At 65.5% G+C, this 108297-nt stretch carries 118 protein-coding genes and 2 tRNA genes (2 of these 120 only partly in view); 75 read left to right on the top strand and 45 right to left on the bottom strand.

Features of this window, described 5'->3' with window-relative positions; genetic code table 11:
* The 4 genes from hrcA to HFGMBDPB_RS29995 all read left to right on the top strand — a co-directional run.
* A protein-coding gene (gene hrcA / locus HFGMBDPB_RS02980) for a heat-inducible transcriptional repressor HrcA (RefSeq protein WP_212644880.1) crosses the window boundary here: on the top strand, positions 1 to 542 show its 3' portion. Its footprint begins 463 nt before the window's first position; only the last 542 of its 1005 coding nucleotides appear in the window; its start codon lies off the left edge, out of view; it ends in the stop codon at positions 540 to 542.
* Positions 543 to 609: 67 nt separating this feature from the next.
* A tRNA-Ile gene (locus HFGMBDPB_RS02985) sits at positions 610 to 688 on the top strand.
* A 215-nt stretch (positions 689 to 903) separates the two neighbouring features.
* Complete coding sequence (locus tag HFGMBDPB_RS02990) at positions 904 to 1146, top strand: hypothetical protein (RefSeq protein WP_212644881.1); 243 nt, start codon at positions 904 to 906, stop codon at positions 1144 to 1146.
* Between the two features lie 110 nt (positions 1147 to 1256).
* Positions 1257 to 1568 carry an aspartyl protease family protein gene (locus tag HFGMBDPB_RS29995; protein WP_424949142.1) on the top strand — a complete coding sequence of 104 codons (312 nt, stop codon included), beginning with the start codon at positions 1257 to 1259 and terminating at the stop codon, positions 1566 to 1568.
* Here the strand turns inward: HFGMBDPB_RS29995 and HFGMBDPB_RS03000 are convergent.
* From HFGMBDPB_RS03000 to HFGMBDPB_RS03045, 10 genes are all read right to left on the bottom strand, one after another.
* Positions 1565 to 2605: a tyrosine-type recombinase/integrase gene (locus HFGMBDPB_RS03000; protein WP_212644883.1), complete on the bottom strand. Its 1041-nt coding sequence runs from the start codon at positions 2603 to 2605 to the stop codon at positions 1565 to 1567. The two genes, HFGMBDPB_RS29995 and HFGMBDPB_RS03000, sit on opposite strands and share 4 nt — an antisense overlap.
* Positions 2605 to 2841: a hypothetical protein gene (locus HFGMBDPB_RS03005; RefSeq protein ID WP_212644884.1), complete on the bottom strand. Its 237-nt coding sequence runs from the start codon at positions 2839 to 2841 to the stop codon at positions 2605 to 2607. Before HFGMBDPB_RS03005 ends, HFGMBDPB_RS03000 begins: the two co-directional genes overlap by 1 nt.
* Positions 2838 to 3374 carry a hypothetical protein gene (locus HFGMBDPB_RS03010; RefSeq protein ID WP_212644885.1) on the bottom strand — a complete coding sequence of 179 codons (537 nt, stop codon included), beginning with the start codon at positions 3372 to 3374 and terminating at the stop codon, positions 2838 to 2840. Before HFGMBDPB_RS03010 ends, HFGMBDPB_RS03005 begins: the two co-directional genes overlap by 4 nt.
* A complete protein-coding gene (locus HFGMBDPB_RS03015) occupies positions 3371 to 4282 on the bottom strand; it encodes a ParB/RepB/Spo0J family partition protein (protein ID WP_212644886.1) in 912 nt (303 codons plus the stop codon). Before HFGMBDPB_RS03015 ends, HFGMBDPB_RS03010 begins: the two co-directional genes overlap by 4 nt.
* Positions 4283 to 4289: 7 nt before the next feature.
* Positions 4290 to 4691, bottom strand: a complete 402-nt coding sequence (locus tag HFGMBDPB_RS03020; protein ID WP_249343334.1) for a hypothetical protein — start codon at positions 4689 to 4691, stop codon at positions 4290 to 4292.
* Complete coding sequence (locus HFGMBDPB_RS03025) at positions 4684 to 5502, bottom strand: hypothetical protein (protein WP_212644888.1); 819 nt, start codon at positions 5500 to 5502, stop codon at positions 4684 to 4686. The genes HFGMBDPB_RS03020 and HFGMBDPB_RS03025 overlap by 8 nt, the downstream gene beginning before the upstream one ends.
* Positions 5499 to 6314: a hypothetical protein gene (locus tag HFGMBDPB_RS03030; protein ID WP_212644889.1), complete on the bottom strand. Its 816-nt coding sequence runs from the start codon at positions 6312 to 6314 to the stop codon at positions 5499 to 5501. Before HFGMBDPB_RS03030 ends, HFGMBDPB_RS03025 begins: the two co-directional genes overlap by 4 nt.
* 183 nt (positions 6315 to 6497) lie before the next feature.
* Complete coding sequence (locus HFGMBDPB_RS03035) at positions 6498 to 7406, bottom strand: ORF6N domain-containing protein (protein ID WP_212644890.1); 909 nt, start codon at positions 7404 to 7406, stop codon at positions 6498 to 6500.
* The gene (locus HFGMBDPB_RS03040) at positions 7403 to 7666 is read right to left on the bottom strand and encodes a hypothetical protein (RefSeq protein ID WP_212644891.1); all 264 of its coding nucleotides are present in this window, start codon (positions 7664 to 7666) and stop codon (positions 7403 to 7405) included. The genes HFGMBDPB_RS03035 and HFGMBDPB_RS03040 overlap by 4 nt, the downstream gene beginning before the upstream one ends.
* Positions 7663 to 7848, bottom strand: a complete 186-nt coding sequence (locus tag HFGMBDPB_RS03045; protein WP_212644892.1) for an Arc family DNA-binding protein — start codon at positions 7846 to 7848, stop codon at positions 7663 to 7665. The genes HFGMBDPB_RS03040 and HFGMBDPB_RS03045 overlap by 4 nt, the downstream gene beginning before the upstream one ends.
* Before the next feature lie 85 nt (positions 7849 to 7933).
* On the opposite strand from HFGMBDPB_RS03045, the gene HFGMBDPB_RS03050 reads away from it, so the two are divergent.
* Positions 7934 to 8515, top strand: coding sequence for an Arc family DNA-binding protein (locus tag HFGMBDPB_RS03050; protein WP_212644893.1), 582 nt, complete (start codon positions 7934 to 7936; stop codon positions 8513 to 8515).
* Positions 8516 to 8649: 134 nt separating this feature from the next.
* On the opposite strand, the gene HFGMBDPB_RS03055 is transcribed toward HFGMBDPB_RS03050, so the two are convergent.
* The 4 genes from HFGMBDPB_RS03055 to HFGMBDPB_RS03065 all read right to left on the bottom strand — a co-directional run bounded on the left by HFGMBDPB_RS03055 (position 8650) and on the right by HFGMBDPB_RS03065 (position 10852).
* Positions 8650 to 9246: a hypothetical protein gene (locus HFGMBDPB_RS03055; RefSeq protein WP_212644894.1), complete on the bottom strand. Its 597-nt coding sequence runs from the start codon at positions 9244 to 9246 to the stop codon at positions 8650 to 8652.
* Between the two features lie 20 nt (positions 9247 to 9266).
* Entirely contained in the window at positions 9267 to 9401 is a 135-nt protein-coding gene (locus tag HFGMBDPB_RS29875) for a hypothetical protein (RefSeq protein WP_283248007.1), read from the bottom strand.
* Entirely contained in the window at positions 9398 to 9856 is a 459-nt protein-coding gene (locus HFGMBDPB_RS03060) for a hypothetical protein (protein WP_212644895.1), read from the bottom strand. The genes HFGMBDPB_RS29875 and HFGMBDPB_RS03060 overlap by 4 nt, the downstream gene beginning before the upstream one ends.
* 300 nt (positions 9857 to 10156) lie before the next feature.
* The gene (locus tag HFGMBDPB_RS03065; protein ID WP_180317997.1) at positions 10157 to 10852 is read right to left on the bottom strand and encodes an XRE family transcriptional regulator; all 696 of its coding nucleotides are present in this window, start codon (positions 10850 to 10852) and stop codon (positions 10157 to 10159) included.
* Between the two features lie 73 nt (positions 10853 to 10925).
* Here HFGMBDPB_RS03065 and HFGMBDPB_RS03070 point away from each other — a divergent pair, with 73 nt between their 5' ends.
* Positions 10926 to 11189: a helix-turn-helix domain-containing protein gene (locus tag HFGMBDPB_RS03070; protein WP_249343335.1), complete on the top strand. Its 264-nt coding sequence runs from the start codon at positions 10926 to 10928 to the stop codon at positions 11187 to 11189.
* A gap of 13 nt (positions 11190 to 11202) precedes the next feature.
* Here HFGMBDPB_RS03070 and HFGMBDPB_RS03075 read toward each other — a convergent pair whose 3' ends face one another.
* The gene (locus HFGMBDPB_RS03075; RefSeq protein WP_180317996.1) at positions 11203 to 11421 is read right to left on the bottom strand and encodes a hypothetical protein; all 219 of its coding nucleotides are present in this window, start codon (positions 11419 to 11421) and stop codon (positions 11203 to 11205) included.
* A gap of 93 nt (positions 11422 to 11514) precedes the next feature.
* Between HFGMBDPB_RS03075 and HFGMBDPB_RS03080 the strand changes: the two genes are divergently transcribed.
* From HFGMBDPB_RS03080 to HFGMBDPB_RS03295, 45 genes are all read left to right on the top strand, one after another.
* Positions 11515 to 12000 (top strand): phage regulatory CII family protein, encoded by a 486-nt coding sequence (locus tag HFGMBDPB_RS03080; protein WP_212644897.1) that lies wholly within the window; start codon positions 11515 to 11517, stop codon positions 11998 to 12000.
* 293 nt (positions 12001 to 12293) lie between these two features.
* Positions 12294 to 13289 (top strand): hypothetical protein, encoded by a 996-nt coding sequence (locus HFGMBDPB_RS03085; RefSeq protein WP_212644898.1) that lies wholly within the window; start codon positions 12294 to 12296, stop codon positions 13287 to 13289.
* Positions 13282 to 14046, top strand: a complete 765-nt coding sequence (locus HFGMBDPB_RS03090; RefSeq protein WP_212644899.1) for an ATP-binding protein — start codon at positions 13282 to 13284, stop codon at positions 14044 to 14046. Before HFGMBDPB_RS03085 ends, HFGMBDPB_RS03090 begins: the two co-directional genes overlap by 8 nt.
* Positions 14043 to 15425, top strand: coding sequence for a replicative DNA helicase (locus tag HFGMBDPB_RS03095; protein ID WP_212644900.1), 1383 nt, complete (start codon positions 14043 to 14045; stop codon positions 15423 to 15425). Before HFGMBDPB_RS03090 ends, HFGMBDPB_RS03095 begins: the two co-directional genes overlap by 4 nt.
* Before the next feature lie 76 nt (positions 15426 to 15501).
* Entirely contained in the window at positions 15502 to 15657 is a 156-nt protein-coding gene (locus HFGMBDPB_RS29610) for a hypothetical protein (RefSeq protein WP_227468444.1), read from the top strand.
* Between the two features lie 13 nt (positions 15658 to 15670).
* A complete protein-coding gene (locus tag HFGMBDPB_RS03105; protein WP_212644902.1) occupies positions 15671 to 16348 on the top strand; it encodes a hypothetical protein in 678 nt (225 codons plus the stop codon).
* 417 nt (positions 16349 to 16765) lie between these two features.
* The gene (locus tag HFGMBDPB_RS03110) at positions 16766 to 17008 is read left to right on the top strand and encodes a hypothetical protein (RefSeq protein WP_212644903.1); all 243 of its coding nucleotides are present in this window, start codon (positions 16766 to 16768) and stop codon (positions 17006 to 17008) included.
* Positions 17005 to 17211: a hypothetical protein gene (locus HFGMBDPB_RS03115; RefSeq protein WP_212644904.1), complete on the top strand. Its 207-nt coding sequence runs from the start codon at positions 17005 to 17007 to the stop codon at positions 17209 to 17211. Before HFGMBDPB_RS03110 ends, HFGMBDPB_RS03115 begins: the two co-directional genes overlap by 4 nt.
* A gap of 32 nt (positions 17212 to 17243) precedes the next feature.
* The gene (locus tag HFGMBDPB_RS03120; protein WP_349305356.1) at positions 17244 to 17540 is read left to right on the top strand and encodes an HNH endonuclease signature motif containing protein; all 297 of its coding nucleotides are present in this window, start codon (positions 17244 to 17246) and stop codon (positions 17538 to 17540) included.
* 236 nt (positions 17541 to 17776) lie between these two features.
* Positions 17777 to 18097, top strand: coding sequence for an Ogr/Delta-like zinc finger protein (locus tag HFGMBDPB_RS03125; protein ID WP_212644906.1), 321 nt, complete (start codon positions 17777 to 17779; stop codon positions 18095 to 18097).
* Between the two features lie 10 nt (positions 18098 to 18107).
* Positions 18108 to 18431: a hypothetical protein gene (locus HFGMBDPB_RS03130; protein WP_212644907.1), complete on the top strand. Its 324-nt coding sequence runs from the start codon at positions 18108 to 18110 to the stop codon at positions 18429 to 18431.
* Positions 18428 to 18775: a hypothetical protein gene (locus tag HFGMBDPB_RS03135; RefSeq protein WP_212644908.1), complete on the top strand. Its 348-nt coding sequence runs from the start codon at positions 18428 to 18430 to the stop codon at positions 18773 to 18775. Before HFGMBDPB_RS03130 ends, HFGMBDPB_RS03135 begins: the two co-directional genes overlap by 4 nt.
* Entirely contained in the window at positions 18775 to 19056 is a 282-nt protein-coding gene (locus tag HFGMBDPB_RS03140; RefSeq protein WP_212644909.1) for a hypothetical protein, read from the top strand. Before HFGMBDPB_RS03135 ends, HFGMBDPB_RS03140 begins: the two co-directional genes overlap by 1 nt.
* Complete coding sequence (locus tag HFGMBDPB_RS03145; RefSeq protein ID WP_212644910.1) at positions 19053 to 19454, top strand: hypothetical protein; 402 nt, start codon at positions 19053 to 19055, stop codon at positions 19452 to 19454. Before HFGMBDPB_RS03140 ends, HFGMBDPB_RS03145 begins: the two co-directional genes overlap by 4 nt.
* Positions 19455 to 19906: 452 nt before the next feature.
* Positions 19907 to 20122, top strand: a complete 216-nt coding sequence (locus HFGMBDPB_RS03150; protein ID WP_212644911.1) for a hypothetical protein — start codon at positions 19907 to 19909, stop codon at positions 20120 to 20122.
* Between the two features lie 2 nt (positions 20123 to 20124).
* Entirely contained in the window at positions 20125 to 21843 is a 1719-nt protein-coding gene (locus HFGMBDPB_RS03155) for a terminase large subunit (protein WP_212644912.1), read from the top strand.
* Positions 21840 to 23135, top strand: coding sequence for a phage portal protein (locus HFGMBDPB_RS03160; RefSeq protein WP_212644913.1), 1296 nt, complete (start codon positions 21840 to 21842; stop codon positions 23133 to 23135). Before HFGMBDPB_RS03155 ends, HFGMBDPB_RS03160 begins: the two co-directional genes overlap by 4 nt.
* A gap of 3 nt (positions 23136 to 23138) precedes the next feature.
* Positions 23139 to 23999, top strand: coding sequence for a head maturation protease, ClpP-related (locus HFGMBDPB_RS03165; RefSeq protein ID WP_212644914.1), 861 nt, complete (start codon positions 23139 to 23141; stop codon positions 23997 to 23999).
* A gap of 11 nt (positions 24000 to 24010) precedes the next feature.
* A complete protein-coding gene (locus tag HFGMBDPB_RS03170; protein ID WP_212644915.1) occupies positions 24011 to 25213 on the top strand; it encodes a phage major capsid protein in 1203 nt (400 codons plus the stop codon).
* Between the two features lie 49 nt (positions 25214 to 25262).
* A complete protein-coding gene (locus HFGMBDPB_RS03175; protein ID WP_212644916.1) occupies positions 25263 to 25502 on the top strand; it encodes a hypothetical protein in 240 nt (79 codons plus the stop codon).
* The gene (locus HFGMBDPB_RS03180) at positions 25499 to 25834 is read left to right on the top strand and encodes a head-tail connector protein (protein WP_212644917.1); all 336 of its coding nucleotides are present in this window, start codon (positions 25499 to 25501) and stop codon (positions 25832 to 25834) included. Before HFGMBDPB_RS03175 ends, HFGMBDPB_RS03180 begins: the two co-directional genes overlap by 4 nt.
* A 1-nt stretch (position 25835) precedes the next feature.
* Positions 25836 to 26171 carry a phage head closure protein gene (locus HFGMBDPB_RS03185; RefSeq protein WP_212644918.1) on the top strand — a complete coding sequence of 112 codons (336 nt, stop codon included), beginning with the start codon at positions 25836 to 25838 and terminating at the stop codon, positions 26169 to 26171.
* A complete protein-coding gene (locus HFGMBDPB_RS03190; RefSeq protein WP_212644919.1) occupies positions 26168 to 26425 on the top strand; it encodes a hypothetical protein in 258 nt (85 codons plus the stop codon). The genes HFGMBDPB_RS03185 and HFGMBDPB_RS03190 overlap by 4 nt, the downstream gene beginning before the upstream one ends.
* 5 nt (positions 26426 to 26430) lie before the next feature.
* On the top strand, positions 26431 to 27027 hold the full coding sequence (locus HFGMBDPB_RS03195; protein WP_212644920.1) for an HK97 gp10 family phage protein: 597 nt from the start codon (positions 26431 to 26433) through the stop codon (positions 27025 to 27027).
* Positions 27017 to 27370, top strand: coding sequence for a tail completion protein gp17 (gene gp17 / locus HFGMBDPB_RS03200; RefSeq protein ID WP_349305357.1), 354 nt, complete (start codon positions 27017 to 27019; stop codon positions 27368 to 27370). The genes HFGMBDPB_RS03195 and gp17 overlap by 11 nt, the downstream gene beginning before the upstream one ends.
* Before the next feature lie 16 nt (positions 27371 to 27386).
* On the top strand, positions 27387 to 27614 hold the full coding sequence (locus tag HFGMBDPB_RS03205) for a hypothetical protein (protein ID WP_212644921.1): 228 nt from the start codon (positions 27387 to 27389) through the stop codon (positions 27612 to 27614).
* 210 nt (positions 27615 to 27824) lie between these two features.
* A complete protein-coding gene (locus tag HFGMBDPB_RS03210; protein WP_212644922.1) occupies positions 27825 to 28481 on the top strand; it encodes a phage tail tube protein in 657 nt (218 codons plus the stop codon).
* Positions 28482 to 28584: 103 nt separating this feature from the next.
* A complete protein-coding gene (locus HFGMBDPB_RS03215; RefSeq protein ID WP_212644923.1) occupies positions 28585 to 29028 on the top strand; it encodes a phage tail assembly chaperone in 444 nt (147 codons plus the stop codon).
* Positions 29025 to 29336 (top strand): DUF1799 domain-containing protein, encoded by a 312-nt coding sequence (locus HFGMBDPB_RS03220; RefSeq protein WP_230590765.1) that lies wholly within the window; start codon positions 29025 to 29027, stop codon positions 29334 to 29336. The genes HFGMBDPB_RS03215 and HFGMBDPB_RS03220 overlap by 4 nt, the downstream gene beginning before the upstream one ends.
* Positions 29337 to 29377: 41 nt before the next feature.
* Positions 29378 to 29716: a hypothetical protein gene (locus tag HFGMBDPB_RS03225; RefSeq protein WP_158528358.1), complete on the top strand. Its 339-nt coding sequence runs from the start codon at positions 29378 to 29380 to the stop codon at positions 29714 to 29716.
* Between the two features lie 81 nt (positions 29717 to 29797).
* A complete protein-coding gene (locus tag HFGMBDPB_RS03230) occupies positions 29798 to 33178 on the top strand; it encodes a phage tail length tape measure family protein (protein ID WP_212644924.1) in 3381 nt (1126 codons plus the stop codon).
* Between the two features lie 20 nt (positions 33179 to 33198).
* On the top strand, positions 33199 to 35316 hold the full coding sequence (locus tag HFGMBDPB_RS03235) for a hypothetical protein (RefSeq protein WP_212644925.1): 2118 nt from the start codon (positions 33199 to 33201) through the stop codon (positions 35314 to 35316).
* Entirely contained in the window at positions 35313 to 36245 is a 933-nt protein-coding gene (locus HFGMBDPB_RS03240; RefSeq protein ID WP_212644926.1) for a hypothetical protein, read from the top strand. Before HFGMBDPB_RS03235 ends, HFGMBDPB_RS03240 begins: the two co-directional genes overlap by 4 nt.
* On the top strand, positions 36242 to 37456 hold the full coding sequence (locus HFGMBDPB_RS03245; protein ID WP_212644927.1) for a hypothetical protein: 1215 nt from the start codon (positions 36242 to 36244) through the stop codon (positions 37454 to 37456). Before HFGMBDPB_RS03240 ends, HFGMBDPB_RS03245 begins: the two co-directional genes overlap by 4 nt.
* Positions 37456 to 38157: a hypothetical protein gene (locus tag HFGMBDPB_RS30000; protein ID WP_502757460.1), complete on the top strand. Its 702-nt coding sequence runs from the start codon at positions 37456 to 37458 to the stop codon at positions 38155 to 38157. Before HFGMBDPB_RS03245 ends, HFGMBDPB_RS30000 begins: the two co-directional genes overlap by 1 nt.
* Positions 38158 to 38167: 10 nt before the next feature.
* Positions 38168 to 38680, top strand: coding sequence for a hypothetical protein (locus tag HFGMBDPB_RS29615; protein ID WP_249343336.1), 513 nt, complete (start codon positions 38168 to 38170; stop codon positions 38678 to 38680).
* Positions 38681 to 38745: 65 nt separating this feature from the next.
* Positions 38746 to 38973 (top strand): hypothetical protein, encoded by a 228-nt coding sequence (locus HFGMBDPB_RS03255; protein WP_141829591.1) that lies wholly within the window; start codon positions 38746 to 38748, stop codon positions 38971 to 38973.
* On the top strand, positions 38970 to 39548 hold the full coding sequence (locus tag HFGMBDPB_RS03260) for a glycoside hydrolase family protein (RefSeq protein WP_212644928.1): 579 nt from the start codon (positions 38970 to 38972) through the stop codon (positions 39546 to 39548). Before HFGMBDPB_RS03255 ends, HFGMBDPB_RS03260 begins: the two co-directional genes overlap by 4 nt.
* Complete coding sequence (locus tag HFGMBDPB_RS03265) at positions 39545 to 39793, top strand: hypothetical protein (RefSeq protein WP_212644929.1); 249 nt, start codon at positions 39545 to 39547, stop codon at positions 39791 to 39793. Before HFGMBDPB_RS03260 ends, HFGMBDPB_RS03265 begins: the two co-directional genes overlap by 4 nt.
* Positions 39790 to 40179: a hypothetical protein gene (locus HFGMBDPB_RS03270; RefSeq protein ID WP_212644930.1), complete on the top strand. Its 390-nt coding sequence runs from the start codon at positions 39790 to 39792 to the stop codon at positions 40177 to 40179. Before HFGMBDPB_RS03265 ends, HFGMBDPB_RS03270 begins: the two co-directional genes overlap by 4 nt.
* The gene (locus HFGMBDPB_RS03275) at positions 40176 to 40451 is read left to right on the top strand and encodes a hypothetical protein (protein WP_154835460.1); all 276 of its coding nucleotides are present in this window, start codon (positions 40176 to 40178) and stop codon (positions 40449 to 40451) included. The genes HFGMBDPB_RS03270 and HFGMBDPB_RS03275 overlap by 4 nt, the downstream gene beginning before the upstream one ends.
* 714 nt (positions 40452 to 41165) lie before the next feature.
* Entirely contained in the window at positions 41166 to 41435 is a 270-nt protein-coding gene (locus HFGMBDPB_RS03280) for an H-NS histone family protein (RefSeq protein WP_212644931.1), read from the top strand.
* Positions 41436 to 42226: 791 nt separating this feature from the next.
* Complete coding sequence (locus HFGMBDPB_RS03285; RefSeq protein WP_016453725.1) at positions 42227 to 42505, top strand: hypothetical protein; 279 nt, start codon at positions 42227 to 42229, stop codon at positions 42503 to 42505.
* Positions 42502 to 42771 (top strand): hypothetical protein, encoded by a 270-nt coding sequence (locus HFGMBDPB_RS03290; RefSeq protein ID WP_212644932.1) that lies wholly within the window; start codon positions 42502 to 42504, stop codon positions 42769 to 42771. Before HFGMBDPB_RS03285 ends, HFGMBDPB_RS03290 begins: the two co-directional genes overlap by 4 nt.
* A gap of 433 nt (positions 42772 to 43204) precedes the next feature.
* A tRNA-Arg gene (locus HFGMBDPB_RS03295) sits at positions 43205 to 43281 on the top strand.
* 79 nt (positions 43282 to 43360) lie between these two features.
* Here the strand turns inward: HFGMBDPB_RS03295 and HFGMBDPB_RS03300 are convergent.
* From HFGMBDPB_RS03300 to HFGMBDPB_RS03320, 5 genes are all read right to left on the bottom strand, one after another.
* Positions 43361 to 45739 carry a CHASE2 domain-containing protein gene (locus tag HFGMBDPB_RS03300; protein WP_212644933.1) on the bottom strand — a complete coding sequence of 793 codons (2379 nt, stop codon included), beginning with the start codon at positions 45737 to 45739 and terminating at the stop codon, positions 43361 to 43363.
* Between the two features lie 27 nt (positions 45740 to 45766).
* Entirely contained in the window at positions 45767 to 47557 is a 1791-nt protein-coding gene (locus HFGMBDPB_RS03305; protein WP_212644934.1) for a FecR family protein, read from the bottom strand.
* Complete coding sequence (locus HFGMBDPB_RS03310) at positions 47554 to 48267, bottom strand: response regulator transcription factor (RefSeq protein ID WP_016445714.1); 714 nt, start codon at positions 48265 to 48267, stop codon at positions 47554 to 47556. Before HFGMBDPB_RS03310 ends, HFGMBDPB_RS03305 begins: the two co-directional genes overlap by 4 nt.
* Positions 48268 to 48362: 95 nt before the next feature.
* Positions 48363 to 49655 carry a tryptophan--tRNA ligase gene (locus HFGMBDPB_RS03315; RefSeq protein WP_212644935.1) on the bottom strand — a complete coding sequence of 431 codons (1293 nt, stop codon included), beginning with the start codon at positions 49653 to 49655 and terminating at the stop codon, positions 48363 to 48365.
* A gap of 75 nt (positions 49656 to 49730) precedes the next feature.
* Positions 49731 to 50408: a site-2 protease family protein gene (locus HFGMBDPB_RS03320; RefSeq protein ID WP_016445716.1), complete on the bottom strand. Its 678-nt coding sequence runs from the start codon at positions 50406 to 50408 to the stop codon at positions 49731 to 49733.
* 176 nt (positions 50409 to 50584) lie between these two features.
* On the opposite strand from HFGMBDPB_RS03320, the gene HFGMBDPB_RS03325 reads away from it, so the two are divergent.
* Positions 50585 to 51910, top strand: a complete 1326-nt coding sequence (locus HFGMBDPB_RS03325; protein ID WP_212644936.1) for a methyl-accepting chemotaxis protein — start codon at positions 50585 to 50587, stop codon at positions 51908 to 51910.
* A 77-nt stretch (positions 51911 to 51987) separates the two neighbouring features.
* Here HFGMBDPB_RS03325 and HFGMBDPB_RS03330 read toward each other — a convergent pair whose 3' ends face one another.
* Together HFGMBDPB_RS03330 and HFGMBDPB_RS03335 are read right to left on the bottom strand one after the other, a co-directional pair.
* The gene (locus tag HFGMBDPB_RS03330; protein WP_016445718.1) at positions 51988 to 52632 is read right to left on the bottom strand and encodes an L-threonylcarbamoyladenylate synthase; all 645 of its coding nucleotides are present in this window, start codon (positions 52630 to 52632) and stop codon (positions 51988 to 51990) included.
* A gap of 25 nt (positions 52633 to 52657) precedes the next feature.
* The gene (locus HFGMBDPB_RS03335) at positions 52658 to 53521 is read right to left on the bottom strand and encodes a 3',5'-nucleoside bisphosphate phosphatase (protein ID WP_016445719.1); all 864 of its coding nucleotides are present in this window, start codon (positions 53519 to 53521) and stop codon (positions 52658 to 52660) included.
* Positions 53522 to 53731: 210 nt separating this feature from the next.
* On the opposite strand from HFGMBDPB_RS03335, the gene HFGMBDPB_RS03340 reads away from it, so the two are divergent.
* Entirely contained in the window at positions 53732 to 55504 is a 1773-nt protein-coding gene (locus tag HFGMBDPB_RS03340; RefSeq protein ID WP_046984442.1) for a methyl-accepting chemotaxis protein, read from the top strand.
* A gap of 57 nt (positions 55505 to 55561) precedes the next feature.
* Here the strand turns inward: HFGMBDPB_RS03340 and HFGMBDPB_RS03345 are convergent, their stop codons facing one another.
* The 7 genes from HFGMBDPB_RS03345 to HFGMBDPB_RS03375 form a co-directional block, all read right to left on the bottom strand.
* Positions 55562 to 56224 carry a DUF799 domain-containing protein gene (locus HFGMBDPB_RS03345; protein ID WP_017407772.1) on the bottom strand — a complete coding sequence of 221 codons (663 nt, stop codon included), beginning with the start codon at positions 56222 to 56224 and terminating at the stop codon, positions 55562 to 55564.
* 1 nt (position 56225) lies between these two features.
* Positions 56226 to 56600 carry a DUF4810 domain-containing protein gene (locus tag HFGMBDPB_RS03350; protein ID WP_034364091.1) on the bottom strand — a complete coding sequence of 125 codons (375 nt, stop codon included), beginning with the start codon at positions 56598 to 56600 and terminating at the stop codon, positions 56226 to 56228.
* A complete protein-coding gene (locus HFGMBDPB_RS03355; RefSeq protein ID WP_016445723.1) occupies positions 56597 to 57277 on the bottom strand; it encodes a CsgG/HfaB family protein in 681 nt (226 codons plus the stop codon). Before HFGMBDPB_RS03355 ends, HFGMBDPB_RS03350 begins: the two co-directional genes overlap by 4 nt.
* Positions 57278 to 57375: 98 nt before the next feature.
* Complete coding sequence (gene recJ / locus HFGMBDPB_RS03360; protein WP_212644937.1) at positions 57376 to 59094, bottom strand: single-stranded-DNA-specific exonuclease RecJ; 1719 nt, start codon at positions 59092 to 59094, stop codon at positions 57376 to 57378.
* Between the two features lie 10 nt (positions 59095 to 59104).
* Positions 59105 to 60103 carry a phosphoglycerate mutase gene (locus tag HFGMBDPB_RS03365; protein WP_212644938.1) on the bottom strand — a complete coding sequence of 333 codons (999 nt, stop codon included), beginning with the start codon at positions 60101 to 60103 and terminating at the stop codon, positions 59105 to 59107.
* A gap of 66 nt (positions 60104 to 60169) precedes the next feature.
* The gene (locus HFGMBDPB_RS03370; protein WP_212644939.1) at positions 60170 to 61495 is read right to left on the bottom strand and encodes a sulfatase family protein; all 1326 of its coding nucleotides are present in this window, start codon (positions 61493 to 61495) and stop codon (positions 60170 to 60172) included.
* 44 nt (positions 61496 to 61539) lie between these two features.
* Positions 61540 to 62562 (bottom strand): tripartite tricarboxylate transporter substrate binding protein, encoded by a 1023-nt coding sequence (locus HFGMBDPB_RS03375; protein WP_212644940.1) that lies wholly within the window; start codon positions 62560 to 62562, stop codon positions 61540 to 61542.
* Positions 62563 to 62705: 143 nt separating this feature from the next.
* Between HFGMBDPB_RS03375 and HFGMBDPB_RS03380 the strand changes: the two genes are divergently transcribed.
* From HFGMBDPB_RS03380 to lolD, 3 genes are all read left to right on the top strand, one after another.
* Positions 62706 to 63212, top strand: coding sequence for a MarR family winged helix-turn-helix transcriptional regulator (locus HFGMBDPB_RS03380; RefSeq protein ID WP_012207200.1), 507 nt, complete (start codon positions 62706 to 62708; stop codon positions 63210 to 63212).
* Between the two features lie 61 nt (positions 63213 to 63273).
* Positions 63274 to 64527, top strand: a complete 1254-nt coding sequence (locus HFGMBDPB_RS03385) for a lipoprotein-releasing ABC transporter permease subunit (protein ID WP_034347641.1) — start codon at positions 63274 to 63276, stop codon at positions 64525 to 64527.
* Positions 64520 to 65236 (top strand): lipoprotein-releasing ABC transporter ATP-binding protein LolD, encoded by a 717-nt coding sequence (lolD, locus tag HFGMBDPB_RS03390; RefSeq protein WP_013800885.1) that lies wholly within the window; start codon positions 64520 to 64522, stop codon positions 65234 to 65236. The genes HFGMBDPB_RS03385 and lolD overlap by 8 nt, the downstream gene beginning before the upstream one ends.
* Positions 65237 to 65279: 43 nt before the next feature.
* Here lolD and HFGMBDPB_RS03395 read toward each other — a convergent pair whose 3' ends face one another.
* Positions 65280 to 66746, bottom strand: a complete 1467-nt coding sequence (locus tag HFGMBDPB_RS03395) for a methyl-accepting chemotaxis protein (protein WP_212644941.1) — start codon at positions 66744 to 66746, stop codon at positions 65280 to 65282.
* A gap of 214 nt (positions 66747 to 66960) precedes the next feature.
* On the opposite strand from HFGMBDPB_RS03395, the gene HFGMBDPB_RS03400 reads away from it, so the two are divergent.
* The 9 genes from HFGMBDPB_RS03400 to HFGMBDPB_RS03440 all read left to right on the top strand — a co-directional run bounded on the left by HFGMBDPB_RS03400 (position 66961) and on the right by HFGMBDPB_RS03440 (position 78650).
* A complete protein-coding gene (locus HFGMBDPB_RS03400; RefSeq protein WP_043789797.1) occupies positions 66961 to 67782 on the top strand; it encodes a TatD family hydrolase in 822 nt (273 codons plus the stop codon).
* Positions 67783 to 67857: 75 nt separating this feature from the next.
* Positions 67858 to 68403, top strand: a complete 546-nt coding sequence (locus HFGMBDPB_RS03405; protein ID WP_046984438.1) for a DNA-deoxyinosine glycosylase — start codon at positions 67858 to 67860, stop codon at positions 68401 to 68403.
* Between the two features lie 20 nt (positions 68404 to 68423).
* The gene (locus HFGMBDPB_RS03410; protein ID WP_016445733.1) at positions 68424 to 69224 is read left to right on the top strand and encodes a class I SAM-dependent methyltransferase; all 801 of its coding nucleotides are present in this window, start codon (positions 68424 to 68426) and stop codon (positions 69222 to 69224) included.
* 69 nt (positions 69225 to 69293) lie between these two features.
* The gene (tfpB, locus tag HFGMBDPB_RS03415; protein ID WP_212644942.1) at positions 69294 to 71096 is read left to right on the top strand and encodes a type IV pilus assembly ATPase TfpB; all 1803 of its coding nucleotides are present in this window, start codon (positions 69294 to 69296) and stop codon (positions 71094 to 71096) included.
* A gap of 196 nt (positions 71097 to 71292) precedes the next feature.
* The gene (locus HFGMBDPB_RS03420) at positions 71293 to 71781 is read left to right on the top strand and encodes a tripartite tricarboxylate transporter TctB family protein (protein ID WP_016445735.1); all 489 of its coding nucleotides are present in this window, start codon (positions 71293 to 71295) and stop codon (positions 71779 to 71781) included.
* A 15-nt stretch (positions 71782 to 71796) separates the two neighbouring features.
* Positions 71797 to 73308: a tripartite tricarboxylate transporter permease gene (locus tag HFGMBDPB_RS03425; protein ID WP_016445736.1), complete on the top strand. Its 1512-nt coding sequence runs from the start codon at positions 71797 to 71799 to the stop codon at positions 73306 to 73308.
* 153 nt (positions 73309 to 73461) lie between these two features.
* Positions 73462 to 74778 carry a DUF3422 family protein gene (locus HFGMBDPB_RS03430; protein ID WP_016445737.1) on the top strand — a complete coding sequence of 439 codons (1317 nt, stop codon included), beginning with the start codon at positions 73462 to 73464 and terminating at the stop codon, positions 74776 to 74778.
* Between the two features lie 140 nt (positions 74779 to 74918).
* Positions 74919 to 75716, top strand: a complete 798-nt coding sequence (locus HFGMBDPB_RS03435; RefSeq protein WP_212644943.1) for an SDR family oxidoreductase — start codon at positions 74919 to 74921, stop codon at positions 75714 to 75716.
* Positions 75717 to 75899: 183 nt separating this feature from the next.
* The gene (locus HFGMBDPB_RS03440) at positions 75900 to 78650 is read left to right on the top strand and encodes a bifunctional diguanylate cyclase/phosphodiesterase (protein ID WP_212644944.1); all 2751 of its coding nucleotides are present in this window, start codon (positions 75900 to 75902) and stop codon (positions 78648 to 78650) included.
* Here HFGMBDPB_RS03440 and HFGMBDPB_RS03445 read toward each other — a convergent pair.
* A complete protein-coding gene (locus HFGMBDPB_RS03445; protein ID WP_016445740.1) occupies positions 78625 to 79536 on the bottom strand; it encodes a DMT family transporter in 912 nt (303 codons plus the stop codon). The two genes, HFGMBDPB_RS03440 and HFGMBDPB_RS03445, sit on opposite strands and share 26 nt — an antisense overlap.
* Positions 79537 to 79677: 141 nt before the next feature.
* Between HFGMBDPB_RS03445 and HFGMBDPB_RS03450 the strand changes: the two genes are divergently transcribed.
* Both HFGMBDPB_RS03450 and HFGMBDPB_RS03455 read left to right on the top strand, forming a co-directional pair.
* Positions 79678 to 80658 (top strand): quinone oxidoreductase family protein, encoded by a 981-nt coding sequence (locus HFGMBDPB_RS03450; protein ID WP_126310874.1) that lies wholly within the window; start codon positions 79678 to 79680, stop codon positions 80656 to 80658.
* Complete coding sequence (locus HFGMBDPB_RS03455) at positions 80655 to 81479, top strand: NUDIX hydrolase (RefSeq protein WP_212644945.1); 825 nt, start codon at positions 80655 to 80657, stop codon at positions 81477 to 81479. The genes HFGMBDPB_RS03450 and HFGMBDPB_RS03455 overlap by 4 nt, the downstream gene beginning before the upstream one ends.
* 21 nt (positions 81480 to 81500) lie before the next feature.
* Here the strand turns inward: HFGMBDPB_RS03455 and HFGMBDPB_RS03460 are convergent, their stop codons facing one another.
* From HFGMBDPB_RS03460 to HFGMBDPB_RS03475, 4 genes are all read right to left on the bottom strand, one after another.
* Positions 81501 to 83165 (bottom strand): Na/Pi cotransporter family protein, encoded by a 1665-nt coding sequence (locus HFGMBDPB_RS03460; RefSeq protein WP_016445743.1) that lies wholly within the window; start codon positions 83163 to 83165, stop codon positions 81501 to 81503.
* A gap of 256 nt (positions 83166 to 83421) precedes the next feature.
* Entirely contained in the window at positions 83422 to 83937 is a 516-nt protein-coding gene (gene lspA / locus HFGMBDPB_RS03465) for a signal peptidase II (RefSeq protein ID WP_016445744.1), read from the bottom strand.
* A gap of 18 nt (positions 83938 to 83955) precedes the next feature.
* The gene (ileS, locus tag HFGMBDPB_RS03470; RefSeq protein WP_212644946.1) at positions 83956 to 86811 is read right to left on the bottom strand and encodes an isoleucine--tRNA ligase; all 2856 of its coding nucleotides are present in this window, start codon (positions 86809 to 86811) and stop codon (positions 83956 to 83958) included.
* Positions 86812 to 86916: 105 nt separating this feature from the next.
* Positions 86917 to 87966: a bifunctional riboflavin kinase/FAD synthetase gene (locus tag HFGMBDPB_RS03475; RefSeq protein ID WP_034399628.1), complete on the bottom strand. Its 1050-nt coding sequence runs from the start codon at positions 87964 to 87966 to the stop codon at positions 86917 to 86919.
* Between the two features lie 157 nt (positions 87967 to 88123).
* Between HFGMBDPB_RS03475 and HFGMBDPB_RS03480 the strand changes: the two genes are divergently transcribed.
* On the top strand, positions 88124 to 88681 hold the full coding sequence (locus HFGMBDPB_RS03480; protein ID WP_160851308.1) for an HNH endonuclease: 558 nt from the start codon (positions 88124 to 88126) through the stop codon (positions 88679 to 88681).
* A gap of 114 nt (positions 88682 to 88795) precedes the next feature.
* On the opposite strand, the gene HFGMBDPB_RS03485 is transcribed toward HFGMBDPB_RS03480, so the two are convergent.
* The 3 genes from HFGMBDPB_RS03485 to HFGMBDPB_RS03495 form a co-directional block, all read right to left on the bottom strand.
* Entirely contained in the window at positions 88796 to 90109 is a 1314-nt protein-coding gene (locus HFGMBDPB_RS03485) for a methyltransferase (RefSeq protein ID WP_160851306.1), read from the bottom strand.
* Positions 90110 to 90232: 123 nt separating this feature from the next.
* Positions 90233 to 92284 (bottom strand): sensor histidine kinase, encoded by a 2052-nt coding sequence (locus HFGMBDPB_RS03490; RefSeq protein WP_212644947.1) that lies wholly within the window; start codon positions 92282 to 92284, stop codon positions 90233 to 90235.
* A complete protein-coding gene (locus tag HFGMBDPB_RS03495; RefSeq protein ID WP_212644948.1) occupies positions 92272 to 94251 on the bottom strand; it encodes a sensor histidine kinase in 1980 nt (659 codons plus the stop codon). Before HFGMBDPB_RS03495 ends, HFGMBDPB_RS03490 begins: the two co-directional genes overlap by 13 nt.
* A gap of 168 nt (positions 94252 to 94419) precedes the next feature.
* Between HFGMBDPB_RS03495 and HFGMBDPB_RS03500 the strand changes: the two genes are divergently transcribed.
* The 3 genes from HFGMBDPB_RS03500 (at position 94420) to HFGMBDPB_RS03510 (ending at position 98856) form a co-directional block, all read left to right on the top strand.
* Entirely contained in the window at positions 94420 to 95121 is a 702-nt protein-coding gene (locus HFGMBDPB_RS03500) for a response regulator transcription factor (RefSeq protein ID WP_016445751.1), read from the top strand.
* 347 nt (positions 95122 to 95468) lie between these two features.
* Positions 95469 to 97784 carry an IPTL-CTERM sorting domain-containing protein gene (locus tag HFGMBDPB_RS03505; RefSeq protein ID WP_249343337.1) on the top strand — a complete coding sequence of 772 codons (2316 nt, stop codon included), beginning with the start codon at positions 95469 to 95471 and terminating at the stop codon, positions 97782 to 97784.
* 124 nt (positions 97785 to 97908) lie between these two features.
* Positions 97909 to 98856 (top strand): bestrophin family protein, encoded by a 948-nt coding sequence (locus tag HFGMBDPB_RS03510; protein WP_016445753.1) that lies wholly within the window; start codon positions 97909 to 97911, stop codon positions 98854 to 98856.
* 102 nt (positions 98857 to 98958) lie between these two features.
* Here the strand turns inward: HFGMBDPB_RS03510 and HFGMBDPB_RS03515 are convergent, their stop codons facing one another.
* The 3 genes from HFGMBDPB_RS03515 to HFGMBDPB_RS03525 all read right to left on the bottom strand — a co-directional run bounded on the left by HFGMBDPB_RS03515 (position 98959) and on the right by HFGMBDPB_RS03525 (position 102115).
* The gene (locus tag HFGMBDPB_RS03515) at positions 98959 to 100074 is read right to left on the bottom strand and encodes an acyl-CoA dehydrogenase family protein (protein ID WP_016451097.1); all 1116 of its coding nucleotides are present in this window, start codon (positions 100072 to 100074) and stop codon (positions 98959 to 98961) included.
* Positions 100075 to 100143: 69 nt separating this feature from the next.
* Positions 100144 to 101325: an acyl-CoA dehydrogenase family protein gene (locus HFGMBDPB_RS03520; protein ID WP_016445755.1), complete on the bottom strand. Its 1182-nt coding sequence runs from the start codon at positions 101323 to 101325 to the stop codon at positions 100144 to 100146.
* A 109-nt stretch (positions 101326 to 101434) separates the two neighbouring features.
* Positions 101435 to 102115 (bottom strand): YceH family protein, encoded by a 681-nt coding sequence (locus HFGMBDPB_RS03525; RefSeq protein WP_016445756.1) that lies wholly within the window; start codon positions 102113 to 102115, stop codon positions 101435 to 101437.
* A gap of 96 nt (positions 102116 to 102211) precedes the next feature.
* Here HFGMBDPB_RS03525 and purN point away from each other — a divergent pair, with 96 nt between their 5' ends.
* Entirely contained in the window at positions 102212 to 102790 is a 579-nt protein-coding gene (purN, locus tag HFGMBDPB_RS03530) for a phosphoribosylglycinamide formyltransferase (protein WP_016445757.1), read from the top strand.
* A 7-nt stretch (positions 102791 to 102797) separates the two neighbouring features.
* Here the strand turns inward: purN and HFGMBDPB_RS03535 are convergent, their stop codons facing one another.
* Positions 102798 to 103070 (bottom strand): DUF1653 domain-containing protein, encoded by a 273-nt coding sequence (locus tag HFGMBDPB_RS03535; protein WP_016445758.1) that lies wholly within the window; start codon positions 103068 to 103070, stop codon positions 102798 to 102800.
* A 92-nt stretch (positions 103071 to 103162) separates the two neighbouring features.
* Here HFGMBDPB_RS03535 and HFGMBDPB_RS03540 point away from each other — a divergent pair, with 92 nt between their 5' ends.
* Together HFGMBDPB_RS03540 and HFGMBDPB_RS03545 are read left to right on the top strand one after the other, a co-directional pair.
* The gene (locus HFGMBDPB_RS03540; protein ID WP_017405190.1) at positions 103163 to 104491 is read left to right on the top strand and encodes an RsmB/NOP family class I SAM-dependent RNA methyltransferase; all 1329 of its coding nucleotides are present in this window, start codon (positions 103163 to 103165) and stop codon (positions 104489 to 104491) included.
* Between the two features lie 116 nt (positions 104492 to 104607).
* Complete coding sequence (locus HFGMBDPB_RS03545; RefSeq protein WP_016445760.1) at positions 104608 to 105831, top strand: DesA family fatty acid desaturase; 1224 nt, start codon at positions 104608 to 104610, stop codon at positions 105829 to 105831.
* Here the strand turns inward: HFGMBDPB_RS03545 and HFGMBDPB_RS03550 are convergent.
* The gene (locus HFGMBDPB_RS03550; RefSeq protein WP_016445761.1) at positions 105806 to 106174 is read right to left on the bottom strand and encodes a hypothetical protein; all 369 of its coding nucleotides are present in this window, start codon (positions 106172 to 106174) and stop codon (positions 105806 to 105808) included. The genes HFGMBDPB_RS03545 and HFGMBDPB_RS03550 overlap by 26 nt on opposite strands.
* A 211-nt stretch (positions 106175 to 106385) precedes the next feature.
* Between HFGMBDPB_RS03550 and HFGMBDPB_RS03555 the strand changes: the two genes are divergently transcribed.
* Positions 106386 to 107870, top strand: a complete 1485-nt coding sequence (locus tag HFGMBDPB_RS03555; protein WP_016445762.1) for an aminotransferase-like domain-containing protein — start codon at positions 106386 to 106388, stop codon at positions 107868 to 107870.
* A 66-nt stretch (positions 107871 to 107936) separates the two neighbouring features.
* Here the strand turns inward: HFGMBDPB_RS03555 and rpmG are convergent, their stop codons facing one another.
* Entirely contained in the window at positions 107937 to 108107 is a 171-nt protein-coding gene (gene rpmG, locus HFGMBDPB_RS03560) for a 50S ribosomal protein L33 (protein ID WP_012207164.1), read from the bottom strand.
* A 20-nt stretch (positions 108108 to 108127) separates the two neighbouring features.
* Positions 108128 to 108297 carry the 3' portion of a 50S ribosomal protein L28 gene (gene rpmB / locus HFGMBDPB_RS03565; protein WP_012207163.1) on the bottom strand. It continues 64 nt past the right edge of the window, so the window shows 170 of its 234 coding nt (coding positions 65–234); its start codon lies beyond the right edge, outside the window — the gene reads right to left on this strand; the stop codon is at positions 108128 to 108130.

Raw genomic sequence — 108297 nt, forward strand, 5'->3', positions numbered from 1 at the left:
TCTTCACCGACGTGGATTACTCGGCCTCCCAGCTGATCGAGGCATCGAACTTTCTCAACAGCCACTACGCAGGCTTGGCCATGGAAGTGGTGCGCGAGCGCCTCAAGGGCGAGGTCGAGCTTTTGCGCGGCGAGGTGGCCACCCTCATGCAGGCAGCCGTCAATGTGGGCACGGAGGCCATGACCAGTGCCCAGGAGGACGTGGTCATCGCGGGCGAGCGCAACCTGCTGTCGGTCAGCGATTTCTCCAGCGACATGGGCAATCTGCGCCGCGCCTTCGACCTGTTCGAGCAAAAGACCCAGATCCTCAGGCTGCTGGATTTCTCCAGCCAGGCCGAAGGCGTGCGCATCTACATCGGGGGCGAAAGCCAGGTCGTGCCCTTCGAGGAGCTGTCCGTGGTCAGCGCGCCCTACGAGCTCGATGGCAAGGTGGTGGGCACGCTGGGCGTGATCGGGCCCACCCGCATGCACTACGACCGCATGATCCAGATCGTGGACATCACCTCCAAGCTGGTCAGCAACGCGCTGAGCCACAAGCGCTGAGCCGCGCAGGTTAGGATCTACAATAGCCGTTTGCCATGGCGTGCATCCGCGCTGCCCTGGTGAATCAGGGGCCTTAGCTCATGCTTGGTTAGAGCAGCGGACTCATAATCCGTTGGTGCCCAGTTCGACTCTGGGAGGCCCTACCAGATCCACAAACGCTTCGATGCTACAAACATCGGAGCGTTTTTCTTTGTTTTTTCCCATGTCGGGAAAATCCGATTCTTCATCCCGATGATATTTTCCTAGTTGCCTTCCGATAATTCTTTCGATACGCTTGAATTACTTCGTGTGGATAACAATGTGGATATCTAACTGGAGGCTGGGGATAAGTTATGAATAAATACTTCGATATGGATTCGCTATGAGCGAATTCCAACTTGAACTGTCTGCGTACAGAGCCAAGCTGCCAACCATGCTGAGCGGCCACGAAGGCGACTATGTCGTCATCAAGGGCGCCGACCCGGTGCACTACTCTCCTTCCTATGAGGCCGCGTTGGACTGGGCCTATGACAAGTTCGGCCTGCAGGATTTCTTCGTGAAGAAGGTCGCTCAGGACCAGGATGTCGCCCACTTCGCTCGTGACCTTGGACCGTGCCGTACATAGCTGGCAGGTACGGTTCTTCTGGCGCAATTCTCGATGTGCTCATCGGCGTGAGCGCGCCTCGTACAAAGGTGCTTCAACGCCACGGTGAAGCTGTTCCTGCTCCGATACGTGTGCCGTTCCTGATTGACACGGGGGCAGACACCACGATGGTCAACGAGGACCTCATGCGGAGCTTGGGCATCCCCCGTCGGGGATCGCGTGATGTTGTGGGCTCCACGACCCACATCGACCCCACACCTTGCGACTCCTACGACGTGAGTTTTGAGATACACACTCCAGGCGAAATACCTCTGGCTGTTCCTGCGCTGGAGGTGCTTGCGCGCCCGTTTTTCAACGTGTCAATCTACGGATTGATCGGTCGAGATGTGTTGGATAAATACCAACTCACGATGGGGCATGGCCGCTTCAGACTCGACTATTAGCCCAGACCCCGGCGAACAGATACCCGCGACCGATCGTAGACCTTGGCCGTTGTGGCTTGGTTGGAGTGCAGCTCAGGAAGTGCTCCATACTGAGCCTTGAACTGGGTGGTGTAGTAGGCACGCAGGTCGTGAAAAGTGAAGCGCCGACTGACGATTGCGCCCTCCAGTGCCTCGGCCATGACGCGCTGCCAGGTGGAGAGGAAGCCGCTGTCGGTGTACGGGTTGCCGGTGCGGGTCACGAACACCGTGAGGCACCCGTCAGGCCTGGGCAGCGCGCGTAGCCGCTTCACCAAGTCCTCCATGGCCGGCGTGATCACCACGTTCTCCACCCGCTTCGATCCGCCGTGCTGTTTCGCACGCATGAGTCGGATGATGCTGCCGGCACTGTCGATTTGGGGCAACGTCAGGTGCAGGAACTCGATGCGCCGGCTGCCTGCCATGGCTGCAAACTGGGCCATGAGGGATATGACCTGGCGCTGCTGACTCTGGCCCGACAGCCATTCGATGAACCTCGCCAGCTCGGCTGGTTCCGGCGCTTCGGTGCGCGGCCGCTCAAGGTTCCGCTTCACCTGCAGGCACGGATTCAGGTCAATGTCCCCTCGCTCTACAGCCACCGTCATCAGATTTGAGAGCAGCGCTATCTCGCGATTTGCCCGCACGGGGGCCTCGGCACGCTCCACCCGCAGATATCGCGCAATGTCGGCGGGCCGGATGAGGCGCGCAGGGGCCTTGCCGAAGACGCGCAGCAAGTGCACGCTGTAGTTGCGATAGTCCTCCTTCGTGCGCTCTCCCAGCCTCGTCCACTGCGGCAGTGTCTGGTAGGTGCGCCAAACCTCATCCATGGTCCCTGTGTCGCTGGTGGCCATGTTCATGTCGAGCACCTGCTGGATCGCCGCGCGCCGGTCCTGCCCAAGGTTGATCGGCTTCCCGCCCCTGGGGTGATACCGATACGTCACCTTGTCGCTGCTCTTGTGGGGCCGCGCCTCCATCCCGGGCAACAGGCCGAAGCCTGAAGCCCTGTCTCTCTTCCTTCCCATTACTTGCTCCAACTGATGCCAGATGCGGCCTGTTGCTTGCCGGCGCGGTTCAACCGCTCCTCCAGCATCTTGCGGCCGACCAGCGGCAGGCCATCGGGGCGCCGCGGCAGGCTGTCCACCCCCAGAAAGGCGCACATGTGGCGCCACTGGGCATGGTGCTGCGTCAGCGGCTTGCAAATCTCGTCGATCTCTTCCTCTGTCATGTACGGGCTCAGGGCGATGGCCTCGGCTGTCATGCTGCTGGCCCTCCTGCTGGGTGTTGCTCAGCCTGCAGGCGCTCCAGCACCGAGCGCTCGATGAGCTCCGCAAAGGTCTGCAGGCGCTGCAGGGCGGTCTCCTTTTTGAAGCCCGACGGCGGCACCCACACGCCGGCCTGCCGGGCCATGTGTTCCAGACTGCCGGGCTCTCCCGTCTCCTGGCGCCGAGGCTTGGCGCTGGCTGCTTTGCGCTTCGGCGCCGGCTTGGGCGGTTCCGGTGCGGCTTGTTCGTCCAGGGCCTTCACCAACAGCGAGGCCTGCTCGTCGTCTGCGGTCTTCTCGAAGGCGGATGGCACGTCCACCGGCCCCTTGCAGTAGCTGTCCTGTTCCGGGTCGTAGATCAGCATGTCGTGATCGCACGCGATCATGAGCTGGGTGTGGATGTTGCGCCCGTCCTCGGGCTCCACAAACTTGGCAGCCACGTCGGCCAGGGTCAGGCTGGCGCTGGGGTGCAGCGCGAGGAAGCCGAGCACGCGCGCGGCCAGGCTCTCGGGGTTGGGGCGGTAGGTCATGGTGCGTCCCCGCTCTTGATTGCCGCTTGGGCTGCGCGGGCGGCGTCGATCATTTCATCCGCGTAGGCCTTGGAGATGTAGTTGGTCATCAGTTCGCACATGACCACGTCCTGCGGTTTGTCCAGTGGCGGCCCGGAATCCGCGGTCATTGCCTCCAGTTCTTCGGCCGTGCGGGCGCCGAACAGCCAGCGGTAGCGCTCCCCATCGGCATCCACGGGGGCGGGCTTGCGGGCCTCGGCCGTGGCCGCCGTGATCCGCTTCTTGCCCTTGGCCTGGGCCTGCTGCAGCTGCTCGCCCAGCACTGCCGTGGCCTTGTCGCCATGCTTGCGTGCGGCTTTGGCGGCGCGGGTGGCCGACACCTGGCCAGCCTTCACCATCTCGCGCACTGGGCTCGGCGCGTTGCCCAGGGCCAGCAGATCCTGCACATGTTGTGCGGAGCGGCCGACCTTTTTGGCGATCTGCGCCGGGGTCCAGCCAAAGGCCTTGAGCCGCTTGTACCCCTCGGCGATCTCGGCCGGCGTCAGCGGCTTGTTGGCGGCGCTGGTGATGATGCGGGCGATGCGGTCCTCTTCGTTGCCCTCAAAGAGCACGACATGGATCCAGGCCTCGCCGTCCTTGGGACTGCGCAACGGGGCGTTGCGGGCCAGGGCGCGGCCGATTGCGGCATGCCGGCGATGGCCGTCCACGATCCACATGCCGCCGTCGTCACGGGGGCGGACTTCGAGGGGCGGATACTTCCCGCCATCAATGATGTGCAGTGCCAGGGCCTCGATGCTCGCTTCGAGCTCGTCGTCCTGCTGGCGCAGGTTGAAGCCTGGCTCGACATGCAGGCTCTCGTACCGGACATGCACAGCATCTGCCCGCTTTGCCTCTTTCGATTCGAGCATCTTGCGCACGGAATTGGTCATGGTGTTCCTATCGGGCGCGCAGCAGTGCTGGGCGCGTGGGGGTGTTGGGGATGTGGCCGACCGCTACGGGGAAGGGCCAGCAGGATGAGGTGCGCACGCTCTGGGCATCGATGGCCTCCAGCCGCTCAGGGCTGAGGACCAGGCGCACCTCCATCAGCAAGCCCTCGGCGCAACGCTTGGCCACGATGTACTTGCGGCCGGTGCTGGTGCTGCGTGCGCAACCCCTGTGAACCTTGCTGCCGTCGGCGTCGTAGGTGCACATGCCTCGGCCGTTGCCGGCCTGGCCTGGGAGCTGCTGTTGCGTGACCAGGCCGGCAGCGATCAAGGCCTGGGCCTGGCCTACGTAGACGGCCATGCGGTACTCCAGATGGCGCAGCACGCCAGGGAAGACTTCGGTTTGCTCAGGCATCGCCATCTCGCGAGGACTCCAGCAGTTCCCCGCCTGCTATGAGCATCGCGCGCTCCAGCAGGTAGGTGGCCGAGTGCAGCATCATGTCGTCGTCGTTTGCTTTGTAGACAACCTCAAGTGCAGCGCCAATCCGGGCAGACATAGCAGGCAGCGGACCGGCGATCAGGTCGCCTCTTGTGCCAGGCCCCATCGCATCGCCTTCTGCTTCGGATTTTTGGTAGTACATGGCGACCAAATCGCTGAGGCCGAACACCAGGTCGCTGTTGGCATGCTCTGCATAAAACTCCAGCACAGCTTTTGCGCAACCCATCCAGCACATCGCATCGAAATGCGTGTCCTCGATCTCCTTTTCCGTCGGCGTAACGCTGTGCCTCCCTCGCTTTTTTGGTCGCTTCAAATCGGTGAATACGATCTGCTCAGGTGTGTCTCCCGTCACCTGGCTGAGCGCGGCCGCTGCCGTGGCTATGAATGCCGTGCGAGCCGTTGATTCCGTGTCGCCCGGAACAAGACGCGCGGCATTGATGCACGCCGCAACGTCATAAGTTGCAGATTCGTGCTCCTCCCTGTTGGCCTTGGATGCCTGTAGCGCTATGTCTGCCCCGATCCTGAGCAGGCGGTCGGATTCGCCGCTGAACTCATGGGGCTCATCGGTCCTGCTCGCTTCATGCAGGGCTTGGGAGGCCATCCGGAACAGCGCGCAGCATTCCTCGAAGGTGGGCGTGGACTGGTGGGCGGCAGGTTTTGCCGCGGGAGACGATGCGACCGCGCCGGCCTTGCGGCGGGCCTGGGGCTTTTCGGCAACGGCGTTCATGCTTCGGCTCCCAGGTCGTGGAAGTTGGGGCCACCGTGCCAGCGGCCAATGTCTCCGATCACAGAGTCGCCCACTGCATGGTCTGCCACGCTGCCGATGCTTGTGGTGATGGACTGAGCTGCGCTGATCAGGTTGCTCCGCTCCCACTCCCCATCGCTCGTCAAGGCCATTGCAAGGATGCTGCCAAGCGTGGCCATATTGCCCGCGACGACTTCCAGCACAGCAGCCAGCTGCGCACGCGAGAACGTGACGCCCACCTCCTGCGCCACTTCTGGCTCCCTGCGAATGGGCGGAGTCGGGCGGTCGCGGAATGGCTTGGCGCCCGCATAGGTCGTCATGGCGCGCAACTCACCGAGGTCATGCTTGGCTTTTGCGTATGCCACGCACAGCCGCCCAGAAAAGTCCTCTGCGTGGTCGATCAGCATCGAGACGAAGGCGGCTTCTCCAGCCGAGGTGCATGCGTCGGGGTTGAACTGCTCCCGGGCGGTCTCCAGACCGTTGTTGATATAGCCGAGCATGCTCGTCATGCTGCTGGTGTCCAGGCCTTCTTCGTCGTCCACTTCATAGACGTCGGGCTGCTCCAGGTGCCCAAGGAGCACGCTGGCTCGGTCCATATGCGGGCACCGATAGCGCTCGACGGCGCCGCAGTGCGTGGTGTTCAGCACCATGTAGAACAGCGATGCGGCAGCCTTTTTGGCCAGGGCATCGGCCTCAGTAGCGGCAACATCCGAGTGGCGTGCTGGCGCCGGCTTTTGAGTCGCTCGCGGGGGCGCGGTTTTGCGAGCGGGTGCTAACGTGGCATCATTCGACATGTGAAATGTCCTCACGGTTGGTAGCTGCGGGGTTTTTCATCGAGTTCCAGCGGTTGGCGCTGCTGGTTCTCACAGAAGCCCGACCGGTTGGCGCTGGTCGGGCTTCGCCTTTTTCCGAGGCCACTTTTCCCCGGTCTGGTGGCCGGCGATAAATGGCGCGCACCACTGATTGGAGTTCGTTCCTCATGGGAGAGCCATCTGGGGTTGGGAAGCTGGTCGCTGGGAGGCTTCACCAGTCTTCTTGTCTCGCCTCGGCTTCGGCGCGGTGCGCTGGGCAATTGCCACTTCGACCAAGGGGCGGATCAGTTCGATCACGCGGGCGTGCCAGGCAGGGCGATAGCCAGAGTGCTGATGCTCTACAGCCTGATAGGGGACCAGCGCGCCGTACTCTTTGCCCAGCTCCGTCAACACCCATTTGCTTCGGGGCTGGCCCTTGCCGTTCATCCAGCGCTCTTTCGCCTGGAAGCTCAGCTGCTCCAGCGCGTTGTTGACCTGTTCCGAGGTCGCTCCGGCGCCGATGAGTGCTGCCAGTTCCTTCGGTGTCATGCGCGGGTTGTCCGTGGCGGCCGTAGTGGTCAGCAGGTTCGTGTAGTCCAGGCCCGTGACGGCCTTCACTTCCTTCGCGGCGATGACCTTGGCCATACCCTCATCCACGCCCAGCAGCTTGCAGATCTTGAGCTGTGCGCCAGTGATCGCCGCGGCTTCGCGGTAACGCACCGAGGCGCGGGCGGGCTTAGATGGCTGCTCCAGTGTGGCGGCTTTCTTGCCTCGGAAGTAGCCGTTGACCAGCTGGCGCTGGACCTGCCAAGCCAGATCATCTGTGAAAGACTTCACCAGCATCAGGTAGCCCTGCTCTGTCATGAGGATCAGCCCGTTGGGCGCGATGAACCCCATCTCGCGGGCTTCGTCCGAATTTCGGACGAAGAAGTCTTCGCCCTGGACGAAGCGCTCCCGGTTGTCGTTGTATCGCTTGCGCGCCGTGCCCTCGGGCCGCTCGTGCACTTCGTCAATCTGCGCGAGCGTTGCCACGCGCTGGCCCTGGAACTCGATCACCTTCAGTTCGGTGTCATTGATCTTCACGATGCTGCTCATGCTGCTGCTCCGTCGGTGATCGTGGGGATGCCGGCCATCTCGATGAGCACCTTGAGGGCGCCATAGATGCCGGACGCCTGGGCGGTGCCGCCCTCCGTCACGCCCATCGCCATCAGCTCGGAGGTCAGGCCCTTTGCGGCGTCCTCCACGCTCACGCCGCTGGCTCGGCTCATCCAACTGTCCACGGCTAACTCGTGGCCAGACTGCTGCGCGTCTTCGTCAAGGAAGAACGTCGCGTTCATGTTGAGGATCTCTTTCACTGTGGGCTTCCTTTCATTGCAGGTTGATGGACGCGCTCGCCCTGGATGGACGCGCGCAGACGGGCCAGGATCTCGCCGTTCAGACTGCGGTCATTGGCGATGGCCTGGGCCTTCAGTTGCTCCTTGAGCTCGTCCGGGATTCGGACTGGCGTGGGTGGAATTTGGCGGCGGTGTGCGGTCATGGTCTGTCTAGATTCTGATAGAGTCACTTCGAGAGAGTCAAGTAGATTCTTTGAAAAAGGATCAAAAAGAATCGATGATCGAGGGATGGAACCGAAACAGCAGCAGCCGTACCCCTTGCGCATGCCTCCTGAGCTCAGAGCTCACTTGGAAGACGTGGCCGACCGAGCAAAACGCAGCCTCAATGCTGAAATCGTTGACCGGCTTCAGGCTTCGACAGGTCAAAACGGCATGCCTGCAAGCACTGCGAGCGCGATGGCTGTTGCGATTGCCAGGGCGGAGCTTGACGTCGCGACGACAAAGCTGAGGGCCCAAGAAGACTTGCTGACTGCTGCTCTGGTGGCTCGGGCGCTGGTATCTGTGTTGACAGAGGTCCGGGCAAAAAACCTCCAACTCGAAAGCGTCGATAGCGCGGTTGGCGCTGCTTACGACGTGGCCTTCAGCTTCCTCGGCGACACGAAGAAGCCTTTGGGGGCAATCGATATCGCGCTCAGGAAAGCTCGCGAACGCATCCAGGCACTGGAGGACGCCGAGCGCCGAATGATGGCTGCCGTCGCTACCGTGCCGGAAGATTTGCCACCGCAGAGGACGCTGAGTTTCAAAGGCTCTTCTGGGAAGCGCACCAGTATCTCGGTGACGACCAAAGCAGCCCGAGCTCCCAAGCCCTGAACCTCCATTTGAGGGCGCTGCTGAGCCCGGCTCAAAATTGAGCTCGGCAAAACCGACGCCTCGTAGGTTTTCAGCGTGGCGTGCAACAGCGGTGCGGCAACGCTTTGCGTCGGCCTGGTTAGCGACGGAGACCATCACACAGCCCTCCCGACCAGGCGCTCAGTCAGGGGGCGCTCCTGGTACTCGCCGAAGGCCCCGCCGAACACCTCGTTTGCTTCCTCGTGAACGATGCGGTCCAGCTTTGGATTCGTCTGCAGGGCGTTCATGAATCCCATCGTGTGGCACCACTTCAGCGGCTTATGCAGGATGTCGTCATCCTTGGTGGCCGAGTTCTCCAGGTCCAGCACGAAGATGAGGCGGCTGCACTTGTCGCCGTACTTGCGAACGTCGTCGGTGTCGCGGTCGGCCTTGTTCGTGTTGATGGCCTCGAAGATCGCTTCGCGGCTGGCCTTGCTGTCCAGGGCAGGGCACAGGTGGACCAGGTACTTCCCGATCTCAATCTCCTGAAATCCGATCTCCAGCTCCTGCTCTTTCAGGATCGCGATGGCCTGGCTGTAGACGGCTTGGGCCGCAGAGTTTTCAGCCGCGGCGGCATGGTCCTGCTCATGCTGGCGGATGCGGTCACGCACCTTCTGCGTGAGCATGATGTTTCGGCGGGCGAGGTGGCGCAGATAGACCAGCTGCTTGATGAGCTGGGCGGCTGTCTCGGTGCCGGTGAGTCCAAGTTCCATGGCTTCGGTTTCCTCTGGGGTTACATGTGCTGGCGCTGCGATGCGCGGTGATTGCGCCAGAGCAGGCCCAAGGCCCAGGCCATGGACTGCAGCAGGGTTCCACCAGCGCGACGGCGCATGGCGACGAGACGAAACAGGCATGCGGCCTGGCTCATGAGGTGCTCCTTTTGACGGTGATGGGAAGGGCCTGGAACGCGGCGCCCGCGTCGATCTCGGCCTGGATGGTTTTCTCGCGCTCTGCTGGGCCCATGCCGGCTGCCATGAGTTGCTCACGGCGGCGCTCGGCATAGGCCTGCCGCACGAGTTCACGGTCCTCAATCTGGCCATTGCCACCGAAGCCGCAGTGCGAGCACATGCAGGGCACGCCCTTGGCGCGCAGCTCGCGGCCCTGACGCTCAGCGGCGCGCACCTGGTGCGGCTGCAGGCCGTTCTCCTGGCAGATCTGCCGGATCCAGCCATGGGAAAGGCGGCTGTGCCCATGGCGCGCGTCTTGGCGAACCTGCAGCAGAGCCTCGGTCTGCCGCTGCTGGAGAGCGTTCCGGGTGTCTCTGGCTGCGCGAGCGGCCACGGCCTCCATGCTGTCGTGGGAGCGGTCTAGCTTCGTGGTCATCGTTCACTCCAACAGGTTGAGGAATGGATGCCAGTGGCACCCCTTCGCGACACCTCGCGGGCGGGAGTTCATCCCTGGACCTGCCCTCTGCATCCTGGTGGGCTTACCAGCTTCGTATCGCTTGCCGAGGTCTTAGTGCGTGGTGTCGCGTTGGGGGTGACTGTAAGGCATGCCTAAACATTGAGTCAATAGGCGTGCCTTATATTTTTGAAGAAAGACGCGATTTGGCATCGCCGACCTTTCGTAGGCGCGCAAAAAAGCCCGCTCGCGGCGGGCTTGGAGATCGAGGAGCTGTGCTGCTTAGAAGCGGACCTTGATACGCTTGCGCGGGACTTCGTGGGCGCAGTAGTAGACCCAAGTCACCTCGACCTGTTCAAACATCAATATTGCCGGGTCGTTGTAGCTACCAAATGTGTAGCTGCCATTGCGGCGCGAGAGCAGTCTCTTGATCATCGTCTCGCCGTTATGCAGGCGGACGAGAACAACATCTTCGATGTCGACCGGTGCGTTTGGCTCAACCAAGGCGAAGTTCTTGTTCTCGTACTTGGGGAACATGCTTTGCCCTATCACCTCGGCAAGGAAGGCCTCCTCATCGCTGGATGCCAGCAGTGCGAACTCATCGGTGGCACCGACCGGCACGTCGCCGTCTGTCCAAATCCTTGCAGGCATGAACCCTCCGGCGCCACGGCCGACAACCCAAATTGGCCGCATGCTGGACTGGCTCACCGCATGCCCGATTACTTCTTTTCCGTCGTGCAGTTGCATCGACCCTCTGCCGGTTGCAAGCCACTCGGGGCGCACTTTCAAGTACTCCGCAGCCAGCAGGACGCTGTCCCCTGACAGCGTGTTGGTGGTTCCAGTGAACCATCCATTCACAGACGGGGGCTTCACCTTGCAGTGACGCGCAAGCGCTGCCTGGCTGACCCGCTCGCCAGGCAGCTTGATCGATTCGCGGTAAGCGAACGCTTGCGCCATGCGCTCTTTGAGTGATGACATTAGGCAATCCTAATGGTTTGTTGATAAGGTGTGCCTATTGACAAATCGTAAGGCGTGCCTAATGATGCGAGGCATGCTGAACATGACCTCAAACCAATTCGTCGATGCGCTCGGTGGAACTTCAGCGGTCGCTGCCTTGCTCGGCATCCGTGCCGCATCGGTCTCCGGCTGGCGCGATGGCCGCAGTGTGCATGCGGTTCCTGAAGACAAGCTGATCCGGCTGGCGCCTGTTTCGGAGGCGCGCGGTGTGGCATCCCGCCGCGAACTGTTTCCTGCGGACTGGCACTTGATCTGGCCGGAGCTCGGCAAAGCCACCGAGCAGGACGCGGAGTCCTGACCATGCAACCGCATCAGGACATCCCCCGTCCGCCGCGCGCTGTCACCAGCTCGCGCTCCACGCACATCACAACCCGGCTAGCTCGGCAGCGGATGTGCAGTTCCCCCGCTCTCCAAGACAGCTCCAGCTGGCTCGTCGTCAACGTCTGCTCCCGCGCGCTGGTGTCTGGGTTCACGTTGGTGCTGACGCTGGTCCTGGTGCTGGCGTGGAAAGGCTGGGTGTTGAGGTTCATGGCGGCTCCCTTTGGTGTGGTGTTTGTTTGCATGGCCGCGATGTTCGGCTACCCCCTCTTTCCCGTCCACGTCCAATTTTTCAGGAGCCGGATATGAGCGCTCTCGATGCACTGCGCCGCGGCGTAGATAACTTCCCTGGTGGCCGCGCTGTCGTGGCTGTTCGTCTCGGCAAGACCGACGAGGTGCTGCGCAAGGAGCTCTCCGGGGCCTCGTCGCACAAGCTCGGCGCCGTTGATGCGCTGACCATTGCCGGCCTGCTGCGCGAGGCAGGCATGCCCCACTGCTACGACTATGCGGCCTATGTTGCCGGCGAGGCTGGTGGCCGCTTCGATCTGGTGGACGCCTGCCGCACGGCGGTGGCGAGCCCCGTGGACAAGGTGTCCAAGCTGGTGCTGGAGACCTCGCACATCACTAGTGCGGTGATCGAGGCCATGCAGGACGGCGTGATCTCGGACAACGAGCTGGCGCAGATCGAGCGCGAGATCGCCGAGGCCGAGGAGGTGCTGCGCAAGTTGCGCCAGGCCGCCCGTGCCGTGAACACCGCAGGCAAGCCCCAGCGCGCGCCGGCTGTTCCTTGACCCTTTTCGCCGACGGTCAGGGTCGCTCCCGCACAGCAGTTCCACCACCTGCCGGCCGTTGGTCTTTTCTTCCTGTGGTGCTCCTCTCCAAGTGGTGGACACATGCCAACAGCAGTACAGCAACAACACGAAATTGACGTTTACGTAGACGAGGACGGGAAAGTCGTCATCGCCCAGGCCACCGCGCCACATGAGCCAATCAACTTCGTGGTCCTTCTGCCTCAGAACGCGGAGGCCTTGATTCGCGCGATTCGTGATGCGAAACGTGAAGCATTGGGAGGCCTGGAGCGAACATGACCATTGACGCTCGAACAGCGGCATTGCCAGCGCCGCCGTACCCGGCTGAGACCCGCGCCAAAGGCTGGCGCTTTGAGTTGGACCTGGAGCGCATCGAGCAGTCCGATACCTGGGCGCTCGCGCCGGCTGACTTGCGCCCTTGGCTGCTGATGCTGTGGGCCACAGCGTGGAAGCAGGTGCCATGCGGTTCCCTGCCCGACGACGATCAACTTGTTGCTGTACGCATTGGCATGAAGCCCGCGCAGTTTGCCAAGGCTCGCGCCGTTCTGATGCGTGGTTGGTGGAGGGCCGATGACGGCAGGCTGTATCACGACACCGTGGCGGCGCGCGTCCTCGACATGCTGGGAGCCAAGGTCAAGGAGCGTCAGCGCAAGGCCGACTATCGCAAGCGCAGGGAGGCTGAGGAAGCTGCAGGACGAGTCGGGGACGGACATGTCGGCGACCCTGGAAATAGATTGGGTGTCCCGGATATGTCCCACGGGACAAATTTGGGACAGAACGGGGACGGACATGTCGGCGACCCTGGCAGAGACGACACCGGAACCGGAACCGGAACCGGAACCGGAACCAGATTACATAAAGATTCCGTAGCTGACGCTACGGACGGCGGCGGTTCGCCCCCGGCACCTCCTTTGCCTCGGCCTCTCGATCCTCCTGACGGTTCTCCGAAAGAGAAAACCCCCGAGCACATGGCCAAGGCAGAGCTGTGGAATGCCGCAGTCTCCGTGCTGGAGCAGGGTGGATGCCCGAAGGCACAGGCCCGGAGCTTCATGGGGAAGCTGGTCAAGGACTACGGCCAGGACGTGGTCCGAGACGCGGTGGCCGCTGCCGTGACTGCTCAGCCTGTGGACGCCCGGGAGTACCTCAGGGCCACCTGCCAGCATGCTGCTGGACAGCGCCAGCACACAAAGGCAGGCGCTCCAGCTCAGGGAAAACACAGCGGATTCACCGAGGACTACTACGCGAACGCTGGAGGCTTTGGCGATGCCTGAAACGAAAGAAACGCGCCTGGAGTGCTGCGAGACCCATGGCGAATACGTCTCCCGCTTCGTGGCCAAAACCGGGCAGTGGACCCGCTGCTGGTCTTGCGTGGAGGTAGAGCTGCAGGCGCTGGATGCCAGAGCCCAGGCCGACGATGTAGCCCAGCAGGGCGCAGCGAGGCGTGAACAGCGCATTGCCGAGAGCGGTTTGGAGGGGCGCATGCTGCGCGCAACGTTCAGCAGCTACACGGCTCACCGGGCGGACCAGCGCGAAGTCCTGGAGGCCTGCAAAACGTTCGCTGAATCCGTGGACCTGGAGAGCGGGCGCAACCTGTGGCTGGTGGGGGGCGTGGGGACGGGGAAGACTCACCTCGGCGCTGCCATGGTCACCCACTTCATCCATGAGCGAGACACCTCTGCAGCCATTCTGAGCGCCCGGGAAATCATCCGCGTCCTGCGCGCGACCTGGGGGCGCAACGTCGCGGGGGACGCTGAGACAGAGATCCAGGTGATTGATCGCTTGGGTCGTATGGGATTGCTTGTCCTGGACGAGATTGGCGCGGGGTTCAGCTCGGACGCTGAGCGGGTGCAGCTGTTCGACGTGATCGATATGCGCTACAAGCTGGGGCGCCCGACAGTAGTGCTCTCCAACCTGACGGCCAAGGACATGAAGCCGATCCTCGGGGAACGAACGTTCGACCGGCTGCGCGAGGGTGCAACCCTCCTGACTTGCAGTTGGCCGAGCCATCGGGCGGAGGCTGGGCAATGATCGACCGCGAAATCTTGCTGGAGCCAGGGGAAGGCCCTCTCGACGTGGATCTCCAGGCCGAGCAGAGCGTGCTGGGCGTACTGATGCGCGATGGCGCGCCGGCCTACGACATGGTTGCTGGGCTCTTGAGGGCGGAGTGCTTTGAGCACCCGCTGCACCAGGTGCTCTGGTCAACGATGGAAGCGATGGTGCTGGCCGGCGACGACGTTGATCCCATCGTGGTCATGAAGAAGCTGGAAGGCGGCACCGATCTCGGCTATCTCAGCAATCTGGCTCAGGAGGCCGGCTCCATCCATGGCATCAAGCGCCATGCAACCATTCTCGCCAATGCCGCTGCATATCGCCGCCTGGTTCTCGCAGCGACCCAGGCGAAAGCAGATGTCGATGATTTCACGCTGACGATAGACCAGCGCGCCGCCCGTGCTGTCAGCCGATATGAGGCAGCCGTCGAAGACCGTATTGGAGGCGAGGCCCAGCCAATAGCGCATTTTGCCGCCGACTTCCTCCAAGAACTGGATGACCTGGCAGAGGGGAAAGTCGAACTCGGTAGGGAGACGGGCATTCCGGGCTTGGACGAGATCCTCTCAGGCGGGTGGTATCCAGGGCAATTGGTTGTTATCGCGGCCCGCCCATCCGTTGGCAAATCGTCATTCGCGCAACAGCTTGCCTTGAATCAAGCGGCCAAAGGCTACACGGCTGCCTTTGTTGGCATGGAGATGAGCGAGAAGGAGCTGGTCCGTCGCACGGTAGCGAATCTCGGCCGGGTTCCTTTGCGTGGTCTGAAGACTGGTCAGCTCAGCCCTGACGACTGGGGGCGGGTCGCAGAGGCCGCAGGGCGACTCGGAGACCTGCAGCTGCTGCTGGAATTCCGCCCTGGAGCCACCCTGGTCGAAATCGTGACTGGGGCCAGAAAGATGGTGCGCAAGCATGGCCTGAAATTCCTGGTGGTGGACTACCTGCAGCTCATGCAGGGCAGCAACGAGCGACAGGACCGCCGCATGCAGTTGCAGGAGATCACGCGCAGCCTCAAACAGATGGCTGGAAAGCTTGGCCTCACCGTGGTGCTGTTGTCCCAATTGAATCGTGACGTTGAAAAGCGCACCGACCCCCGGCCGACTTTGGCTGACTTGAAGGAATGCGGAGCCATTGAGGAAGACGCTGATGTCGTTCTCGCTCTTTGGGATCACCGCAAGGGCGGCATAGACGAGCCATCCATCAAAGGTGTGCGGGCCATCAAGGGCCGCGATATAGGACAGAGCGAGCTGGCGCTGCACTTTGAAGGCAAGTTTCAGCGCTGGTCTGAATCCACTGAATCCCTGATTCGTTCCGAAACCCCCCCCAGCAGGGGCAAAGCCAAGAGGTATCCCGATGACTACTGAGCAAAAGAAAGTTGCCGCCATCGAATGGGCTCTCCTGTGGAGCCATAGCCAGTGCGCAATGCATATAGAGCCTGTCATGGACATGCTGAAGCAAAACCGCCAAGCCTGCGCGACGGATCGCGGCATGGACTACGTGCCCATCGCCATTGGCTCGCGCGAGGAGTGCGATGCCGCTGCGAGCCGACTGCGCCCCTATCTCAACGAGCGCCGCGCTGGCGCCATTTCGCACTGACCAGAGGAAAAGAATGACCATCGAAGCACCAACCAAGCCCGTATCCGCTGAGCGGCCCACCGTCGCAGAGCGCTTGACCAGCGCCAGCACCAGCAGCGACCTGTCCGTCGATCTGGAGAAGCGCGGCGACGCCGACTACCTGATCGCAGCTGGCATCCAGTCTGCAGGCCTGGGCCGCTTGGTCCAGCAACTGATCTGCGAATGGGACCGCCGCGAGAAGCCGCGCCCGCTGACCGACGAGCAGCTGCAGCGCGTTGCCGAACAGATGCCCCGCAAGAGCCGGGGCCGTCTCGACATGGTGGGCGCCCGCGTGGCTGAGGGCCGTTGGCACATGGAGCGCCGCATGGAGATCCTGCGCGGCCTGCCGCAGTACACCCGCCTGGTGGACGCGCACGCTGGCTTTCTGCCCTGGGTGCTGGCGCAGGGCATCAAGGACGCCCGCGCCAAGCTGACCGACGTGCTGCTGTGGTGGTGCGACCGCAAGTGCCCAGGCTGTGGCGGCGTCAAGCTGGGCGAGATGGCGATCTGCGAGACCTGCAAGGGGTTCGGCACCCGCGAGGTGCCGCACGAAGCCGAGGGCCAGCTGATTTCCGGGCACATCGCCGCCCATGTGGACCGCGCACGCTCGGGCACCATCGCCGCGCTCAAGCGCATGAAGGGGCTGAAGGTGGTTGCGGCCGGCAAAGGCTGAGGTATACTGCGTGCCTAGAGCGCAGGCGCCAACAATCCCGCCCGCGCTCATCCCGGTAAACGTCCCCAGGCGGTGAGTCTGGCAAGACATGGAAGCGATGGGGGAACACGCCCCTACAGATCACAAGCCCGCACGGTTCACGCCCTGCGGGCTTTTTCGTTGGCTCCCCGATCCAGCCGGGGCCGCCCCTGAGTGGCGTGATGGGGCGGGCACTCCTCCGTGAGCTGTCGCGGAGCTGGAATACAGAGAACGGCATTCCCCCTGTGGCATTGGCCATAAGTCCGAAGGGGTGACCAATTCAAGGCCTCGCTTCTGCGGGGCTTTTTCCGTTTCCGCCGCCACCAGGTGCACCCGGCAAAGCATGCATTGCGCATGGGGTGCAAGGCCTGCGTGGCGGCACCTATCAAGGAGATCGTGATGCTCTACAACGCCCAGAACGCGCGCGGCGCCACGGTCGTGGACATGGATTCCGGACAGACCCTCTACAGGGTGCTGGAGGTGAACACCCGGGCCGGATGGGTCAAGGTGCATCACCACCCCCTGCGCCTGGACGCACAGGGGCGAGTCGCTGGCGAGCGCATCCGCTTCGGCTCGATCTACGCGATCCAGGGCTTGGAGTCGATGCCCTGCCTATTCCACTGCTACGGGAGACTGCAATGACGCTTCGTGCCCAGATCCAAGACCATGCCAGCGTGGCCGCCGCCAAGATCCGCGACGCCATGCAGGAGTTCTCCAACGCCACTGGCCTTGCCGCATCGGTCGATGTGCGTTGGATTGAGCAAAATCGGATTGAGTCCGCGCTCCCCGAGTTCCTCGTATCGAGCGTGACGGTGCGGTTCGATGATGCGGCGGTCAGTAGGTGAGTAAGCTCCAGACCCTGAAGAACTCACTCCCTGTGCTCGACACCCGCCGCGTGCAGACGATGCAGGCAGGCAGCTGGCGCACCAGTGACCAGACCAGCAGCCAGCGGGGCTACGGCTACCGCTGGCAGAAGGCGCGAGCGACGTTCCTGAAGGCGCATCCCTTGTGCATCCGCTGCCAGGAAGAAGGCCGGGTTGAAGTGGCGACGGTGGTTGACCATCGGATACCGCATCGAGGCGATCAAGCCCTGTTCTGGGATACCAGCAACTGGGATCCCCTGTGCACCACCCACCATAGCCGCGACAAGCAACGCGAGGAGCAGCAGAGATGAAGACAGTTCTTTCCGTCGCCTTGGTGCTGGCCGCTGGCGCTGCAATGGCCGCGCCCGTTGTCGTGATCCCGGCCCGCCCGGTGATCGTGGTCCCGCCAGCCAGGCCTGCGCCCGCAGTCCGTCCCGCGCCGGCCGCGCCGAAGCCGACCCGAGCAACCCCGACCCCCGTTGTCGTGCCGCATGTCGCGGCCCCTACGTGTTCCAACGAGCGCCGCGAGCGCCAGGAGTGCTGACCTATGCGAATGATGTGCCCCCACTGCCAAGAGCATGCGTATACCCGCACCAGCCTGCAGCTGACCAGCACCAGCCGCGAGACCATCTTCCAGTGCCGCAACTTCGAGTGCGGCCATGTGTTCTCGGCGGTCACCGAGATCAACCGCACCATCAGCCCCAGCGCCATCCCGAACCCTGCGGTGGTCCTGCCGATGAGCACGCACATCAAGCGCAAGCTGCTGCAGACCCAGCTGGACGCCATGCCGTCCTCGCAGTACCAGCCCGGCTCCCACGCCGCGCCGGCCGTCACCACATCGCACCAGGGCACCGAGGCCCGGCACTGAGGAGCAGGACATGGATTTGGCAATGGACGCGAGGTCGGTCTTCATGCGCACCCTGGCTGGGCGCATCGAGGCAGGAGCGAATACGAGGGCTCAGGAGCAGGCGGCGGCTTTGACCCAGATGATGGAGCCCTTCGGAGCCTCCAAGAGCTACGCCGTGAAGGCAATCCTTCGCGAGGCTGCGGGCAAGGTGGAGCGCGTGCTGGCGCAGGAATACGCGGCATCCGAGGCTGAGACCTTGGCTGACCACCTGGCCGCGATTGGCGCTTCCAAGGCCTGGCAGGCCGATGCAGGCTCGACTGCCATGCGCACCGTGGTGGATGGTGGCGCAGCATGAGGGCCGCGATCACGCAGCTGGCGCTGTACGCCAGCATGTATGGGTTGCTGTGGGCCTGGGTGGGCGATGGCGTTGAAGGTGCCGGCAACCTGCTGGCCTTTCAGGTCGGCGTCCTGGTGCTGGCCAACCTGTGCAACGTGGGCAGGATTGACCGGCCTTTCCCCGAGCGAGCCTATGCGCTTCCCTTCGCTGTGGACAACGTGCTGAGCATCGGCCTGGTGATGGCGATGGTCTGGTACGGCCATTGGGTGATGGGCATCGGCCTTCTGCTCGCCTGGATGTTGGGCGCCGGCACTCGCCTACTGCGGCAGGAGCGCCAACAGCAAGCGCGACAAGGTGGCTGATGAACTACTCCAGCATGCGCAAGACCCTGGCCCGCGATCTGCGGGAGTGCACGCGGCGTGGCCTGCCGGCATGGGCGAGGGATCATGTCGAGGAGCGAGTCGAGTACGCCGCTCACTGGTGGCGCCTTTCCAAGGACCGCGCGAAGCCTGGCGACTTCCGGCGTGACAGCTACGTCAAGGCTGTGCGTGTGCAGTTCGGGATGCAGGAGCTGATGCAGGCCTACCTGGGCAGTCTGAAGCCAGCACGGCCATGCCGGCAACGAGAGGAGCAGAGGCAATGAAAGTCAGAGCACTGAAGAAGCGGGCCCAACGGTTGACGAGGCTTCGCATCGGCTGGGCCACAAGGAGGAGGCTGGACGCTTTGGTGCAGGCTGTCGCGTCGGCGCATCTGAAGTTCTTCGAGGAGCTGGCGGGGAAATTCGATCTGATCGCCAGAGAGCTGCCTGCCGAGCATCAGTTCCAAGCTGGCGACTACGCCACCCGGGACGGCACAGACGTGCAGCTGGTGCTCAACGCCAATGACCGCTACGCCGACTTCAGGTGCATCAAGGCGCCGCGCACCGGATGGATCGGAGTCGGAGAGGTGGAGCACAACGGCCAGTGGAAGTACGCGCCACTGACGGCCGAGGAGGCTCTGGGTATGGGTGCGGTGCTCGAAGCGGCGCCAGAGCCCGCCTGACGCGATCCAGGGGCATCGCCGGGGCGGTCGAGGGGAGGGGGCGGGTCAAACCTTGGGGGTCTCGGCCCTCTAGACCGCCCTGTTCCGCACGCGCAGAAAATTTCCCCCTGTTTGATTCTTTTGGGCCTATCGGGCGCATGAAGAACATCGCGCAAGTCATTGCGATATCAGGAGTTTTCAGGGTTTTGATTTCCGGCAGACCGTGGAAATCAAACAAATCAAAGAAATCAAAGAGGTGAGCCATGCCAAGAGGAGGGCCGCGGCCCGGTGCTGGCCGCCCGAAGAGCAAGCCGAGCCCGGCACCTGAGCCGAAGCCGGTAACGAAGAAGCCGGGGGGTAAGAAGGCCGCCGCGCCCACGGTGGATGCGCAGGGGTTCAAGGCTGATGACGCACCGCCCAGTTGGCCATTCGGCAAAGAAAAGCCTGAGCCGCCCCCGGATCTGACGGACCTGATGCCGCTCGACTACCTGCTGGAGGTGATGCGGGATCCTGATGAGGACCGTGGGCGCCGGATGCAGGCAGCGACGTTGGCCGCGCCGTACTGCCACCCCAAGAAAGGGGAGGCAGGCAAGAAAGAAGAGAAGGCCGCTGCGGCAAAGAAGGTCGCCAGCCGGTTCACGCCGGCTGCGCCTCCAAAGCTCGCAGCCGCTAACGGAAGAAAGGTATAGGCATGGACTGGACGACCGCATGCATCGACTGGGAAGAAAGGTTGGTGCAGCGGAAGTCCATCATTCCGCCGCCGATCTTCCGGGACCAGGCCGAGCAAGCCCTGGCCATCTTCAAAGAGTTGAAGGTGGTGGACCTGGCGAAGGTGTGGGACGACGAGATGGGGCAATGGCGCCCTCCGACTTTCGGTGAATGCAGCGAGGAGTGGGTTTTCGACTTCGTTCGCGCCATCTTCGGCGCCTACGACGCTGAAACAGGCCAGCAGCTGATCCGGGAGTACGGCCTGCTGATCAGCAAGAAGAACACGAAATCGACCATCGCGGCCGGCATCATGCTGACCGCGCTGATCCTTTGCTGGCGCGAGGACGAGGAACATCTGATCCTGGCTCCCACAAAAGAGGTTGCGGACAACTCGTTCAAGCCTGCGGCCAGCATGGTCCGTGCCGATGAGGAGCTGTCGGCGCTGTTCCACATCCAGGACCACATCCGCACGATCACGCACCGCGTGAACCGCAACACCTTGAAGGTGGTGGCCGCCGACACGGACACGGTGTCGGGCAAGAAGGCCGGTCGGGTGCTGGTGGATGAGCTCTGGTTGTTCGGCAAGCGGGCCAATGCCAGTGCGATGTTCCAGGAGGCCCTGGGCGGCCAAGTGTCGCGGGAAGAGGGCTGGGTGATCTTCTTGACCACGCAGTCCGACGATGCTCCGGCAGGGGAGTTCAAGAAGAAGCTCGACTACTGGCGAGATGTGCGCGACGGCATCGTCCACAACCCGAAGGTGCTGGGCATCCTGTATGAATTCCCCAAGGCCATGCTGGAGAGCAAGGCCTACCTGCTCAGCGAGAACTTCTACATCACCAACCCCAACATGGGGCGCTCGGTGAGCCTGGAGTGGCTGCAGGACGAGATGAGCAAGCGCGCGCCGGAGCGAGATGGCGGCTTCCAGCGTTTCCTGGCCAAGCACCTGAATGTCGAGATCGGCATGAATCTGCGGGCCGACCGCTGGGCCGGCGCCGACTTCTGGGCTGGCGCTGTGGAGCGCGTGACGCTGGCGGAGCTGCTGCAGCGCTGCGAGGTCATCACGACCGGCATCGACGGCGGCGGCCTGGACGACTTGCTGGGCTTCGCGCTGGTGGGGCGCTGCAAGGAGACTGGCCGCTGGCTCGCGTGGTGCAGGGCTTGGGCTCATCCCTCGGTGCTGGAGCGCCGCAAGGAGATTGCGCCGCGGCTGCTGGACTTCGTGAAGGATGGCGACCTGGTGCTGGTCGAGCGCATCGGCGATGACATGGAGGAGTTGGCCTCCATCGTGGCCGAGGTCGAGCAGGCTGGGCTGCTGGATCGGGTGGGCATCGACCCGGCTGGCGTTGGTGGCGTGCTGGAAGCCCTGGTGGCGGCCGGCGTACCGCAGGACAAGATCATCGGCATCAGCCAGGGCTGGAAGCTGGGTGGCGCCATCAAGACGGCCGAGCGCAAGCTGGCCGAGGGTGTGCTCAAGCACTGCGGCCAGCCGCTCATGGCCTGGTGCGTGAGCAATGCGAAGGTGGAGCCCAAGGGCAACGCCATGTTGATTACCAAGCAGGCCAGCAGCTCGGGAACGGGCGCCGCGAAGATCGATCCGCTGATGGCGCTGTTCAACGCGGTGCAACTGATGTCTCTCAATCCCGAGGCCATGGGTGGCTTGGATGACTGGTTGAGCGACCCAATACGGACGGGCAAGGCATGAAAAATCGAACGAACACAGGCCTTGTCGGCCGCGTGCGCGCGGCCATCGACGGCTGGGTGCGCTCCTTCAGCTTGCGCGACAAGGACCTGTATACGGATCGCGTGATGGACAGCGAGGCGGGGGTGGATGTCACTCCCAAGGCGGTGATGCAGGTGGATGCAGTTTGGAGCTGCGTGCGCCTCATCTCCGAGACCATTGCCACGCTGCCACTGTCGATCCATGAGAAGACCTCGGCAGGCAAGCGCCTGGCAAGCCATCACCCGCTGCACTTCATCATCCACGATCAGCCGAACGCGGACTCGACCGCATCGGTGTTCTGGGAGGCACTGGTGGCCTCGATGCTGTTGCGAGGGAACGGGCGTGCGGAAAAGCTCTATGTCGGCACGCAGCTGGTGGGCCTGGCCTTCCTGGACCCGAACAAGCTGGTCATCACCCGCGACATCAATGGCCGAAAGATCTACCAGTACCCGCGAGCCGACGGCACGCCCCGGGAGATCCCGGCATCGCGGATCTGGAACGTGCCAGGATTCACGCTCGATGGCGAAACCGGCGTGTCGGTGATCGCATACGGCGCCAAGGTGTTCGGCTCGGCGATGGCCGCCGAGCGCTCGGCCGCGAAGACCTTCCGCAATGGCATGCTGCCCACGGTCTACTACAAGGTGGCCGCATTCCTGAAGCCGGAGCAGCGGCGGATGTTCAAGGCCGAGATCCAGGGTTCGGTGGAGCGCGGCGAGGCGCCGGTGCTGGAGGGCGGAACGGATGTCGGGACTGTCGGCATCAACCCAGTTGATGCACAGCTCCTGGAGTCGCGGGCGTTCTCCGTGGAGTCGATCTGCCGCTGGTTCCGTGTCCCGCCCTGGATGGTCGGGCATACAGAGAAGTCCACCAGTTGGGGGACCGGCATCGAGCAGCAAATGATCGGCTTCCTGACATTCACGCTGGGGCCGTGGCTGCGGCGCATTGAGCAGTCCATCAGCAAGGACTTGATGACGCCGGCCGAGCGCACGCGCTTCTACCCCAAGTTCGCCGTGGAGGGCCTCTTGCGCGCCGACAGCGCAGGCCGCGCCGCGTTCTATGCCGCGATGGTCAACAACGGGATTCTGACCCGCGACGAAGTGCGCGAACTGGAAGACCGGGAGCCGATGGGCGGCAACGCCGCTGTGCTGACGGTCCAGTCGGCCATGACGACCCTTGACGCCCTGGGCCAGGAGGGCGGCGCAGACCAAGCAAACCAGGCCCGGGCCGCGTTCCGCGCGTTCCTGGGCTTCAACGAAGAGCCGCAGAAAGGCTGAACCATGAGCATGAAGAACTTGCCGGTGGCCCCGATGGGTCGGCCGAGCGCTAGCCTGCGCAGCGAAATCCTCCCGCGCGCTCTGGAGCGCTGGAGTCCCGAGGTTCGCGCAGCTGATCGCGACGAAGAACGCTCCATCAGCATCTATGACGCCATCGGCTACGACCCCTGGACGGGCGAGGGCGTCACAGCCAAGCGCGTTGCCGGCGCACTGCGCAGCCTGGGCAAAGGCCCGGTGACCGTCAACATCAACAGCCCAGGCGGCGACATGTTCGAGGGCCTGGCCATCTACAACCTCCTGCGCGAGCACGAAGGTGAGGTGAACGTCAAGGTCCTGGGGCTGGCCGCTTCGGCAGGCTCGGTGATCGCGATGGCTGGTGACACGGTGCAGATTGCCCGCGCCGGCTTCCTGATGATTCACAACGCTTGGGTTGTCGCCATGGGCAACCGCAACGACCTGCGCGAGCTGGCCGCCTGGCTGGAGCCCTTCGATGCCGCCATGGGCGACATCTACGCGTCTCGCACGGGCCTGGAGGCCAAGGCCATCGCCAAGCTCATGGACTCCGAGTCCTGGATCGGCGGCGCGGCGGCCGTGGAGCAGGGCTTCGCAGACGAGCTGCTGGCCTCCGACCAGGTGGGCAAAGGCGGCGGAAACGCCAGCGCCTCCGCTGTGCGTCGTCTGGAGGCGGCATTGCGCAACAGTGGCATGCCCAAGAGCGAGGCAATGCGCCTCATCAGCGATTTCAAGTCCAGCGTGGGTGATCCCGCTGGCAGCGGCGAGGGAGATCCCGCCGAGCGCGGCCCTGAGGCCGACATCAGCAGTACGGCGGCTCTGGCCGCATCCCTCACCTCTATCCTCCTTTGAAAGGGCATCCCATGCCTCAAATCGATGACGACATCAAGCAGATCAACGCCAGCCTGAAGACGGTGGGCGATCAGCTCAAGACGCACGCCGAGTCGGCCGCGAAGAACGCGGAACTCAGTGCGGAAACCCGCCGCCAGGTCGATGACCTGCTGCTCAAGCAGGGAGAGCTGCAGGCCAACCTGCAGGGCGCGCAGCAGGTGCTGGCGAAGCTGGAGGCCAACGGCGCGGGCGGTGACGTGCAACACCAGTCGCTGGGCCAGCAGTTCGTGCGCAACGAAAGCTTCAAGAACTGGGTCGGGAATGCAGGTCTCGCTGGCCCTCGTGGTCGATGCGACATGACGGTGAACGCAGCCATCACCAGCCTGACCACCGATGCGGATGGCTCTGCCGGCGATCTGGTGCAGACCACGCGCCTGCCGGGTGTGCAGGCGCTGCCGCAGCGCCGCATGACCGTGCGTGACCTGATCACCCCCGGCAACATGGACGGCAACGCGCTGGAATACGTGAAGGAAACGGGCTTCACGAACAACGCAGGCATGGTCGCCGAGGGCGCCAAGAAGCCAGAGTCGAGCCTGAAGTTCGACCTGGTGAGCACGACGGCCAAGGTGATCGCACACTACATGAAGGCTTCGCGCCAGATCCTGAGCGACGCCTCGCAACTGGCCAGCCTGATCGACGGCCGCCTGCGCTACGGCCTGGCCTTCAAGGAAGAGCAGCAGCTGCTGAACGGCGACGGCACGGGCCAGAACCTGCTGGGCATCATCCCGCAGGCCACGGCGTTTTCCGCGCCCTTCGATCCTGCTGGCACCGAGACGAACATCGACAACATCCGTCTGGCATTCCTGCAGGCTGAGCTGGCCGAGTTCCCGTCCACGGGTGTGGTGATGAACCCCATCGACTGGGCGCGCATCGAGCTGCTGAAGGACACCACGGGCCGCTACATCATCGGCAACCCGCAGGGCATTATCGGCGCCTCTCTGTGGAACCGCCCGGTGGTCACCACCCAGGCCATCACGGTGGACAAGTTCCTGGCCGGCGCCTTCAAGCTGGGAGCGCAGCTGTTCGACCGCTGGCAGGCGCGTGTCGAGGTGGCCACCGAGAACGAAGACGACTTCGTGAAGAACCTGGTCACTGTCCTGGCCGAAGAGCGCTTGGCCCTGGCCGTGTATCGCCCCGAAGCCTTCATCTACGGCGACTTCGGCAACATCACCTGATGGCTGGGCCCGCTTCGGCGGGCCTGCCCATCTCCACCAGGAGAAAGCCATGCTCATCAAGTTCAAAAAGCCGGACCCGCGCGCCGGCATGGTCGCTCGCATGGACAGCAGCCGGGGCCGTCAGCTGATTGACGCTGGCGCTGCTGACCAGGTGCCCGATTCGGTGACCCAGGAGCAGCCCGACGACGTGCAGCAGCCTGCCGAGGTCGATCAGCCCAAGGCGGCAGACGCTGGCGCTGCTGACCAGGTGCCTGCAGCCGCCCCGAAGCCGACGCGGGGTAAGAAGTGAGCCTCATCGACCTGCCGACGGCAAAGCTGCACCTGCGTGTCGATGCCGATGATGAGGATGCTCTGATCGAGCTCTACATCGGCGCGGCCGAGACGGCGGCCAGCGACTTCCTGAACCGGAACGTCTACGGCACGCAGGCGGATCTCGATGCTGCTGGTGAGCCGGAGGAGGCCATGCCCATGGTGATCAATCCCGCTGTGCGGGCTGCGATCCTGCTCATCCTCGGGCACCTTTACGCCAACCGGGAGGATGTTGTCTCCACGGCCGCCAACAAGCTGCCGATGGGCGCGCATTCGCTGCTGTACCCGCATCGGGTCGGCCTGGGGGTGTGACATGCAGGCCGGCACTCTCAAGGACCGCATCCACATCCAGCGCAAGACAGGCGGTGCGGATGAATGGGGCACTCCGCTGCCTGAAGGCTGGGAAAACATCTCCCCGGGCCGCATCGCCGCCAACGTGCAGCACAAGTCTGGCCTGGGCACGATCAAGGCCGACGCCGAAGTGTCCATCGTCCGCGCGAGCATCCGCATCCGCCGCCGCTCTGGCTTGGACGCAGGCATGCGCGTGCTGTTCGACGGCAACGTCTACGAGCTCAAGGCGGTGCTGCCTGGGCCGACCCGCGAGTACATCGACCTGGTGTGCGAGCTCACGAAAGGACTGACCCAATGACCAAACCACGGACCCCACGCGCACCCCGGGCGGCGCGCGCTGCCCAGGAAGCGCCGGCCGACGACGGCGGGCCGCGCGCCGTGCTGACCACCAGGCCCGGCACCATCGGTCCCTACGGCTACGACGCCGGCCTGCTGATCGAGGACGTGCCGGCCGAGGTGGCCACCGCCAATGCCAGCTGGATGGACGCGGATCCCGAGCGTGTGGCCGAGGCCCGCGCCGCGCGTGCCGACGCTGTGCCGTTCAAGGGCTGACGGCCATGGCCAGCCGGCGCGATCTGCGCAAGCAGGCCCTGCAGGGGAACAAAACGTTCGGCATTGCTGTGGATCTCGATGGCCTCGACAGCCTGCTGGCTGACCTTGGCGCCGATGTTGATGCTGCTGTGCGCCCTGTGGCCCAGGCTGCGGCCCAGGTGCTGTACGAACGGGTAAAGATCAATGTGCGGGCGCTCGGCCGCTCCACGGGCAATCTGGAGCGCTCGATCTATCAGGCCTTCAGCCCTGAGAAGTCGGTCGAAGGGCAGCGCGCGGAGTACCACGTCAGCTGGAACCACCGCACTGCGCCCCACGGCCACCTAGTCGAATGGGGCTACCTGCAGCGATACCGCTACTACCGGGGCAACGACGGCCGAGTGCGACCAATGGTGCGGCCCGGAATGGATGGCAAGAAGCCGCCTGGCCGGCGCGCCAGCCAGGCGCAGAAAGATGCGTACTACGTGACGTTGCCGACTCCGATTCAGGTGCCTGGCAAGGCGTTCATTCGCAGCGCGGAGAGTTCGCTGGCCGAGGCCCAGAAGGCTGCTGAGGCTGAGCTCTGGCGGCGGCTGTTCGAGAAGGGGGCCTACGGTGGCGCTTGAATCTGACCTGATGGCCGAGCTGCTGGCCGAGTGCCCGCGCGTCGTAGTGGGCACCGCTCCCTACGGTACGACCATGCCTTACGTGACCTGGCAGCACATCGGCGGCGACGTGCTGCGCTACACGGACAACGCGCCGGCCGACAAGCGCAAGCCGCTCATCCAGATCAACACCTGGGCAGCCACGCCGCAGCAGGCCTTTGCGCTGATCCAGCGCATCGAAGAGCGGCTCTGCGCTGCTGCAGCGTTCACGGCACGCCCCCACGGCGACCCCATTGGGGCCTATGACGACGCAGAAGTCGTCTCTGGCTACCTGCAGACCTTTTCCATTCTGGGCGCCAGATAGCCCGACAGGAGCACCCATGGACAACAAGACAGTGGAGTCGAACAAGCGCCTAGCTGAGAACCTGCGCAAGCTGGCTGACAGGGTGGAGGCCCGGGACCAGCTCGTCTATTACTCGGCCAGCGCGGCGGTTCCGGACCCCGTTGCAGCGTTGCCTGGTGGGGAGCTTGTCTATCAGCGACCTGTCCCCATGAACCTCGTAATCGTGATGGGAGACAAGGATTTCGTCTCCAGGGAAACCCAATGAGCACAGCAACCACAGAACTTCACCGCACGCTGATTCGCCTCGCCAAGGGCGCCATCACGGCCTGGGAGAAGTGGCTCGAAAGCCGCGCCTCTCACTGAACGTTTTCTCCAACCTGCCTCGCAGGCCTGCCACTCCCGATAGGGACTCGCAGCCATGACGCCTCGCAGAAACCGGCCCCTCTGGGGCCTTTTTCTTTGAAAGGGCCACAACATGGCATCTCTCCCTACCGGCTCGCGCATCGCCGTGGCCACTTCCATCGGCGCCAAGGTGCCCATCACAGCTATCACCAACGCGACCGAGGCGGTCTGCACGGCGGCGGGCCATGGCCTGGCCGTCGGCAACATCGTGATCGTTCTGTCCGGCTGGGGTCGTCTGAACGGCCTTGTGTTCCGCGTGAAAGCCATCCCGACCCCGGACACGTTCACCCTGGAGGGCCGCAAGGCCAACACCATCAACACCAACCTGTTCACCCCTGGCGGCGGCGCTGGCTCGTTCCAGAAGGCGCTGACCTGGGTTGACGTGGTGCAGATCCTGTCCAACAACACCAGCGGCGGCGATCCCAAGAAGGTCACGTACCGCTACCTGGAGAGCGAGAACGAGCAGGAAATCAACGACGGTTTCAGTCCGGTCTCGCGCTCGCTGGAAATCGATGCTGATGCCATCGAGACCCCGGGCTACACGGCTCTGGAAGATCTGTCCGCCAGCGGCGCCGACACGATCCAGCGCCTCACCATGAAGAACGGCGCCACGTCGTATCTGGCATGCACCGTGGCGCTCAACGATGAAGTGCTGATGCAGGACGGCCAGGTCAACCGCGTGAAGGCCGATTTCTCGGGCAAGGGCCGCTCCACCCGCTACGCCAGCTAAGGCGTCAACCCCATGCACCGGCCCGGCTGTTTCGTCTCTTTCAGCGGAGGCGGGCAGTCGGGCGCGGGCTTTTTACTTCTCCATCCGCTGAAAGGATCACTCCATGGCCGCTCAATCCAAGACCGCTGTTTCCAATGCCGCAGACCAAGCCGGCAAGCAGAAGCCCCCCGCATTCATCTTCGGCGCCCGCCCCGAGACCATCACTGCCGACGTCTCTTTCGTGCGCGTGACCGGCGAAGTCCATGAGATGGTCTGCCAGTTCAAGTACCGCACGCGCCGTGAATTCGGCGAGCTGTGGGACAAGGTGTCCGACGCCAAGATCCCGCAACCCGCAAACGGCGAGAAATTCAGCTTCGCTGGCCTGGCCGACAGCGGCCTGGAATTCAGCGTCGAGCGCACCCTCCAGTACCTGGCTGGCTGGGATCTGGACATCGAACTCGACAAGGCCTCTCTGCTGCAGTTGTTCGATGAAGAGCCCAACGCCGCCGCCGCGTTCTGGGACGCCTACCGTGCCGCCCTGGTGGATGGCCGCGTAAAAAACTCCTGAGCGCCACCGTCGCCTATTTCACCCCCGACCCGGAGGTCGCAGAAGGCTGCGAGCCAGAAGACTACTGGGAAGACCCAGTGGAGGCCTGGCCCGAGAACGCCGAGCCTCTGGCGCTGTTCGTCGGCCTGCAGACGCAATGGGCCTGGGTGGTGGGGATGGGCGGCGGCGGGCGCATCGGCCTGCGGTATGAGGCGGTCTATCCGCTGCTTGACCGCGTGGCACAGGGTGACCAGGAGCTCTGGGATGAACTCTTCGCAGACGTGCGGCGGATGGAGATGGCTGTGGTCAACATCCCGCAGAAAAGGTGATGCGGTAGCATGCGCCTTTTAAAGGAGGTGTTATGCGTCAAATGTTTTTGGTATTGGCAATAGCTAGCTCTGCGGCTATTGCCGCCCCTATCGCAAAGCCACCAAAATACAATGAAAAGGCGTTAAGGGCTGGGCTGGAGGAGAAGCTTAAGGATGCAGATAGTGCAAAAATAAAAGACATTACATACAGCCCTACGAATAACCCGAAGATATGGAATATTTGCGGATCCGTTAATGCAAAGAATGGATACGGGGCGTATTCTGGCTTCGGCAGATTCTACGGGCTTGTCGCGGAGATTGAAAAGGGGAAGCCGATGTACTCTATTTCATCTGTTGAAAACGATAGTTCAAATAGGATGTGCGAGCACTTCGGATTGTGATCGCATCGGAAATATCTAGATCCCGTTAGGTACGGGTGTTTAAAAGGCTCGCTTCGGCGGGCCTTTTTGTTTGGGGGTGTGATGGAAGAACAAAACCGCAAGTTTGGCTTCGTGGTTTCTGCGGAAGACGACACCAAGACCACCTTTCAGAACATCAAGACAGGCGCTGCTGACATGGCAGCATCGGTCGCCAAGTCTGGTGAGCAGGCCGCCAAGGGCGTGAAGGGGATCGGCGATGGCGCCGATGAAGCCGCCCAGAAGATGGGCCGGGCCGAAAGCGCCATGGCCCAGGCGCTGACCCGCGCCACAGAGAAGGCCAGGATTGCCACCCAGGCCGGCGAAAGCCTGTCGCGCGCCTTCGAGCAGAAGATCGAGATGCGCGGCCTTGATGCGACCAAGTTGAACCCGCTGGTCGCCAAGCTGCGCGAGGCCGAGGAGGCGCTCGCATCGTTCAAGGCACAGCAAGCCAAGGAAGCGGGTCAGAGCTCTTTCCTCGAATCCCTGCGCTCGCAGACCCAGGCCCTGGGAAAGACAAAATCCGAGCTGCTGGAGCTGCAGGCTGCGCAGCTGGGTGTCGCCAGCCAGGCGGCCCCGTACATCGCCAAGCTGCGCGAGACAGAAGCTGGCATGGGCAAGGTGGGCATGTCGGCCGCGCAGACCGCTGCCGCGATGCGAATGGTCCCCGCACAGTTCACCGACATCATCGTGAGCTTGCAGGCTGGTCAAGCTCCCCTGACTGTTTTGCTGCAGCAGGGCGGTCAGATGAAGGACATGTTTGGCGGTGCTGGCGCTGCCGCGCGCGCCCTGGCGTCGTATGTCGCCGGCTTGGTGAACCCCCTCACTGCCGCTGGCGCTGCCGTGGCGATTTTGGGCCTCGCCTACTACCAGGGCAGCAAGGAATCGGATGCGTTCCGCAAGTCCATCCTGCTCACTGGCAACCAAGCCGGCGTCACGGTAGACCAGCTCAACACCATGGCCCGCGCAATGGCTGGCGTCGTGGGCACACAAGGAGTCGCTGCTGCAGGGCTGGCTGAGATGGCCAGGGACAGCAAGGTCGGCGCTGACAGCCTCCAGGAATTCACGACTGTCGCCATCCAGTGGGAGAAGGCCACAGGCCAGGCGGTCAAGGACACGGCCAAGCAGTTTGCCGAGTTGGCGAAGGATCCGCTCAAGGCCTCGCTCGCCCTGAATGAGGAAATGAACCACCTCACGGCCAGCGTCTATGACCAGATCAAGGCCCTGGACAAGCAGGGCAAAACGGCAGAGGCAGCCGCCATCGCTCAGAAGGCCTATGCAGATGCCATGTCGAGCCGACGCGCCGAAATGGTCCAGAACCTGGGCTACATCGAGGCCGGTTGGAACAAGGTCAAGAACGCTGCCAAGAAGGCATGGGATGCCATCCTCGATATTGGCCGCGAAGGCACTGCCGAGCAGAAGCTCGCCTCGGTCCAGAGCGACCTGCAGGCGGCAGAACGCCAACTCGCGAATGCTGAGCGTGCGGCCTTCGGTGGCAGCCGCGCAAGCAAGGCAGAGGAGGAGCGCCGCCGCGCCGCCGTCGAGGATCTGCGCGCCCAGGAGAAGAGCCTGCGGGATGGCATCGCGGCTGGCCAGAAAAAGGCTGCGGAGCAGGTCGCAAGCAAGGACTACGTGGATGCCATGCAGGCATTCGATCAGGTTGCCGGTCAGTTTGCCTCGAAGGAGGTCAAGCGCAAGCAGGAGCTGACCGTTGCACAGAACCTCTACAACGATGCTGTCGAAAAGACCAAGAAGGCGCTAGCAAACTCTCCGGAGCTGGGCTCCAAGCTGGCAAAGCTGGAGTCCGATTACGACAAGACTGTCGCGGGCATCAATAAAAGGTTTACCGAGAAGGCCGCAGGCGGTGGGATCACCATTTCCGAGAATCAGCTGGCAAATCTGATCGGGCAACTAGCCGCCGCCAAGGAGTATCACGACCAGCTCTTGAGTATCGGCATAGCCGCCACTCAACTCAATGCCGGTGAGCGCGAGTCGCTCAAGCTGTCGGCCCAGATCGAGAAAGCCACGAACGCGAAGACCCGCGCCAAGCTGGAGGAAGCGAAGGCCCTGGCCGATGCTCTGGGCGTGCAGCTGCGCAGCAATGACGGCCTGGAGAAGTCGATGAAGGCCCAAGAAGCCCTCATCGCTGGCAACTTCAAGGCCGCTGATTCGATCACCGACCGTGCGCGCGAGCAGGAGGCTGCCAACGCCGTGTTCGGGAAGGGGCGCACGGAGATCGAGCGAATGACGCTCGCCACGCTTGAGCAGCAGATGGCCGAGGCCCAGGGCAGCGACAGCTTCGACCCGAAGTACATCGCCAGCCTGGAGGCCAAGATCGCCGCCCAGAAGCGCTACACGGCCGCTCTGCAGCAGGCCGACTACAAGCAGATGGACGACCGTCTCACGAAGTCGCTGCAGACATCGAAGGATGAGCTGGCCATCCAGAAAGAGGGCCTGTCGCTGCTTGGGGCTGATGAGGTGCAGCGCAAGAAGATCATCGCGCAGCGTCGCATCGAGCTGGAGCTCGCCAAGGAGCTGGCGGAGATCAACCGCACCATCTACAGCGATGACCAGAACGAGAACGAAAAGCAGCGGGAGACGCTGCGCCAGAAGGCCCGCGAGAAAGCCGAGATCAACACCCAGACCTCGCTGCTGCGCATCCAGGAGGAGTACGTCAACAAGCAGGTTGAGCAGTACGACGAGATCTTCCGCAAGGGCTTCGCCGACATGCTCAACAACGGGCGCGACGGCTGGGACAGCTTCACGAAGAGCCTGACAACCACGTTCAAGACGACCGTGGCGGACCAGATCTACAAGATGTTCCTGCGGCCGTTTGTGGTCCAGGTGGTCGCATCGCTCATCGGCGTTCAGGGTGGTGGCGGCGGTGGCCTGGGAGGCGTAGGCGGCACGGGGGGCTCAGGCGGCGGCTTTGGCGGGGGCATCCCCGGCCTGGGCCTGCTGGGCGAGAGCGGCCTGTTCGCAGGCACGAACTTCGGAGCGGGCCTCATGGGCGGCATGCCAGCCTTCTCTGGCGGCATCGAGATGATGATGGGCGGTGAACTGTTCGCGGGCGGCATGCAGGCTCTGGGCGCGGCTCTGCCCTACCTTGGTGCGGCTATTGCTGTGCTCTCGCTGCTCACGGGAGACATGTTCGGCAGCCGAGGTGCCAACCATGTTGGCGCCGCATATAGCACCACAGGTGTCGGCAATGACAAGGCCGCAGAGATGCTTTTCGGCCGCGCGGGCGGGGATTGGTATGACGATCTCACAAAGCGCAATAGCCCGGAACTGGGTAAGCAACTGGGTAAGACTGTTGACGCACTCGCAGAGGTCTACAAGTATCTCTCTGGCTTCACTGGTGGCAAGGCCAAAGATATCGAATCGTTGCCGGCTTCGCCACAAACCCCAAGTATGGCGACGAGGATAGCTACGGCTATTTCAAGCTGATCGATAAGGTCACGGGAGAGGTGCTCAAGGAGTACATCAAGCGCGATGGCGACCTTGGCACAGACCCGCAGAAGGCGTGGGCACAGTTTGTGGCCGATATGGGCGGCGAGTTGGTCAACGAGATCAAGAAGGGGGACATACCCGGCTGGATGAGGGAAGAGCTGGATGCCCTGGGCGACGACGTGACAGTCGAGGGGTTGAACGCCGCGATCCAGAAGATCGCTGTCATCGACACGGTCTTCAAGGGCTGGGCTACCAGCGTCACCGGCTTTGCCGATTTGTCCGCCAAGGCGCAGACCGAGCTGCTGAAGTTCAGCAACGGCATCGAGACCCTGGCCGGCAATGTGAATGCGTTCTACGCTGGGTTCTATTCCGAGCAGGAGCGCGCCGCGATTCTGCAGCGGCAGGTCATGGAGCAGCTCAAGGGCTTGGGCGTCCAGATCGACCCTGCAGCCGGCAAAGCGGCGAAGGATCAGTTCCGCAAGCTCATAGAAGACGCGCTGGCAAGCGGCAACAACGAGCTGGCGGCCAAGCTGCTGGCCCTGGCCGGCGTTTTTGGAACTGTCGCTGATGCAGCTGGAGCCGTGCTTGCAAGCCTGTCGGCTGATCGTGTGCAACTCGAAGCCGAATTGCTGCGCGCGACGGGGCAGACCGATGAGTACAAGGCAGCGCTGCGGAAGCTGGCAACGGAGGGCATGAGCGAGGCTGAGCGCGCCGCGTGGGACTACAACGAGGCATTGCGAGCAGAGATTGCCGCAAAGGACCAGTACGCATCGCTGGAAAAGCGCTGGCTTGAACTCAACGGCGACACCGCTGAATTGCGCCGCCGCGAGCTGGCCGCCCTGGACCCGAGCAATCGCGCCATCCAGGAGCGCATTTGGGCTCTTGAAGACGAGCGCACTGCAACCCAGGAGGCGGCGCGCGCTGCGGCTGAGGCGGCTCAGAAAGCCAAAGATGCCGCGTTGGCGAACTTCGAGGCGGCAGTCAGCCGTGAGCGCAGCTACTGGAGCGACATTGCCTCTGCGTCGCAAGCTGCAGTGCAAAGCCTCTCCAGTGCTTTGGCGTCGCTGAAATCGAATGCGCGTGACCTGTACGGCGCGGTTGACGACACGCAGCAGATGCTTGCTGCACAGGGCATGGTCTACATCGAGCGCGCGCTTGCGGGCGTGCGTAGTGGGGCCAAGGTCTCCAGCTTCGAGGGCCTCACTGATGCCATTGGGGCGGCCCGTGGCGGCATTGAGTCGAAGGGGTATGCAACGCAGTTCGAGAGGGACCGCGACACGCTTGTTGTGGCGGGGCAACTCGCTGAGCTTGCAGAGCGGGGTGAGACGCAGCTGAGCGTCGAAGAGCGACAGCTCAAGGCGGCACAGGAGCAAATCACCCAGCTCGACAAGACCCTGCAGTATTGGCGCGACCTGTTGAGCGGCAACGCTTCGCAGATCGATGCCACGCTCAGCGTTGAGCGTGCGATCCAGATGCTGCGCGCACTGCTTGTGCCAGGTTCCGAGCCTGGGCCAGCGGCTGGCGGTGGCAATGGCGGCGGCCCGGATTTCGGCGGATCGCTGCCTGGCGACAGCAGCGGCTCAAAGCCGGCTGACAGCAAATACAAGCAGGTGCGCATCTACGGAAGCGACGTCTGGTATGAGCCCGTCATCGATAAGCAGCTGATTGAAAAGCTGGACCGGCTGTCGCCCATCTACCACTCCTTCGATGGCACTGAGGATGTGCGCGGGTTGCTGCTCGCGGTGAAAGCGGCGGGCGGCACGATGGCCGATCTTTCCACCCTGTCGGGGTTCTTTGAGTCGGACTGGCGCAAGGCTGGCGCCGCTGTCGGCGTGCCCGCGTTCGCTGGCGGCGGGCTGCATTCCGGAGGTGTGCGCCTCGTCGGCGAGCGCGGCCCAGAGCTTGAGGTCACGGGGCCGGCGCGCTACTGGTCCTCTGCCCAGACGCAAGCACTGCTCAGCGGCGCAGGCGGCAATTCGCGCCTGGAGTCGCTGGTGGAGCAGCTGGTCGCCGAAAACCGGCTGATGCGCGGGCAGATCGCCGCGTTGGAGCGCAACACCGCAGGCATGCCGCAAATGGCTGACCAGTTCGACACCGTTGCGGAGTCGGGCGCATTGAGGATGGTGCAGGCATGAACATTCTTTTGCCGAAAGCGATAACTACGGATTCGTTCGGCCCTGACACGTCGATTCCCGAGCTTGATGCAGCCCGGGGCGAAGTGGCATGGGTCGGGTCCGGAAACTACAAGGTGGGCGACCGCCGCGTGTATGAAAGGAAGATCTATCAGTGCGTGAAAGATCACACGGGCACCGCGACAACGCCGGACAAAATGCCGGCCGAGTGGCTCCTCAAAGAGCCGACGAATCGCTGGTGCCCGTTCGATCAATACCTGTTCACAAAGGCGCGAGCCGTCCAGACGCTGACCTATGAGCTTAAGGGAGTGTTCGCCGATGGCTTGGCTCTGTACGGGCTGGAGGGCGACTCGCTCAGCATCACCATCACGGCCGGCCCTGGCGGGGCAAACCTGATTCCGCCCATCAACGCTGACCTGTGGCAGCAGGCATACGGCGAATGGGAGTACCTCTTCGGCGACCTTCAGCGCGGCGATCACTACGTCCTGAGGGGCATCCCATTGCACCCTGATCAGCGCATCAAGATCACGGTGCGCCGCTCAGAGGCTACGGCCGAGGCGGCGGTCGGATACATCAGTGTGGGCAACCACAAGACGCTGCTGGCTCCCTCAGGCGGCATCAGCGCGGTCGAGGATGGCGCCGAGGTCACGACCAAGGACTATGGCTACACCAAGGACAACGCGGACGGTACGTATGAGGACATCGAAGGCCGCAAGGCCAAGAACATCAGCCTGTCCGTCGTGGTGGCAGCCGACCAGGCGCCGCTGATCGATTCGCTGCTGACGCAGATCGCCGGCAAGGTTGTGGCAGTCGAAGTCTCAAAGCTGGCCAAGTTCTCCCACCTGGCAACCATCGGGAAAGTCACGGGCACCGTCCGCTCCTCGGGTGGCCCAACCGCCCGCGCAGAAATCCAAATCAAAGGCAACGTATGACCGATATCGTCACGATCCCGGACGTGCTGCCGATCTCGCCCTATCCGGCGCTCGGCAGCACCAATTTCAACAACGAGGCCTATGCGTATGCGACGAGCGTGCCGCCTGCAGTGTCACGGATGCGCGAGATTGCCGTGGCGTGCCGGACTTGCGCCATCGCTGCGCAGGAATATGCGCAGACAGCTCAGGCTGCAGCAAGCACTGCCACCACTCAAGCCGACGCGGCCATGGGCTACCGCAATGCGGCCCAGGCATCGGCGACGGCTGCGTCTGGAAGCGCAACGCTCGCTGGCACGCACGCCAGCACGGCCACAGCCGCGCTCACGGCGATGCAGGTCTTGTACCTGGGCTCCAAGGCGATTGCCAGCCACCCTACCACCGACAACATGGGCAACCCGCTCCAGGCCGGCGCCCTGTACACCAACACAGGCGCCAATGCTGCGATCACCAAACGCGGCTGGTGGTGGGATGGCGTGGCATGGCAACTGGCCTGGGGTGACATCACCGGCGTCTACATGCCGACCACAGGCGGCACGTTTACAGGGCCTATCAATGTGCCAGCCGGAGCGACTGGCAACCAGGCGCCGCGCGCAAGCGAGGTTACTTCCAGGACCGCCACTGTTTATGACCAAACGGCACTGATGAGTGCATCACCTTTAAATCAGTGGGCTGCCTACATTTCTGCCACAGGCGTTGGGTCTGACTGGCCGCCTGGGCACCCGAGCGTCAATGCATGGGACGTTATCCCTTTCGGTCAGAGTGGGCGCGTTACACAGATCGCCTCTCAGGCATTTTCCGGCAATGCCGAGAATTCCGGGGCAATGTTTGTTCGCACGCTGCATGATGCAGCTTGGAGTCCTTGGTCCCGCATGATTACGGATCGCACGGTAATGGAGAGAGAAGTAGTGATCACAGTGGCTGCGGGGACCACCACATACGCCGTAGACCCTGCGCAGGGTAGTGTGCACTATGTGTCCATCAATGGTCCTGTGACATTTAATCTGCCAGCGCAAGGCCGACAACTCGGAGACCAAGTAACCCTAAGAATACTCAGCAACGGGGGAGTCAGGCCAATAACTCTATCGTCCAATGCATATCTTCCGGTGGGCCAAAGCCTGCCCACGTATGCTGCAGGCCAGATTGTCACGCTCACCTTTTTCTACGGACGTGTAAATGCTTGGGACTGCTTTATAGGAGGGGTGCATCAATGATGTCGTTCTGGCTAAGGTCTGCGAGAGTTGCAACAACCCTTGTAATATCTGCAAGTGTCAGAAGCCCCAATATACGGACCCTTGCACTTGCAGCGGGATGGAACGGTACTTCTGCATTAACCGTGATTATCAATTCCGGTGTTGACGTTGCGTCACTAAACATTGCTGTTGCTAATGTCCCGCACGACACGCTAACCATCATAAACAATGGACGTATCGGTGGGGTAGTCAACAGCGGTGACGCGATAACAACGACTTCCCGTATAAAGATTATCAACAACGGTACGATATTCGGTGGAGGTGGCCAAGGGGGTACAGGTCAAACAGTTGACGTTTGGTACAACGTCAATGATTCCGCAACTTCAGGCTGGGGGGGCAACGGAGGTCAAGGTGCAGGATTCAGTGCGTCTGGCACCGTGACAATGCTTGCAGCTGCCAGCGGTCAGGCAGGCAGCTCCGCAACCTATTCGGGGCCAGTATTTGCACCAGATACCCCCCCTACTGCCTATGGCGGTTCTGGAGGTGCTGGTGGACCCATTGGTGGTGCGGGCGTTCAGGGCGCATACGGCAGCTATTCAGGCACTGTGCGCAAGACATCCTCATCAGGCCCAGCGGCCGGCATGGCAGCCGGACGATATATCGTAGGTAACTCACTAGTGACCTGGCTTTCCAACGGCACCAGGCTTGGGAATGTGGCTTAAAGGAGGATTCATGTACATCAATATAGAAACTGGTGAATATCCGCTGAGCGTCGTGGAAATACAGGAGCGTCATCCGCTGACAATGATGGCGCACCATTTTGAATGCTATGCGCTCGTAGAGCTGACAGGCACGCCAAGCTACGACGCGGACACGCAAAAGCCCGTCGAGATCGAGCCCGTGCAGGTCGACGGCGTTTGGCGGCAGCAGTGGTCTGTGGTGCCGCTATCCGCCGATGAGCTGGCCGAGTTGCAGCGTCTGCGTGAAGAGGCGGCAGCCGCGCTGATCCCCAAGTCCTGCACGCGGCGTCAGGGGCAGCTTGCACTGCTTACCCATGGAGTGCTGGACGATGCCGAGGCCGCCATCGCGGCGATCACGGACCCCGTGCAGAAGCGCGAGGCTCAGATCGAGTACGAGGCGGACACCTGGGAGCGCGCGAACCCGTTCCTGCAGCAGCTCTGGGCGCAGCTTGGCGGGACGCCGCAGTCGCTCGATGAGGCCTTCGCGCTGGCTGTGACGCTCTGATCCATCCAGACCAACCCCAACCCGCTACGGCGGGTTTTTTCATGCCCAACGAGGAGGGGCAATACATGAGCAATGAGAGCCGAGTGCAAGCAGCAATCGAGGCCGCGAAGGCCGCGCCGGCAGTCGCAGGTGCCGCGGCATCCACGCTGACGCTGAATGAATGGGTGGCCATCGCGACCGGGATCTACATCGCGATTCAGGGCCTGTACCTGCTGCGCAAATGGTGGCGCGAAGAGCGACAAAAGGGCGGCTGGCTGGCGGATGCCGGCGAAACAGATATGGGGGCGCTATGAACAACAACCGAGTGCCAGCGGCGGGCCTGGGCATTGGCGCGGCCATACTCGCGGCCTGGATTGCTGCAGAAGGCTTCAGCGCGGCGCCCATCATTCCCGTGCAGGGCGATGTGCCCACCATCGGCCACGGCGCCACGCGCTACGAGGACGGCACACGCGTGACCCTGGCCGACCCGCCCATCACCCGCGAACGGGCGCGCGAACTCGCCATCAACCTGCTGGAGCAGCAGTACGGCGCCTGCGTGCGTGATTCGCTGGGCGACACGCTGGTGCACCAAGTCGAGTTTGCCCAGGCCGTGGACTTCGCTGGCCAGTACGGCTGCGGGGCTTGGCGCGGCTCCTCGATGCTGACGCGCACGCGGGCTGGCGACTATGCCGGCGCTTGCCAGGCCTACCTGGCCTATCGCTACATGACCAGCGCCCAGCCCTTGCAGGGCTACGCCGCCTACCAATGGGACGCGGCAGGCCACCCGAAGCGCTGGCGCTACGACTGCAGCACGCCTGGCAACCGCGTCTGTCGAGGCGTCTGGACCCGTCAACAGGCGCGGCACGCCGCATGCATGGAGGCCCAATGAAATCTCTTCTGATCGGAGCAGCGGCGGTCCTGGCCGGCTGCACCGTGGTCCCTACGGGCGCAGTGCACCAGGCCTGCCGTGTGGTCGAAATCGCTGCGGCCGAGGCCGAGATGGCGCCGGCCTGGTATGTCAGCGCCGGGAAGGTGCTGGAGCGCTGCGGCGTGCCCGAGGCCCGCGAGCGCGCGGAGCAATCCGCTTGCGCAGCCCAGCGTCGCAATGGATATACCTGCGAGGGGAACCCATGATGTCGCTCACTCCGAAAGTGCTTGCGGCCTGCCTCGCTCTGCTGCTGGGCAGCTTGGCAGGCAATGCCTTGCTGGGCTGGGCCTGGCTTTCCGCCCGAGACGATGCGGCCACAGCACGCGCTGACTTGGTGAGCATGCAGCAGCAGCGCGACGGAGCGCTCAAGGGAGCGCAGGCCTGCAGCGATGCGACCGAGGCCCTGGGCGCCGTGGCCGCGCAGCGTGCTGCCGAGGCGGCGCCGGCCCGTGCTGCCGCCGCTGGCCAAGCCCAGGTACTCAATGCCCGCGCCGACTACACCCTGGCCACGGCTCCTGCCGCCCCCGGCGACAGCTGCGCGAGCCTGCAGACCCTGGGCAGCGACTGGCTCAAGGGGAGGGCCAAGCCATGATGCGCACGCTGATGCTGCTGGGCACGCTGGCCCTGGCCGGCTGCGGATCCGTGCCGCGTGTCGAGATCCAGGAGGTCAAGGTGCCTGTGCCCGTGGAGTGCCGCGAGCCGGTGCCGGACAGGCCTGCCATGCCCACGGAAGCCCTGGCCGACGATGCCGACCCCTTCGAATTGCTGCGCGCCGCCCTGGCCGAGATCGACCGCCGCGAAGGCTACGAAGTGCGGCTGCTGGCCGCCTTGCTGACCTGCACGGTGCCGCTGACGCCGCGCTGATGCCGGACGTTGGCCCAAGCTATCCCATTGACGCGCGAGCGTAGAGCATTTCGATCGCCGCTCATCGCTGGCGGCGCTCCTGATATTCCAGCGTCTCTTCGAGGGGCGGGAATCCAGGTGTACGCTCACGGCCTGGCTGTTATCCTCTTCTCCATACCTCTCCCTGTCTCTGTCTCTCCACGGATGCTCCAGTGGGAAGCTTCCCCACTTGGTTTGGGAAGGTGTGGCGTTTCCGAAATGTCGCCTTGGGGACGGAGCCCTAGGGATTTTTACTGATGCACCGACACAGTGCACAGTTCAAAGTGGGTTCATGCTTTTGTGTATTTGGTCGCTGTGCCCGCTCTGTCAAGAGCGGTCCAGAGCATATCTGCTGGATGGCGGCTCTCAGCGTCACTATTTCTGCCCCTCTTGCGGCGAGTTTGAGATAACGAGGGCTGCGCTGTCGGCCATCTGGCGTGGGGCCGCGTCTGTGCGTGAGCAACTTTTGAACAAAATGAGAGCAGTGCAGTGCAATCGCCTAGCCGTTATTAGGCTGGCGGACGAGAGCGTTTTTTTCGAGCGCTTGGAGGTGGCTGTCAAAAAGCGCCGCGTCTGAAGAAGTGCTAGATCAGTGCAGAGAACCCATTACTGGGCGCACGCGCATGGTGAAGGCGTAAAGACTTCTGGTCAGTACTGGTCCCACGTATCGGGGGCGCGGTCTTAGTGAGGTGCCAAATGCCAAAAAAGTACAAAGCTCTTCTCAAACTGAAGGTTGCCTTGGATGCTGCGATCAACGTGCTTGATGCCGGAAAGCCGCAGGCCATCCAAGCGGCTCGTAAGCTTGTACGTGATTACCACTTGGAGAGCGGCGACTTGTTTGCCGCCGACCAGTTGCGGCAAAACACCGCACGCTACCGCAACCCCAAGACTGGCCAGACATGGTCAGGCCGAGGGCGTCCGCCTCGCTGGATTGAGGGACGTGACCGCAAGCCGTTTGAGGCTTGAGCGCGAGAAGGCGACCTCAAATGCGCTCGCCAGCACTCCAGCTGTCTCTGGTGCATTGGGGAGCGTCGGGCGTGATCGGCAGAGATGCTTCTTCGGTGGACGATGCCATTCCAATAGTTCGGTGAGCACTAAATGAGGCTTGCGGACGCTTGGAAATAAGCCATATGGCGGCGATGATGATCAGCGTCCCCAATAGCAAAATACCCAACGTGACATACGGACTCCATGAAGATTCCGTGTTTGGGCCGTAAGGGTCGTCTTCCAAATAGTCATCCTGCATAGGGAGGTGCCGCCTTGGCTATCGGTGACCAAGGCTTCTGTCGCCCTGCCTGCTGACTGTAGGGTTGCGTCATAGTTGCCGCCGCTCACATTGGGGAAGTTGACGGATGCTACGCCTGATTCCCACACCCAACAATATGTAGCTTCTCCCAGCCTGTGAGGCCGTACAGGCGGCAAGCGAGATGCCTACTGGTCAAGCTCATCCCCTACACATTTCATCGTCTCTCTGCCACACGACGAAGATGCGCTCAAGAGCAACGTTTCTTCAACGCTTCGCCCTCTGTCCAAGGTGGTCAACGCTTCGCCCATCGGCACTGTGCTCCACAGCGCCTCGAAGTCCTCAATGACTCGCACTTTCCAAGTCAGCCTGTTGCCTGAATCGCGAATGATGCGGCTGACCTGCTACGCATGGCTTTACCCCTACAGAAGAATCTTTCTATCGAGAATCAATTATCGAACGAAGCTGCTTGCCTAGCCCTGTGCTTGTGCGCATAGACCCTTTACGATGAGTCATGAGCTTCGATCAGATCGCAATTGCCCTACTGGGCGCCCTGGCGGCCTGGCTCTCCCAGGCCAGGGGAGAGGGCTCGCGCAAGTGGGCTCCGGTGTTCGGCATGCTGGGGCAGCCGTTCTGGTTCTATGCCAGCTGGCAGGCTGAGCAGTGGGGCATCTTCGCCGTGTCGATCATCTATGCCTGTGCGTGGGCACGAGGTCTGTGGGTCTACTGGATCTCGCCACGGCGCGCGCGGGGCACGGAGTCCATTCAACTGGTCCCAGGCCGCAAGCCATGATCTACACGCTTCACATCGACAAGGAAGAGCCAGGGCTATACACGGGCCGCATTCTCGATGGTCGCGCCGAGGTCGCGGAGTTCCAGGCAGCCACCATCTCAGGCGCCATCAGGGATGCCGCAGCCGGCACGCTGCCGGGATTGGACGGCTTCCATATCTGGTACGGCCATGTCTCCATCGGCACCACGTCGCTCTATGCCATGCGCCACGACGCCGAGACGCTGGCGCAGCGGCTGGTGAGCCTGCATTCCCAATTCGGCGGGTAGCGCTGGCGCTGGATGGCATCCGTTACCCATCTTGGTCAGATCTGAAATCTTGGCAAGCTGGGCAAGGGCCAGACTTGAAATCCGACCCTCTTGCGCATGGTTGCGGTGGGAAACTCGCCCGCGAAGGTCGCACCCAGCAATGCCCGGTTTCACGCAAATTTTCCCACCGATCCGGCTGGAGCCCGCATGGATGCTGGCTTGAGGTAGGGACTCATAATCCGTTGGTGCCCAGTTCGACTCTGGGAGGCCCTACCATCCATTGGTATGAAAAAGCCTGCCGCCTTTCCGGGCGGCAGGCTTTTTTGCTGGGAGCGACGCTGCCGGCTGGCATGGCTGCGCCCGGCTGCCGTTGAATGCGACTTCCAGGTTTTTTGCAGAAATATGGCGCTTTTGCCTGGAAGCTCCAAAACCCGCTGCTACAATGCGAAGCGTTGCGGCTGTAGCTCAGCTGGATAGAGTACTTGGCTACGAACCAAGGGGTCGTGGGTTCGATTCCTGCCAGCCGCACCAAAAAACGCAAAGCCCTGAAGTTGAAAGACTTCAGGGCTTTTTCGTTTTCACGGGCCATCCGCCGGGATGACACCCCCGGTCAGGCTTGCTGCGCCTTCGGCAGCACGATGCTGAAGGTGCTTCCCTGGCCTGGCGCGCTTTCTATCTGCAGCTGCCCGCCATGGCGGGCAGCCACGGTGCGGACAAAGGCCAGCCCAAGGCCTGCGCCGTCCAGGTGCTGATGGTGGTCCAGGCGCTCGAAGGGCTGGCTCAGGCGGGCGACGGCCTGCGCATCCATGCCGGGTCCGTGGTCCCGGATGGCGATGCGGCAATGGCCGGCGTCCTGCAGCAGCAGGCATTGCACCGTGGCGCCGCTTGCCGGTTGCCCGTGCGCTCCGTACTTGATGGCGTTGCCGATCAGGTTGACGGCTGCGCGGTGGAGCATGCCCGGGTCGCCCAGCACGGGGCATTCCTGCTCGGGCAGGCTGAATTCCAGCTGCACATGGGCGGCGCTGGCCTGGGCCCAGCAGCTTTCCACGGCCTGGTCCAGCACCAGGCCCAGGTCCAGCTGCTGCTGGCGCAGCGCCTGCTGCTGGGCACGAGCCAGGTGCACGAAATCGTCGGCCAGCTGCAGGGAGGCCTGGGCATAGCCTTCGATGCGCGGGAGCAGCATGCCCAGGTCGGGCGCTTGTACGGAACCACGCTGCATCTCCAGCAAGGTGATGATGGATGCCACGGGCGCCCGGATGTCGTGCGAGATGAACTGCATGGCCTGGTCGCGCTGGGCCTGGGCGCTGCGCAGATCGCTGATATCGACCAGGGTGATCAGCCAGCCCGTGGTGGGCGGAGCCTCGAAGGCCTGGACCAGCAGCATCAGGCTGCGGCCGCGACCGTCGCGCCCCTCGCTGCTGAGCGGCAGGCCGCCGGCGGCAAGCGCCCTGGCCGTGAGCAGCGGGCTGCCGGCTTGCGGGCCGGGCGCCGTGTCCAGCGCCTGCAGGCCATCGAGCAGCCTGGGAAGGGAGTCGCCAGCGCGCAGGTCGTGATCCAGGCTGCGCGCATAGGCATGGGCCGCGGCATTGGCCAGCAGCACATGGCCCTGGCGGTCGCAGACAAAGGTGGGCGAGGGCAGCTGGCGCAGGCTTTCGCTGACGAAATGGTGCAGGGCGCGCAGTTGCCGCGAAGCCTGCTCGACGGCGGCAATGCGCTGGTCCAGCAGGTCGCCGCCCAGGCGCAGCGCGGTGGGCAGGCCCTGGCCCTGCAGGTCTCGCAGTTCCAGCGCCAGAAAGCGGGCGGCGGCGCGCAGGCGCAGCCAGCTCCACAGCGGATAGGCCAGGGCCAGGCCCAGCAGGGCTGCGGCAGGGGCCGTCTGCACCTGCCAGATGCGTGGTGCCAGCCCGGCCAGCGACAGGCAGGCCAGGGCCAGCAGCGCGCAGGCCAGCATGCCGCCCGAAGGGCCCAGCCAGGCCAGGGCCAGCAGGGCCAGCAGCACGGCTGCGGTGTTGAGCGCACGGTCCAGCCCCGCCGAAGCGCGGTGTACGTGCGAGCCCTGCAGGCTGCCGTTGAGCACATGGGCCAGCATTTCCACGCTGGAGATGGGGCGCGCGCTGGCACCCAGCGGTGCGGTGAACTGCGCTCCCAGTCCGGCGGCCGTCGTTCCTATGAGCACGTATTTGCCGCGAAATGCCGCAGCAGGAATGCGGCCGCGCAGCACGTCGATGTACGAATAGGTGGTGAAGGGCGAGCGGTCACGCGCGCCCTGCTCGGGCCTGGCCTGTGCGAAGGCAATGATCTCCCGCTGGCGGCGCTGCCACGCGGGTGTGCCGGGGTCCAGCGGCGGCACGGGTTCGGGGCGGGCGCATGCGCGGCCGTGCTGGCCCACGCAGTGCAGGGCCAGCGCCATGTGCCACCAGGGCTGCTGCGCGCTGCCTTCAATGGCATGGAAGCTGCGCACGGCGCCGTCGGAATCCACGGGCAGCTGGGTGTGGCCCAGCGCTGCCGCAGCCTGTGCAAAGGCCGGCAGCGGATCCGTGCCCGGCGCCACGGGCAAGGCGGTGCGGCCGCTGCGCTGCAGGACGCGCGCCAGCAGCAGGTCATCGCCGGGATAGTCCAGATCTTCTTCGCTGAGCATCACGTCCAGGCCGATGGCGCGCGGCGGGGCCTGGCTGATGCGCTCCAGCAGGCCCGCGTGCAGGGCACGCCGCCAGGGCCAGCGGCCTATGGCGTCGATGCTGGCATCGTCGATGGCCACGATGACGATGTCCTTAGATGCCTTGGGGCGGTGCAGCCAGCTGGCCGTGTCCTGCACCAGTCCGTTGATGCGCTCCAGCTGCCCATCACTGCTGAGCCAGAACACCAGGGACAGCAGTCCCGCCGCCAGCAGCAGCCAGTCCCGCCGCAGCCCCCGGCCACGCGCGGGCGCCGGCTGCACCTGCTGCGCCGGCGTGGCGGGACTGTCAGGCGAAGGCGGCAGGGTGGACAAGCGCGGTCAAGGATTGAACGGGTGCGGTTACTGGCGCTGCAGGCGCTCTCCGCTGCCCGATTGCATCATCTCGCCGCTGGCATCGACGATCCAGCTGCCGGTGCGGAACTGGCGTGCGGCCGAGAAATCGCTGCGCAGGCCGTTGGCGTCCTCGATCTGCAGCCGCAGGTAGTAGGTGCCTGCGGGCAGGTCCTCGGTGCTCCATTGCGGCTGGTCGGTCCAGAGGTCAACCAGCGGCGCGGTGAACTCCTGGTCGCGCGCCACCATCACGTGGTAGCGCTGGCCGGGCTCGCCACTCCAGCGGATCTGGCGGCTGCCCTCGGCGGGGCCGTCGCCCATCTGCAGCGCGCTGGCCGAGGGCTGGGGCGGCACGGCCGCCAGCTGCATGGCCTGGGCTGCGGCGAACGGGCCCTGGTCGGGCTTGCCATCGGCCAGCGTGCGGATGCTGGCGGCGCGCCAGAGATAGCGGCCGGCCGGCAGCCGGGCCAGCGCGGCTGCGGGCAATGTGCAGTCGTTCAGGTCGCGCGCGTCGATGACGGGTTCGGCAAAGCCGGCCTGGGCATCGGCAGAAGCGACCTGGATGCGGTAGCGCACGGCGCCCACCACCTTGGTGCACTGCAGGCCGGCGCGGCCCAGGCCCACGGTGGCGTCGGCCTGCGGTGATTCGTACAGCGGCGGCACGGGATGGGCCTTGACGCGCAGGGCGCGCCGGCTGGCTGCACCCGGAATGCCCTGGGCGTCGATGCCGCGCAGGGACAGTACATAGTCGCCATCGTCCACGCCTGCCAGGCGCAGCGGTGAGGCCGTGGCCTGGAAGCTGGCGCTGCGCAGCACCTGGGTCATGTCCGCGTCGCGCGACAGCTGCAGCTGGTAACGCACGGCGCCGGGCAAGGCCGGCAGGGGCAGGCTGATCCAGTTGGCGTCTTCCGCCAAGGCGGGCCAGGCGGTGATGTCGGGCGCACCCAGCATGGGGCGGGGTTGGCCGACGCGGCCGTCTGCCGCCACGGCCACGCCCTGGCCGGGGTGCAGCAGCGCATCGCCGGAAGGTGCGCCAGAGGCGTCCGAGCCCACGGCGACCGTGCCTTCATCGACGGCGGCCGCTGTCCTGCCTGCCGCATCGGTCTGCACCAGGAAACGCGTGCCGCGTACGCTGGTCGATGCCGCAGGCGTGCGCACTTCGAAGCGGCGCTGGGCATTGCCCTGCTCGGGGGGGACCGAGGCCTCCACGCTGCCTTCTCGCAGGTCGATCACGGACTGCAGGCTGCCGGCCCGGCCCTTGCGGCGCATCTGGCGCAGCAGGACATCGGACTGCGACTGCACGCGCACCAAAGAGCCATCGGCCAGGCGCACGGCCACAAAGGCGTCCGGCGCAAGCTGCAGTCGATCGCCTTCCTGCAGCGTCTGTCCCTTGCGCAGGACCTGGCCTGCGTCTTCGGCCGAGCCGCCTTGCGTGTCGGCCAGATGGTCGAGCGCGCGTGTGCTGCGCGCATCGCCCTGCACGAATTCCACGGAGGCCACGGCGGCGCGCAGCAGGCGCACGGGAATCTCCAGCACGGAGCCGGGCCGCAGGCGATACGGGTTGGCCACGCCGTTGTGCTGCTGCAGCTGGGTCCACTGGCGTGCATCGCCCAGGTAGCGGCTGGCCAGCTGTTCCAGGGTGTCGCCTGTGGCCACGCGGTGGGCGAGCATGTCGCCGCCGCTGGCGGCGGGTTTGATCTGGGCCTGTGTGGCGGCAGCGCCCAGCAGGGCCAGGCTTGCCAGCAGGCAGGCCCGCGCGACGGGCCCGCGCAGGCTGGCGGCGAGCAAAAGTCTGTTCATGGTGTTTGAGGTGCCGCCTGCAATGCCTCGTCAGGCACGTCCAGGCGGTAGCCGTAACCGTACACGGCGCTGATGGCGTAGGGCTGACCGGCGCGCAGGTTCAGCAGCGCGCGCAGGCGCGAGATATGTGTGTCCAGCGAGCGCGACTGCACTTCGGCGTTGTGGCCCCACACGGCTTCGCGCAGGTGCTCGCGCGACAGCAGGCGGCCCTGGTTCTGGAACAGCGTCAGGGCCAGCGTGTACTCGCGGTGCGTCACCTCGATGGGCTGGCCATTCATTTCCAGGCTGTTGGTGGTGGTGAGGAACCGGAAGGGGCCGAACTCCAGCACGCTTTGCGTGTTCACCGGATAGGCGCGGCGCAGCAGGGCGGCCATGCGCGCGCGCAGCTCGCCGTGGCGCACGGGCTTGACCATGAAATCGTCTGCGCCGCAGGACAGGCCTTCGACGATGTCGGCCTCTTCGCTGCGGTGGGTGATGATGAGGATGGGCAGCTCGCGGCTCACATGGCCGCGCGTCCACCGCACCAGGTCCGTTCCTTCCATGTCCGGAAGGTGCCAGTCCACGATCAGAAGGTCGAAGCTCTCGCGGCGCAGTTCCAACTGCAGGGCCGAGCCCGTCTGGTAGGTGTGGCAGCTGTGGCCCGTCTCCAGCGCAACCTGACGCAGCATCTCCAGTTGCAGCGGATCATCGTCCAGAGCAGCGATACGCATCCCAATGTCCTTTCACGCAAGCGCCAGAATCCCGGGCGCAGGGCTTGCGGGCAAGACTGCCCGCAAATATGCGGTTTCTCAAGCGAAGCTTACCCTTACTCCGAAGCATCGCGCAGTTGCTGCAGGGCGGTCAGCACCAACTGCACGTCGGCGGGCTGCAGCCGGGACTGCAGTGCGGACAGGGCCGCCTCGCCTTCTCTTTGCAGTTGGCCGATGGCCTGGCCGGCTTCCTTGGGGGCGTCGAAGCCCAGGCTTTGCAGCAGCAGCTGGCCGTCGGCAGCCACGAGCTTGAAGTAGAACTTGCCGTCGGCTTCGCGGTATTGCTTGAACTGGGGCAGGGCCTGCTTCGCGGCCTTGGCCTTGGCGGCCACGGGGGCCTGGGCCAGGCTGCGCAGGCCGACGGCCGAGCGCAGTTCGCGGATCAGGGGCAGGGTCTCGCGGCGGGCCTTGGTGGCGCCGGCCTGCAGGATGTCCTCCAGTTCGCCCGGATGGGCCACCAGGTGCTCGTAGCGCTCGCGCATGGGGGCCAGCTCGCGGTCGATGCGCTCGAACAGCTGCTGCTTGGCGTCGCCCCAGGCAATGCCTTCGGCGTACTGGTGGCGCAGCGCCTCGGTTTCTTCCTCGCTGGCGAAGCCCTGGTAGATCTGGAACAGGGCCGAGCCCTCGACTTCCTTGGGCTCGCCGGGCGTGCGCGAATCGGTGGTGATGCTGCCGATGAGCTTGCGCAGCTGCTCGCGCGTGGAGAACAGCGGGATGGTGTTGTTGTAGCTCTTGCTCATCTTGCGGCCGTCCAGGCCGGGCAGCGTGGCCACGTTGTCCTCGACCTGTGCCTCGGGCAGCGTGAAGAACTCGCCGCCATAGATGTGGTTGAAGCTGGAGGCCATGTCGCGCGCCATCTCGATGTGCTGGACCTGGTCGCGGCCCACGGGCACCTTGTGGGCGTTGAAGGCCAGGATGTCGGCAGCCATCAGCACGGGGTACATGAACAGGCCGGCAGTCACGCCGTCATCGGTCTCGGCGCCGTCCGCGTGGTTCTTGTCCACGGCCGCCTTGTAGGCGTGGGCGCGGTTGAGCAGGCCCTTGCCGGTCACGCAGGTCAGCAGCCAGCACAGCTCGGGGATCTCGGGGATGTCGGACTGGCGGTAGAAGGTCACATGCTCGGGGTCCAGCCCCGCCGCCAGCCAGCTGGCCGCGATCTCGATGGTGGAGCGCTGCACGCGCGCCGGGTCCTGGCACTTGATCAGTGCGTGGTAGTCGGCCAGGAAGTAGAAGTTCTCCACCTCGCGCGAGCGGCTGGCCGCGATGGCCGGGCGCAGCATGCCGGCATAGTTGCCGAGGTGCGGGGTTCCGCTGGGAGTGATGCCGGTGAGGAAACGGATGGTGCTCATGACGGGAGACTGCGACAGGCAATAGAGAGAAAAGAAGGGAATCTGACGGGCAGGCTGGGCGGGTCTGCCGCGCGTTCAGCGCAGCAGCGCGATCAGCGGCGTCAACGCGAGATCGATCACGGCATAGCCGAGATCCATCAGCGGCCGCAGCCACAGGCTGCCGACCACGCCGGCGATGACCAGTCCCATGACGATGAAGAATCCCCAGGGTTCGATCCGCGCCACCCATTGCGCCTGGCGCCAGGGCAGCAGGCCGACGAGGATGCGCCCGCCGTCCAGCGGCGGCAGCGGGAAGAGGTTGAAGGCCCACATCACCAGATTGACCAGGATGCCGGCGCGGCACATTTCAATGAAGAAGCGCTCGCCCACTCCCGATCCGACCAGAACCACGAGCAGCACGCCCCACATCAGCGCCTGCACGAAATTGGAGGCCGGGCCCGCCAGGGCCACCCAGATCATGTCGCGCTTGGGGTTGCGCAACTGGTCGAAGCGCACGGGCACGGGCTTGGCGTAGCCGAACAGGAAGGCGCCCGAGGTGGCGAAATACAGCAGCAGCGGCATCAGGATGGTGCCGATGGGGTCGATGTGCTTGATGGGGTTGAGCGTGATGCGTCCCATCATGGCGGCCGTGTTGTCGCCGAAGTGGCGTGCGGCATAGCCGTGGGCAGCCTCGTGCACCGTGATCGCGAAGAGCACGGGCAGGGCATAGATGAGTACGGTCTGGATGAGGTTGGAGATGTCCACGGCGGGCATTGTCTCAGACGGCGGCCACCCTTGCCGCTGGGCACCGCCAGAGCCCGTGCGCAGCGCTGCGGCCGACCGGATATGGTGGTTTCCCGCGGATTGGCAACAGCCGCCTCTGTGTTGCAAAATGAAACAGCAATGCGATGGGCGAATCAACAGGTTTTTCACCAAGGCCCTCGGGCCATATGGACAAGAGGTGGCACGTGGGCGTACTGGGCTTGGGCAGGCTGCCGATAGGCTGGCGGCTGGTGATTGCGTTCGGCGGTATCAATCTGCTGGTGTTCACGATGATGGCGGTCACGGTGCTCTCGCTGGGGCAGGCCGAGCAGGCGCTGGCGGCCGGCGGGGCGACCACGGTGGCCGAGCAGGCGCTGGTGCACACGCGCTGGTGGGTGCTGGGCCTGGGGGCGGCCGTCTGCACACTGGCCCTGGTGGCCTGGTTCAGCCTGCGGCGCGGCATCGTGCAGCCGCTGGGCCAGGCCATCCTGATTGCCGAAACGGTGGCCGCCGGCGACCTGAGCCAGGAGTTTTCGACCGAGCTGCAGGGCGACTTCGGCCGCCTGCTGGGCGCGCTGGGCACCATGGAAGACACGCTGACCGAGCTGGTCGGCCGCATCAAGCAGTCCACGGATTCCATCGGCCTGTCGGCCGGTGAGATCGACGCCGGCAACACCGACCTGTCGCGCCGCACCGAGGCCCAGGTCTCGGCGCTGGCCCAGACGGCGGCCAGCATGGAGCAGCTCACGGCCACCGTGCGCCAGAACGCGGAGCGCGCGCATTCGGCCAGCGGCCTGGCCGTCGATGCATCGTCCACGGCCAGGCGCGGGGGGGCCGTGGTGGGCGAGGTGGTGCAGACCATGGAGGCCATCAGCGGCAGCTCGCGCAAGATCGTGGACATCATCCAGGTCATCGAAGGCATTGCCTTCCAGACCAATATCCTTGCGCTGAACGCGGCCGTGGAGGCGGCACGCGCGGGCGAACAGGGTCGGGGCTTCGCCGTGGTGGCCAGCGAGGTGCGCAGCCTGGCCGGCCGTTCGGCCGAGGCTGCCAAGCAGATCAAGGAACTGATCACCACCAGCGTGCGCCAGGTGGAAAGCGGCGCGGGCCTGGTCAACCAGGCGGGCGCCACCATGCAGGAGATTGTCGGCGCCGTGGGCCAGGTCTCGGGCCTGCTCGGCGAAATGTCGCAGGCCCTGCGCGAGCAAAGCGAAGGCATTGCCCAGGTCAACGCCGCCGTGGGCCACATGGACAGCGCCACCCAGGAGAACGCTGCCCTGGTGCATCAGGCCTCGCGTGCGGCCTCGGCGCTGAGCGAGCGCGCCCAGGAGCTGGAGCAGGCCGTGGGCGCCTTCAAGCTCGATGACGAGCCGCAGGACGCTGGCGCTGGCGTGCGGGTGCAGCGGCAGATGCCGTCGATGGCTCCCGCCGCAGTCTTGTCCGCCGCTGTGACGAGGCCGTTGCAGCGCGCGCCGGCTGCTGCACCCCGGCCCCTGGAGTGGGCGCAGCACTGAACGCCTTTCAGGATCAAGCTGCAAAAACAGACGCCGGGCATGCCCGGCGTTGATGTTTGTGCGGGGGGTGGGGTGATTCAGGTCATTTCCAGGCCCAGGGCCTCCAGGCTGCCCCGGCCTTGCCGCACCACGGTGGGCGGATTGCCCAGGGCCATGGGCACCAGGTCGATCACCGTGGTCGGCTCCGAGGGGCAGGCACCTGCATCGACGATGGCATCGAGCTCGTGGGGAAAGCGCTCCAGGATGGCATCCGCGTCATGCAGGGCCTCGGTCTCTCCGGGCGGGATCAGCGTGGTGGCGATCAGCGGCTCGCCCAGCTGCTCCAGCAGCAGCTGCGTGCCCTTGCGGTCCGGCACGCGCAGGCCGATGGTCTTGCGCGAGGGGTGGCTCAGGCGCTTGGGCACTTCCTTGGAGGCTTCCAGGATGAAGGTGTACGGCCCCGGTGTGGCCAGCTTCAACAGCCGGTACTGGCGGTTGTCCACGCGCGCATGGCTGGACAGCTCCGACAGGTCGCGGCACAGCAGCGTGAGGTGGTGCTTGTCGTTGATCTGGCGGATGCGGCGCAGCCGCTCCACCGCAGGGCGGTCGTCCAGATGGCAGACCAGTGCATAGCTGGAGTCCGTGGGAATGGCCAGGATGGCGCCCTGGCGCAGCATGTCGGCGGCCTGCTTGATGAGACGGGGCTGGGGATTGTCGGGGTGGGCTTCGAAGCGTAGGACCATGGTGTGCGTTGTTTGCGGGAAGGGCTCAGGCCGGCTGAATGCGCTCGCCCAGCAGTTCCCATACCGGCGTCAGCTGGCCCGGCAGGTAGGGCAGGTCGCCCAGGTCGGTATGCGACTCCTCGGGGCTGTGGAAGTCGCTGCCGCGCGAGGCGGCCAGGCCGAACTCGCGGGCCATGTCGGCATAGACGGCGTACTCGCTGGGGCGGTGGCTGCCGGTGACGACCTCCACGCCCTGGCCCCCATGGGCCTTGAATTCGGAAAACAGCGCGTACTCCTCGTTGGCCGTCAGCGCATAGCGGGCCGGGTGGGCGATCACCGCCACGCCGCCGGCCTGCGTGATCCAGCGCACGGCGTCGGCCAGGCGCGCCCAGGTATGGGGCACGTAGCCGGGATGGCCTTCGGTCAGGTAGTGGCGGAACACCTCGCCGGTGTCGCGGCAGCGGCCGGATTCCACGAGAAAGCGCGCGAAATGCGTGCGCGAGATCAGCGCGGGATTGCCGGCAAAGCGCAGCGCGCCTTCGTAGCTGCCTTCAATGCCGGCCAGCTCCAGCTGGCGGGCCATCTCGCGGGCGCGGGGACCGCGTCCGTCGCGCGTGGCATGCAGGCCTTCGACCAGGGCCGGGTCGTCTGCGTCAAAGCCCAGGCCCACGATGTGCACCGTGGTGCCTGCAAAGCTCACCGAGATCTCTGCGCCCGTCAGGTAGTCCAGGCCGCAGGCGCGCGCTGCGGCGGCTGCGCGGTGCTGGCCGCCGACCTCGTCATGGTCGGTCAGCGCCCACAGCTGCACGCCGCGGGCCGCGGCACGTTCGGCCAGTTGTTCAGGCGTCAGCGTTCCATCCGAGACCACGGAGTGGCTGTGCAGATCGGCATTCAGATAGGACTTGGGCACCGGCCCATTGTAGGTGTCGGTCCTTTTCCGAGCCTGGCGCTGCGGCTGGGGACTTCCCTGAGTGCGGGTTTACCGCCCTCAATAGTGACAGCGGCATGACGATGATCAGGCAGGCGCCGTCAAGGGTGGACAAGAATGATTGCCCGGAGCGAAGGTCGGCGGGGCGCCATGGCCAGGCTTCGGCATTGTTAGAAAAAGATCGGTTTTTCCATGAATCTGAATCAAATCACCGTCGCCCAGAAACTCTGGGCCCTGGTGCTGGGACTGCTGGTGAGCATGCTGGCGGTCAACGGCGGCATCCTGTTCTATCTGCACGGAGTCAACGAGAAGATCAACACCGACGTGATGACCGCGCAGCGCGGCGCCACGCTGGCGCGCGAGTGGCGGCATCTGACCCAGATGAGCGTGGAGCGCTCCATCGTCGCGGCCATGTCACCCGACGAGACGCTGGCCGCGCAGCAGCGCGCGCTGATGAGCAAGGGCATAGAACGCATCAACGTGCTGCAAAAGCAGGTGGGCGAGCTGCAGCTCGATGCCAAGGGCAAACAGGCGCTGGAGGCCGTGGCGGCCGAGCGCCGGGAAACGCTCAAGGCCAACTCGGCGGCCCAGGATGCGCGCAAGGCCAGCGACTTCGCCTCCACCTTCGACATCGTGGAAAAGCAGCTGCGCCCGGCGGCCGAGCGCTACAACACGGCGCAGGAAGCCTTTGTGCAGCAGCAGGAGCGCCAAAGCGAGCTGGCGCGCGAGGAGGGCGTCGCCCACCGCACCCGGGCCTACTGGATCGGCGCCCTGGCCAGCGCGCTCATCGTGGCCCTGGGCCTGTTCATGGGCATGGCCATCATGCGTTCCATCACACGTCCGCTGGACCAGGCCGTGGCGCTGGCCGACGGCATTGCCGCAGGCGATCTCACGGGGTCGGTGCAAAGCAACCGGGGCGATGAGCTGGGCCATCTGCTGCAGGCGCTCAACGGCATGGCGCAGCGGCTGCGCGGCGTGGTGGGCGAGGTGCGTTCGGGCGTGGAGTCCGTGTCCACGGCCTCCAACCAGATCGCCAGCGGCAACCAGGACCTGTCCTCGCGTACCGAGCAGACGGCGGCGAATCTGGAGGAGACGGCGGCCAGCATGGAGGAGCTGACGGCCACCGTCACCCAGTCGGCCGATACGGCGCGCCAGGCCAACCAGCTGGCCGCCACGGCCGCGCAGGCGGCCGAGCAGGGCGGTGCCGTGGTGGCCCAGGTGGTCACCAGCATGCAGCAGATCACGGACAGCAGCCGCAAGATCGCCGACATCATCGGCGTGATCGACGGCATTGCCTTTCAGACCAACATCCTCGCGCTCAACGCCGCCGTGGAAGCGGCCCGCGCCGGCGAGCAGGGCCGGGGCTTTGCCGTGGTGGCCGGCGAGGTGCGTTCGCTGGCGCAGCGCAGTGCCGAGGCCGCCAAGGAGATCAAGCTGCTGATCACCACCAGCGTGGACAACGTGCAGTCGGGCTCGCAGCAGGTGGAGCAGGCGGGGCGCTCCATGGAGGAAATCGTCTCCAGCGTGCGCCGCGTCAGCGACCTCATCGGCGAGATCACAGCCTCGTCCACCGAGCAGCGCGACGGCATTGGCCAGGTCAACCAGGCCGTGAGCCAGCTCGACCAGATGACGCAGCAGAATGCGGCCCTGGTCGAGGAATCCAGCGCGGCTGCGCTGGCCATGCAGGACCAGGCGCGGCGCCTGTCCGAGGTGGTGGCGGTGTTCAAGCTGGGGCAGGAAGGCAGTGCGCTGGCACCGGCCCGGGCGCAGGCGCCCGCCAGTTCAGCCGCCGTGGCGCGCCGACCGGCAGCAGCCCCTGCAGCGGCGGCGCGCCCCGCGCCCGCGGCACGCCCGGCTGCCGCCGTGCGCAATGCACCGGCGCCCCAGATCCAGCCGCCTGTGGCCAAGGCGCCCGCCCGGGCACCTGCCAAGGCCGGCGCGGACGACGACTGGGAGACCTTCTAGCGGGAGGAGCGGGGATGCAGGCCGGCGCGTGCATGTGCGCCGGCCTGCAGGCCTTCGTCAGTTGCGCGGTTTGCCGTAGTCGGGCGAGCGCGGGCCCGGCAGCAGTCCGCGCTGCGCCATGGGCGACAGCAGGCGCTGGTTGGCGATGGAGGCGATCTGCACGCTGCGGTCGTTCATGGTGTCCAGGATCTGGTTGAGCAGTGCCGTCACCAGAATGCCGACCAGTCCGCCGCCCGAGCTTTGGCCTTCGGCACTGGAGGCCGTGGCGCTGCCGTCCCACAGCTGTGTGCCGGTACGCAGGTCCACCAGTTTGGCGTCCAGCGTGACCACCGAGGCGCTGCTGATCACCGCATAGCTGGTGCCGTAGTTGCGGATGTTCAGGTACAGGGCCGCATCGGCGCCAAAGATTTCACGGAGCTTGGCCACGGGCAGTTCCTGCGCATCGTCGGCGCTGACGATGCCGTTCTGGCGGAACATTTCCTCGGTGACCGCCACGGGCAGGACGTAGTAGCCAGCCTCTGCCAGCGGCAGCGTGATCTGCGACAGCACGCCGGCCGGCGCATTCACTTCCGGCGACTGGTTCAGCGCGGGCATGACCAGGATGGATGCAGGCTTGGATGCCCGCAGTGCCGAATAGTCATAGGGCGCAGTGGTGGCGCACCCGGTCAGTGCGACGGTCATGGCCAGGGCCAGGGTCTTGATGTGTGTGCTCAGGCGCATCTCAATCCTTGCGGGCCGTGAAGGTTTGCAGCAGCGTGTCCATGAACTTGGCGGATTCGGGGAAATGCTGCTTTTCCTCTGCCAATTGCTGCACCGTCTTTTCGTTGTTGCCGGTCCGGGAATACAGCATGGCCATATGGGCGCGATAGCCGGGGGGCAAAGCCTTTCCCTCGGCCTGCACCTTCAGGCGGGTTTCTTCCAGCTTGAGCAATTGGTCCTCGGCGCCTGTGCTTCCGTCATCCTTGAGGTATTGATAGACCTGGGGCTGGTAATCGTTCCAGGCATACAGCGGCTGGCGCGGTGCGGCGCAGCCGGCCAACGAGGCGCAAACGGCCAGTGCAGCCAGGGTTGCGGCCGAATGGGGAATCTGCTTCATTGCGCGGGCTTCCATGCACCGCTGTCCATGCCGGCCGCCAGCTTGTCCACGGCTTCGCGGATGGCCAGATCCAGCACCTTGCCATTGAGTGTGGAGTCATAGCCGGCCGTGCTGCCGAATCCCACGATTTCCCGGTTCGACAGGCTGTATTCGCCTGCGCCCTGCACCGAATAGACGACTTCGGAGGTCTGCACCCGGACGATGTTCAGGCTGACCTTGGCATAGGCCACCTGCTCCTTGCCACGGCCGAGCACGCCGAAGAACTGGCGGTCCCCGACCACCTTGCGGCCGAACTCGCTCACGTCGCCGGTCACGACGTAGGTGGCGCCCTTGATCGCCTGCTCCTGCCGGTTGAAGCCCGCTTCCTGGCGGGTCTCGGACATGTTGTCGCGGTCCAGCACGCTGAATCGGCCGCTTTGCTGCAGGTGGGTTACCAAGATGGTTCTGGCCTGGCCACCGAGGCGGTCGACTCCGTCCGAGAAAATGCCGCGCTGGAAGCTGGAGCGGTTGTCGAACTTGCCCACGGAAATGGGGCTGCGCGGGCCTTGATAGGCGCTGTATGCAGAAGCGGGTTTGGCCGTTTCAAGCGTGCGCGATTGCTCGGTGGTGGCGCAGCCGGAAAGGCCGGCGGCCAGGGTGATGGCAATGGCCGTGCAAGGCCACAGGCGAGAAGTCATGAGTTTTTCCCCGGTTTTCTTGGAATGAATTTGCAATAAATTGTTGCAAAAAACCGGGGATATTAACCGAGCGGCGCCGTGAAGGGCCGGTGGGATCTCTAGGAAATGTCCGAATGAACGCCCTCGATCAGGAATTGCACCTTGCGCTCTCCGCGCCATTCATTGATGTCCATGCGAAATGCAATGCAGGCCGATGACGGCAGCGGGTCGGTATGGCCGAACCAGATGCCGTCCACGGTTTCGCCCTGATGGCGCAATTGCAGTTTCAGGTGCTTTTCCCCGACCAGGCGCTGTGACAGCACTTCCAGCTGTTCACTGAAGGTGGGGGGCGCAAAGCCCTGGCCCCAGACCGCGAGATTGAGCTGCTCGACCATTTCCGGCTTGCGGAAATCCGGGTCCAGAGGCCCGTCGGTTTCTATGCGCCGCGTCAGCGTGGCCGCGTCCAGCCATTCCTGGGCCACCTGGGCCAGGGCCTTCTCGAACACGGCGAATCCGGCTTCGGCAATGGTGCAGCCGGCCGCCATGGCGTGGCCGCCGAAGCGCAGCAGCAGGCCAGGGTGGCGCTTGGATACCAGGTCCAGCGCGTCGCGCAGGTGAAAGCCGGGAATGGAGCGGCCCGAGCCCTTGAGTTCATGCTCGTGCCCCGGCGCGCCGCTGGCTGCGAAGACGAAGCTGGGCCGGTGCATGCGGTCCTTGATGCGCGAGGCCACGATGCCGACCACGCCTTCGTGGAAATCGGGGTCGAACACGCTGATGGCCGCCGGCGGCGTCATGCCGTCCGTGCACAGGCCCTCGGCCATGAGCAGGGCCTGCTCGCGCATGCCGCCTTCCAGCTCGCGGCGCTCGCGGTTGATGGCGTCCAGCATCTGGGCCAGGTTGGCTGCGCGGCCTGCGTCGTCCGTGGTCAGGCACTCGATGCCGATGGTCATGTCGGACAGCCGGCCGGCCGCATTGATGCGCGGACCCAGTGCGAAGCCGAAGTCGAAGGTGGTGGCCGCAAAGGCCTTGCGGCCGGCCGCGTCGAACAATGCCTGCAGGCCCGGCTGCATCTGGCCTCGGCGTATCTGCTTGAGGCCCAGGGCGACCAGGCGGCGGTTGTTGGCGTCCAGCTTCACCACGTCGGCCACGGTGCCCAGGGCGACCAGGGGCAGCAAGGCCTCCAGACGGGGCTGGCTGGTCTTGTCGAAGCGGCCGCGCGCGCGCAGTTCGGCTCGCAGGGCCAGCAGCACGTAGAACATCACGCCGACACCGGCCATGGACTTGCTCTCGAAGCTGCAGCCGGGCTGGTTGGGGTTGACGATGGCATCGGCCAGCGGCAGGTGGTTGCCGGGCAGGTGGTGGTCGGTGACGACCACCTGCAGGCCCAGGGACTTGGCCTCGGCCACGCCTTCGACGCTGGCAATGCCGTTGTCCACGGTGACCATCACGTCGGCGCCGGTTTCCTTGACACGGCGCGCGATGGGGGGTGTCAGGCCGTAGCCGTCCACCACGCGGTCGGGCACCAGGTAGCCGACCTCGGTCGCGCCCAGCATGCGCAGGCCGCGCCAGCCCACGGCGCAGGCGGTGGCGCCGTCGCAGTCGTAGTCGGCCACGATGCACAGGCGCAGGCCGCGCTCTATGGCATCGGCCAGCAGCCGCACGGCGGCGTCCATGCCCATCAGGCCCGAGGGGGCCAGCAGGCGCGCGGGCGTGTCGTCCAGTTCGTCGGCGGAGCACACGCCGCGTGCGGCGTAGAGCTGGGCCAGCAGCGGGTGGACACCGGCCTGACGCAGTGCCGAGGCCTGCTGTGCAGGAATCTCGCGGGGGATGATTTTCATGGGCAATGTGTCAGAGCATGCGGCCCAGGTCGGGCAGGGCGCGGGGGCCGAAAAGGCCCGTCAGCCTGTCCAGCCAGCGCGGCGGGCGGCTGCTCCATGCGATGGCATGGCGTTCGCCGCACAGCGTCAGCGTGAGCGGGTGGCCTGCGCGCACGCGCTCCAGCAGGCGGGCGATGAGCCCGGCGTCCAGCGCCTTCCAGGCCTGGCGCCAGGCAGCGGGGTTGCCCTGCAGGGCTGCGGCGTGAAGGTCGTCCAGGCATTGCACGGCGGCCTTGGCGCCGGTGGCCGTGCCGGGCTGCAGGCGCCCGGCGCCGTGGACCCAGAAGGCGTTGATGGGCACCTGGCCGCGGGCGGCGCGGGCGTCGTTGAAGACATGGGTGTAGAGCAGCATCTGCACCTCGCTTTGCAGGCGGTGCAGGGCGCGTGCCTGCTGCGCGTCGGGCAGCCAGGGTCGTACGTCGCGGCCGATGACGCGGTCCATGGAGGCCGTGGCCAGGCCATCGAACAGCGCACCGCGCGCCAGCCAGCGCTGCGGCTGCTGGTACTCCAGCACGATGCCGTCGTCAGCGAACCAGGGCGCCAGCAGGGCCAGCAGCTGGCGGGATTCCTCATCGCTGAGGGGTGTGGTGGCGGGATCGCTCTGGTGGACCTGGTCTGCGCCTATGTGCCAGTGGCAGGGCGTGACATAGGCGCAGGCCTGCGCCGTCTCACCGGCCTGCCAGGCGGCCCAGGCAATCAGGCCCGGTGCATCGGGCAGGCCCAGCGAGTGCGCCAGGGCGCGTTCGTGGGGGGGAGAAAAATCCATCTCCGTGCCGGTCTGTGCAGGCGCGGGCTGCATCAGCGCCAGCAGGGATTGGAGATGTGGCAGCTCCAGGCCGCCCCAGGCGGCAGCGACGGCGGCGTCATCGCCCGCATCCGAGGACGGACCGCCGGCATAGGGAATGATCCATTCGGTCGTTTCCTCCAGCGGGGCTTGGGTGGAGGACACCAGGGGCGCGGTCAAAAGCATGGCCGCTATTGTCGGGCATGGGGTGCCGCAGTGCCGGCGCCTTCGTTTTTCCCCTTGGAGCGCGGTTCAGCGCTGGGGCATGTCCCGGGCCGAAGAGACCAGGCTGACCGTGGCGTCCTCGGGGATGGGTGGCATGCCCTGGTTCCAGTCTTCCCAGGCGCTGCGCATGGCGGCCAGACGCTCGGGCGCGCGCACTGCCTGGTTGGCGCGCTCGCGCTCGTCGGCGGCAAGGTCGAACAGGTAGTCGATGCCGTCCACGCGCAGGTACTTCCAGTCGCCATCGCGCAGGGCACGTTGGCCGCGGTGCTTCATGCGCCAGTGCAGGGTGCGTGGGAATTCGGCATCTTCGGCGCGCAGCACGGGCAGCAGCGAGATGCCGTCCAGCGCATGGCCCTCTGGCGCCTGCACGCCGGCGGCATCCAGCACCGTGGCCGACCAGTCCATGCTCATGCAGTGCTGGGGGCTGCTGCGGCCCGGTGCGATCACGGCCGGCCAGTGCGCGATCCAGGGCACGCGTATGCCGCCCTCGGTCAGGTCCATCTTGCCGCCGACCAGGGGCCAGTTGTCGGAGAAGCGTTCACCGCCGTTGTCGCTGGTGAAGACGATGAGGGTGTTGTCCAGCTGCCCGTTGGCGCGCAGCGCCTCGACGATCCAGCCTATGCCTTCGTCCATGTGGTGGATCATGCGGCGGTACTGGTGGATGTTGCCGCCGTCCAGGTGGGCAATGCCTGCGCCCAGTGCCTCGGCCGTGCTGCGGTCCTCGCGCGTTTCCCAGGGCCAGTGCGGCGCCGTGTAGTGCAGGCTCAGTAAGAAGGGCGCATCGCCTTGGGCCATGCGGTGGACGAAGTCCACGCTGCGCTGCGACAGCAGGTCGGTCAGGTAGCCCTCGTCATGGTGTTCCTCCTCGCCCACCCACAAGTCGTGCTGGCCCGAGCTGCTCAGGTGGGTGAAGTAGTCCACGCCGCCCGACATGGGGCCGAAGTATTCCTCGTAGCCCGAGCGCAGCGGGCCGAAGTGCGGCGGGTAGCCCAGGTGCCATTTGCCGATCAGCGCCGTGCGGTAGCCGGCATTCCTGAGCATGGAGGGGACGGTGGGCATGTCCGGCGGCAGGCCCAGCTTCTCGCCCAGCGGCGTGCCGCGTGTCCTGCTGTTGATGGGCTCCTCGGCCGCGCCGCGCAGGCGGTACTGGTAGCGCGCCGTGGCCAGGGCAAAGCGCGTGGGAGAGCACACGGGCGAGTTGGCATAGCCCTGGGTGAGCCTGAGGCCGCCGGCGGCCAGTCGGTCGAGCACGGGCGATACCGGGCCGAAGTCGGCCGCCCGGCCGCCGTAGCAGCCGAGGTCGGCATAGCCGAGGTCGTCGGCCACGATGAAGAGGATATTGGGACGGGACATGGAAATGCGTTCTGTGCAGGGTCGTGGGCGGGAAGCGGCGGCGCTCATTCCATCTTCATTCCGGTGGACTGGATCACGGTCCGGTAGCGGTCGGCCAGCGCCTGTATGCGTTCGGCGGCGGCCTGACCGGTCAGGCCTTCATAGAACAGGTCGTTGGCGCGCATGCGCTCGCGCAGCGCCGCATCCTTCATGGCCTTTTCCAGCGCGGACTGGATCCTGGCGACCAGGGGCTCGGGCGTGGCGGCCGGCACCCACAGGGCGAACAGCACTTCCTGCTCCAGGTCCTTGTGGCCCAGCTCGCCCACGGTGGGCACGCCGGGCACCAGCGGGTTGCGCTGGCGCGTGGTCACGGCCAGCGGCACGACCTTGCCGGCCGCCACCTGGCCCAGCATGGCCGAGGAGCTGATGATGCCGCCGTCCACCTCGCCGGCCAGCACGGCCGTGCTGGCCGGGGCGTTGCCCTTGTAGGGCACGTGGCTGACCTTGGCGCCCGTGGCATGGGTCAGGATGGCCGAGGCCAGGTGGCCCGGCGTGCCGTAGCCGGCCGAGCCCAGCGTCAGGCCGCTTCTCTTGCCCTGGGCGATGAACTGGTCCAGCGTCCTGAGGCCGGTGCGGGGATTCACGGCCACCATCATTCCCTGCGAGGCAATCATCATCACGGGACGCAGGTCCGTGCCCTTGAAGGGCATGCTCTTGTAGATGAAGGGATTGACGGTGAAGGTCGTGTCGATGCCGACCAGCAGCGTATAGCCGTCGCCGGGCGCCTTGGCCGCGTTGTCGGTGCCGATGTTGCCGCCCGCGCCGGGCCGGTTGTCCACGACGAAGGGCTGTTTGAGTTCACGCTGCAGTACCTCGCCCAGGCTGCGCGCCAGGATGTCGGCAGCGCCGGCGGGCGCGAAGGCGACGACGATGCGCACGGGTTTGGCGGGCCAGGCCGCGGCATCGGCGGCCGCATCGGCTCGGGCGCCAGCGCCGGAGCCCAGGCCCAGCAGAAGGGCCAGGCCGGCCCGCAGCAGCGGGCTGCGCAAGGCATGGGTGGCATGGGTGGCTTGGAACAGGGAAAACATGGTGGCGAACTTTCTGCGCTGCGGGGGCGCCGGGCTTTGCGAGAATCCCCAGGCCGGCTCCGGACGGTGGCTCCCGTTGTCTCCTTTCCGGACGGGGCCACTGTAGAAGTCCCCGCAGCAATTGATCTAATCAACTGTTCCCCGTGAATACCCGTCCCGCTCCCACCTCCATCCAGCAGATGCTGCTGTTTCGCATCAACCGCTACTTCGGTGCAGCGGGCGGCGTGGCCATGCGCATGTGCGAGGCGCATTTCGGCATCACGCGCCGCGAGTGGGGCGTGATGGCCACGGTGGCTGCCAACGAGGGCCTGCTGTCGTCGGAGCTGGCCGAACGCGCGCAGCTGGACCGCGCACGCACCTCGCGCGCCCTCAGCGGGCTGGAGGAAAAGGGCTGGGTGCAGCGCAGCCCCATGCCCGGCGACCGCCGCCGCGTGGCCGTGTCGCTGACCGCCGAGGGGCGGCGCATGTACGGCCTGATCCTGCCGCGCATGGCCCAGATCCACCTGGACCTGGTGTCCGTGCTCAGCGACGAGGAGCTCGCACAATTCGATACCTTGCTGGCCAGGCTGCAGCGCCATGCGCTGACGCTGGAGGCGGAGGGCCGCTACGACGCCCTGCCGCGTGTGGACCGCGGACGGCACCGGCGCTGACACGCCGACGGCAAAGCCTGCCGCCATGCAGGGCCTGTGGGCGATGACACAATGCATGCCCATGCAATTTCCCTACGAACTGGCCGTCGGCTGGCGCTACACCCGGGCCGGGCGCGCCACGCGCCGCAACGGCTTCATCTCGTTCATCTCCGGCGTCTCCATGCTGGGCATCGCCCTCGGTGTGGCGGCGCTGATCATCGTGCTCAGCGTGATGAACGGCTTCCAGAAGGAAGTGCGCGACCGCATGCTCAGCGTGGTCTCGCACATCGAGATCTTCGCGCCCCAGGGCGCGGCGCTGCCCGATCTGGAGCGCACCATGCGCGAGGCGCGCGCAAACCCCGACGTGCTGGGCGCCGCACCCTTCGTCGCGGCCCAGGCGCTGCTGGCACGCGGCGAGGACATGAAGGGCACGCTGGTGCGCGGCATCGATCCGGCGCGCGAGGGGGAGGTCACCGACGTGGCCGCCACCAATGCCGAGGTGCTCCAGCGCCTGGTGCCTGGCGAGTTCAACGTGGTGCTGGGCGTGGAGCTGGCGCGCTCGCTGGGCGTGCGCCAGGGCGACATGGTCACGCTGATCGCCCCGGGCGGCCAGGTCACGCCGGCCGGCGTGGTGCCCCGCCTCAAGCAGATGCATGTGGCCGGCACCTTCGACTCCGGCCACTACGAATACGACTCGGCCCTGGTGATGATGCATTACGAGGACGCGCAGCGCCTGTTCCGCCTGGAAGGGCCGACTGGCATCCGCCTGAAGCTCAAGGACCTGCATGAGGCACCGCGCGTGGCCATGGAACTGGCCCACACCATCACCGACCGCCTGCTGATCCGCGACTGGACCCAGCAGAACCGCACCTGGTTCGCGGCCGTGCAGCTGGAAAAACGCATGATGTTCATCATCCTCACGCTCATCGTGGCCGTGGCTGCGTTCAACCTCGTGTCCACGCTGGTGATGACGGTGACCGACAAGCGCGCCGACATCGCCATCCTGCGCACGCTGGGCGCCTCGCCGTCCAGCATCATGGGAATCTTCATGGTGCAGGGCGCCATGGTCGGCGTCATCGGCACCTTCGCGGGCCTGCTGCTGGGCCTGGGCATTGCCTTCAACATCGATGTCATCGTGCCGGCCATCGAGCGCCTGCTGCATGCCAACTTCCTGCCCAAGGACATCTACCTGATCAGCAAGATGCCCAGCGATCCGCAGTACAGCGACATCATGCCCATCGCCGTGATCTCCCTGGTCCTGGCCTTTGTCGCCACCATCTATCCCAGCTGGCGCGCCAGCCGCGTGAACCCCGCCGAGGCGCTGCGCTATGAATGAAGTGAATGTGATGCCCGGTTTCGAAGTGTCCCAGCAGGGCGCCGTGGTCCTCGATGCGCGCGGCCTGACCAAGCGCTTCGCCGAAGGACGGCTCAACGTGCAGGTGCTGGCAGGTGTCGACCTGCAGGTGCGTGCGGGCGAGACGCTGGCCATTGTCGGCGCCTCGGGCTCGGGCAAGAGCACGCTGCTGCACCTGCTGGGCGGGCTGGATGCCCCCACCAGCGGCAGCGTCACCCTCAAGGGCGAGCCCCTGCATGAACTCAGCGCCCAGAAGCAGGGTGCGCTGCGCAACAGGCACCTGGGATTCATCTACCAGTTCCACCATCTGCTGCCCGAATTCAGCGCCCAGGACAACGTGGCCATGCCGCTGCGCATACGCCGCGACGACCGGGCCGAGTGCATGGAGCGCGCCGCACGCATGCTGGCGGCCGTGGGCCTGGGCGAACGCATGCTGCACCGGCCGGCCGAGCTGTCGGGGGGCGAGCGCCAGCGCGTGGCCATTGCCCGCGCCCTGGTCACGCAGCCTGCCTGCGTGCTGGCCGACGAGCCCACCGGCAACCTGGACCGCAGCACGGCCGACACCGTGTTCCGCCTGATGCTGGAGCTGGCGCGCAGCCATGGCACGGCCTTTGTGATGGTCACGCACGACGAACAGCTCGCGGCGCGCTGCGACCGCATGGTGCGCCTGGTGCAGGGACAACTGGCCTGACCCTGTACTGGGTCCTGCATGTGCCGTCCTGCGCGCTCCGGCGTCAGGCCATGCGCAGCAGCTTGCCGCCCATGTGCGGCGTGCGCAAAGGCACCACGGTGGGCGCTGGCGCCGCCTTGATCTGCGGGGCCTCGGGAACCATGGCCGCCGGCAGCGACTTGCGCACGGGTTGCGCGCGGGGCGTGTCGCCGATGTTCACGCTCTGGGCCGTCAGGTCGGCCGTGACCTCGCGCAGCCGCGCAGACTGCGCCATGGAGGCCTGCACCACGTCGCCCATGATGGCCGTGACCTGGTGGGAGGAATCCACGATTTCCTGCATGGTCCCGCCGGCCTGTCGCACCTGCTCGGCGCCCAGAGCCACCTGCTCCACCGAGGTGTGGATGAGCTGCTTGATCTCCTTGGCGGCGGCGGCACTGTTCTGCGCCAGTGCCCGCACCTCGCCGGCCACCACGGCAAAGCCCCGGCCCTGCTCGCCGGCGCGGGCCGCCTCCACGGCGGCGTTGAGCGCCAGGATATTGGTCTGGAAGGCGATGCCGTCCATCACGCCGATGATGTCGTTGATCTTGCGCGAGCTGGCGCTGATGGACTCCATGGTGCCCATGACCTCGTGCACCGTGCGCCCGCCCTGCTCGGCCACCCGGCAGGCCTGGCGGGCCAGTTCATTGGCCTGGCCTGCGTGCTCGGCGCTTTCGCTCAGGCCCTGCATGGCCTCGCCCAGGGTCTGCGCGGCCGTGAAGCGGCGCGTGATATCGCGGGCGTACTTGACTACCTTGAAGGGCCGGCCGTCGGCATCGAGGATGGGGTTGTAGCTGGCCTCGATCCAGACCTGGCGGCCGTGCTTGCCGATGCGCAGGTACTGGCCTGCATCGTGCTGGCCGCTGCCCAGCTTGCGCCAGAACTGCGCGTATTCGGCGCTTTGGCGCTCATGGGGCTGGACGAACATGCTGTGGTGCCGCCCGACGACCTCGTCCAGCGTGTAGCCCATGGCCTGCAGGAACAGGCGGTTGGCATGGAGGATGTTGCCGTCCAGGTCGAACTCGATGATGGCCTGCACCTTGGAGATGGCCGCCAGCTGGCCTTCGGCATCGGCGTTGCGGCGCTGCTGCTCGGTGATGTCGGTGGCGTACTTCACCACCTTGAAGGGCCGGCCATGCCGGTCGAAGATGGGGTTGTAGCTGGCCTGCAGCCAGACATCGCGCCCATCCCTGGCGATGCGCCGGTAGCGCCCCGCATCGTGGATGCCGCTGCCCAGGCGCTGCCAGAACCGGGCGTATTCGGGGGATTCGCTGACCTGGCTGTCCACGAACATGCGGTGGTGCTGGCCGATGACCTCGTGCTCCTCGTAGCCCATGGTGTCCAGGAAGTTCTGGTTGGCAGCCAGCACATGGCCTTGCAGGTCGAACTCGATCACCGCCTGGGACTTGTGTATGGCGGCCAATTGCCCGTCAAGCTCCGCCTTGCGGCGTGCGCCACCGAGGTCCAGGATTCGACTCCATGCTGAGCGCTTCATGGGAATTCCTCTCTCCAAAGCATGCCGGCCGGTGATGCGGGAGCCCGATGCGGGGTGCAAGTGTTACTTTATGTATTTTTATGGAGGCGCAAGCCATTCGTGTATTGATTTTGTCAAACGGAGCCGACTCGCAATAAGCCAAGGGTTTGCCCTTGCTCCGGGCCTCGTCTGCCCCTTGGACGGGCGCTGCCCGGGCCGGTGGCATGATGCGGCCATGCCCGCCTGGATAGACACCCACTGCCACCTCGATGCCCCCGAATTCGATGCCGACCGCGATGCCGTGCGCGCGCAGGCGGCCGAGACAGGCGTTGCGCATCTGGTGATTCCGGCCGTGGCGCGCGAGCACTGGGACACGGTGGTGGCGCTGGCGCGGCGCCATGGCGACAGCTATGCGCTGGGCATCCATCCGCTGTACACGCCCAATGCCCGCGAGCAGGACATTGCCGCATTGCGCGAGACGCTGGACCGGCTGCGTGGCGATCCCCAACTGGTGGCCGTGGGCGAGATCGGGCTGGACTTCTTCGTGCCGGGGCTGGACGCACAGCGGCAGGTCTGGTTCTACGAGCAGCAGATCGCGCTGGCGCGCGAGTTCGATCTCCCGGTCATCCTGCATGTGCGCAAGTCCAGCGACCGGCTGCTCAAGACCCTGCGCGCACGGCCCGTGGCGGGCGGCATTGCCCATGCCTTCAATGGCAGCGGGCAGCAGGCCCAGGCCTTCATCGACCTGGGTTTCAAGCTGGGCTTCGGCGGCGCCGTGACCTATGACCGCGCGCTCAGGCTGCGCGAGTTGGCAGCCAGCTTGCCGCTGGACGCGCTGGTGCTGGAAACCGACGCTCCCGACATTCCGCCGCACTGGCTCTACACCACGGCCGGGCAGCGCGCCCAGGGCCAGGCCCAGGGCCGCAACACGCCGGCCGAGCTGGCACGCATTGCGGATGTGATTGCGCAACTGCGCGGCATCACGCCCCAGGCCCTGGCCGAGGCCACGGGCCGCAACGCGCGTGCCGCGCTGCGAGGCCTGCCCGCCATGGCCTGAACCAAGCTTGAGCGGAACCTGAACCTGAGCGGTCTTGCCGCCCGCTGCCAGCAGCCCGGCGACCGCTGGGCGACAATGCCGGCCATGTCCTTGACCGTTCCCGACCTGCCGCCCCCCGGCACCCCGCGCTGGCAGGGCCTGGCGCCGGTGGCCGATGCGCGGACCCGGGCCCTGGTGCTGGGCAGCTTTCCCGGCCTGCGCTCGCTGCAGCAGCAGCAGTACTACGCCCATCCGCAAAACCAGTTCTGGCCCCTGCTCCAGGCCTTGTGGCCCGAGTATCCGCAGCCCGGCCGAGATGACTATGCGGGCCGCTGCGAATGGCTGCTGGCCCGGGGCCTGGGGCTGTGGGATGTGTACGCCAGCTGCGAGCGCGAAGGCAGCCTGGACAGCGCCATCCGCGCTGCCCAGGTGAACGACTTCGCTGGGCTGCGCACGCACTGCCCGCAGTTGACGCTGGCCTTGCACAACGGTGGCGAGAGCTACAAGCACGCCGGCCGCACGCAGGCCCTGGGCCTGGCTGCCGTGAAGCTGCCATCGACCAGCCCGGCCAACGCGAGCTGGCGTTTCGAACGCAAGGTCCAGGCCTGGCGCGAGGCGCTGGCTCTCCATCAACTGCTCTGAATCTTTCCATTTTTCCCGACGTGATACGCAAGACCCGTGGCGCCGCCAAGGCCGCCCCTTCCTCTCCCGCCAACGCCGCAGACGCCGAGCTGCCCGAAGTCAGCGTCTCCGACGATGGCGATGTGCGCCACCTGCACCTGGGCACGCCCTGGATACAGGGCTCCATGCGCATACGCGAGCCATTCGAGATCGAGCTGGAGTACGTGCAGCGCATGATGGGCTGGCTGCTGTTCATGGAACCCGCCAGCGTGGCCGGGCGCCATGCCATGCAGCTGGGCCTGGGCGCCGCAGCCATCACCAAGTTCTGCCACAAGAAGCTGCGCATGCGCACCACGGCCATCGAGCTGAACCCGCAGGTGCTGGCCGTGTGCCGCAGCTGGTTCAAGCTGCCGCCCGACAGCGACACGCTGCGCGTGGTGCTGGCCGATGCGGCCCAGGAAATCCGCAAGAGCCAGTGGCTGGGCACGGTCGATGCGCTGGCCGTTGATCTCTATGACCACGATGCGGCCGCGCCCGTGCTGGACAGCGCCGAGTTCTATGCCGATTGCCGCAATCTGCTGACCGAGGACGGCATCATGACCGTCAACCTGTTCGGCCGCACCTCCAGCTACGAGCGCAGCCTGGCACGCATGGCCGAAGCCTTTGGCGAAGAGGCCATGTGGGCCTTCCGCCCCACGCGCGAAGGCAACACCGTGGTGCTGGCTCAGCGCACCCCGCGCGCGCTCGACCCCGCAGCGCTGCAGGCCGCCAGCGCCCAGGTGCAGGCCCGCTGGGACCTGCCCACCACGCGCTGGCCCAAGATCTTCGTGCGGCCCTGGTAGAGCGGGCTGGCCGGGCAGGGAGGCCGGCAGGCTTACCATAGGGCGCAGTTCAGCTTCCGGCCCAACGCCATGTCCGACCCGACCTCCACCACACAGCCCACAACCGCCGTCGCTCCGCGCAATCCTTCGGGGCCCCTGGACTGGCGCAGGCTGGTGCAGTGGCTGCAGGCCGACGGCGTGATCACGGCCGAAGAGGCCCAGCGCACCGTGGCGCGCTGCTCGCAGGCCGAGAGCACCCAGCACCCGCTGGTCCGGCTGGCCAACGTGGGCGTGGCCCGGGCCGGTGACGGGCGCGCGCTGGACATCGAGGAGCTGACCCAGTACCTGGCGAGCCGCAGCGGCCTGGCCTACCTGCGCATCGACCCGCTGCGCGTGGATGCGGGCCGCGTGGGCGAAATCATGAGCGCCAGCTATGCCGAGCGCCACAAGGTGCTGCCCGTGCAGGTGTCGCCGCAGGAAGTGGTGGTGGCCACGGCCGAGCCGTTCATCGACGACTGGGTGGCCGAGGTCGAGCGCCAGGCGCGCCGCAAGGTGCGCCGCGTGCTGGCCAGTCCGGTGGACCTCAAGCGCTACACGGGCGAGTTCTTCGCCTTGGCCAAGTCGGTGCGCGCTGCCGAGAAGGCCGGCGGTGCGGCCAGCGCGGCCAGCTTCGAGCAGCTGGTGGAGCTGGGCAACAGCAGCAAGCAGCTCGATGCCAACGACCAGGGCGTGGTGCGCGTGGTGGACTGGCTGTGGCAATACGCCTTCGACCAGCGCGCCAGCGACATCCACATGGAGCCCCGGCGCGACCAGGGCGTGATCCGCTTTCGCATCGACGGCGTGCTGCATCCGGTCTACCAGGTGCCCATGGGCGTTCTCAATGCCATGGTCTCGCGCGTGAAGCTGCTCGGGCGCATGGACGTGGTGGAAAAGCGCCGTCCCCAGGATGGGCGCATCAAGACCCGCAACCCGCGCGGCGACGAGGTGGAAATGCGCCTGTCCACGCTGCCCACGGCTTTTGGCGAAAAGCTGGTGATGCGGATCTTCGACCCCGACAACACGGTCAAGGACCTGGACGCCCTGGGCTTCACCAGCCATGACGCCCAGCGCTGGAACGAGCTGGTGCGCCGCCCGCACGGCATCATCCTCGTGACCGGTCCCACGGGCTCGGGCAAGACCACCACGCTGTACTCCACGCTCAAGCGCGTGGCCACGGAGGAGGTCAACGTCAGCACCGTGGAGGACCCGATCGAAATGATCGAGCCCAGCTTCAACCAGACCCAGGTGCAGACGCAGCTGGACTTCGGCTTCACCGAGGGACTGCGTTCGCTGATGCGCCAGGACCCGGACATCATCATGGTGGGCGAAATCCGTGACCTGGCCACGGCCGAGATGGCCGTGCAGGCCGCGCTGACCGGCCACCTGGTGTTCTCCACGCTGCACACCAACGATGCGCCCAGCGCCGTGAGCCGGCTGATGGAGCTGGGCGTGCCGCCCTACCTGATCAACGCCACGCTGCTGGGCGTGCTGGCCCAGCGCCTGGTGCGCACGCTGTGCCCGCAATGCAAGCAGCGCGACGAGGAGACTTCGGCCGCCACGCTGGCCGAGGCCGTGCGGCCCTGGAAACTGTCAGGCAGCTACCAGCCCTACAAGCCCGTGGGTTGCGTGGATTGCCGCATGACGGGCTTTCGCGGGCGCATGGGCCTGTACGAGCTGCTGACCGTGAGCGAGGCGCTCAAGCAGCAGATCCACACCTCGCCGTCCATGGATGCGCTGCGCCGCCAGGCCGTGCAGGACGGCATGCGTCCGCTGCGCCTGGCCGGAGCCCTGCGCGTGGCCGAAGGCGTGACCACGCTGCAAGAGGTCATGGCCAGCACGCCCCTGCTGGGCTGACTGGCGGATAAAAACGTAAGTGCCTGCTCTTGCGCAGGCCGTTGCCAATGATGGATGGGGTGCCTGGCATGGGCACCCTTTTTTCCTCATGCGGGTAGGACATGAGGGTATGCCCTTTGTAGGTGGAATCCACATTCGGACACAGTTTTTCTGAACGCAAAATCGCCGGGTCGTGATTCCGTAAGGAGACATTCTCGTGAAAATCAAGAGTCAGAAAGACTTTTTTTCCGGCGTGATGTTTTTGGTTGTCGGCCTCGCTTTTGCGATCGGCGCAACCAACTACACCGTCGGCACCGGTGCCCGCATGGGCCCGGGCTACTTCCCGCTGATCCTGGGTGTGCTGATGTCCATTCTGGGCACGGCCATCTGCTTCTCCGGCCTGACCAAGGGACCCTCCGGCGGTGACAAGATCGGCAAGTGGGCGTGGAAGCAGGTGTTCTTCATCCTGGCCGCGAACTTTGCCTTCGGCATCCTGCTGGTCGGCGTTCCCAATCTGGGCATTCCCCAGTTCGGTCTGATCGTCGCCATCTACGCGCTGGTGTTCATCGCCAGCCTGGGCGGCCATAGCTTCAACTTCAAGGAAGTGGCAATTCTGGCCACCGTTCTTGCCGTAGGCAGCTATGTGGCCTTCGTGTGGGCACTGAATCTGCAGTTCCCCGTCTGGCCCAGCTTCATCACCGGCTAAGCAGGAGCATCGTCCGTGGAACTTTTTCAGAACCTGGCGACCGGCTTCGGCGTCGCCTTCACTTTCCAGAACCTGATCTACTGCTTCGTCGGCTGTCTGCTCGGTACGCTCATCGGCGTGCTCCCAGGCATCGGCCCCGTGGCAACGATCGCCATGCTGCTGCCAGCGACCTACGCCCTGCCTCCGGTGGCGGCGCTGATCATGCTGGCCGGTATCTACTACGGTGCGCAGTACGGTGGCTCGACCACCGCCATTTTGGTGAACCTGCCGGGTGAATCCTCGTCCGTGGTGACCGTGATCGACGGCTACCAGATGGCCAGAAAGGGGCGAGCGGGACCCGCTCTCGCTGCCGCAGGACTCGGCTCGTTCTTCGCAGGCTGCGTGGGCACCGTGATCCTGGCCGCCTTCGCGCCTCCGCTGACGGAAGTGGCCTTCAAGTTCGGCCCTGCCGAGTACTTCTCGCTGATGACCCTGGGCCTGATCGGCGCCGTGGTGCTGGCTTCGGGCTCGCTGCTCAAGGCCATTGCGATGATCGTGCTGGGCCTGCTGCTGGGCATGGTCGGTACCGACGTGAACTCCGGTGTGGCCCGCTACAGCTTCGACATTCCCGAACTGACCGACGGTATCGACTTCGTCGTGATCGCCATGGGCGTGTTCGGCTACGGCGAAATCATTGCCAACCTGTCCAAGCCCGAGGACGAGCGCGAAGTGTTCGCAGCCAAGGTGACGGGCCTGATGCCCACCGCCGAGGACTTCAAGCGCATGCTGCCTGCCATGCTGCGCGGCACGGCCCTGGGTTCTGCCCTGGGTATCCTGCCCGGTGGCGGTGCCATGCTGTCGGCCTTTGCTGCCTACACCATCGAGAAGAAGACCAAGCTCAAGCCGGGCGAAGTCCCCTTCGGCCAAGGCAACATCCGTGGCGTGTGCGCGCCCGAGTCGGCCAACAACGCAGGTTCGCAGACCTCCTTCATCCCGCTGCTGACGCTGGGCATTCCGCCCAACGCCGTGATGGCGCTGATGGTGGGCGCGATGACCATCCACAACATCCAGCCGGGCCCGCAGGTGATGACCAGCAACCCCGAGCTGTTCTGGGGCCTGATCGCCTCGATGTGGATCGGCAACCTGATGCTGATCGTCCTGAACCTGCCGCTGATCGGCGTCTGGATCAAGCTGCTGACCGTGCCCTACCGCTGGCTGTTCCCGTCCATCGTGCTGTTCTGCGCGATCGGCGTGTACGGTACCAACAACAACACCTGGGACGTGTGGATGGTGGGTATCTTCGGCTTCGTGGGCTATGTGTTCCACAAGCTGGGCACCGAACCGGCTCCCTTGCTGCTGGGCTTCATCCTGGGCCCGATGATGGAAGAAAACCTGCGCCGTGCGCTGCTGCTGTCGCGTGGCGACTGGAGCGTGTTCGTGACCCGTCCGATCTCGGCCGGCCTGCTGCTCGCCGCCGTGGTGCTGCTGGTGGTGGTGCTGATGCCCGCAGTGAAGAACAAGCGCGAAGAAGCATTCGTCGAGGATTGATCGCCTCAGCGCTGCAACCATGTTGCTTGACGGCCCTTCGGGGCCGTTTTTTTTTGCGTCGACGAGAAATGCACGTGAAAGCTGTTGATCCCGGATGGCAGGAGGACGCAGCGCCCGTGCCTGCACAATAGCGCGCAGTCTTTCGAGGTCACGATGTCCCCACTTCTGTCATCCCAGCACCCGCTGCGCGTGCTGCTGCACAACGAGATCCATGCGCGTCCAGCCGAGGAAATGCAGGCGCCGCTGGCCATCACCCACGTGGTGATGCTCACCGACGCGGCCCAGCGCGAGGCCAGCCGCGCCCATGTGGCCACCCTGCTGCGCAACCACCACCTGCCCCCGCCCGATGCGGCGACCACGCATGTGCTCATCGATCTGGGCGCCTTTCACCTGCGCTGGGAGCTGCACACGGAATTCGTCTGCTGGACCTTCAGCAAGCCCATGTCGCAGGCCGGCATGGACGATGTGCGCGAGCCCGAGGCCGCCATCGACTACGTGCCGCGCGACTGGCTGGCTGCATTGCCTGGCCAGTGCCTGAGCGGCCTGCACCTGTGGGCCTTGCAGGAACAGGCGATCAACGAGCCGCACCTGGTGCGCCACCTGCTGCAGGAAGACACGCTGGTGGGCGCACGCGTGGCCGGCGATGCGGGCAAGGTCTACACGGACTTCGCCATCCATGCCGATGGCTTCTCGCGCATGCTGCTGCTGGCCGGCGAATCGCTGTCGCCGCGCCGCCTGGGGCGGCTGGTGCAGCGCCTGCTGGAGATCGAGACCTACCGCATGGCGGCCTTGCTGGGCCTGCCTGCCGCCCGCCAGGCCGCTGCCGTTCTGGCCACGGCCGAGCGGGACCTGGCGGCCCTGGCCCATTCCATCCGCCTGGCGGACCGCGATGCCGAGCCGGCGCTGCTGGACCGGCTCACGCGCCTGGCTGGGCAGGTGGAGAGCGAGTACGCCACCACGCACTCGCGCTTTTCCGCCAGTGCGGCCTATTTCGAGCTGGTGGACAAGCGCATTCAGGACATCCAGGAATCACGCATCGACGGCATACAGACCATCCGCGAGTTCATGGACCGGCGCCTGACGCCGGCGCGCAGCACCTGCGAATGGGCGGCGCGGCGGCAGAACGCGCTGTCCGAGCGCGTCTCGCGCGTCAGCAGCCTGCTGCGCACGCGCGTGGAGATCGAGCAGCAGCAAAGCAGCCAGCAACTGCTGGGCGCCATGAACCAGCGCCAGGACATGCAGCTCAAGCTGCAGTCCACGGTGGAAGGCCTGTCCGTGGCCGCCATCACCTACTACTTTACGGGCCTGATCAGCTATCTGGCCAAGGGCGCCAAGGCCCTGGGCTGGCCCTGGTCGCCGGAGAGCACGGCCGCCGTCGCCATTCCCGTGGTGGCGCTGGGTGTGTGGTGGTCCTTGCGCAGGCTGCACCACAGGCTGTTCCGTGGCCAGCACGGCGGCGGCGCGCATTGAAGGCAGCGCCAGGGGCTCGCCGGTGTGCCGGCGAGTTCACGTTTTCTCACGTTTGGCGTGAAAGCGTCGAAGCCTCGCGCACAATGTGCGCTGCCGTTCTGCAAGGATCGAGCAAGGTTGTGTTTGTTCAGGAGTGAGACATGGATCTGGGAATCGCGGGCAAGTGGGCCCTGGTATGTGGCGCCAGCAAGGGCCTGGGCTTTGGCTGTGCCAAGGCGCTGGCGCAAGAGGGTGTGAACCTGGTGATCAATGCGCGCAATCCCGAGGCCCTGAAGGAGGCCGCGGCCAGCCTTGCGGCCCTCGCGCCGCAGGTGAAGGTGCTGGCCGTTGCCGCCGACATCACCACCGAGGAAGGCCGTGCCGCCGTGCTGTCGGCCGCCGGCGGCCCGGGCGTGGATTTCGATATCGTCATCACCAATGCGGGCGGCCCGCCTCCCGGCGATTTCCGTGACTGGGACCGCGCGGCCTGGCTCAAGGCCGTGGACGCCAACATGCTCACGCCCATCGAGCTGATCAAGGCCACGGTGGACGGCATGGCGGCACGCGGCTTCGGCCGCATCGTCAACATCACGTCCAGCGCCGTGAAGGCGCCCATCGACATCCTGGGCCTGTCCAACGGCGCGCGCAGCGGCCTCACGGGCTTTGTGGCGGGCCTGGCGCGCAGCGGCATCGCGGCCAAGGGCGTGACCATCAACAACCTGCTGCCTGGCAAGTTCGACACCGACCGCCTGCGCACCACCTTCACGGCCGCCGCCAACAAGAGCGGCAAGAGCCTGGACGATGTGCGCCTGGTGCAGCAATCCCAGGTGCCGGCGCGCCGCTTCGGCACGCCCGATGAATTCGGCGCCATCTGCGCCTTCCTGTGCAGCGCCCACGCAGGCTACATGACGGGCCAGAACATCCTGCCCGACGGCGGCCTGTACGCAGGAACCTTCTGATGCGCCAGGGCACTGCGACCATGAACGCCTCCGGAGCCCGCAAGCCCCGGACAGTGCCAGGCATGGCCGCGCAGTTGCAAACGGGCGGCGGACAGGGGCGGTCTTGAAAACCCCGGCCCTGCATCGCGGCCAGCGGCCTCGCCGCAGCCTGCCCATGTCGCATGCCATGCAGGGAGCCGGGAGATGAGCGAACTGTCCCACCAGACGGACTGGTCGCAGGCGATTGCAGGCCCCTCCGCGCGCCCGGCGGCTGCGCTCAGTCCCCCAGGCGTGCGCCATACCCTGGGCCTGATGCTCGTGCTGCTGACGGTGGCCCTGGCGGCCGCCGTCGTCTGGCTGCTCAGCGGCATGCGCACCACCGCGCAGGAAGAGGCATCGCTGCGCCTGGTGCGCTTTGTGCTCGGTACCGAGGCGGCCATCAGCCGCAGCCTTGAATCCCTGGACGCACTGGCCATGGGGGTGGATGAATGGCTGGGTTCGCGCGATCCCGCATCGGCCTCGCAGCCGCAACTGCAGGAGATGCTGCACGCCATGGAGCGGCAGAACACGCTGGCGCGCCGCGCCTCCGTGCACGACTCCAAGGGCCGCGAGCTGGCGGCTTCGGGCGATGGCCCGGCCATTGATCTGCCGGCCCAGGCCTGGGAGCGCCTTGCGGCCCAAAGCCGCTCAGAATTGCTGGCCAGCCCGCCCTCCGTGGCGCCGCAGCCGCCGGGCGGCGAGCGCATGCTCTATCTGGTGCGCCCGCTGAGCCGTGCGCAGCAGGGTGGCTATGTGCTGATGCAGGTGCCGGTGGCGGCGCTGGGCGCGGTGCTGGCCCAGGGCGGCGTGCTGGACGGACTGGAAGTCACGCTGGAGCAGGGCAGCGGCGAGCTGCTGCTGTCCATGCCCCCCTACGGCGAGGCCTCGGCTGCGCGGTTGCTGCCGGCGACATCGCAGTTGGCGTCCAGCGGCGTCATGCCCATGGCCGCACGCCTGAGCCGCGTGCCCGCCCTGGTGGCCGCGCATCCGCTGCCCAAGGGCAATCTGTGGGTCACGGCCAGCCTGCCCATGTCCTCCGTGCTGGCGGGCTGGCGTGTGGCGGCCTGGCTGATGGTGCTGGCCGTGATGATCTTCGGCGTGCTGCTGGCCATACTGGGCTGGACGGTCCACCGCTACATGGATCGCCTGCATGCCGCGCGCCGTCAGGCACAGCGCTCCGAGCAATGGCTGGACCAGGCGCTGGACAGCATGGTCAGCGGCTTTTTGCTGCTGGATTCACAGCAGCGCGTGCTGCGCTGGAATCGCTGCTACGAGGAGATGTTTCCATGGCATGCGGATCAGCTGGAGCCCGGCCGGCCCCTGCAATCCCTGCTGGATGCCAGCCCCAGCGCCGTGGGTCTGGTGGCGGCGCCGGAGCAGATCGATGAGGCGAAGGACCTGCACCGGCAACTGGTGCTGCGTCCTGGCGTCCCCATGGAGCAGCAACTGGCCAGCGGCCGTTTCGTGCAGATGACGGCGCGCCCGGCTGCCGAGGGCGGCGTGGTCATCACCTACAACGATGTCACCGATATCCGGCTGGCCACGGCCGAGATCGAAAGCCTGGCCTTCTACGATCCTCTGACCAGCCTGCCCAATCGCCGCCTGCTGCTGGATCGCCTGGCCCAGGCCACGGTGCTGGCTGCGCGCGAAGGCTGGACCGGGGCGCTGCTGTTCCTGGACCTGGACCAGTTCAAGATGCTCAACGACACGCTCGGCCATGAAGTGGGCGACCAGCTGCTGCAGCAGGTGGCGCACCGGCTGCGCAGCGCCGTGCGCTCTTCGGACACGGTGGCGCGCCTGGGGGGCGATGAATTCGTGGTCATGCTCTGCGAGCTGTCGCACGAGCCTGCCGAGGCGGCCACGCTGGCCCAGCGCATTGGCGAGAAGATCCTGGCGCGGCTCAACCAGTCCTATGTGCTGGGTGCCCACCTGCACCGCAGCGCCTGCAGCATTGGCGCCACGCTGTTCGGCCGCCAGCCGCAGTCGGCGGCCGAGCTGCTCAAGCAGGCGGACATCGCCATGTACCAGATCAAGGCGCGCAACGGCAGCGGCCTGTGCTTCTTCGATCCGCAGATGCAGGTGGAGATCCACCAGCGCGTGCGCATGGAGGGCGACCTGCGCCAGGCCCTGGCGCAGTCCCAGTTCGAGCTGCACTACCAGCCCCAGTTCACGCTGGCAGGCGAGGTCATCGGTGCCGAAGCCCTGCTGCGCTGGCGCCACCCCGAGCGCGGCCTGGTGCCGCCCGGCATGTTCATCGCCGTGGCTGAGGAAAGCGAGATCATCGTGCCGCTGGGCATGTGGGTGGTGCGCACGGCCTGCGAGCAGCTGGCCGCCTGGCAAAAGGATGCGCGGCTGCGCCATCTGCAGGTGGCCGTGAATGTCAGCGCCCGCCAGTTCCGCCACCAGGACTTTGCCTCCCAGGTCATCGAGCAGGTGCGCAGCGCAGGCATCGCCCCCCATCTGCTCAAGCTGGAGCTGACCGAGTCGCTGGTGATCGAGAACGTGCAGGAGTCCATCGCCAAGATGAAGCAGCTGCGCAGCCATGGCGTGTGCTTTTCCATGGACGACTTCGGCACCGGCCATTCCTCGCTGACCTACCTCACCCAGCTGCCGCTGAACCAGCTCAAGATCGACCAGTCCTTCGTGCGCCACCTGGGCATGCGCCATACCGACGATGTGATCGTGCAGACCATCATCGGCATGGCTCGCAACCTCAACCTGGATGTGATCGCCGAAGGTGTGGAAACGCTGGAGCAGCGCGCCCTGCTGGCGCACTACGGCTGCGAGTACTTCCAGGGCTATCTGTTCAGCCCGCCCGTTCCCATCCGCGCGTTCGAACAGCTGCTGGCCAAGGTGCCCGTGCGCACCACGGCACACGGCCTGCCCAAGGCTATCCCCGGCGCGAAGACACCATGATGCCGCCCACGATGAGTACGAACGCCAGGCCGTGGTACAGGCGCGGCGCTTCGCCCAGCAGCGCGATCGACAGCAGGGCGGTGAACAGCGGGATCAGATTGCCGAAAAAGCCCGCCACGGCCGGGCTGCTGCGCTGCACGCCCAGCCCCCAGAAACGGTAGGCCAGGATGGCCGGGCCCAGGGCGATGAACAGCAGTGCCCCGCCCAGAGGCCAGCCCCACTGAATGTGGAACTGGCCCATGGCCATCTCGCCGCCCGTGAACAGGCCGGACCATACCAGGCCGAAGACCATCTGGGCCAGCAAAAAGCCTGCCCAGTCCGAGCGCAGCCGCTGCGGGACCTGCGCCTTGGACAGCAGCCAGGTGTAGAGGGCCCAGACCATGGTGGCCAGCACCATGAACAGATCGCCGGGCACGAGCTGCAGATGAAGCAGCAGCTCGGGATCTCCGCGCGACAGCACCACGGCCACGCCCAGCATCGACAGCAGTGCGCCCAGCAGTTGGCGCCGGCTGACGGGAATGCCCCAGACGATGCGGCCCAGGGCCAGCATCCACACCGGCATGCTGGAGCTGACCAGGGTGACGTTCAGCGGCGTCGAGGTCTTGAGCGCCAGATACAGCAGCGCGTTGTAGCAGCCGATGCCCAGCAGGCCCAGCACGGCGAACTGACGCCAGTGGCTCCAGGTGCCGCTGCTGCGGCCCAGTGCCCATCCTGCCAGCGGCACAAGCAGGACAAAGGCAATGGCCCAGCGCAGGAAGTTCAGCGCAAACGGCGAGATCAGGTCATGGACCAGGCGACCCACGATGGCGTTGCCGGCCCACAGCAGGGGCGGCAGCGTCAGGATGGCGGCGGTGGACAGCTTCAGCGGCGGGCTCGTGTGGCTCATAGGCCCGCCACTATAGGTGCTGCGAACGCTCTTTGCCGGCCTTGCGCCAGTCCTGTGCGGGCCCGGTGCAGCGTCTTTCGCGTGGCCTCCCGAAACATGGCACGATGCCGCTCTTGTTGGTTTTTTGCAGGAGTGCATCCCATGGGTATTGCAGTGCAGATCCGCCACAACGGCGGCCCCGAAGTCCTGGAGCTGGTGCAGGTCGCCGTGGGCGAGCCCGGGCCGGGCCAAGTGCGCATACGCCACCATGCGGTGGGCCTGAACTTCATCGATGTCTACCAGCGTTCGGGCCTGTACTCGCTGCCCATGCCCTTGAGCCTGGGCATGGAGGGCGCAGGCGTGGTCGAGGCCGTGGGAGAGGGCGTGCAGCACCTGGGCGTGGGCGACCGCGTGGCCTATGCCAGCAATCCGCCGGGCAGCTACAGCGAAGTGCGTGTCATGCCCGCCATGTGCGTGTGCCGCCTGCCCGACGCCATCGCGTTCGAGACGGCTGCCGCCATGATGCTCAAGGGCCTGACCGCCCAGTACCTGCTCAAGAAATGCATTCCGGTGGAGGGCCTGGCACCGGGTGATGCCGTGCTGTTCCACGCGGCGGCCGGTGGCGTGGGCCTGATTGCCTGCCAATGGGCCAGGGCCATGGGCCTGAAGCTCATCGCCACGGCAGGCTCGGACGAGAAGTGCGCGCTGGCCCTGGCCAACGGCGCGGCCCATGCCATCAACTACCGCAGCGAGAACTTCGCCGAACGCGTGCAGGAAATCACGGGCGGCCAGGGCGTGAAGGTGGTCTACGACAGCGTGGGAAAGGACACCTGGGAAGGCTCGCTGGCCTGCCTGCGGCGCTTTGGGCTGATGGTCAGCTTCGGCAACGCATCCGGTCCCGTGGCGCCTTTCGCACCCGCCGTGCTGGCCGCCAAGTCGTTGTATGTGACGCGCCAGACCCTGTTCTCCCACATCACCAGCCGCGAGGCCACCCAGGCCATGGCCGATGATTTGTTCGCCGTGGTGGAAAGCGGTGCCGTGAAGATCCACATCGACCAGCGCTATCCGCTGGCTGAAGTGCGCCAGGCCCATCTGGACCTGGAGGCACGCAGGACCACGGGCTCCACCATCTTGCTGCCATGAACGGGGAAAAGAGACCAGCCGACCCAGGCGTGCAGGCATGGCTGAACCGGGTGCGCGCCGCAACCCGCCAGCCTGCGCTGCAGCCGCGCCGGCCGCTTCAGGTGGCGGCAGAGGAAATCGGTTCGCTGGAAGATGGGCTGGCTGCGCAGTTGCCGGACGGGGTGATGCAGGCCCATGGCGTGGCGCTGCGGCAGCAGGCCGGCCACTGGCACCTGCAGGGCGAAGGTGATGCCACGGCCCTGCTCAACGCCCTGGCACGCGTGCTGCGAGCCTGCGGCCACAGCGGCCCCTGGCGCAATGAGCAACTGGCCGTGTGCAACGTGCAGGGTCAGCGCATTGGCACCGTGGAGCGTGGCGCCGTGCGTCCGCTGGGCATTGCCACCCTGGCCGTGCACCTGGTGGGCGAGACGGCCGACGGCCGCATCTGGGTGCAGCAGCGCGCCGACAGCAAGCCCACCAACCCCGGCATGTGGGACACGCTGATGGGCGGCATGGTGGCCGCGCACGATACCCTGGAACAAGCCGTGCAGCGTGAAACCTGGGAAGAGGCCGGCCTGCGCGTGGGCGAGCTGCAGGGCCTGCGCCATGGCGGCCACGTACTGTTCGAGCGCCCCAGCGACGAGGCCGAGGGCCGTGGCTTCATGCGCGAACGCATCGACTGGTTCAGCGCCACCGTGCCGGCTGCGCTGGAGCCCAGCAACCAGGATGGCGAGGTGCAGGCCTTTGCACTGATAGAGCGCGACCAGCTCGTGCAATGGCTGCTGCAGGACCGCTTCACGCCCGAGGCCGCCCAGGTGCTGACGGCCTGGCTGGGCTGGTGAACGGGCAAGGCTTGCGGCGCCTCAGCGCGCCGCCTTGTCCAGCGCCGATTCCTTGAGCCGGCTGGGCGCCAGGGCGCCGGCCGATTCCAGGATGGGATAGGCCACAGAGCAAAGCAGCGAGTTGATGCGCTTGAGGTCGCTGATGAGGTCGATGTGCAGCGAGCTGGTCTCTATGCTGGAGACGGTGTTGTCGGACAGGCGGGCCAGGTGGGTGGCCGAGTAGGCCAGTTCCAGATCGCGAAAGCGCGCCTTTTCCTCCAGCAGCTTCTGGGCCTCGCGCACATTGCCGTTGAGAAAGACGCTCATGGCCAGGCGCAGATTGTCCAGCAGGTGGTGCAGCAGCTCGCGGATCTCCTGCGTGCCGGCCTCGGAAAACTGGCGGCCCTTCTTGATCTTCTTGTCCTCGATGTCCAGCAGCACGCGCTCGATGATGTCCCCGATCTGCTCCATGTTGATGGTGAAGCTGATGATTTCGGTCCAGCGCTGGCCCTCGCGTTCGTCGAGTTCGGCGCGCGAGATCTTGGTCATGTAGTACTTGATGGCCGAGTACAGGTCGTCCACCGTGCCTTCGAGTTCGCGCAGCTCCTGGGACAGCTTGAGGTCGTCGGTCTCCAGCACGCGCTGCATGCCGATCAGCATGGACTCGACCATGTCGGCCTGGTGCAGGGCCTCGCGCGCGGCGCAGGAAATGGCCAGCGACGGCGTGCTCAGCGCCGAGGGGTCCAGGTGGCGGGGCCGCAGCAGGCTGGTGGAACTGGCCTCGGGCTTGGGCAGCAGGGCCGTCACCCAGCGCGCCACGGTCTGCGTCAGGCCGATGAAGCACAGGCTGTTGAAGATGTTGAAGGCCAGGTGGAACAGCACGATGTTCTGGCCCTTGCCGTCGATCAGCGGCATCACATAGGTGGCCCACAGCCCCAGGAAGGGCGCCACGATGGCCACGCCCATGATCTTGAACAGCATGTTGCCGATGGTGACCTGGCGCACTTCCACGCTGGACTTGGCCGTGGTCAGCACGGCCACCAGGCCGCTGCCGATGTTGGCGCCCAGCGTCAGGCCCAGCGCCACTTCCATGGGAATCGCGCCCGAGCTGGCCATGGCCGCGATCAGCAGCACGATGGCCAGGCTGGAATAGGCCATCACGGCCAGCAGTGCACCCAGCAGCAGCTCCATGAAGATGTCGCTGGTGACAGAGGCCAGCAGGGTGCGCACGGCGGGGGCTTCCAGCAGCGGCTCGGTGGCATCGACCACCAGGCGCAGGGCCAGCAGCATCACGCCCAGGCCGATGAGCACGCGGCCTATGCGCCCGGCCGTGGTGTCCTGGCGCGTGATGAACAGCACCACGCCGACAAAGATGAACAGCGGCGACAGCCAGGACAGGTCGGTGGAGAACAGCACGGCCATCAGCGCCGTGCCCACGTCGGCGCCGCGCATCACGGCCAGCGCGGCCGGCAGCGAGATCAGGCCCTGGCCCACGAAGGCCGAGGTCATCAGCGAGGTCGCCGTGCTCGACTGCACCAGCGCAGTCACGCCCAGGCCGGACAGCGCGGCCGAGAAGCGGTTGCTCATGCTGTGGGCGAGCAGGTTGCGCAGGTTGGCGCCGAACACCCGCAGCACGCCGGTGCGGACCATGTGCGTGCCCCAGACCAGCAGGGCGATGGCGGCCAGTAGATTGAGTAAGTGCTTCATGTGCTGTGAGCGGAGAAGCGGACCAATATAACCCCGGTCCCGGCTTGCGCGCAGGAGAGTCGGCCGCATGAGCGCACAGTTTGGTGCGAAATAAGGAAAATTGTAGAAATAAAACGAATCGAAAAGAATTTCGGTTGACCCAAAACGCACTCAGGAAAACCCGAGGAAAACCCGCCGGCATGCAGCCGGTGGCCCCCTCAATGAAAAAGCCCCTCGCAAGAGGGGCTGGCGGCGGCGGCTCCGGTTGCGGCAGGGATCAGGCGCCCTTGGCCCGCCGTGCGCGCAGCACCTCGTCCAGGATCAGCAGGGCCGCGCCCACGCTGATGGCGATGTCGGCCGCATTGAAGGCCGGAAAGTGCGAACGGCCCCAGTAGAAGTCCAGGAAGTCCACCACGTAGCCGTGCTGCAGGCGGTCCACCACGTTGCCGATGGCACCGCCCAGGATGCTGGCCAGCGAGAAGCAAAACAGCTTCTGCCCCGGATGCTTGCGCAACTGCCAGACGATGAGCAGCGTGGCCGCCGCGCCGATGCCCACGAACAGCCAGCGCTGCCAGCCACCGGCTCCAGCCAGGAACGAGAAGGCAGCCCCCGTGTTGTGGGCCCGCACGATGTTGAAAAAGCCCGTGATCGGCGTCCAGTCGCCCAGCTGGTAGGCATCAAGGATCCACTGCTTGGTGAGCTGGTCGATGGCGATGATCGCCAGCGACCAGGCCAGCCAGGGCCAGATGCGGCGGCTGCGGGATTCGGGGACTGCGGCAAAGCTAGGGGTCATGGCAGCGCCTCGGTGGGATTACGCCTTGCGGCGCTCTTCGCCGGCACCGTGCAGGTTGCTGTCGCAACGGCCGCACAGGCTGGGGTGCTCGGGATTGATGCCCACGTCGGCACGGTAGTGCCAGCAGCGGTCGCACTTGGCATGGCTGCTGGGTGCGACGGCGGCCTGCAGCGTCTCGCCCGCCAGGGCCTCGGCGGCCGAGGTGATGAAGACGAACTTCAGGTCGTCGCCCAGGCTTTGCAGCAGGGCCAGGTCTTCGGGCTGCGCCGAGACACGGACTTCGGCCTGCAGCGAGGAGCCGACCCGGCCTTCGGCGCGCACGGCCTCGATGTCCTTGTTCACCACGTCGCGGATCTCGCGCAGGCGGGCCCACTTGGCCAGCAGGGCCTCGTCGCCGGCCGGCAGGTCGGTGTAGGTCTCCAGGAAGATGGACTCGCTGTCGCCGAAGACCTTCCAGGCCTCTTCGGCCGTGAAGGACAGGAAGGGCGCCATCCAGCGCAGCATGGCGTGCGTGATCTGGTGCAGCGCGGTCTGGGCGCTGCGGCGGGCCAGGCTCTTGGGCGCGCTGGTGTACAGGCGGTCCTTGAGCACGTCCAGGTAGAAGCCGCCCAGGTCTTCCGAGCAGAACAGCTGCAGCTTGGCCACCACGGGGTGGAATTCATAGACCTTGTAGTGGGCCAGCACCTCGGCCTGGAACTGGGCCGCGCGGGCCAGGGCCCAGCGGTCGATTTCCAGCAGCTCTTCGGTGGCAACCGAGTCTTTCGCCGCGTCGAAGTCGCTGACGTTGGCCAGCAGGAAGCGCAGCGTGTTGCGGATGCGGCGGTAGGCGTCCACCACGCGGGCCAGGATCTTGTCGTCGATGCCCAGGTCGCCCGAGTAGTCGGTCGAGGCCACCCACAGGCGGATGATCTCGGCGCCCATCTTGTTGCTCACGTCCTGCGGGGCGACGGTGTTGCCCAGCGACTTGGACATCTTCTTGCCCTGGCCGTCCACGGTGAAGCCGTGGGTCAGCAGGCCGCGGTAGGGCGCGCGCCCAAAGATGGCCGAGGCCAGCAGCAGCGACGAATGGAACCAGCCGCGGTGCTGGTCATGGCCTTCCAGGTAAAGGTCGGCCTCGGGGCCCTGGTCGTGGTGCATGTCGGCGTGCGTGCCGCGCATCACATGCCAGAAGGTGGAGCCGGAGTCGAACCAGACTTCGAGGATGTCGGTGCTCTTGGTGTAGTGCACGGCTTCCTCGGCGCCCAGGATGTCCTCGGCCGTCACGCGGCTCCAGGCCTCGATGCCGCCTTGCTCGACCATGGCGGCGGCCTGGTCGATGATCTCCATGGTGCGCGGATGCAGTTCGCCGCTGTCCTTGTGCAGGAAGAAGGGCAGGGGCACGCCCCAGCTGCGCTGGCGCGAGATGCACCAGTCGGGCCGGCCGGCGATCATGTCCCGCAGGCGGGTCTTGCCGTTCTCCGGGTAGAACTGGGTGTGCTCGATGGCTTCCAGCGCGATCTGGCGCAGCGTCTGCGCGGGCTTGTCACCGGGCTTGGTGAACACGCCCTCGCCCTCATCCATGCGGATGAACCACTGGGCGGCGGCGCGGTAGATCACCGGCGTCTTGTGGCGCCAGCAGTGCGGGTAGCTGTGGGTGATGGTCGTGGTATCCAGCAGGCGGTCGCCCAGCTTGAGCGCATCGATGATGACGGGGACGGCCTTCCAGATGTGCTGGCCGCCGAACAGCGGCAGCTCGGGTGCGTAGACGCCGTTGCCCTGCACGGGGCTCAGGATGTCATCGCGCGTCATGCCGTTGTTCATGCAGCTGTTGAAGTCGTCCACGCCGTAGGCGGGGGCCGAGTGCACAATGCCGGTGCCGTCATCGGCCGTGGCGTAGTCGGCCAGGAACACGGGCGAGACGCGGTCAAAGCCCTTGTCCACGTGGGCCAGCGGGTGCTTGAACTGCAGGTGGTCCAGCTTCCTTCCCACGGCGGTGGCAAGGACCTGGCCTTCGAGCTTCCAGCGTGCCAGGCATTTGTCGACCAGGGCGGAGGCCACGATCAGCAGGCCGCGCTCGGTATCCACCAGGCTGTATTCCAGCTCGGGGTTGACGTTGAGCGCCTGGTTGGCGGGGATGGTCCAGGCCGTCGTCGTCCAGATGACGATGAAGGCGGGCTTGGCCAGCGAGGTCAGGCCGAAGGCGGCCGCCAGCCTGTCGGGCTCGGCCGAGGGGAACATCACGTCCAGCGTCTGGCTTTGCTTGTCGGCGTACTCGATCTCGAACTCGGCCAGCGAGGAGCCGCAGTCAAAGCACCAGTACACCGGCTTGAGGCCGCGGTAGACGAAGCCGCGCTCCATGACGCGCTTCAAGGCGCGCAGCTCGGCGGCCTCGTTGGCGTAGTTCATGGTCTTGTAGGGATGGTCCCAGTCGCCGAGCACGCCCAGGCGCTTGAAGTCCACCATCTGCTGGGCGATCTGCTCGGTGGCGAATGCACGGCTCTTGGCCTGCATCTCGTCGCGCGGCAGATTGCGGCCATGCAGCTTTTCGATGGCGTTCTCGATGGGCAGGCCGTGGCAGTCCCAGCCCGGCACGTACATGGCGTCGAAGCCCTCGAGCTGGCGGCTCTTGACGATCATGTCCTTGAGCGCCTTGTTCACCGCATGGCCGATATGGATCTTGCCGTTGGCGTAGGGCGGGCCGTCGTGCAGGATGAACTTGGGCGCACCGTGGCGCGCATCGCGCAGCTTCTTGTAGATGCCCTTGTCCTCCCATTCCTGGACCCAGCCCGGCTCGCGCTTGGGCAGATCGCCGCGCATGGGGAAGGGCGTGTCGGGCATGTTCAGCGTGGCGCGATAGCCCGCATTGGCGTTGGGAGAGACTTTCGAATCAGACATGGAGAACCTTGAAAGCAGGCCAGAGCCCGGACCGTCTGGTCCAGGCACGGGAAAAAGGGGAGGAAGCCTGGTGCGCACCCGCGCCCGGGCAGGTGACGGAGATCGTCAAATTCGGTCGCGCGTGGTCTGGCGACGGGTCTCGGTGTAGATGGGTGTGTGGATGGTGGCGAAGAACGCGCGCGCGTCATCGCAGTCCTTGGCGATGCCGGCGGTGAGGGCGTCGAGACTGTCGTACTTCAGCTCGTCGTGCAGTTTGTGCAGAAGTTCCACGCGGATGATTTTACCGTAGGCCTCTTCGCCACCCGGCGCGCCGGGCCAATCGAGGCAGTGGGTTTCCAGCAGGACGCGCCCGCCGTTGACATCCGTCGGGTCCAGGGAAGGGCGCACACCGAGGTTGGCCACGCCGCGCAGAGGACGCTCATGCAGTCCGTGGACCAGTACCGCGAAGATGCCGCTGGCCGCGGGCTTCCAATGGTTGAAGCGCAGGTTCAGCGTTCGAAAGCCGTCGCCCGCGCCCTGGCGGCTTTCGGCCAGGCTGCGGCCCAGCTTGCGCCCGTGGACCACATGGCCGGAGATGGTGTAGGGATGACCCAGCAGCCGCGCCGCATCCTGCATGCGCCCCTCGGCCAGGGCGCAGCGCACATGGGTGCTGGACACGCGCAGGCCATGCACTTCGTAGCTGTTCATGCGGGCTACGTCAAAGCCCTGGCGCTGGCCTGCCGCGTCCAGCATGGCGTAGTCGCCCGCGCGCTGGGCGCCGAAGCGGAAATCGTCGCCGACCAGCACGTATTTCGCGCCCAGGCCGGCCACCAGCACCTCATCGATGAAGGCCTGGGGCGCCTGGCTGGCCAGCGCCCGGTTGAAGGGCAGCACCACGGTCTGGTCCACGCCGCAGCGCTGCAGCTCCGACAGCTTGTCGCGCAGCGTGCCTATGCGCGCCGGCGCGATCTCGGGCCGGCCCAGGGCCTGGGCGAAGTAGTCGCGCGGATGGGGCTCGAAGGTCAGCACGCAGGTGGGCACGCCACGCTGGGCAGCTTCAGCCGACAGCAGGGCCAGCATGGCCTGGTGACCCCGGTGAACACCATCGAAATTGCCGATGGTGACGGCGCAGGCCGGTTCTCGCCCTGGATGGTTGAAGCCTCGAAAAATCTTCATGGGACGCTTTGTTTTCAATAGCGGCTGGCACGCGCGCAGCCAGCGCAGGCTGTCAATCCGACACGGAAACAGAGTATATTGCCTCGATAAGGCCTGCCTTGCAGGCCCTGTGCACTGGCTGCATTCCCGTTCACCTTGGTGTCAGAGGAGGCGTGTCGTGAAGGTCTTGAAGCTGTCGGCCCAAGGGCTGCCCCAATCCTGGATTACGCTGGAGCAGGCGGCGCTGCATTACGCGGCGGACGATGTGCGCTGGGAGTCCGGCGGGGAAGTCGCCTGTTTCCGCGGTGGCCACAATGCCGTCACGGGCTGCCAGTCGGTCATCCACATCAACAGCATCATCGGCACGCGCGGTGCGCCCTCCATCAATCCGCACAGCCTGCAGCCGGGCCTGACCAACGGCAAGCTGTTCGCACGCGACCGCTGCATCTGCGCCTACTGCGGCCGGGTCTTCCACGAAAACGACCTCACGCGCGAACACATCGTGCCCATCTCCGCGGGCGGCGGCCATCACTGGATGAATCTGGTGACTGCCTGCCGTTCCTGTAACCACCGCAAGGGCGCCCGCACGCCTGAACAGGCGCGCATGCCCCTGCTCTACACGCCCTATGTACCCAGCCTCTGGGAAGACTTCATCCTGCGCAACCGGCGGATTCTGGCGGACCAGATGGAGTTTCTGATCGCCCATGTGCCCAAGTCGTCACGGCTGCTGGTGTAGCTCCGTATTTCCGATGGCTCCAAGTGGCCTTGGCATACAGTGATGAAGTTATGTCGGACAAAGCGATTTCCTCGCGGTGAGGTCTGCAAGTCCTATCACTGGTCTGCCTTGCGTTCATGCCGGCTTGTTCGCGGTGATCAGAAAGCCCTGTACAGGTGTTCCTGCTTCCATGCGCAGCACCAGTTCCTGTTTACTGGGGTCGAGGCCCGCCTGCCTGCACAGCTCTTCTACGTGGCTGAGCTTGTGGGCATAGCGGTGCGAGTCTTGAAGCAGCAGATCTGGCCCGTCTTCTGGCGCAGCCTCGCAGGAGAAGATAAATGAGCCGCCTGCCTTGAGGATGCGGGCTGCATTGGGTATCACGGGCTGGAGGTCGCCCACATAAATCAATACGTCGAGACTAGTGAGAACCTCATATTGCTCTGCCGGGGTGTCGCGCAGTGCTTTTAGCAAGTCGACATGATGGAACCGATCGTAGACATTGTGCTGGGCAGCCTGCTCTAGCATTGCAAGAGAGCTGTCCACACCGATCAGATAGCCTTTCATTGGACCGAGACAGGCACCAAGCAGGCCTGTACCGCAGCCCAGATCTAGCAGATTGAAGTCTTTGTCCGGGCGCTGTTCTATCAATTGATCTGCCACCAGCTTCGGCAACTGATATTGGAGGCGGCGGACCAGATGCTGGTCGAACTGCCCAGCCATCTTGTTGAACATGGATTGATGAACTTCCACCGGTTGGCTGGAAGGCACTTCTCCTCTGGCCAGAGTGGCGTAGTAGTCCAGGGTGGGATCCTCGGGAAATTTTTCCCGCAGCACAAGAATGTCGGGCATGGCTGCCGCAGGCTCGCCGCGGGCCGCGCATGCCTTGATGCGGCCATATCGAAGTTCTGCCTCGTCGGGCCTCTCTATCACCAGTGCGTCCCATAGTATTGTTGCTTCTGCGTGCTGTTGCGTGAGGCTGAGGTCCACTGCGAGATAGCGGCGCAGGACAGGATCTCCAGGATACAACTCCAGACCTCGCCGCAGGTGGTGGATGGCCATATCCAAGTTGCCCACAGCATGTGCAAGATCCACGACAGCGGCCAGGACCTGCGGGTTTCTGGGCTCGATGCGCGCGACTTTTTCCGCCAATTCAATGGCTCGGTCCGTCTCACCGCTGCGTGCGCTGTACATCGCATACTCCAGCATGCCGGGTCCCCACATCGGGGCCATTTCCAGGCAGCGCTGAAACGACTCTTCGGCTTTGGCGGGATTGTTTGCCTTGTCGGCCAACAGTCCTCCCAGCATGAAAACACGGGCGTCATGAGGCGCTTGCCGATGAGCTTTGTTCAGGGTCTGTGCAGCCTTCTTCAGGTTGCCCTGCATGATCTGTTGGCGGGCCATTTCCAAGAGCTTGCGGTTTATGTCTGCGGGGATGGAGATAGCACTCATGACGAAAGGGTGTGTGTATGACCGGAGAGGGGCAGGACAGGCGCTGCAACATGCGTAGTTGCTATGCCAGCAGATAACTCTCGATTATCGCGGATTCTTCATCCGCCCCTATGCCAGGTTGGGTTACGCAAGGGGTGCTGTCCTGTATGAGGTGCTCGATAGCGTGAGCGTGAAGCTCGTGCCACCTTCCGGTGAAGGTGCCGCCTGTATGTCGCCGCCATGCAGTCGCGCAATGCGCCGGGCGACCCACAGGCCCAGGCCGAAGCCGCGGGCCTGGTCGGAGCGGTGGCCGCGCTCGAAGCGCTCGAAGATGCGCAGCGCCAGCTCGGGCGCCAGGCCTGGGCCCTGGTCGCTGACGGTGAGTTCCAACTGACCACGGTCGTCGGTGCGCGCGCGCACGGTGATTTCTCCGGCCTTGGCGTACTTCACGGCGTTGTCCACGAGGTTGGACAGTGCGATGCGGATGAGCGTGGAGTCGCACTCCCAGATGGCGGGCGCCTGCGCGCTGTCCAGGCGCAGACGGTGGCGGCGAGACCAGTGCACGAGCTGCGCGGCATCATCGACCAGCTCCATGACGGGAGCGCGGTGCAACTGCAGCCTGAAGGCGGGAGCGTCCAGGCGGTCGCTGATCAGGCAGTTGTCCACCAGGGCCGTGAGGCGTCTGCAGGCGCGCCGGATCTGGGCGGCACGTTCGAGCTGGGAGTCGATGTCGGGGGAGGGAAAGGAAAGTTGCTCGGTGGCGGCACTGTCCACCACGGCCAGCGGCGTGCGGAACTCATGGTTGACCATGTTGAAGAACTGCCGCTGCTCCAGTCGCAGCGTGCGTTCGCTGTGCAGCGCCGCCTGCAGCGCGTTCTGCGCCCGCAGCAGCTCGGCCGTGCGCAGCCGCACGCGCTCTTCCAGCGCATGCTCGGATTTGGCCAGGGATTCGAGCAGTTGTGCCTGGCGTGCCATGGAGTCCCGAAATTTCTGGATCAGGCTGGCGCCGACGGCCACGGTGATCACGATGTTGACCAGCAAGGTGTTGAGCTGCCAGAAAACGCTGGTCTCTATGGTGGGCAGGCTGGCAAGGCCCACATAGGCTGCCGTCACATACAGCCCCATGAGCCCGTACATGGTGCTGGGAACGACCATCAGCACATGGACCAGGCTGGCACGATCGCGCAGCAGATTGCTCCATGCGACCACCGCAAACAGCGCGCTGATGGCCCAGGGCGCGCCGACCCCTATCCAGGCCCAGTCCTGGTAGCGGCCGAGCGGGATGCTTGGCAGGCACAGCAACGGGATGATTCCCAGGGCGAGCAGGGCCCGGTCCATGCGCCGCCAGCGTGTGTCGCGGGTCAGCAGCTCGCGCATCTGCCAGGCCAGGGCGGCGGGAAGCATCAGGGTGCCAAGGCTGACGCACAGATGGCCCCAGTGCGCCAGATGGTCGGGCAGCCAGATCTGCAGGTAGCCCCGGTCGCTGGCGCCATGGATCAGTACGGCGATGGCTGCCACGGCCATGGCGGCCAGTTTGCGCAACCGCAAGGCCAGGGCTGCCCCGATGATCAGCAGGGCCAGCATGAGGTTGATGCCCTGGTGGATGCCCGATGCCCATTCCACGGCCGAGAACTGCGTCATCAGACCGCTGCTGCGCCAGATCGTGGCGTCCAGCTGCATGGGGCTTGAGGTCTGCACGCGCAGGATGAAGGGCTGGTCCGTGTACAGCGGAAACACGAGCTGGCGCACATGGACCCGTGGTTCGCCGGTTGCCGTATCGCCGCTGCTGCGCATGCGCCAGGCGCCGTCCATGTACTGGTACAGCGCGACCTGGTCCAGGTAGCTGGGCAGGATCTCCAGCCACAGAGGGTCCTGCTCGGGGTCGATCTTCCCGGCCGCGATATAGGGAGCCTGCACCTTGAGCCAATACACATCGTGCGTGTAGCCCTTGTTCAGCGGTGTGTCGAGCGCGGTGAAGTCCGTATCGGGCAGGGCTGCCACCTGGTCGATGGTGAGGCTGCCCTGCGCATCGACAAGCGCCAGCATGGGCAGGTCCGTGCCCAGCTGCAGGCGCTTGGCTGGAAGGGACTGCCAGGCCGGACTGAGGATGAAGCAGACCACCAGCACCAGCGAAAACACCAGCCAGCCCGGCAGCGCCAGACGGTTCAGGACAAGCAGCAGGTTCAGGATACGCATGGCGAGGCGGGCTGTGTTGCAGCTGTGGCAAGGCCGCTGTCTTCGGGAATGCTGCAGGGCAGCGTCAGCGTGAAGCAGGTGCCTCCGCCCGCAGCTGGCGTGACCTGCACATCGCCGCCATGCATCTGGGCCACGCGCCGGGCCACCCACAGGCCCAGGCCGAAGCCTCGGGTCTGGTCCGAGCGCTCTCCGCGCTCGTGCAGCTCGAAGATGCGCTGCGCCAGCTCGGGCGCCAGGCCAGGGCCCTCGTCGCTGACGGTGAGCTCCAGCCGGCCCTGCCCGTCCAGGCGGGCACACACGGCGATTTCGCCGGCCTGGGCGTATTTCACGGCGTTGTCCACGAGGTTGGACAGGGCGATGCGCACCAGCGTGGGATCGCACTGCCAGGAGGCGGGGATGCCCGCAGTCTCCAGTCTCAGATGATGGCGGCGCGACCAGTGCACGAGCTGTACGGCATCGTCGATCAGGTCCGTCACCGGAACCCGGTCGAGCTGCAGCCGGAACGCAGGCGCGTCCAGGCGGTCGCTGACCAGGCAGTTGTCCACCAGGGCCGTGAGGCGCCTGCAGGCACGCCGGATCTGGGCGGCCCGCTCCAGTTGGGAGTCGATATCGGTGGACGGAAAGGTCAACTGCTCCGTGGCCGCGCTGTCCACCACGGCCAGCGGCGTGCGGAATTCATGGTTGACCATGTTGAAGAACTGGCGCTGCTCCAGCCGCAGGGTGCGTTCGCCGTGCAGCGCGGCCTGCAGCGCGTTCTGTGCATGCAGCAGCTCGGCCGTGCGTGTGCGTACCCGGCCTTCGAGCGCGTGCTCGGAGCGGGCCAATGACTCCATTAGTTGCGCCTGCCTGTCCATGGAGTTCTGGAATTTCTCGACCAGGCTGGCGCCCACGGCAATGATGATGAGGATGTACAGCAGCAGCGATTCCAGTTGCCAGTACATGCCGGCTTCGATGTCGGAGGACACCAGCCCCGTGAACGCTGCAGCCACGTGGATGCCCATGACCGCATGCAGCGTGTAGGGAATCAGCACCAGCAGGTTGACGATGCTGGGGCCCTGGCGGAGCAGGTTCTTCCAGGCCACCAGAGCGCTCAGCATGCTGGCCATCCAGGGGACGCTGACTCCGAGCCAGGCCCATTGCGTGTAGTGCCCCATGGGAATGCTGAGCAAGGCCAGCAGCGGCGCCAAGGTCAGCAGCACCAGCATGCGGTCGATGCGGCGCCAGATCGTGCCGCGCGTCAAGGTCTCGCGTGCCTGCCAGGCAAAGGCGGCAGGCAGCAGGAAGACGCCCACGCTCACCCAGATATCCGCATGCGGCGCCCAGGGCTCGGGCAGCCACAGCTGGGCATAGCCGCGCACATTGGCGTTGTGGGTCAGAACCACGAACGCCAGCAGCGTCATGGCCATCAGGCTGCGCATGCGAAGGGCCAGGGCTGCGCCGGCGATCAGCAAGGTCAGCACCAGGTTCACGCCCTGGTGCACCCCCGAGGCCCACTCCACGCTGGACAGCCAGGCCATCAGCCCCGTGCTGCGCCAGACCGTGGCGTACAGCTGCATGGCGCTGCTGGTCTCGATGCGCAGCACAAAGGGCTGGCCGGCGCGCAGTGGAAACACCAGCTGGCGCACATGGATGCGCTGGGCCATGGGCACCGTGTCGCCGCTTTCGCGTGCCTGCCACAGGCCATTCGCCTGCTGGTAGAGCGTGACCCTGTCCAGATAGGTGGGCGTGATCTCCAGCCACAGCGGATCATTGCCGGCCAGCGCACTGGCGGGTGCGAGGGCAGGCATGGCAACCCTCACCCAGTAAGCCTGGCGGGTATAGCCCTCGTTCAGAGGCGTGCGCCGGGTTTCGAAGGCATCATCGGGCAGGGCCGCGACCTGTTCAATGGTCATGCTGCGGCCCGCATCGGCAAGCACCTGCATCGGCAGGTCCTTGCCCAGACGCAGTCCCTTGTCAGGGGGAGACATGGTTGCCGGGCTCAGCACGAAAAATGCGAGCAGCCCGAGCGATACCGTGATCCATGCAATAAAAGTAAATTTTTGTGTGTTTCTCTGAACTGTGAGCATTCGAGAGTGTTCGTGCATGGCGGCGGACGTTCACCCCAATGAAAATCCGCGCACCAATAGGCAAACATCATGCAGCAGACACTAGAGCCATCGATCGAGTTCACCGTCGCCGTCGTAGAGGACGACGAGGATATTCGTATCAATGTGTGTCGATTTTTAACAAAGTCTGGCCTGCATGCCTGGGGCACGGATTCTGCAGAAGACTTCTACATAAAGCTACTGCGCGAGAAGGCAGATCTGGTCGTCGTCGACCTGGGTCTGCCCGGCGAGGACGGGTTGAGCCTGGTCAAGCGCCTGGCCGAGCAGGAGATCCCCGTGGTGGTGCTCACGGCACGCGGCGATCTGGACAGCCGCATTGCCGGCCTCAATGCCGGCGCGCTGCAGTACTTCGTCAAGCCCACCGACATGAACGAGCTGGTGGCCGGCATCCGCTCCCAGCTTCGCCGCAACACCGGTCAGCCGGGCAGGGCGTCCGCCCCATTCCTGACCTGGCGCCTTGACCCCCTGTCGGCCTGCATGGTCGCACCCAACCACCAGATCATTGCCCTGACCAGCCGCGAGCTGGAATTGCTCGGCTGCCTGATGGCAACCCCTGGGACCATGGTGTCCAAGCAGACCCTGATCGAGGCCATGGGCTATGCCGATGTGGATGACGGTTTTCATCGCATTGAATCGCAGTTGACGCGGCTTCGCCGCAAGACCCTGGATATCTCCGGGCTGGCCCTGCCGGTGAGGGCCGTGTTCGGTCGAGGGCTGGTGTTCGTGCCTTAGGCGCCTTTTTCTTCTCCATTTCAGCTTTTTGAACCGCTGCCGTCCGGGCATGCGGAAGGGATTCGTTCGCCCATTTTTTTGCTGCAAAAGCGCGTGCGCGTGATTGGGCGGCTTGGTGCTGGCGGTGTGCGCAAGCCGGCGGCGTGGGCCGTCGGGGTTTTCATCCGTGATCAAACACACATGAAGAGAGGAATGGTATGGCGAGACAGAGTTTGCATATCCGGCCCACAGGGCCGCGCATGAACGCTTGGAGGCAGGCGAGACGCCTGATCGCGGCTGGCACCCTGGCGGTGATCGGTGCGGGGGCACAGGCGGCGTTTCTGAATGGTGATTTCGAGACGGGAGACTTGACTGGCTGGACGGCTCAGGCCTGGACCAACAATGGGACCCAGACCAATCCGAAGAGCCTGAGCGAGTTGCTTTTGCAGCCGCCCGGCAGCAAGGTTCATCTGGTCGAAATCGACAGCGGCTCGGAAGGCGCTGCAGACGAAGTCCTGTTCCGGGGTGACGCCGGCCAGTCCGCCCTCAAACTGACTTTGGCAGGCTCCCACTCTGCCCGCATCAACCTCAAGGCGAACAGCACCACCCCAGCCAGCAACGTGATACCGCGGTCCAACAATGTCACGGGGGGACTCGCCGGCTGGACCCAGCAGGTCAATACGGCAAGTTCCATCACCCAGGAAGTGACGCTGACTGCGGATGACATCGACCAGGACGGCAAGATCCACATCCGATTTGTCGCGGCGCCCGTGCTTGAGTACGCCAGCAATCACGGAGGCGAGGATCGCCCCTACTTTGCCATCTCGCTGGTCAAGACCTATGACGCCCAGACCGCCACGGATCTGACGGGCTCACCCCAGGAGTTGTTCTTCAAGTACCACTACGGCGGCGAGCCGGGAGCACCCTGGAAGACCTTTACCGACAAGGGCGGTGCCATCCAGAACTACACCGACCCCCAGGCCTACGATGTCGCTCCTGGCAATGCCTACCTGCGGGTAGGCGACAAGGTCAGGCTGCAGGCCGTGGCCTCGGCCTGCAGTGCCGGTGGCCACGCAGGCCATCTGTACGTTGACAACTTCGGCACGACCCTGCCCAAGACCTTGTGGATCAGCGCGTCCGGGCCTGTCAGCGCGCCCAAGGCGGACGGCACGGAGATCACCTACACCTATACCTATACGAACAACGGCAGCACCCCGGTGAACAACGTGAAGGTCACGCCCGCCATGCCCGTGGGCACGGATGCGGGCGTCAGTCCGACCACGTTCGTGTCGCTGGCCGGCGACGGCGGCGCTTGCACGGCCCCGGCCGTGGGCAGTTCAGACCCTGCCCAGTGCAACTTTGGGACCCTGGCACCCGGGCAGTCGGGCATGTTCACGATGACCGTGAAGGTTCCTGCGGGCACGCCGTCAGACCAGATCAACAACGGCAACTACACCATCGGAGGCGACCTGACCTCGACCCTGCTCGGTGCCATGGTGCAGACCCAATTGCTGGCTCCCGCGGCGAGCAGCGACATGGTGCCTGATGTCTCCGGACTCCCGCCCACCGCCGTGGTCGGCGTCCCCTACACCGGCAGCTTCTCCTGCAAGAACGATGGTGCAGCCAGCGCAGGCCAGGCTATCTGCGATGCCTCCGGTCTGCCCCCTGGTGTGACGGCAGGCCAATGCACGATAGACGGCGCGGCCTGGATGCAGCCCGCCGTGGTGCCTGTGGGCAAGACGGTGGTCTGCCTGGTCTCCGGCACACCGACGGGTCCAGGCGGCAGCTCGACGGTCACGGTGACCACGGGCGGCGACAACGACCTGACCCCGGGCAACAACACGGCCACATCGAACATCACGGTCACCACAGCGCCGGACATGCAGGTCAATCTGAGCGGACTGCCCTCCACCTCGCCGCTGAACATTCCCTATAGCGGCAGCTTCACCTGCAGCAACCAGGGCCTGGCCAACGCCGTGAGCGGCACCTCCTGCGCCGTCACCGGCCTGCCGGCTGGCGTGACGCAAGGCGCATGCTCCATCAGCCCCGGCAATGCCGCGTGGGTGGCGGGCAATGCGGTGCCGGTGGGAGCCACGGTCACCTGCCAGGTGAGCGGTACGCCCACGGCCGCAGGTTCGTCCACGGTCACGGGCACCACGGGCGCAACGGATGATTCGAATGCGGCAAACAACACCGCGACCATGAATGTGTCCACCGTTGCAGTGCCCGACATGGGCGTCGATCTGAGCGGCCTGCCGACCGCGTTCACTGCCGGCACGCCCTACAGCGGCCGTTTTGTCTGCAAGAACCAGGGCTCGGCCGATGCATCGGCAGGCACCTCGTGCGCAGTCACGGGACTGCCGCCTGGCGTCAGCCAGGGCGCTTGCCGCATCAGCCCCTCCAATGCAGCCTGGTCCGCAGGGGATGCCGTGCCTGCGGGCGCCAGCGTGACCTGCACGGTCAGCGGAACGCCCAGCTCCGTGGGGGCGGTGGCACTGACGGGCAGCACCGGTGCGACCGGAGATGCCAACCCGGCCAACAACACGGCTTCACGCGCGGTGGCCGTGGCCGTATCGCCCGCCTCCATCCCCACCCTCTCCGAATGGGGCCTGATCCTGATGTCCGGCTTGATGGGCATCATGGGCTGGGGCATGGTGCGCCGCCGCCGCTTCAACGCGCTGTGACCGGCAACCGGTCGTGACGCAGGGCGCCCTTCGGGGCGCCTTTTTTTTGGTTCGGAGCATGGCCGCAGCCCATTGACATGCTCAATATGTGATCGAATAAGGGTTTATACCTAGCATTCGCCCCATGATCGTCCGTGATCGCCCCGCCGGCCTCAGGCTGTTTCTGATTTTGCGGGGCTCGGTGCTCCAGCGCATCCAGGTCACGCTGCTCGTGAACATCGTGTTTGCCGCCATCATCACCCTGGTGCACGGCAATCTCTTCGACGTGAAGATCACGGTGACGCCCATCCCCTTCACGCTGATCGGCCTGCCGCTGGCCATCTTCCTGGGGTTTCGCAACAACACCGCCTACGACCGCTACTGGGAAGGGCGCAAGCTCTGGGGAGAGATGGTGATCTGCGCGCGCACGCTGGCGCGCCAGTGCCAGAGCCTGATTGCGCTGGACACGGTGCCCGATCCCCGGCGCCGCGACAGCGACGTGCGCGTGCGCATGGTGCACCGGGCTGTTGCCTTCGCGCATTCGCTGCGGTCCCAGCTGCGGGGCCTGCACGACGATGCCGAAGCCGGCCGCTGGCTCGTGGACAGGGAATGGCGCCAAATCCAGGCCCTGCCGCTGGAGCAGCGCTGCGACGCACTGATGATGTCCATGGGGCATGACCTGGCGCAGTGTGTGCGCCGTGGCGAGATGGAGCCCTGCCTGGCCGCGTCAATGGACAAGACCTTCACACGCATGACGGCCGCTGCCGCCTCGTGCGAGCGCATACGCAACACGCCCATGCCGTTCTCGTATGCGCTGCTGCTGCACCGCACGGCCTATATGTACTGCTTTCTGCTGCCGTTCGGCCTGGTGGACACGACCGGGTTCATGACGCCCTTTGTCGTGGCCATCGTGGCCTACACCTTCTATGGGCTCGACGCCCTTGGCGATGAACTCGAAGAGCCCTTTGGCCTGGAGAGCAACGACCTGCCGCTGGACACCATCTGCCGCTCCATCGAGATCAGCCTGGGCCGCACGCTGGGCGAGACGGATCTGCCCGCGCCGCTCAGGCCCGAGGGCTACAGGCTGACCTGAGGCGGCGGGCAAGCATGGGAAAAAGCAAAGGCCCATGAAAAGCCCATGAAAAAGCCCCGCAGTTTCCTGCGGGGTCTGGTGGTCTGAAGCGGGACCCGAGGCTCAGGCAAACACGCCGGCCGTGTCCTGCATCTTCCCGGACACGATGCCCAGATGGTGCAGCGTGTCCCCACCCGTCATCTCCATCTGCGTCAGGCGCTTGAAGTAGTGGCTGCCTGCGTACTCGTCGGTCACGCCGATGCCGCCGTGCAGCTGCACCGACTGCTGGCCCACATAGCGCAGCGACTGGCCCAGCTGGACCTTGGCGCGCGCGATGGCCACGTGGCGCTCCGCCTCGGGCGTGTTCATCTTGAGGCTGGCGTAGTAGCTCATGGAGCGGGCCAGCTCCAGCTGCATCTTCATGTCCGCCACGCGGTGGCGCAGGGCCTGGAAGCTGGCGATCACCGTGTTGAACTGCTTGCGCTGGTTCATGTACTCGGTGGTGAGCTTCAGTGTCTGCTCCATGGCGCCCACGCCTTCGGCGCACAGGGCGGCGTTGGCCACGTCCTGGGCCAGCGTCAGGGCGGCCAGGCCATCGGTCGTCACCAGCGTGGCGGGAGCCGCCTGGCAGCGCAGCTCGGCGGCGCGGCTGCCATCCTGGGTCCGGTAGCCCTGGGTGCTGACGCCGCTGGCGCCGCGCTCCACCAGGAAGAGGGCGATCTTGCCGTCCAGCTGGGCCGGCACCAGGAAGGCATCGGCCGCGTCGCCTGCGGGCACCACGCTCTTGGTGGCATCCACCGTGTAGCCGCTGCCGCTCTTGCCGGCCGTGGCCGCGCAGACGTCGAGCCGGTAACGGGCCTGGCGCTCCTGGTGTGCCAGCACGACCAGGGCCTCGCCGCTGGCCACGCGCGGCAGCCACTGGCCGGCCACGGAGGCGTCGGCATGCTGGCCGAGCACGCTGGATGCCACGAAGGCCTGTGCCAGCGGCTCCATCACCAGACCGCGGCCCAGCTCTTCCATCACCACCATCACGTCGGTGGCGCCCTGGCCCAGGCCGCCGTGCTCCTCGGGCACGGTCAGTGCCGTCAGGCCCAGTTCGGCCAGCTCGCCCCAGGCCTCGCGCGAGAAGCCGCCCGCCTCGACGATGGAGCGGCGGCGCTCGAAGGTGTAGCCCTTGTCCACCCAGCGGCGCACCGCGTCGCGCAGTTGCTGCTGGTCATCCGAAAAATCAAAGTCCATTTTCTGTCTCCCGAAGCTGATCGAAGCGCGTCCGGCGCACTTCTGGGGTCAGCGAAACTCCAGCCAAAATCAGCCCAGCACCGTCTGAGCGACGATGTTTCTCTGGACCTCGTTGGAGCCGCCGTAGATCGTCGTCTTGCGCATGTTGAAATAGGTCGATGCCAGCGGCGCGTTGTCCGCCACGCCGCCGGGGAAGTCGCCCTGCCAGCCGGCTTCCATGGCTTCTTCGATGAAGGGCAGGCTGAAGGGGCCTGCGGCCAGCATCATCAGCTCGGAGTAGCGCTGCTGGATTTCACTGCCCTTGATCTTGAGCAGGCCGGCGATGTCCAGCGGGTTCTTGCCCGATTTCTCGGCCGACAGCACGCGCAGCACCAGCATCTCCAGCGCCACCACGTCGACTTCGAGCTTGGCGATCTCGTCGCGGAAACGCTGGTCCTCATAGACGCCTTCGGCCTTGGCGATGCGCTTGAGGCGTTCCAGCTCGCGCTTGGCGCGGTTCACGTCGGCGATGTTGGTACGCTCGTGGCTGAGCAGGTGCTTGGCGTAGGTCCAGCCCTTGTTCTCCTCGCCGATCAGGTTCTCGGCCGGCACTTCCACATTGTCGAAGAAGACCTCGTTGACCTCGCACTCGCCGTCCAGCAGCTTGATCGGGCGCACGGTCACGCCAGGGCTCTTCATGTCCACCAGCAGGAAGCTGATGCCGGTCTGGGGCTTGCCCTCGTTGCTGGTGCGCACCAGGCAGAAGATCCATTCGCCGTACTGGCCCAGCGTGGTCCAGGTCTTCTGGCCGTTGACGATGTATTTGTCGCCCACGCGCTCGGCGCGGGTCTTGACGCTGGCCAGGTCCGAGCCCGAGCCCGGCTCCGAGTAGCCCTGGCTCCACCACACTTCGCCGCTGGCAATGCCGGGCAGAAAGCGCTGCTGCTGCTCGGGCGTGCCGTAGGCCATGATCACGGGCGCCACCATCACGGGGCCGAAGGGAATGATGCGCGGCGCGCAGGCCAGGGCACATTCCTCCTCGAACAGGTGCTTTTGCACGGCGTTCCAGCCGGGTCCGCCGAACTGCTTGGGCCAGCCGTAGCCCAGCCAGCCTTTCTTGCCAAGAATCTTGGCCCAGTTCTGCAGGTCGTCGCGCGTCAGGCGCAGCGAATGGCGCACCTTGTGCGCGATGTCCTGGGGCAGGTTGGCCCGCACCCAGGCGCGGACTTCCTCGCGAAAGGACTGTTCTTCAGTGGTAAATGCCAGGTCCATGGACTGTGTCTCCTTCAATCCCGGCTTTTGTAGCACGCGCGTTCTTTTTTGAACTGTCCAGGGCGTGACAACCTATGGCAATCCCTGATGGCTTCACGGCCGCCGGATATCAGGCAGGCTGATCGGGTTCTTCCAGACCCAGCTGGGCGTAGACATGTGCCAGACGTGCCTGCAGCTGGCGTACCTGGGCTTCCAGATCGACCACGCGCTGGGCCAGGGCATCGCCGCGTGCGCCTGCTGCCGCAGGGGCCGAGGCGATCGCGTTCACGTCCACGGGGCCGCACAGCAGGTGGGCCCAGCGTTGTTCGCGCGCGCCGGGCGCGCGGGGCAGCAGGACGACCAGCGGGCCGCCTTTTTCCTCGCTGCGCTCGCGCAGCTCTTCCAGGAAGGCTTCGACCGAGGAGATGTCGGCAAAGCGGTGCCAGCGCTCGGAGTTGATGCGCAGCTCGCCAGCCGTCTGCGGGCCGCGCAGCATCAGCAGGGACAGCAGCACGGCGCTCTGGTCGGGCACACCCACGCCGCGCGGGAAGTTGTGTTCCCAGCGCGTGGCGCGTGCGCTGCTGATCTGCACGGACATGGTGCGCAGGCGCAGGCTGTCCAGCGCTTCCTGGGCTTCGCCCTCGCTGACTTCCATCACCGGATCGCGGCTGCTTTTCTGGTTGCAGCCCGTCACCAGTGCGTTGAGCGTGAGCGGGTAGCTGTCGGGCACGGTACGCGCCTTCTCCATCAGGGTGGCCAGCACGCGGGCTTCGACGGCGGTCAAGGGGGTGGAGCGGGGATCGAATGGCATGGGTCTGAGGGCAAGAGGTGACAAGGCCCGGCAGGGCCATGGGCCTTGCCGGGGCTGGCGCAGGCCGCGCGGCCCGCGGTGCGACAATCGCCGCCCATGAAAAATATCGTGATCCTGATCTCGGGCGGCGGCTCGAACATGGCTGCCATTGTGCGTGCTTCGCAGCAACAGGACTGGGCGCGGCGTTATGGCGCCCGCGTGGCCGCCGTGGTCAGCAACAAGGCCGAGGCTTCGGGCCTCGTTTTCGCGCGCGAGCAGGGCATTGCCACCGAGGTGCTGGACCACCGCCCGTTCCCCAGCCGCGAGGCCTTCGACGCCGAGCTGGCCCAGGTGATCGACCGGCACGCGCCCGCGCTGGTCGTGCTTGCCGGCTTCATGCGCATCCTCACGCCGGGCTTCGTTGCGCATTACGAAGGTCGCATGATCAACATCCACCCGTCGCTGCTGCCCGCCTTCACGGGCCTGCACACGCACCAGCGGGCCATCGATGCAGGCTGCCGCTTCGCCGGCTGCACCGTGCACCGCGTGACGGCCGAGCTGGATGTGGGCCCCATCCTGGAGCAGGCCGTGGTGCCCGTGCTGCCCGGCGACACGGCCCAGGCACTGGCCGCGCGCGTGCTGGTGCAGGAGCACATCATCTACCCGCGCGCCGTGGCGCAGTTGATGCGGGGCTAGGGTCTGCTCACAGGCCTTCGCTCTGAAAGGCCTGCTGCTCCACTTCGGGGCAGCGTGCAAAGCGGGGCTGCTCCACGCCGTTGATGACCACGGTTTCGTTGAACATGGCGGCCGGCCGCACCCACAGGCCGCGCTCGCCGTAGAGCGCGCGGTACAGGGTCATGGACTCGCGCGTTTCGCTGTGGCGCACGGTGGCAAGCACCTCGTAGGGAGCGCCCTTGTAGTGGCGGTACAGGCCCGGGGGCGTGGCAATCAGAGGGGGCAGGTCGTCATCGGTCATGGGGCGCCATGGTAGCCGTGCCAGCCCGGCGTTGCTCCGGGTTCCGACCTGCGCCCCTCTCGGATTTGCAAGGCAGTGGGACAATCGCGGCCATGCATCCCAAACAGCTTCTCGACGCCTGCGCCGAACTGGTCAAGCGCACCCTGACTTTCGAACATCCGGCCGACGCCGTGGTGTCACGCTTTTTCCGTGAAAACCGCAACCTGGGCCCGCGCGAGCGCGCTGCGCTGGCCGAGACCGCCTACACCGTGCTGCGCAAGAAGCTGCTTTTTGAGAGCCTGGCGCGTTCTGGCAGCGGCTCGCGTGAGCGCAGGCTGGCCATTTTGGGCTTTGCCCACAGCCAGGAGGCACTGGCCCGCGTGGCTGGCAAGACCGAGCAAGGTGTCAAGGACGCACGCAGCTTCGTGCGCGCCGCGCTGTCGCCGCAGGAGCTGCAATGGCTGGACGCCTGCGAGGCCGTGCGTCCCGACGAACTGATGGAGCCGCACCGCCACAACCTTCCCGAATGGCTGGTCGCACCGCTACAGCAGCAACTGGGTGATGACTTCTGGGCCTTTGCCCAGAGCATGGAGCAGGCCGCGCCGCTGGATCTGCGCGTCAATGCGCTGAACGCCAAGCGTGCCGATGTGCAAAAGGAACTGGCCGATGCCGGCATCGCCGCCGAAGCCACGCCTTACTCGCCCTGGGGCCTGCGTGTGCAGGGCAAGCCGGCGCTGGCCCGGATGGACGCTTTCACGCGCGGTGCCATCGAGGTGCAGGACGAAGGCTCGCAACTGCTGGCGCTGATGCTCGATGCCAAGCGCGGCGAAATGGTGGTCGATTTCTGTGCAGGCGCAGGCGGCAAGACCCTGGCCATTGGTGCTTCGATGCGCAGCACGGGGCGTCTGTACGCCTTCGATGTCTCGGGCCACCGGCTTGAGGCCCTGAAGCCGCGCCTGGCGCGCTCGGGCCTGTCGAACGTGCACCCCGCGGCCATCGCCCATGAGCGCGACGACCGCGTCAAGCGCCTGGCCGGAAAGATCGACCGCGTGCTGGTCGATGCCCCCTGCTCGGGCCTGGGCACGCTGCGCCGCAATCCCGACCTCAAGTGGCGCCAGTCGGCCAAGGCCATTGAGGAGCTCACGCAAAAGCAGGCGGCCATCCTGGCCAGTGCTGCGCGGCTGGTCAAGCCGGGCGGGCGCCTGGTCTATGCCACCTGTTCGGTCCTGCCCCAGGAAAACGAAGCCATCGCCGACGCCTTTGCAGCGGAGCACTCTGACTTCGTGGCCATGGATGCCGGAGAACTTCTGGCCCAGCTCAAGGTGGAGCGGGGCGATGTGCTGTGCAGCGGCGGCGAGACCGGCACGCAGTACCTGCGCCTGTGGCCCCAGCGCCATGAGACGGACGGGTTTTTCGCCGCCGTTTGGACCCGGAAGCCGTAACTTGCAGACGCAATAAGCTGTAAATCGCGGGAGATTGCCGAACGTCTTCACGGGGGGCTCGCCTAAAATTGAGGCATCGGTGCCACTGGGCGCCGGCTTTGGCAAAGGCTTGGGTCATGTCTGTGGATTTCGCGTCGGTTTGGAATATTGCCCTGGACTGGATGGCCCATGGCCTGTGGCAGCTGTCGTGGTGGCAGCTGCTGCTGTATGCCCTGGTCACCACCCACGTCACGATTGCGGGCGTCACCATCTTCCTGCACCGCTGTCAGGCCCATCGTTCGCTGGACCTGGGGCCGGTGCCCTCGCATTTCTTCCGGTTCTGGTTGTGGTTGGGCACGGGCATGGTCACCAAGGAGTGGGTAGCCATCCACCGCAAGCACCACGCCAAGTGCGAAACCGAGGACGATCCCCACAGCCCGCAAACGCGCGGGCTGGATACCGTGATGCGCCAGGGCGCGGAGCTGTACCGCGAAGAGGCCAAGAACGCCGAGACGCTCAGGAAGTTCGGCCACGGCACGCCCGACGACTGGATCGAGCGTCATCTCTACAGCCGGCATTCGATCTGGGGTCCTTCTCTGATGCTGGTCATCAACGTGCTGCTGTTCGGCGCCATCGGACTGACCATCTGGGCCGTGCAGATGGCCTGGATTCCGTTCTGGGCTGCCGGCGTGGTCAACGGCCTGGGCCATTTCTGGGGCTACCGCAACTTCGAGGCCCAGGATGCCAGCACCAACCTCGTGCCCTGGGGCCTGATCATCGGCGGTGAGGAACTGCACAACAACCACCACACCTATCCGACCTCGGCCAAGTTCTCGGTCAAGCGCTATGAGTTCGATGTGGGCTGGGCCTACATCCGGGCGATGCAGGCGGTCGGCTGGGCCAAGGTCAAGAAAACGCCGCCCAGGCTGGTCATGGGCGCCATCAAGCCTGTGGCCGACGAAAAGACGCTGGAGGCCGTGATCGCCAACCGCTACGAGGTCATGGCCCGCTATGCGCGCGGCGTGCGTGCCGCCGTGCAGTTCGAACTCGATGCGCTCAAGCAGCGCAAGGCGCAGCAGGCCGACCTGTCCTTGCTCAGGACGGCGCGCCGCTGGCTGCACCGCGATGCCGACAAGGTGCCCGCCCAGGCGCAGGACCAGCTGGCCCAGGCGCGCGCCGCCCATCCCGTGCTGGACCAGATGCTGGTCATGCGCGAGGAGCTGCGCCAGCTGTGGCTCAACACCTCGCTGTCGCGCGAGCAGCTGACGGCCCATCTGCAGGCCTGGTGCCATCGCGCCGAGGCCAGCGGCATTGCCGCGCTCAAGGAGTTCTCGGTCAAGCTGCGCGCTGCCCACGCCTGAAGCTGCGAAGCCAGCCGGCAAGCGTCCATTCCCGGGGCCGCATCTTCTCTTCGGAGGCGATGCGGCTTTTTGCTGCGGGGTTCGGCTGCAGTTCCAGACCTGCCGTGGCCTGGGACACGGAGCGGACTCTTATCCGCAGGTCCGCGCCTGCGCGCCAGCCCTGGCCCGGCTGCAGCCTGAGGGTCAGCCCCGGCGCTGCATCGGCCCAGGCCTGCTGCGGGACGCTGATTTCCAGGCTGCCCTGGCGGCAGAACAGCTCGCAGCCCTCCTGCATGGACAGATACAGGTCGTTTCCGGGGGCGAGATGGCGCAGTTCGAAAGAGCGGGTGTGGGCGTTGTGCATGGGTCGTTGTCCTGTAGTTCCAGGCCCCAAGCGTAGGCATTCGGCCCTCTTTGGCACAGGCACAGGCTGTGGTTTGTTGCGCCGCAGCAGTGCAGGCAGTCCATGTTCTGTTCTGCTACATGGCTTGATGATCTGTATCTGTTGCGTAACAGGGCCTTGAGGCAAGATCTCAGTCAAGCACTTCCATCCCCAGCCGTTTTCCATCCTGCCCATGACCGCCGCAAGCGCCGCCCCCACCCTGTACCGCCGCCTGGCGGCCGACTACAGCCTGGCCATGGAGATGGGCACGCTCAAGGCGGGCGAGCGCATGCCTTCCGTGCGCGAGCTGATGCGCCGCCACGAGGTCAGCCTGTCCACGGCGCTGCAGACGCTGCGGCATCTGGAGGATCTGGGCCAGCTCGAGGCCCGCCCGCGCGTGGGCTACTTCGTTCGCGATGCCCGGCCTGCAGGGCTGGCGCCTGCCAGCGAACCGGATCTGAGCCAGCCCGTGCAGCCGTTGCCACAACAGCACTTTGCGGGCATCAATGAGCACATCTCGCTCATGCTGGAGCGCGGCCGCCAGGCCGATGTGCAGGTGGACCTGGGCGGTGCCACGCCGCCGCCGGAACTGTTCGATCGCGGCTACCTGAACCAGGCGGCTGCCCGGCTGCTGCGCGAGCAGCCCGATCTGCTGGTGCTGGGGCGTTCCATGATGGGCAGCCACCCTGATTTCCAGCGGGCCATGGCGCGGCGCGCGCTGGCGGCGGGCATCCATGTCGCACCGGCCGATGTGCTGGCGACCACGGGCAATTCCGAGGCCGTGAGCCTGGCGCTGGCCGCTGTGGCCTCGCCCGGCGATGTGGTGGCCGTGGAGTCGCCGACCTACTACGGCCTGCTGCAGGTGGTGGAGTCGCTGCAGATGCAGGCGCTGGAGATTCCCTGCAGCCCGCGCACCGGCCTGTCCATCGAGGCGTTGGAGCTGGCCCTGCAGACCCAGCCCCGGCTGAAGGCCGTGGTGGTCGTGCCCGAGCTGCAGATGCCGCTGGGCACGCGCATTCCCGATGAACACAAGGCCAGACTGGTCGAGCTGTGCGCCGCCCACGGCGTGGCGCTGATCGAGGACGACTCCTACGGCCTGTTCGTGGAAAGCAGCCAGCCCGTGCGCCCCATCAAGGCCTGGGACCGCCTGCCGGGACATGTGATCTATTGCGAGGCCTTCAACAAGAGCATGGCGCCAGGCCTGCGCCAGGGCTGGATGAACGCCGGCCAGTGGCATGGCCGTGTGCAGATGCTCAAGTTCGCGCGCAGCCGGGGGACCCAGACCCTGGCCCAGTTGCTGGCGGCCGCCTGCGTGGGCTCGCCCGCGCATCTGCGCAATCTGCAGCGCCTGAAGCAGCAGCTGCGGCGCCAGCGCGAGGGCATGGCGCAGCTGGTGGCGCGCTTTTTCCCGTTGGGAACGCGGCTAAGCCTGCCGCCCGGCGGGCTCAGCCTGTGGCTGGAGCTTCCGGCTGGCGTGTCCACGTCCGCGCTGTTCACGCAGGCGCTGGCGCGCGGCATACGCACGGCGCCGGGCAGCATGTTCTCCAACTCGGGCCGCTACGAGCACTGCATGCGCCTGGGCTGCACCCTGCCCGTGGATGGCGTGGTCGAGCAGGCCTGTCGCGATCTCGGCGCCATGGCCTGCGCGCAGCTGGGCCAGCCCGCGCGCCACGGGTGAGGGACGCAAAAAAACCGCCGGGCTTGCGCCGGGCGGTTTCTTTGTCGGTACCAGGGACAGGCTGAATTACTTCAGCTTGATTTCCTTGTACGTGACGTGCTTGCGAGCCTTGGGATCAAACTTCATGATCGCCATCTTCTCGGGCATTGTCTTCTTGTTCTTGGTCGTGGTGTAGAAGTGGCCGGTTCCTGCAGTGGATTCCAGCTTGATCTTTTCGCGTCCGCCTTTAGCAGCCATGGTGTTTCTCCTTGAGGGATTTAGGCTTGGCCACGGGCACGCAGGTCTGCGAGCACGGAGTCGATACCGTTCTTGTCGATCAGGCGCAGAGCAGCGCTGGAAACGCGCAGGCGCACCCAACGGTTTTCGCTCTCAACCCAGAAACGGCGGTATTGCAGGTTGGGCAGGAAACGACGCTTGGTCTTGTTGT

It is taken from the genome of Delftia sp. PE138 (assembly GCF_018320755.1).
Taxonomy (GTDB): domain Bacteria; phylum Pseudomonadota; class Gammaproteobacteria; order Burkholderiales; family Burkholderiaceae_C; genus Comamonas; species Comamonas tsuruhatensis.

Excerpts from the sequence above, each read along its gene's own strand:
- HFGMBDPB_RS03150 (WP_212644911.1), top strand. The coding sequence starts at position 19,907 with ATGCCGCTCGACTACCTGCTGGAGGTGATGCGGGATCCTGATGAGGAC.
- HFGMBDPB_RS03365 (WP_212644938.1), bottom strand. The coding sequence starts at position 60,103 with ATGCTTTTGACCGCGCCCCTGGTGTCCTCCACCCAAGCCCCGCTGGAG.
- HFGMBDPB_RS03400 (WP_043789797.1), top strand. The coding sequence starts at position 66,961 with ATGCCCGCCTGGATAGACACCCACTGCCACCTCGATGCCCCCGAATTC.
- HFGMBDPB_RS03395 (WP_212644941.1), bottom strand. The coding sequence starts at position 66,746 with ATGAAGCGCTCAGCATGGAGTCGAATCCTGGACCTCGGTGGCGCACGC.
- HFGMBDPB_RS03070 (WP_249343335.1), top strand. The coding sequence starts at position 10,926 with ATGCTGAACATGACCTCAAACCAATTCGTCGATGCGCTCGGTGGAACT.
- HFGMBDPB_RS03165 (WP_212644914.1), top strand. The coding sequence starts at position 23,139 with ATGAGCATGAAGAACTTGCCGGTGGCCCCGATGGGTCGGCCGAGCGCT.
- HFGMBDPB_RS03085 (WP_212644898.1), top strand. The coding sequence starts at position 12,294 with ATGACCATTGACGCTCGAACAGCGGCATTGCCAGCGCCGCCGTACCCG.
- lspA (WP_016445744.1), bottom strand. The coding sequence starts at position 83,937 with ATGACCCCTAGCTTTGCCGCAGTCCCCGAATCCCGCAGCCGCCGCATC.
- HFGMBDPB_RS03525 (WP_016445756.1), bottom strand. The coding sequence starts at position 102,115 with ATGCCATTCGATCCCCGCTCCACCCCCTTGACCGCCGTCGAAGCCCGC.
- HFGMBDPB_RS03350 (WP_034364091.1), bottom strand. The coding sequence starts at position 56,600 with ATGAAGCAGATTCCCCATTCGGCCGCAACCCTGGCTGCACTGGCCGTT.
- HFGMBDPB_RS03035 (WP_212644890.1), bottom strand. The coding sequence starts at position 7,406 with ATGAGCAGCATCGTGAAGATCAATGACACCGAACTGAAGGTGATCGAG.
- HFGMBDPB_RS03460 (WP_016445743.1), bottom strand. The coding sequence starts at position 83,165 with ATGAAGCACTTACTCAATCTACTGGCCGCCATCGCCCTGCTGGTCTGG.
- purN (WP_016445757.1), top strand. The coding sequence starts at position 102,212 with ATGAAAAATATCGTGATCCTGATCTCGGGCGGCGGCTCGAACATGGCT.
- HFGMBDPB_RS03275 (WP_154835460.1), top strand. The coding sequence starts at position 40,176 with ATGATGCGCACGCTGATGCTGCTGGGCACGCTGGCCCTGGCCGGCTGC.
- HFGMBDPB_RS03145 (WP_212644910.1), top strand. The coding sequence starts at position 19,053 with ATGAAAGTCAGAGCACTGAAGAAGCGGGCCCAACGGTTGACGAGGCTT.
- HFGMBDPB_RS03015 (WP_212644886.1), bottom strand. The coding sequence starts at position 4,282 with ATGACCAATTCCGTGCGCAAGATGCTCGAATCGAAAGAGGCAAAGCGG.
- HFGMBDPB_RS03195 (WP_212644920.1), top strand. The coding sequence starts at position 26,431 with ATGGCCAGCCGGCGCGATCTGCGCAAGCAGGCCCTGCAGGGGAACAAA.
- HFGMBDPB_RS29610 (WP_227468444.1), top strand. The coding sequence starts at position 15,502 with ATGGACATGCTGAAGCAAAACCGCCAAGCCTGCGCGACGGATCGCGGC.
- HFGMBDPB_RS03110 (WP_212644903.1), top strand. The coding sequence starts at position 16,766 with ATGCTCTACAACGCCCAGAACGCGCGCGGCGCCACGGTCGTGGACATG.
- HFGMBDPB_RS03500 (WP_016445751.1), top strand. The coding sequence starts at position 94,420 with ATGCAGCAGACACTAGAGCCATCGATCGAGTTCACCGTCGCCGTCGTA.
- HFGMBDPB_RS03210 (WP_212644922.1), top strand. The coding sequence starts at position 27,825 with ATGGCATCTCTCCCTACCGGCTCGCGCATCGCCGTGGCCACTTCCATC.
- HFGMBDPB_RS03115 (WP_212644904.1), top strand. The coding sequence starts at position 17,005 with ATGACGCTTCGTGCCCAGATCCAAGACCATGCCAGCGTGGCCGCCGCC.
- HFGMBDPB_RS03510 (WP_016445753.1), top strand. The coding sequence starts at position 97,909 with ATGATCGTCCGTGATCGCCCCGCCGGCCTCAGGCTGTTTCTGATTTTG.
- HFGMBDPB_RS03020 (WP_249343334.1), bottom strand. The coding sequence starts at position 4,691 with ATGCCTGAGCAAACCGAAGTCTTCCCTGGCGTGCTGCGCCATCTGGAG.
- HFGMBDPB_RS03485 (WP_160851306.1), bottom strand. The coding sequence starts at position 90,109 with ATGAGTGCTATCTCCATCCCCGCAGACATAAACCGCAAGCTCTTGGAA.
- HFGMBDPB_RS03375 (WP_212644940.1), bottom strand. The coding sequence starts at position 62,562 with ATGTTTTCCCTGTTCCAAGCCACCCATGCCACCCATGCCTTGCGCAGC.
- HFGMBDPB_RS03010 (WP_212644885.1), bottom strand. The coding sequence starts at position 3,374 with ATGACCTACCGCCCCAACCCCGAGAGCCTGGCCGCGCGCGTGCTCGGC.
- HFGMBDPB_RS03440 (WP_212644944.1), top strand. The coding sequence starts at position 75,900 with ATGAGCGAACTGTCCCACCAGACGGACTGGTCGCAGGCGATTGCAGGC.
- HFGMBDPB_RS03445 (WP_016445740.1), bottom strand. The coding sequence starts at position 79,536 with ATGAGCCACACGAGCCCGCCGCTGAAGCTGTCCACCGCCGCCATCCTG.
- HFGMBDPB_RS03355 (WP_016445723.1), bottom strand. The coding sequence starts at position 57,277 with ATGACTTCTCGCCTGTGGCCTTGCACGGCCATTGCCATCACCCTGGCC.
- HFGMBDPB_RS03370 (WP_212644939.1), bottom strand. The coding sequence starts at position 61,495 with ATGTCCCGTCCCAATATCCTCTTCATCGTGGCCGACGACCTCGGCTAT.
- HFGMBDPB_RS03060 (WP_212644895.1), bottom strand. The coding sequence starts at position 9,856 with ATGACCACGAAGCTAGACCGCTCCCACGACAGCATGGAGGCCGTGGCC.
- HFGMBDPB_RS03000 (WP_212644883.1), bottom strand. The coding sequence starts at position 2,605 with ATGGGAAGGAAGAGAGACAGGGCTTCAGGCTTCGGCCTGTTGCCCGGG.
- HFGMBDPB_RS03140 (WP_212644909.1), top strand. The coding sequence starts at position 18,775 with ATGAACTACTCCAGCATGCGCAAGACCCTGGCCCGCGATCTGCGGGAG.
- HFGMBDPB_RS03155 (WP_212644912.1), top strand. The coding sequence starts at position 20,125 with ATGGACTGGACGACCGCATGCATCGACTGGGAAGAAAGGTTGGTGCAG.
- HFGMBDPB_RS03055 (WP_212644894.1), bottom strand. The coding sequence starts at position 9,246 with ATGGAACTTGGACTCACCGGCACCGAGACAGCCGCCCAGCTCATCAAG.
- HFGMBDPB_RS02990 (WP_212644881.1), top strand. The coding sequence starts at position 904 with ATGAGCGAATTCCAACTTGAACTGTCTGCGTACAGAGCCAAGCTGCCA.
- HFGMBDPB_RS03345 (WP_017407772.1), bottom strand. The coding sequence starts at position 56,224 with ATGCGCCTGAGCACACACATCAAGACCCTGGCCCTGGCCATGACCGTC.
- HFGMBDPB_RS03385 (WP_034347641.1), top strand. The coding sequence starts at position 63,274 with ATGCAATTTCCCTACGAACTGGCCGTCGGCTGGCGCTACACCCGGGCC.
- HFGMBDPB_RS03475 (WP_034399628.1), bottom strand. The coding sequence starts at position 87,966 with ATGAAGATTTTTCGAGGCTTCAACCATCCAGGGCGAGAACCGGCCTGC.
- HFGMBDPB_RS03030 (WP_212644889.1), bottom strand. The coding sequence starts at position 6,314 with ATGTCGAATGATGCCACGTTAGCACCCGCTCGCAAAACCGCGCCCCCG.
- HFGMBDPB_RS03205 (WP_212644921.1), top strand. The coding sequence starts at position 27,387 with ATGGACAACAAGACAGTGGAGTCGAACAAGCGCCTAGCTGAGAACCTG.
- HFGMBDPB_RS30000 (WP_502757460.1), top strand. The coding sequence starts at position 37,456 with ATGTCGTTCTGGCTAAGGTCTGCGAGAGTTGCAACAACCCTTGTAATA.
- HFGMBDPB_RS03550 (WP_016445761.1), bottom strand. The coding sequence starts at position 106,174 with ATGCACAACGCCCACACCCGCTCTTTCGAACTGCGCCATCTCGCCCCC.
- HFGMBDPB_RS03545 (WP_016445760.1), top strand. The coding sequence starts at position 104,608 with ATGTCTGTGGATTTCGCGTCGGTTTGGAATATTGCCCTGGACTGGATG.
- HFGMBDPB_RS29615 (WP_249343336.1), top strand. The coding sequence starts at position 38,168 with ATGTACATCAATATAGAAACTGGTGAATATCCGCTGAGCGTCGTGGAA.
- HFGMBDPB_RS03245 (WP_212644927.1), top strand. The coding sequence starts at position 36,242 with ATGACCGATATCGTCACGATCCCGGACGTGCTGCCGATCTCGCCCTAT.
- HFGMBDPB_RS03265 (WP_212644929.1), top strand. The coding sequence starts at position 39,545 with ATGAAATCTCTTCTGATCGGAGCAGCGGCGGTCCTGGCCGGCTGCACC.
- HFGMBDPB_RS03090 (WP_212644899.1), top strand. The coding sequence starts at position 13,282 with ATGCCTGAAACGAAAGAAACGCGCCTGGAGTGCTGCGAGACCCATGGC.
- HFGMBDPB_RS03190 (WP_212644919.1), top strand. The coding sequence starts at position 26,168 with ATGACCAAACCACGGACCCCACGCGCACCCCGGGCGGCGCGCGCTGCC.
- HFGMBDPB_RS03305 (WP_212644934.1), bottom strand. The coding sequence starts at position 47,557 with ATGAACAGACTTTTGCTCGCCGCCAGCCTGCGCGGGCCCGTCGCGCGG.
- HFGMBDPB_RS03105 (WP_212644902.1), top strand. The coding sequence starts at position 15,671 with ATGACCATCGAAGCACCAACCAAGCCCGTATCCGCTGAGCGGCCCACC.
- HFGMBDPB_RS03285 (WP_016453725.1), top strand. The coding sequence starts at position 42,227 with ATGAGCTTCGATCAGATCGCAATTGCCCTACTGGGCGCCCTGGCGGCC.
- HFGMBDPB_RS03230 (WP_212644924.1), top strand. The coding sequence starts at position 29,798 with ATGGAAGAACAAAACCGCAAGTTTGGCTTCGTGGTTTCTGCGGAAGAC.
- tfpB (WP_212644942.1), top strand. The coding sequence starts at position 69,294 with ATGTCCGACCCGACCTCCACCACACAGCCCACAACCGCCGTCGCTCCG.
- HFGMBDPB_RS03540 (WP_017405190.1), top strand. The coding sequence starts at position 103,163 with ATGCATCCCAAACAGCTTCTCGACGCCTGCGCCGAACTGGTCAAGCGC.
- HFGMBDPB_RS03315 (WP_212644935.1), bottom strand. The coding sequence starts at position 49,655 with ATGAGCACCATCCGTTTCCTCACCGGCATCACTCCCAGCGGAACCCCG.
- HFGMBDPB_RS03130 (WP_212644907.1), top strand. The coding sequence starts at position 18,108 with ATGGATTTGGCAATGGACGCGAGGTCGGTCTTCATGCGCACCCTGGCT.
- HFGMBDPB_RS03490 (WP_212644947.1), bottom strand. The coding sequence starts at position 92,284 with ATGCGTATCCTGAACCTGCTGCTTGTCCTGAACCGTCTGGCGCTGCCG.
- HFGMBDPB_RS03025 (WP_212644888.1), bottom strand. The coding sequence starts at position 5,502 with ATGAACGCCGTTGCCGAAAAGCCCCAGGCCCGCCGCAAGGCCGGCGCG.
- HFGMBDPB_RS03080 (WP_212644897.1), top strand. The coding sequence starts at position 11,515 with ATGAGCGCTCTCGATGCACTGCGCCGCGGCGTAGATAACTTCCCTGGT.
- HFGMBDPB_RS03170 (WP_212644915.1), top strand. The coding sequence starts at position 24,011 with ATGCCTCAAATCGATGACGACATCAAGCAGATCAACGCCAGCCTGAAG.
- HFGMBDPB_RS03325 (WP_212644936.1), top strand. The coding sequence starts at position 50,585 with ATGGACAAGAGGTGGCACGTGGGCGTACTGGGCTTGGGCAGGCTGCCG.
- HFGMBDPB_RS03515 (WP_016451097.1), bottom strand. The coding sequence starts at position 100,074 with ATGGACTTTGATTTTTCGGATGACCAGCAGCAACTGCGCGACGCGGTG.
- HFGMBDPB_RS03215 (WP_212644923.1), top strand. The coding sequence starts at position 28,585 with ATGGCCGCTCAATCCAAGACCGCTGTTTCCAATGCCGCAGACCAAGCC.
- HFGMBDPB_RS03435 (WP_212644943.1), top strand. The coding sequence starts at position 74,919 with ATGGATCTGGGAATCGCGGGCAAGTGGGCCCTGGTATGTGGCGCCAGC.
- HFGMBDPB_RS03050 (WP_212644893.1), top strand. The coding sequence starts at position 7,934 with ATGGAACCGAAACAGCAGCAGCCGTACCCCTTGCGCATGCCTCCTGAG.
- HFGMBDPB_RS03555 (WP_016445762.1), top strand. The coding sequence starts at position 106,386 with ATGACCGCCGCAAGCGCCGCCCCCACCCTGTACCGCCGCCTGGCGGCC.
- ileS (WP_212644946.1), bottom strand. The coding sequence starts at position 86,811 with ATGTCTGATTCGAAAGTCTCTCCCAACGCCAATGCGGGCTATCGCGCC.
- recJ (WP_212644937.1), bottom strand. The coding sequence starts at position 59,094 with ATGAAAATCATCCCCCGCGAGATTCCTGCACAGCAGGCCTCGGCACTG.
- HFGMBDPB_RS29875 (WP_283248007.1), bottom strand. The coding sequence starts at position 9,401 with ATGAGCCAGGCCGCATGCCTGTTTCGTCTCGTCGCCATGCGCCGTCGC.
- lolD (WP_013800885.1), top strand. The coding sequence starts at position 64,520 with ATGAATGAAGTGAATGTGATGCCCGGTTTCGAAGTGTCCCAGCAGGGC.
- HFGMBDPB_RS03330 (WP_016445718.1), bottom strand. The coding sequence starts at position 52,632 with ATGGTCCTACGCTTCGAAGCCCACCCCGACAATCCCCAGCCCCGTCTC.
- HFGMBDPB_RS03185 (WP_212644918.1), top strand. The coding sequence starts at position 25,836 with ATGCAGGCCGGCACTCTCAAGGACCGCATCCACATCCAGCGCAAGACA.
- HFGMBDPB_RS03405 (WP_046984438.1), top strand. The coding sequence starts at position 67,858 with ATGCCGGCCATGTCCTTGACCGTTCCCGACCTGCCGCCCCCCGGCACC.
- HFGMBDPB_RS03175 (WP_212644916.1), top strand. The coding sequence starts at position 25,263 with ATGCTCATCAAGTTCAAAAAGCCGGACCCGCGCGCCGGCATGGTCGCT.
- HFGMBDPB_RS03340 (WP_046984442.1), top strand. The coding sequence starts at position 53,732 with ATGAATCTGAATCAAATCACCGTCGCCCAGAAACTCTGGGCCCTGGTG.
- HFGMBDPB_RS03255 (WP_141829591.1), top strand. The coding sequence starts at position 38,746 with ATGAGCAATGAGAGCCGAGTGCAAGCAGCAATCGAGGCCGCGAAGGCC.
- HFGMBDPB_RS03320 (WP_016445716.1), bottom strand. The coding sequence starts at position 50,408 with ATGCCCGCCGTGGACATCTCCAACCTCATCCAGACCGTACTCATCTAT.
- HFGMBDPB_RS03455 (WP_212644945.1), top strand. The coding sequence starts at position 80,655 with ATGAACGGGGAAAAGAGACCAGCCGACCCAGGCGTGCAGGCATGGCTG.
- HFGMBDPB_RS03065 (WP_180317997.1), bottom strand. The coding sequence starts at position 10,852 with ATGTCATCACTCAAAGAGCGCATGGCGCAAGCGTTCGCTTACCGCGAA.
- HFGMBDPB_RS03520 (WP_016445755.1), bottom strand. The coding sequence starts at position 101,325 with ATGGACCTGGCATTTACCACTGAAGAACAGTCCTTTCGCGAGGAAGTC.
- HFGMBDPB_RS03045 (WP_212644892.1), bottom strand. The coding sequence starts at position 7,848 with ATGACCGCACACCGCCGCCAAATTCCACCCACGCCAGTCCGAATCCCG.
- HFGMBDPB_RS03290 (WP_212644932.1), top strand. The coding sequence starts at position 42,502 with ATGATCTACACGCTTCACATCGACAAGGAAGAGCCAGGGCTATACACG.
- HFGMBDPB_RS03135 (WP_212644908.1), top strand. The coding sequence starts at position 18,428 with ATGAGGGCCGCGATCACGCAGCTGGCGCTGTACGCCAGCATGTATGGG.
- HFGMBDPB_RS03310 (WP_016445714.1), bottom strand. The coding sequence starts at position 48,267 with ATGCGTATCGCTGCTCTGGACGATGATCCGCTGCAACTGGAGATGCTG.
- HFGMBDPB_RS03450 (WP_126310874.1), top strand. The coding sequence starts at position 79,678 with ATGGGTATTGCAGTGCAGATCCGCCACAACGGCGGCCCCGAAGTCCTG.
- HFGMBDPB_RS03225 (WP_158528358.1), top strand. The coding sequence starts at position 29,378 with ATGTTTTTGGTATTGGCAATAGCTAGCTCTGCGGCTATTGCCGCCCCT.
- HFGMBDPB_RS03075 (WP_180317996.1), bottom strand. The coding sequence starts at position 11,421 with ATGAACCTCAACACCCAGCCTTTCCACGCCAGCACCAGGACCAGCGTC.
- HFGMBDPB_RS03270 (WP_212644930.1), top strand. The coding sequence starts at position 39,790 with ATGATGTCGCTCACTCCGAAAGTGCTTGCGGCCTGCCTCGCTCTGCTG.
- HFGMBDPB_RS03260 (WP_212644928.1), top strand. The coding sequence starts at position 38,970 with ATGAACAACAACCGAGTGCCAGCGGCGGGCCTGGGCATTGGCGCGGCC.
- rpmG (WP_012207164.1), bottom strand. The coding sequence starts at position 108,107 with ATGGCTGCTAAAGGCGGACGCGAAAAGATCAAGCTGGAATCCACTGCA.
- HFGMBDPB_RS03240 (WP_212644926.1), top strand. The coding sequence starts at position 35,313 with ATGAACATTCTTTTGCCGAAAGCGATAACTACGGATTCGTTCGGCCCT.
- HFGMBDPB_RS03535 (WP_016445758.1), bottom strand. The coding sequence starts at position 103,070 with ATGACCGATGACGACCTGCCCCCTCTGATTGCCACGCCCCCGGGCCTG.
- HFGMBDPB_RS03125 (WP_212644906.1), top strand. The coding sequence starts at position 17,777 with ATGCGAATGATGTGCCCCCACTGCCAAGAGCATGCGTATACCCGCACC.
- HFGMBDPB_RS03280 (WP_212644931.1), top strand. The coding sequence starts at position 41,166 with ATGCCAAAAAAGTACAAAGCTCTTCTCAAACTGAAGGTTGCCTTGGAT.
- HFGMBDPB_RS03160 (WP_212644913.1), top strand. The coding sequence starts at position 21,840 with ATGAAAAATCGAACGAACACAGGCCTTGTCGGCCGCGTGCGCGCGGCC.
- HFGMBDPB_RS03095 (WP_212644900.1), top strand. The coding sequence starts at position 14,043 with ATGATCGACCGCGAAATCTTGCTGGAGCCAGGGGAAGGCCCTCTCGAC.
- HFGMBDPB_RS03005 (WP_212644884.1), bottom strand. The coding sequence starts at position 2,841 with ATGACAGCCGAGGCCATCGCCCTGAGCCCGTACATGACAGAGGAAGAG.
- HFGMBDPB_RS03495 (WP_212644948.1), bottom strand. The coding sequence starts at position 94,251 with ATGTCTCCCCCTGACAAGGGACTGCGTCTGGGCAAGGACCTGCCGATG.
- HFGMBDPB_RS03430 (WP_016445737.1), top strand. The coding sequence starts at position 73,462 with ATGTCCCCACTTCTGTCATCCCAGCACCCGCTGCGCGTGCTGCTGCAC.